The sequence below is a fragment of the Streptomyces sp. AK02-01A genome (genome assembly GCF_033795305.1).
Lineage (GTDB): Bacteria > Actinomycetota > Actinomycetes > Streptomycetales > Streptomycetaceae > Streptomyces.
The window spans coordinates 460,653-575,995 of record NZ_JARBAE010000001.1; the positions used below are offsets into that span (position 1 = coordinate 460,653).

Annotated in this window: 79 protein-coding genes, 3 tRNA genes and 4 pseudogenes (2 of these 86 cut by a window edge); 46 read left to right on the plus strand and 40 right to left on the minus strand. The window is 69.8% G+C overall.

Features of this window, described 5'->3' with window-relative positions; genetic code table 11:
- From PV679_RS01940 to era, 5 genes are all read left to right on the plus strand, one after another.
- Positions 1-296: the 3' portion of a hemolysin family protein gene (locus tag PV679_RS01940; RefSeq protein ID WP_319678405.1), read on the plus strand. 994 nt of this gene lie to the left of the window's left edge; 296 of the gene's 1,290 nt are visible here — the last part of the coding sequence; its start codon lies beyond the left edge, outside the window; it ends in the stop codon at positions 294-296.
- Positions 293-652, plus strand: coding sequence for an MmcQ/YjbR family DNA-binding protein (locus PV679_RS01945; protein ID WP_319678406.1), 360 nt, complete (start codon positions 293-295; stop codon positions 650-652). Before PV679_RS01940 ends, PV679_RS01945 begins: the two co-directional genes overlap by 4 nt.
- Positions 653-825: 173 nt before the next feature.
- On the plus strand, positions 826-1,584 hold the full coding sequence (locus PV679_RS01950; protein ID WP_319678407.1) for a GntR family transcriptional regulator: 759 nt from the start codon (positions 826-828) through the stop codon (positions 1,582-1,584).
- Between the two features lie 75 nt (positions 1,585-1,659).
- Positions 1,660-2,013, plus strand: a complete 354-nt coding sequence (locus PV679_RS01955; RefSeq protein ID WP_319678408.1) for a cytidine deaminase — start codon at positions 1,660-1,662, stop codon at positions 2,011-2,013.
- Positions 2,014-2,063: 50 nt separating this feature from the next.
- Positions 2,064-3,023, plus strand: a complete 960-nt coding sequence (era, locus tag PV679_RS01960; RefSeq protein WP_416069629.1) for a GTPase Era — start codon at positions 2,064-2,066, stop codon at positions 3,021-3,023.
- 112 nt (positions 3,024-3,135) lie between these two features.
- Here era and PV679_RS01965 read toward each other — a convergent pair whose 3' ends face one another.
- On the minus strand, positions 3,136-3,402 hold the full coding sequence (locus PV679_RS01965; protein WP_319678410.1) for a protealysin inhibitor emfourin: 267 nt from the start codon (positions 3,400-3,402) through the stop codon (positions 3,136-3,138).
- Between the two features lie 50 nt (positions 3,403-3,452).
- Positions 3,453-4,517: a M4 family metallopeptidase gene (locus PV679_RS01970; RefSeq protein ID WP_319678411.1), complete on the minus strand. Its 1,065-nt coding sequence runs from the start codon at positions 4,515-4,517 to the stop codon at positions 3,453-3,455.
- 318 nt (positions 4,518-4,835) lie between these two features.
- Between PV679_RS01970 and leuA the strand changes: the two genes are divergently transcribed.
- Positions 4,836-6,596 (plus strand): 2-isopropylmalate synthase, encoded by a 1,761-nt coding sequence (leuA, locus tag PV679_RS01975; protein ID WP_319678412.1) that lies wholly within the window; start codon positions 4,836-4,838, stop codon positions 6,594-6,596.
- 154 nt (positions 6,597-6,750) lie between these two features.
- On the plus strand, positions 6,751-7,446 hold the full coding sequence (locus PV679_RS01980) for a TerB family tellurite resistance protein (protein ID WP_319678413.1): 696 nt from the start codon (positions 6,751-6,753) through the stop codon (positions 7,444-7,446).
- 233 nt (positions 7,447-7,679) lie between these two features.
- On the opposite strand, the gene PV679_RS01985 is transcribed toward PV679_RS01980, so the two are convergent.
- On the minus strand, positions 7,680-8,567 hold the full coding sequence (locus tag PV679_RS01985; protein ID WP_319678414.1) for an SDR family oxidoreductase: 888 nt from the start codon (positions 8,565-8,567) through the stop codon (positions 7,680-7,682).
- 140 nt (positions 8,568-8,707) lie between these two features.
- Here PV679_RS01985 and PV679_RS01990 point away from each other — a divergent pair, with 140 nt between their 5' ends.
- Entirely contained in the window at positions 8,708-9,595 is an 888-nt protein-coding gene (locus PV679_RS01990) for a LysR family transcriptional regulator (RefSeq protein ID WP_319678415.1), read from the plus strand.
- Between the two features lie 143 nt (positions 9,596-9,738).
- On the opposite strand, the pseudogene PV679_RS01995 reads toward PV679_RS01990, so the two are convergent.
- A pseudogene (locus tag PV679_RS01995) lies at positions 9,739-9,937 on the minus strand (glycoside hydrolase family 15 protein); the annotation flags it as partial.
- Between the two features lie 136 nt (positions 9,938-10,073).
- Here PV679_RS01995 and recO point away from each other — a divergent pair.
- Together recO and PV679_RS02005 are read left to right on the plus strand one after the other, a co-directional pair.
- A complete protein-coding gene (gene recO / locus PV679_RS02000) occupies positions 10,074-10,823 on the plus strand; it encodes a DNA repair protein RecO (RefSeq protein WP_319678416.1) in 750 nt (249 codons plus the stop codon).
- A 13-nt stretch (positions 10,824-10,836) separates the two neighbouring features.
- A complete protein-coding gene (locus tag PV679_RS02005; protein ID WP_319678417.1) occupies positions 10,837-11,709 on the plus strand; it encodes an isoprenyl transferase in 873 nt (290 codons plus the stop codon).
- Positions 11,710-11,832: 123 nt separating this feature from the next.
- Here PV679_RS02005 and PV679_RS02010 read toward each other — a convergent pair whose 3' ends face one another.
- The 4 genes from PV679_RS02010 to PV679_RS02025 form a co-directional block, all read right to left on the minus strand.
- A complete protein-coding gene (locus PV679_RS02010) occupies positions 11,833-12,273 on the minus strand; it encodes a Fur family transcriptional regulator (RefSeq protein ID WP_319678418.1) in 441 nt (146 codons plus the stop codon).
- A 74-nt stretch (positions 12,274-12,347) separates the two neighbouring features.
- Positions 12,348-13,289 (minus strand): metal ABC transporter permease, encoded by a 942-nt coding sequence (locus PV679_RS02015; protein WP_319678419.1) that lies wholly within the window; start codon positions 13,287-13,289, stop codon positions 12,348-12,350.
- A 2-nt stretch (positions 13,290-13,291) separates the two neighbouring features.
- Positions 13,292-14,131: a metal ABC transporter ATP-binding protein gene (locus PV679_RS02020; protein WP_319678420.1), complete on the minus strand. Its 840-nt coding sequence runs from the start codon at positions 14,129-14,131 to the stop codon at positions 13,292-13,294.
- 43 nt (positions 14,132-14,174) lie between these two features.
- The gene (locus tag PV679_RS02025) at positions 14,175-15,146 is read right to left on the minus strand and encodes a metal ABC transporter substrate-binding protein (RefSeq protein WP_319678421.1); all 972 of its coding nucleotides are present in this window, start codon (positions 15,144-15,146) and stop codon (positions 14,175-14,177) included.
- Between the two features lie 144 nt (positions 15,147-15,290).
- Here PV679_RS02025 and PV679_RS02030 point away from each other — a divergent pair, with 144 nt between their 5' ends.
- Together PV679_RS02030 and PV679_RS02035 are read left to right on the plus strand one after the other, a co-directional pair.
- Positions 15,291-16,673, plus strand: a complete 1,383-nt coding sequence (locus PV679_RS02030) for a glycine--tRNA ligase (protein WP_319678422.1) — start codon at positions 15,291-15,293, stop codon at positions 16,671-16,673.
- A 92-nt stretch (positions 16,674-16,765) separates the two neighbouring features.
- On the plus strand, positions 16,766-16,972 hold the full coding sequence (locus tag PV679_RS02035) for a hypothetical protein (protein WP_319678423.1): 207 nt from the start codon (positions 16,766-16,768) through the stop codon (positions 16,970-16,972).
- A 19-nt stretch (positions 16,973-16,991) separates the two neighbouring features.
- Here PV679_RS02035 and PV679_RS02040 read toward each other — a convergent pair whose 3' ends face one another.
- Together PV679_RS02040 and PV679_RS02045 are read right to left on the minus strand one after the other, a co-directional pair.
- The gene (locus PV679_RS02040) at positions 16,992-17,576 is read right to left on the minus strand and encodes a TetR/AcrR family transcriptional regulator (protein ID WP_319678424.1); all 585 of its coding nucleotides are present in this window, start codon (positions 17,574-17,576) and stop codon (positions 16,992-16,994) included.
- 108 nt (positions 17,577-17,684) lie between these two features.
- Positions 17,685-18,710, minus strand: coding sequence for an aldo/keto reductase (locus PV679_RS02045; RefSeq protein WP_319678425.1), 1,026 nt, complete (start codon positions 18,708-18,710; stop codon positions 17,685-17,687).
- A gap of 275 nt (positions 18,711-18,985) precedes the next feature.
- Between PV679_RS02045 and PV679_RS02050 the strand changes: the two genes are divergently transcribed.
- Positions 18,986-19,216: a DUF6243 family protein gene (locus PV679_RS02050; RefSeq protein WP_319678426.1), complete on the plus strand. Its 231-nt coding sequence runs from the start codon at positions 18,986-18,988 to the stop codon at positions 19,214-19,216.
- Between the two features lie 84 nt (positions 19,217-19,300).
- Here PV679_RS02050 and PV679_RS02055 read toward each other — a convergent pair whose 3' ends face one another.
- Positions 19,301-20,695: an MFS transporter gene (locus PV679_RS02055; RefSeq protein ID WP_319678515.1), complete on the minus strand. Its 1,395-nt coding sequence runs from the start codon at positions 20,693-20,695 to the stop codon at positions 19,301-19,303.
- A 227-nt stretch (positions 20,696-20,922) separates the two neighbouring features.
- On the opposite strand from PV679_RS02055, the gene PV679_RS02060 reads away from it, so the two are divergent.
- Entirely contained in the window at positions 20,923-21,777 is an 855-nt protein-coding gene (locus PV679_RS02060; RefSeq protein WP_319678427.1) for a helix-turn-helix transcriptional regulator, read from the plus strand.
- Here PV679_RS02060 and PV679_RS02065 read toward each other — a convergent pair.
- The gene (locus PV679_RS02065) at positions 21,750-23,207 is read right to left on the minus strand and encodes an MFS transporter (protein WP_319678428.1); all 1,458 of its coding nucleotides are present in this window, start codon (positions 23,205-23,207) and stop codon (positions 21,750-21,752) included. The two genes, PV679_RS02060 and PV679_RS02065, sit on opposite strands and share 28 nt — an antisense overlap.
- 52 nt (positions 23,208-23,259) lie before the next feature.
- Here PV679_RS02065 and dusB point away from each other — a divergent pair, with 52 nt between their 5' ends.
- Positions 23,260-24,471 carry a tRNA dihydrouridine synthase DusB gene (dusB, locus tag PV679_RS02070; RefSeq protein ID WP_319678429.1) on the plus strand — a complete coding sequence of 404 codons (1,212 nt, stop codon included), beginning with the start codon at positions 23,260-23,262 and terminating at the stop codon, positions 24,469-24,471.
- A gap of 14 nt (positions 24,472-24,485) precedes the next feature.
- Here dusB and PV679_RS02075 read toward each other — a convergent pair whose 3' ends face one another.
- Entirely contained in the window at positions 24,486-25,262 is a 777-nt protein-coding gene (locus PV679_RS02075) for a GntR family transcriptional regulator (RefSeq protein ID WP_319678430.1), read from the minus strand.
- Positions 25,263-25,560: 298 nt separating this feature from the next.
- On the opposite strand from PV679_RS02075, the gene PV679_RS02080 reads away from it, so the two are divergent.
- The 6 genes from PV679_RS02080 (at position 25,561) to ppdK (ending at position 33,482) form a co-directional block, all read left to right on the plus strand.
- Complete coding sequence (locus tag PV679_RS02080) at positions 25,561-26,724, plus strand: ABC transporter substrate-binding protein (RefSeq protein WP_416069630.1); 1,164 nt, start codon at positions 25,561-25,563, stop codon at positions 26,722-26,724.
- Positions 26,724-27,656, plus strand: a complete 933-nt coding sequence (locus tag PV679_RS02085) for an ABC transporter permease (RefSeq protein ID WP_416069631.1) — start codon at positions 26,724-26,726, stop codon at positions 27,654-27,656. The genes PV679_RS02080 and PV679_RS02085 overlap by 1 nt, the downstream gene beginning before the upstream one ends.
- Positions 27,644-28,576, plus strand: a complete 933-nt coding sequence (locus PV679_RS02090) for an ABC transporter permease (RefSeq protein ID WP_319678431.1) — start codon at positions 27,644-27,646, stop codon at positions 28,574-28,576. Before PV679_RS02085 ends, PV679_RS02090 begins: the two co-directional genes overlap by 13 nt.
- Before the next feature lie 5 nt (positions 28,577-28,581).
- Complete coding sequence (locus PV679_RS02095) at positions 28,582-29,703, plus strand: ABC transporter ATP-binding protein (protein WP_319678432.1); 1,122 nt, start codon at positions 28,582-28,584, stop codon at positions 29,701-29,703.
- Positions 29,700-30,389: an HAD family phosphatase gene (locus tag PV679_RS02100; RefSeq protein WP_319678433.1), complete on the plus strand. Its 690-nt coding sequence runs from the start codon at positions 29,700-29,702 to the stop codon at positions 30,387-30,389. Before PV679_RS02095 ends, PV679_RS02100 begins: the two co-directional genes overlap by 4 nt.
- A 339-nt stretch (positions 30,390-30,728) precedes the next feature.
- Positions 30,729-33,482: a pyruvate, phosphate dikinase gene (gene ppdK, locus PV679_RS02105; protein WP_416069632.1), complete on the plus strand. Its 2,754-nt coding sequence runs from the start codon at positions 30,729-30,731 to the stop codon at positions 33,480-33,482.
- A gap of 222 nt (positions 33,483-33,704) precedes the next feature.
- Here the strand turns inward: ppdK and PV679_RS02110 are convergent, their stop codons facing one another.
- On the minus strand, positions 33,705-34,859 hold the full coding sequence (locus PV679_RS02110) for an alkaline phosphatase PhoX (protein ID WP_319678434.1): 1,155 nt from the start codon (positions 34,857-34,859) through the stop codon (positions 33,705-33,707).
- A 341-nt stretch (positions 34,860-35,200) separates the two neighbouring features.
- On the opposite strand from PV679_RS02110, the gene PV679_RS02115 reads away from it, so the two are divergent.
- Complete coding sequence (locus PV679_RS02115) at positions 35,201-35,611, plus strand: VOC family protein (protein WP_319678435.1); 411 nt, start codon at positions 35,201-35,203, stop codon at positions 35,609-35,611.
- A gap of 123 nt (positions 35,612-35,734) precedes the next feature.
- On the opposite strand, the gene nirD is transcribed toward PV679_RS02115, so the two are convergent.
- From nirD to PV679_RS02130, 3 genes are read right to left on the minus strand one after another with little or no spacing between them, the layout of a single operon-like run.
- Positions 35,735-36,109: a nitrite reductase small subunit NirD gene (gene nirD, locus PV679_RS02120; RefSeq protein ID WP_319678436.1), complete on the minus strand. Its 375-nt coding sequence runs from the start codon at positions 36,107-36,109 to the stop codon at positions 35,735-35,737.
- Complete coding sequence (gene nirB, locus PV679_RS02125) at positions 36,106-38,676, minus strand: nitrite reductase large subunit NirB (protein WP_319678437.1); 2,571 nt, start codon at positions 38,674-38,676, stop codon at positions 36,106-36,108. Before nirB ends, nirD begins: the two co-directional genes overlap by 4 nt.
- Position 38,677: 1 nt before the next feature.
- On the minus strand, positions 38,678-39,928 hold the full coding sequence (locus PV679_RS02130; protein WP_319678438.1) for an NAD(P)/FAD-dependent oxidoreductase: 1,251 nt from the start codon (positions 39,926-39,928) through the stop codon (positions 38,678-38,680).
- A 212-nt stretch (positions 39,929-40,140) separates the two neighbouring features.
- On the opposite strand from PV679_RS02130, the gene PV679_RS02135 reads away from it, so the two are divergent.
- Positions 40,141-40,920, plus strand: a complete 780-nt coding sequence (locus PV679_RS02135; protein WP_319678439.1) for a sulfite exporter TauE/SafE family protein — start codon at positions 40,141-40,143, stop codon at positions 40,918-40,920.
- Between the two features lie 124 nt (positions 40,921-41,044).
- Here PV679_RS02135 and PV679_RS02140 read toward each other — a convergent pair whose 3' ends face one another.
- Positions 41,045-41,188 (minus strand): hypothetical protein, encoded by a 144-nt coding sequence (locus tag PV679_RS02140; protein WP_319678440.1) that lies wholly within the window; start codon positions 41,186-41,188, stop codon positions 41,045-41,047.
- A 233-nt stretch (positions 41,189-41,421) separates the two neighbouring features.
- Positions 41,422-42,210: an aminotransferase class IV gene (locus PV679_RS02145; protein ID WP_319678441.1), complete on the minus strand. Its 789-nt coding sequence runs from the start codon at positions 42,208-42,210 to the stop codon at positions 41,422-41,424.
- 121 nt (positions 42,211-42,331) lie between these two features.
- Between PV679_RS02145 and PV679_RS02150 the strand changes: the two genes are divergently transcribed.
- The 3 genes from PV679_RS02150 to PV679_RS02160 all read left to right on the plus strand — a co-directional run bounded on the left by PV679_RS02150 (position 42,332) and on the right by PV679_RS02160 (position 44,105).
- On the plus strand, positions 42,332-43,078 hold the full coding sequence (locus PV679_RS02150) for an NAD(P)H-dependent oxidoreductase (protein ID WP_319678442.1): 747 nt from the start codon (positions 42,332-42,334) through the stop codon (positions 43,076-43,078).
- Positions 43,079-43,281: 203 nt separating this feature from the next.
- A complete protein-coding gene (gene cutA / locus PV679_RS02155; RefSeq protein WP_319678443.1) occupies positions 43,282-43,611 on the plus strand; it encodes a divalent-cation tolerance protein CutA in 330 nt (109 codons plus the stop codon).
- On the plus strand, positions 43,608-44,105 hold the full coding sequence (locus PV679_RS02160; RefSeq protein WP_319678444.1) for a gamma-glutamylcyclotransferase family protein: 498 nt from the start codon (positions 43,608-43,610) through the stop codon (positions 44,103-44,105). Before cutA ends, PV679_RS02160 begins: the two co-directional genes overlap by 4 nt.
- Here the strand turns inward: PV679_RS02160 and PV679_RS02165 are convergent.
- Complete coding sequence (locus tag PV679_RS02165; RefSeq protein WP_319678445.1) at positions 44,062-46,329, minus strand: molybdopterin oxidoreductase family protein; 2,268 nt, start codon at positions 46,327-46,329, stop codon at positions 44,062-44,064. The genes PV679_RS02160 and PV679_RS02165 overlap by 44 nt on opposite strands.
- A gap of 276 nt (positions 46,330-46,605) precedes the next feature.
- Positions 46,606-47,343 (minus strand): SanA/YdcF family protein, encoded by a 738-nt coding sequence (locus PV679_RS02170; RefSeq protein ID WP_416069633.1) that lies wholly within the window; start codon positions 47,341-47,343, stop codon positions 46,606-46,608.
- 306 nt (positions 47,344-47,649) lie between these two features.
- Here PV679_RS02170 and PV679_RS02175 point away from each other — a divergent pair, with 306 nt between their 5' ends.
- Both PV679_RS02175 and PV679_RS02180 read left to right on the plus strand, forming a co-directional pair.
- Positions 47,650-48,489, plus strand: a complete 840-nt coding sequence (locus tag PV679_RS02175; protein ID WP_319678446.1) for a sirohydrochlorin chelatase — start codon at positions 47,650-47,652, stop codon at positions 48,487-48,489.
- A 97-nt stretch (positions 48,490-48,586) separates the two neighbouring features.
- Positions 48,587-49,906, plus strand: a complete 1,320-nt coding sequence (locus PV679_RS02180; RefSeq protein WP_319678447.1) for a deoxyguanosinetriphosphate triphosphohydrolase — start codon at positions 48,587-48,589, stop codon at positions 49,904-49,906.
- Positions 49,907-50,026: 120 nt separating this feature from the next.
- Here PV679_RS02180 and PV679_RS02185 read toward each other — a convergent pair whose 3' ends face one another.
- Positions 50,027-51,079, minus strand: coding sequence for a winged helix-turn-helix domain-containing protein (locus PV679_RS02185; protein WP_319678448.1), 1,053 nt, complete (start codon positions 51,077-51,079; stop codon positions 50,027-50,029).
- A gap of 152 nt (positions 51,080-51,231) precedes the next feature.
- Between PV679_RS02185 and PV679_RS02190 the strand changes: the two genes are divergently transcribed.
- From PV679_RS02190 to PV679_RS02200, 3 genes and pseudogenes are all read left to right on the plus strand, one after another.
- On the plus strand, positions 51,232-52,509 hold the full coding sequence (locus PV679_RS02190) for an NAD(P)/FAD-dependent oxidoreductase (protein WP_319678449.1): 1,278 nt from the start codon (positions 51,232-51,234) through the stop codon (positions 52,507-52,509).
- Between the two features lie 83 nt (positions 52,510-52,592).
- On the plus strand, positions 52,593-54,500 hold the full coding sequence (gene dnaG / locus PV679_RS02195; protein WP_319678450.1) for a DNA primase: 1,908 nt from the start codon (positions 52,593-52,595) through the stop codon (positions 54,498-54,500).
- Between the two features lie 184 nt (positions 54,501-54,684).
- Positions 54,685-55,816, plus strand: a pseudogene (locus PV679_RS02200) (RNA polymerase sigma factor); the annotation flags it as partial.
- Between the two features lie 69 nt (positions 55,817-55,885).
- Here the strand turns inward: PV679_RS02200 and PV679_RS02205 are convergent.
- The 4 genes from PV679_RS02205 to PV679_RS02220 all read right to left on the minus strand — a co-directional run bounded on the left by PV679_RS02205 (position 55,886) and on the right by PV679_RS02220 (position 61,675).
- The gene (locus PV679_RS02205) at positions 55,886-57,811 is read right to left on the minus strand and encodes an ABC transporter ATP-binding protein (protein ID WP_319678452.1); all 1,926 of its coding nucleotides are present in this window, start codon (positions 57,809-57,811) and stop codon (positions 55,886-55,888) included.
- On the minus strand, positions 57,811-59,544 hold the full coding sequence (locus PV679_RS02210) for an ABC transporter ATP-binding protein (RefSeq protein WP_319678453.1): 1,734 nt from the start codon (positions 59,542-59,544) through the stop codon (positions 57,811-57,813). The genes PV679_RS02205 and PV679_RS02210 overlap by 1 nt, the downstream gene beginning before the upstream one ends.
- Positions 59,545-59,827: 283 nt before the next feature.
- Positions 59,828-61,273: an FGGY family carbohydrate kinase gene (locus PV679_RS02215; RefSeq protein ID WP_319678454.1), complete on the minus strand. Its 1,446-nt coding sequence runs from the start codon at positions 61,271-61,273 to the stop codon at positions 59,828-59,830.
- Positions 61,274-61,363: 90 nt separating this feature from the next.
- The gene (locus tag PV679_RS02220; protein WP_319678455.1) at positions 61,364-61,675 is read right to left on the minus strand and encodes a YtxH domain-containing protein; all 312 of its coding nucleotides are present in this window, start codon (positions 61,673-61,675) and stop codon (positions 61,364-61,366) included.
- Positions 61,676-61,893: 218 nt separating this feature from the next.
- On the opposite strand from PV679_RS02220, the gene PV679_RS02225 reads away from it, so the two are divergent.
- The 4 genes from PV679_RS02225 to PV679_RS02240 all read left to right on the plus strand — a co-directional run bounded on the left by PV679_RS02225 (position 61,894) and on the right by PV679_RS02240 (position 62,991).
- Positions 61,894-61,966 (plus strand) — tRNA-Asn (locus PV679_RS02225).
- 5 nt (positions 61,967-61,971) lie between these two features.
- Positions 61,972-62,044: transfer RNA gene (locus PV679_RS02230), tRNA-Asn, on the plus strand.
- Positions 62,045-62,274: 230 nt separating this feature from the next.
- Positions 62,275-62,348: transfer RNA gene (locus PV679_RS02235), tRNA-Ile, on the plus strand.
- A 445-nt stretch (positions 62,349-62,793) separates the two neighbouring features.
- Complete coding sequence (locus PV679_RS02240; protein WP_319678520.1) at positions 62,794-62,991, plus strand: tyrosine-type recombinase/integrase; 198 nt, start codon at positions 62,794-62,796, stop codon at positions 62,989-62,991.
- A gap of 182 nt (positions 62,992-63,173) precedes the next feature.
- Here PV679_RS02240 and PV679_RS02245 read toward each other — a convergent pair whose 3' ends face one another.
- The 4 genes and pseudogenes from PV679_RS02245 to PV679_RS02260 form a co-directional block, all read right to left on the minus strand.
- The gene (locus tag PV679_RS02245; protein ID WP_319678456.1) at positions 63,174-63,683 is read right to left on the minus strand and encodes a GNAT family N-acetyltransferase; all 510 of its coding nucleotides are present in this window, start codon (positions 63,681-63,683) and stop codon (positions 63,174-63,176) included.
- Positions 63,680-64,252: a hypothetical protein gene (locus PV679_RS02250; protein ID WP_319678457.1), complete on the minus strand. Its 573-nt coding sequence runs from the start codon at positions 64,250-64,252 to the stop codon at positions 63,680-63,682. Before PV679_RS02250 ends, PV679_RS02245 begins: the two co-directional genes overlap by 4 nt.
- Positions 64,253-64,977: 725 nt before the next feature.
- A pseudogene (locus PV679_RS02255) lies at positions 64,978-65,199 on the minus strand (GNAT family N-acetyltransferase); the annotation flags it as partial.
- Positions 65,200-65,202: 3 nt separating this feature from the next.
- Entirely contained in the window at positions 65,203-66,177 is a 975-nt protein-coding gene (locus PV679_RS02260) for a GlxA family transcriptional regulator (RefSeq protein ID WP_319678458.1), read from the minus strand.
- Between the two features lie 137 nt (positions 66,178-66,314).
- Here PV679_RS02260 and PV679_RS02265 point away from each other — a divergent pair, with 137 nt between their 5' ends.
- The 5 genes from PV679_RS02265 to PV679_RS02285 all read left to right on the plus strand — a co-directional run bounded on the left by PV679_RS02265 (position 66,315) and on the right by PV679_RS02285 (position 71,935).
- A complete protein-coding gene (locus PV679_RS02265) occupies positions 66,315-66,953 on the plus strand; it encodes an HD domain-containing protein (protein WP_319678459.1) in 639 nt (212 codons plus the stop codon).
- A gap of 232 nt (positions 66,954-67,185) precedes the next feature.
- Complete coding sequence (locus PV679_RS02270; RefSeq protein ID WP_319678460.1) at positions 67,186-68,106, plus strand: NADP-dependent oxidoreductase; 921 nt, start codon at positions 67,186-67,188, stop codon at positions 68,104-68,106.
- Between the two features lie 337 nt (positions 68,107-68,443).
- Positions 68,444-69,103: a hypothetical protein gene (locus PV679_RS02275; protein ID WP_319678461.1), complete on the plus strand. Its 660-nt coding sequence runs from the start codon at positions 68,444-68,446 to the stop codon at positions 69,101-69,103.
- Positions 69,104-69,425: 322 nt separating this feature from the next.
- Positions 69,426-70,892: a phenylacetate--CoA ligase family protein gene (locus PV679_RS02280; protein WP_319678462.1), complete on the plus strand. Its 1,467-nt coding sequence runs from the start codon at positions 69,426-69,428 to the stop codon at positions 70,890-70,892.
- Positions 70,889-71,935: a hypothetical protein gene (locus tag PV679_RS02285; protein ID WP_319678463.1), complete on the plus strand. Its 1,047-nt coding sequence runs from the start codon at positions 70,889-70,891 to the stop codon at positions 71,933-71,935. Before PV679_RS02280 ends, PV679_RS02285 begins: the two co-directional genes overlap by 4 nt.
- A 144-nt stretch (positions 71,936-72,079) precedes the next feature.
- Here the strand turns inward: PV679_RS02285 and PV679_RS02290 are convergent, their stop codons facing one another.
- Both PV679_RS02290 and PV679_RS02295 read right to left on the minus strand, forming a co-directional pair.
- On the minus strand, positions 72,080-72,232 hold the full coding sequence (locus PV679_RS02290; RefSeq protein WP_319678464.1) for a hypothetical protein: 153 nt from the start codon (positions 72,230-72,232) through the stop codon (positions 72,080-72,082).
- A 762-nt stretch (positions 72,233-72,994) separates the two neighbouring features.
- Complete coding sequence (locus PV679_RS02295) at positions 72,995-73,945, minus strand: hypothetical protein (RefSeq protein ID WP_319678465.1); 951 nt, start codon at positions 73,943-73,945, stop codon at positions 72,995-72,997.
- Positions 73,946-74,882: 937 nt separating this feature from the next.
- Between PV679_RS02295 and PV679_RS36110 the strand changes: the two are divergent.
- Positions 74,883-75,293, plus strand: a pseudogene (locus tag PV679_RS36110) (transposase); the annotation flags it as partial.
- A gap of 90 nt (positions 75,294-75,383) precedes the next feature.
- Here the strand turns inward: PV679_RS36110 and PV679_RS02300 are convergent.
- A complete protein-coding gene (locus PV679_RS02300; RefSeq protein ID WP_319678466.1) occupies positions 75,384-76,583 on the minus strand; it encodes a S8 family serine peptidase in 1,200 nt (399 codons plus the stop codon).
- Positions 76,584-76,781: 198 nt separating this feature from the next.
- On the opposite strand from PV679_RS02300, the gene PV679_RS02305 reads away from it, so the two are divergent.
- Both PV679_RS02305 and PV679_RS02310 read left to right on the plus strand, forming a co-directional pair.
- Complete coding sequence (locus PV679_RS02305) at positions 76,782-78,386, plus strand: protein kinase domain-containing protein (protein ID WP_319678467.1); 1,605 nt, start codon at positions 76,782-76,784, stop codon at positions 78,384-78,386.
- A 392-nt stretch (positions 78,387-78,778) separates the two neighbouring features.
- Positions 78,779-79,327: an RNA polymerase sigma factor gene (locus tag PV679_RS02310; RefSeq protein ID WP_319678468.1), complete on the plus strand. Its 549-nt coding sequence runs from the start codon at positions 78,779-78,781 to the stop codon at positions 79,325-79,327.
- Positions 79,328-79,492: 165 nt separating this feature from the next.
- On the opposite strand, the gene PV679_RS02315 is transcribed toward PV679_RS02310, so the two are convergent.
- From PV679_RS02315 to eccD, 7 genes are all read right to left on the minus strand, one after another.
- Positions 79,493-79,864 carry a YbaB/EbfC family nucleoid-associated protein gene (locus tag PV679_RS02315; protein ID WP_319678521.1) on the minus strand — a complete coding sequence of 124 codons (372 nt, stop codon included), beginning with the start codon at positions 79,862-79,864 and terminating at the stop codon, positions 79,493-79,495.
- Positions 79,764-82,259 (minus strand): hypothetical protein, encoded by a 2,496-nt coding sequence (locus PV679_RS02320; RefSeq protein WP_319678469.1) that lies wholly within the window; start codon positions 82,257-82,259, stop codon positions 79,764-79,766. Before PV679_RS02320 ends, PV679_RS02315 begins: the two co-directional genes overlap by 101 nt.
- Before the next feature lie 24 nt (positions 82,260-82,283).
- Positions 82,284-82,748: a hypothetical protein gene (locus PV679_RS02325; RefSeq protein ID WP_319678470.1), complete on the minus strand. Its 465-nt coding sequence runs from the start codon at positions 82,746-82,748 to the stop codon at positions 82,284-82,286.
- A gap of 121 nt (positions 82,749-82,869) precedes the next feature.
- Positions 82,870-83,178 (minus strand): WXG100 family type VII secretion target, encoded by a 309-nt coding sequence (locus tag PV679_RS02330; protein WP_319678471.1) that lies wholly within the window; start codon positions 83,176-83,178, stop codon positions 82,870-82,872.
- A gap of 82 nt (positions 83,179-83,260) precedes the next feature.
- A complete protein-coding gene (locus tag PV679_RS02335) occupies positions 83,261-83,584 on the minus strand; it encodes a WXG100 family type VII secretion target (protein WP_319678472.1) in 324 nt (107 codons plus the stop codon).
- Between the two features lie 70 nt (positions 83,585-83,654).
- Complete coding sequence (gene eccB / locus PV679_RS02340) at positions 83,655-85,160, minus strand: type VII secretion protein EccB (protein WP_319678473.1); 1,506 nt, start codon at positions 85,158-85,160, stop codon at positions 83,655-83,657.
- A gap of 5 nt (positions 85,161-85,165) precedes the next feature.
- Positions 85,166-86,572 (minus strand): type VII secretion integral membrane protein EccD, encoded by a 1,407-nt coding sequence (gene eccD, locus PV679_RS02345; RefSeq protein WP_319678474.1) that lies wholly within the window; start codon positions 86,570-86,572, stop codon positions 85,166-85,168.
- Positions 86,573-87,022: 450 nt separating this feature from the next.
- On the opposite strand from eccD, the gene eccCa reads away from it, so the two are divergent.
- The 3 genes from eccCa to PV679_RS02360 all read left to right on the plus strand — a co-directional run.
- Complete coding sequence (gene eccCa / locus PV679_RS02350) at positions 87,023-91,003, plus strand: type VII secretion protein EccCa (protein WP_319678475.1); 3,981 nt, start codon at positions 87,023-87,025, stop codon at positions 91,001-91,003.
- 151 nt (positions 91,004-91,154) lie between these two features.
- Entirely contained in the window at positions 91,155-91,475 is a 321-nt protein-coding gene (locus PV679_RS02355; RefSeq protein ID WP_319678476.1) for a hypothetical protein, read from the plus strand.
- A gap of 3 nt (positions 91,476-91,478) precedes the next feature.
- On the plus strand, positions 91,479-115,343 hold the 5' portion of the coding sequence (locus tag PV679_RS02360) for a lonely Cys domain-containing protein (RefSeq protein WP_319678477.1). The gene runs 1,896 nt beyond the window's last position; the window shows 23,865 of its 25,761 coding nt (coding positions 1-23,865); it begins with the start codon at positions 91,479-91,481; its stop codon lies beyond the right edge, outside the window.

The window sequence follows — 115,343 nt, forward strand, 5'->3', positions numbered from 1 at the left end:
AGCTGCCGCCGGTCGAGGAGATCGGCGACGGCTCCTACCGGGTCACGGCCCGGCTGGACATCGGCGATCTCGGTGAGCTGTTCGGGCTCGACGAATACGACGACGAGGACGTGGAGACGGTCGGCGGACTGCTGGCGAAGGCGCTGGGCAGGGTCCCGATCGCGGGCGCCAGCGCCCGGGTCGAGCTGCCGGACGGCCGCATACTCCGGCTGACGGCCGAGTCTCCGGCCGGCCGTCGCAACAAGATCGTCACGGTGCTCGCGGAGCCGGTGCGCGAGGAGGCCCCGGCTCAGTGACACCGGGGGAGATCCGGGCCTGCTGCCTCGGGCAGAACGGGGCCTTCGAGGACACACCTTTCCCGCGCTATCCGGAGCTCACGGTCTTCAAGGTGGCCGGAAAGATCTTCGCGTTGAGTGCGCTGGAGGAGCGCCCGCTGAAGGTGGCCCTCAAATGCGATCCGGAGGAGGCGATCCGGCTCCGCGAGGCGCATCCGGGGATCGTTCCCGGCTGGCATCTCAACAAGCGCCACTGGAACACGGTCACGGTCGGCGGACTGCCGGACCGGATGGTGCGGGAGCTGATCGAGGACTCGTACGACCTGGTGGTGGCGGGCCTGCCAAAGGCACAGCGCCTCCGGCTCGACCGGCCCTGAGCCGCTCTGTCGGCCCGGCCTTTCATGGGTCTACCCGCGCGTCGCGTTCTCCGGGTTCAGATCAACGATCGTGAATTCGTGCACACCGCAAGGGAGCGCGGTCCACAGCACGCCGTCCGTATCGCGGTCGTACGGTCGCTAGGGTCGCCAGAGAAGAGGGAGGAGCTTCATCCATGGCGACCGAGGACAGTGGCCGTCCGCCGAAATACCAGCGCATCGCCGACACGCTCCGCGAGGCCATTCAATCGGGCGAGTACGGTCCGGGTGCGCGGCTGCCGGGCGAGAACGACCTCATGGCTGCCCACGGCGTGGCCCGGATGACCGCACGGCAGGCGCTGGGAGTGCTGCAGAACGAGGGAATCGCCGAGTCCCGCAAAGGCGCCGGTGTGTTCGTCCGGTCGTTTCGCCCGCTGAGGCGCCACGGTGTCGAGCGGCTTTCGCGCGAGCGATGGGGCGCCGGTCGCTCGATCTGGTCGGCGGACATCGAGGATCGGACCCTCGTCGTGGATCAGGTCAGCGTGACCGAGGAGGCCGCGCCGGAACGGATCGCGCGTGTCCTCGGCATCGCGCCGGGCGACGCCGTGTGCGTACGGAATCGGCGATTCGTCCTCGACGGAAAGCCGGTTCTGCTGGCCGCCAGCTTCCTTCCGGCGGACCTCGTGGCGGGTTCGGCCATCAGCCGGGAGGACACCGGTCCCGGTGGAACCTATGCCCGTCTCGGAGAACTGGGCTTCAGACCCGTGCACTTCAGGGAAGAGATCCGCTCACGCATGCCGTCCCAGGACGAAGCGCGGCGACTGAGCCTCGCCACGGGCACGCCCGTCATGCTCGTCTGCCGCACGGCGTTCGCTGCCGAGGGCCGTCCGGTGGAGGTCAACGAGATGACGCTCGACTCCGCGTCATACGTTCTCGAATACGACTTTGACGCATAGGCCACCTCCGCGCGGCGCGTCCACCAGTCGTGACCCGTCGCCGGGAGCGCTCCGTGCGCTGCCTATGCTCGGCACATGACACAGAGCACCGACCTCGGCGCCGAGGACCGCAAGATCATCACTCTGGCCCGCAGCGCCCGCGCCCGTAACGGCGTGGCCGAGGGCGCGGCGGTACGGGACGAGACCGGACGTACCTATGTCGCGGGCACCGTGGAACTGGACTCCCTCAAGCTCAGCGCGCTGCGGACGGCGGTCGCGATGGCCGTGGCCAGTGGCGCGACCTCGCTGGAGGCGGCGGCCGTCGTCACCACCGCCGAGGCCGCCGCTGCCGAGGACCGCGCGGCCGTGTGTGATCTGGGCGGTCCCGCCACACCGGTCCTGGTGGCAGGCCCCGACGGTGTGCTGCGGACGACCGTGACGGCCGGCTGACGACGACCACGGCGGCAATCTGGTCGGCGGCGCGTAAACGATCGGGGAGAATGGGCGCCATGAGCGCTCGTACCCCCTCTCCCGAGACAGCCGGAGCCCCGCACCGGGCCGGCTTCGCCTGCTTCGTCGGCCGTCCCAACGCCGGCAAGTCCACCCTCACGAACGCTCTGGTCGGTCAGAAGGTGGCCATCACCTCGAACCGGCCGCAGACCACGCGTCACACCGTCCGTGGCATCGTGCACCGGCCCGAGGCGCAGCTCATCCTGGTCGACACTCCTGGCCTCCACAAGCCGCGCACTCTGCTCGGTGAGCGCCTCAACGACGTGGTGCGCACGACATGGGCCGAGGTCGACGTGATCGGCTTCTGTCTGCCCGCCGACCAGAAGCTCGGCCCCGGTGACCGGTTCATCGCCAAGGAACTGGCCGCCATCAAGAAGACGCCGAAGGTCGCCGTCGTCACCAAGACGGACCTCGTCGACTCCAAGACGCTCGCCGAGCAGCTCATCGCGATCGACCAGCTCGGCCGCGAACTCGGCCTGGAATGGGCGGAGATCGTGCCGGTCTCGGCGGTCGGCGATCAGCAGATCGGACTGCTGGCGGACCTGCTGGTGCCGCTGCTCCCGGAGAGCCCGCCGCTCTACCCGGAAGGCGATCTGACCGACGAGCCCGAGCAGGTCATGGTGGCCGAGCTGATCCGCGAGGCCGCGCTGGAAGGCGTACGGGACGAACTGCCGCACTCGATCGCGGTCGTCGTCGAGGAAATGCTGCCGCGCGAGGACCGCCCGGCCGACAAGCCGCTGCTCGACATCCACGCCAATGTCTATATCGAGCGGCCCAGCCAGAAGGGCATCATCATCGGCCCCAAGGGCAAGCGGCTCAAGGAGGTCGGGACGAAGTCCCGCAAGCACATCGAGGCGTTGCTGGGCACGCCGGTCTTCCTCGACCTGCATGTGAAGGTCGCCAAGGACTGGCAGCGCGACCCCAAGCAGCTCCGCAAGCTCGGCTTCTGACCACGGCCGCAGCGCCAAGCTCGGCTTCTGACCACGGCCGCAGCGCCGCCGGGCCGCGCGTCAGCCGGCCTCTCGGCCGGGCACCTCTCCTTCAGGCGCCTTCTTTGAGGATTCAGGCGCCTTCTTTGAGGACCCGCGAGACCAGCGCCCGCTGCGCCTCCGACAGCCGTGGGTCCGCGCAGTGGACCGTACGGCCGTCGATCGTGATCGCATAGCTGAAGCCGTCGGGCACGCCGGAGGCCGGAGCCTCCCGGCCGTCCGCGAGTGCCCGCTCGGCCAGCTCCTGCCACGCCTGGGGATCGGGCAGGGCCGAGGTGTCGACCTCGGCCCTGCGCTCGATCCCCGCGAAACCGCCCGTACGCCGTACCTGGATACGCATGGTTCCTGTCTAGTGCGTCGGGGACGACGGCGGTAGCCGCCGCCCGGGCCTCATGCGGTGGGAACGCCGACCTGGGACCACGCCTTCAGCACGGCCTCGTGTTCGGCGCCGTCGCCGTAACGCGCTCGCGCCGCCGCGACGGTCAGCCGGGCGAAGTCCGCGAATTTCGCGTCGGCCCGCAGCTCGCCGCCGGTCAGCACGTCGAACCAGATCTGGCCCGCCCGCTCCCAGGCCTTTCCGCCGACGCGCTCGGCGAACAGATAGAAGGCGTGGTTGGGGATGCCGGAGTTGATGTGGACGCCGCCGTTGTCCCGTCCCGTACGGACGAAGTCGTCCATCGTGGCCGGCTGCGGGTCCTTGCCGAGGACATCGTCGTCGTACGCCGTGCCCGGCGCCTTCATGGAGCGCAGGGCCACACCGGTGACCCGGGGAGCGAGCAGGCCCGCGCCGATCAGCCAGTCCGCCTGCTCGGCCGTCTGGTCCAGGGTGTACTGCTTGACCAGCGAGCCGAAGACGTCCGACACCGATTCGTTCAGCGCGCCCGGCTGGCCGAAGTAGCTGAGGTTGGCGGTGTACTGCGTGAGGCCGTGGGCCAGCTCATGGCCGATCACATCGACAGGCAGCGTGAAGTCGAGGAAGATCTCGCCGTCGCCGTCTCCGAAGACCATCTGGTCGCCGTCCCAGAAGGCGTTCCCGTACTGCTTGTCGTAGTGCACGCTGGCGGTCAGCGCGAGCCCCGCGCCGTCGAGCGAATTGCGTCCGTACGCCTTCAGCAGCAGCTCCAGGGTGGCGCCGAGTCCGCCGTACGCGCGATTGACGGTGGCATCCGCACCGGGCTCGTCGCCCTCGCCGCGGACCTTCTTGCCCGGCAGGACGGTGCGGTGCTCGCAGTCGTAGATGCTCCGCCGAGGGCTCTCCGGTGCCTTGGCACCGGCCGGATCACGGGCCGTACGGACTCCTCCCGTCACCGACAGATGGCGGTGCGTCCGCCGCGCGGCGTCCGCCTCCAGGGTGCGGCGGGCCGGCGCGGAGAGCGCGGGGTCGTCGGCCTGCGCGAGCTTGTCGAGGACATGAGGCGGGACGATGGCGCAGAAAACGGAGTGGGTGGCGTTCATGCGAGCAATGTGGCACTCCGTCAGTGCTCTGTCACTCAATGCGACCATCTTTGCTGAGATGGAGTGACCTGCCGCACTTCGTTGGGGTGATCCGTCGGTATTCGCTCTTGACCTCGCTGATCCCGCATGCTGATACGGATACTCCGTGGACGGCGCCGCTCCGCTAGTCTCGACACATCATGCGTTTCGGGCTGCTTCTCCTTAGCTGCCGCGGCGAGGGCCTGTAGTCGTAGGCCGACCCCCTCCCCGCGGAGTCTGGCGTTGCGGTGATCACGCCCCGTCGGCCGTCCCCAATGGACACACGAGGAGCCCTGCGCAATGTCTGCACCTTCTGTCGGTCGCCCCACGCCCATCACCAACGCGACCCACACCCAGAAGCCGTCCCGGATGCCGATCCACAAGTACGGCCGCTACGAGGCCGTGGACATCCCGGACCGCACCTGGCCCGACAACCGGATCACCACCGCCCCGCGCTGGCTCTCCACCGATCTGCGTGACGGCAACCAGGCGCTGATCGATCCCATGTCACCGGCGCGCAAGCGCGAGATGTTCGACCTGCTGGTACGTCTGGGCTACAAGGAGATCGAGGTCGGCTTCCCGTCCTCCGGCGAGACCGACTTCGCGTTTGTGCGATCGATCATCGAAGAGGGCGCGATCCCCGAGGACGTGACGATCTCCGTCCTGACCCAGGCGCGCGAGGAACTGATCGAGCGCACCGTCGAGTCGCTGCGCGGCGCCCACCGCGCGACCGTCCATCTCTACAACGCCACCGCTCCCACCTTCCGGCGAGTCGTCTTCCGCGGCACGAAGGAACAGGTCAAGCAGATCGCCGTGGACGGTACGCGGCTGGTGATGGAGTACGCGGAGAAGATCCTCGGCCCCGAGACCGTCTTCGGCTACCAGTACAGCCCGGAGATCTTCACCGACACCGAGCTGGACTTCGCGCTGGAGGTCTGCGAAGCCGTCATGGACGTGTGGGGGCCCGAGGCCGGCCGCGAGATCATTCTCAACCTGCCCGCCACGGTGGAGCGTTCGACGCCGTCCACGCACGCGGACCGCTTCGAGTGGATGTCGCGGAACCTGTCCCGCCGTGAGTACGTCTGTCTGTCCGTGCACCCGCACAACGACCGCGGCACCGCCGTCGCCGCCGCCGAACTGGCGCTGATGGCCGGTGCGGACCGTATCGAGGGCTGTCTGTTCGGCCAGGGCGAGCGCACCGGCAACGTCGACCTGGTGACGCTGGGCATGAACCTCTTCTCGCAGGGCGTCGACCCGCAGATCGACTTCTCGGCGATCGACGAGATCCGCCGTACCAGCGAGTACTGCAATCAGATGGAGATCCACCCGCGCCATCCGTACGCGGGCGATCTGGTCTACACATCCTTCTCCGGCTCCCACCAGGACGCCATCAAGAAGGGCTTCGACGCGATGGCGGCCGACGCCGAGGCGCGCGGCAAGACGGTCGAGGAGATCGAGTGGGCCGTGCCGTATCTGCCGATCGACCCCAAGGACGTGGGCCGTTCGTACGAGGCGGTCATCCGGGTCAACTCGCAGTCCGGCAAGGGCGGTGTCGCGTACGTCCTCAAGAACGGTCACAAGCTGGACCTGCCGCGCCGGATGCAGATCGAGTTCTCCCGGATCATCCAGGCCAAGACCGACGCCGAGGGCGGCGAGGTCACGCCCGGCCAGATCTGGTCGGTCTTCCAGGACGAGTACCTGCCCAATCCCGACAATTCCTGGGGCCGCATCCAGCTCCGCTCCGGCCAGACCACGACCGACACGGACGGGCGCGACACCCTGACCGTGCAGGCCGTCGTGGACGGCGCGGAGACGGTGCTGACGGGCACCGGCAACGGCCCGATTTCGGCCTTCTTCGAGGCGCTGGCGGCGGTCGGCGTGGACGCCCGGCTGCTGGACTACCAGGAGCACACCATGAGCGAGGGCGCGAGCGCGCAGGCGGCCTCGTACATCGAGTGCGCCATCGACGGAAAGGTGCTGTGGGGCATCGGAATCGACGCGAACACGACTCGGGCCTCACTCAAGGCGGTTATCTCCGCTGTGAACCGCGCAACGCGCTGACCTGAGCTTTTACGAACCCCGTCCACCGGACACGGTGGGCGGGGTTCAGCCATGTCATGGCGATCTCACGCCGGGGTGCTGACGCCACCTCAAAGATGTGGCTAACATCACGTCAACGCGGCAATGTTGCCGGAGCGTTACGGAGGTGCGCGACGTGCTGCCAGTTCATAGACCAAGCGGCCGAAATCTGCGCATCTGCGGCATTCGCACGTCCTGGAACACCGTCGGAGACGGAGAGTTCTTCTGTCCCGACTGCGGCGGCGACCGCAACTACCGGCGTCGTACGGGCCGTCGTCGCTTCACCGTCCTCGGTGTCCCCGTTCTCTCCCGCGGACCCGCCGGGCCGATCGTCGAATGCACCGCCTGCCACGCCCACTTCGGCACGGACATCCTCGACCATCCCACCACCGTCCGCTTCTCCGCGATGCTGCGGGACGCCGTCCACACCGTCGTGCTCGCCGTGCTCGTGGCCGGCGGCACCTCCTCCCGTACGGTCAGGCACACCGCCGTGCTCGCCGCCCGCGCGGCCGGTTTCGAGGACTGCACGGAGGACAGGCTGACGGGCCTGGTCGAGGCGCTCGTCGCCGACACCGGCCGGTTCGTCGTCGACCCGGGTCCCTGTGGCGCGGCGCTCGCCATCGAGCTGCACGAGGCCCTGGAGCCGCTGGCCTCTCATCTCGCCTCGGCGGGACGGGAGTCGATCCTGCTGCAGGGCGCCAGAATCGCTCTGGCCGACGCACCCTACAGCCCGGCGGAGCGCGAGGTGCTGAGCATTGTCGGCGGCGCGCTCCAACTGTGCGCGGACGACACCGCGAGGCTGCTGCTGGCCGCCTCGGGCACGCCCTCCTGAGCGTCTGAGCGTCTGAGCGTCTGGGCGCGCTGGGCGCGGTCCAGGGCCGGCGGGCCCGCGCCGAGTTCGGCGAGAAGGTGACGTTCGACCTGGCGAGGGCTGTAGCCGAGGCGGGCGGCGAGGCCGGGCATGCCCGCCGGCATCGGCCACGCGGGTGGCCGATGCCGGCGGGAATCCGATACGAAGGCCGGCTGACCTGGTGGGCCGGTCCGGCCGAGCCGGTCCCCGGTGGGTCAGGCGAAGTAGTGGTCCTGGTCGAGGTCGGCCAGCAGGCCGGGCTCCTGGGGGTGCCAGTCGTAGCGCTCCCGGGTCGCGGTGCTCGACGTCGGGTTGTCGTTGCGGGCGAACCGCAGGATCCACCCGAAGTGGGCGGCCGCCTCCTCCTCGCCGAGAGAGACCACCGGCACGCCGAGGCGGCGGCCGACAACCTCGGCGACGGCCCGCAGCGGTACGCCCTCCTCGGCGGCCGCGTGCAGGACGGCACCGGCGTCGGCCGACTCCAGGGCCTTGCGGTAGAGCCGGGCGGCGTCGAGGCGGTGCACGGCCGGCCAGCGGTTGGCGCCGTCGCCCGGGTGGGCGGAGACGCCCTTGTCCCGGGCGAGGCCGATCAGGTTCGGGACGAAGCCGTGGTCGCCGGCGCCGTGCACGGACGCCGAGAGCCGGATCGCGGAGACCCGTACGCCACGGTCGGCCAGGGCCAGCGCGGCCCGCTCCGCCTCGCCCCGGTGCGCGCCGGGCGCCGCCGGGTCCGGGCCGTCGGTCTCGGTGCCGAGGCGGCCGGGGGTGAGCACACCGGTGGCGGAGCTGATGACGAGGGGGCGGCCGGAGCCTTCGAGGGCGTCGCCGAACGCCGCGAGCGCGGCGAGCTCGGTGCGCAGGGCGCCGGGCATGTCGTCGTGGTTGAAGCCGGTGTGGATCACGCCGTCCGTGACTCCCGCCGCGGCCCGCAGCCCGTCGACGTCGTTCAGATCGCCCCGGTACGCCTCCACCCCCACCTCCTTCAGGGCCGCCTCGGCCGCGTCCGAGCGGGCCAGGCCGAGCACCTGGTGCCCGGCGCCGAGCAGCTCGCGGACGACCGCGCTGCCGATGAACCCGGTGGCGCCGGTGACGAATACACGCATGACTGTTTACCTCACGGAGAGTTTCTGCTGGGACGACCCCAGCCTGCGTCCCGCACCGGCCGCCGGTCCAAGACCTGTTTGGCACCGGGTGATGCTCCATCGGTCATGGCCGCAGCTCATGGCGGGAGTAGGGTCGAGGGGTGACCGATTCCCGCGTACCGCCGGCGGACCTGGAGCTGCGCCTGGTGCGCTACTTCACGGTGGTCGCCGACGAGCTGCACTTCGGCCGGGCCGCCGACGTGCTGCGGCTGGCGCAGCCGTCGCTGAGCCGGCAGATCCGGCGCCTGGAACAGCAGCTCGGTGCCCGGCTGCTGGACCGTACTCCGCGCGGGACGCGGCTGACCGAGGCCGGCGAGATCTTTCTGCCGCAGGCCAGGGAGCTGCTGCGGACCGCCGCACGGGCCACGGCGAGCGCCCGGTCCGCAGCGGGCCACGGTCCGTTCACCGTGGGTTACACCACGAATCTCATCGTCACCCCGGCCGTGCGCGAGCTGCGCCACGGGTATCCGGAGGCCGATGTGCGCGCCGCGCACCTGAGCTGGAGCGAGCCGCGGGACGCGCTGCTCGACCACCGGGTGGACGTGGTCGCGGCGCGGCTGGTGTTCGCCGGGGACGGGCTGGAGATCACCCCGCTCTACGAGGAGCCGCGCGTCCTGCTGGTCCCGCTCGGCCACCGGCTGGCCGGGAAGGAGTCGGTCACCCTCGACGACATCGCCGACGAGACGCTGCCCCGGTTCGCGGGCATCGACGGGGGCGGGGCCAATCCGCCGGGCCACACCCGGCTGGGTGCGCTGGTGGAGACGCTGGAGGACAAGCTGGAGCTGGTCGCGGGCGATGACGTGGTGTCGCTGGCGCCGGCCGGGTTCGCGGCCAATCTGCGGCCGGACATCGTGAGCGTTCCGGTCTCGGACGCGCTGCCGGTGCGGGTCGTGCTGGCCACCAGATCCGGCGAACGGCACCCGCTGCTCGCCGCGTTCCGCAGGGCGGCGGCGACGCATCTGGTCCCGCCGGCTGAACGGGCGGGCTGAGGGCGGCAGTCGCGGAGGGAGCGGGCGTCGGCTGTCAGTCGTCGTCCCCGGGTGCCTCGGGCGTCTCAGGCGTCTGGACCGCCTCGGGAGGTGTCGTGAAGGCCAGGTCGGGCGTGCGGCGCGGGCCCGGTCCGGTGTCCGCCCAGGAAGCCGCACAGGTTGAACGTGCCCTCGCTGCCGCGCAGTCCGTCCGGAGACGCCATGGGTCGTACCGGTGGACCAGGCTGTCACTGACGAGTTCCCGGTCCATCGCGTCCAGGGCGGAGATCCGGTCCGGGTCGTGCGGGCAGAGGAAGCCGACCCGGGCATCAGCAGCGGCGACGCGTCCAGTACGGCCGTCCCGACAGCCCTGCGCGTCACAGGCTGCCCCGTGGAGACATACACGCGGACGAGTCGGTCTCCGCCTTCGTGATCTCCGGCCGTCGCGAACAGGGACGGCACTGCGAGGGGCACGCGGGCATGCGGGAGAATGGAGTCCATGAGTCTGTTCCGGGACGACGGCGTTGTGCTGCGCACCCAGAAGCTCGGTGAGGCCGACCGCATCATCACGCTTCTGACCCGCGGCCACGGTCGTGTCCGCGCCGTCGCCCGGGGAGTGCGGCGGACGAAGTCCAAGTTCGGAGCGCGGCTGGAGCCGTTCTCCCATGTCGATGTGCAGTTCTTCGCGCGCGGCAGCGAACTCATCGGCCGCGGGCTGCCGCTCTGTACGCAGAGCGAGACCATCGCTCCGTACGGTGGTGGCATCGTCACGGACTATGCCCGTTACACGGCGGGCACCGCCATGCTGGAGACCGCGGAGCGTTTCACCGATCATGAGGGTGAGCCGGCCGTCCAGCAGTATCTGCTTCTCGTCGGCGGGCTGCGTACGCTCGCTCGTGGCGAGCACGCCCCGCATCTGATCCTGGACGCCTTCCTGCTGCGCTCCCTCGCCGTCAACGGCTACGCGCCGAGCTTCGACGACTGCGCGCGATGCGGACTGCACGGCCCGAACCGCTTCTTTTCCGTCGCGGCGGGCGGAGTCACCTGCGGAGACTGCCGGGTGCCCGGCAGCGTCGTACCCTCGGCGGAGGCCGTCGGACTCCTCAGCGCGCTGCTGACCGGTGACTGGGAGGCGGCCGACGCGTGCGAGGCACGGCACGTCAGAGAGGGCAGCGGGCTGGTGTCCGCCTATCTGCACTGGCATCTGGAGCGCGGCCTGCGCTCGCTCAGATACGTGGAAAAGAACTAGGAGACAAGAGCGCATGGCACGACGCGGAATCATGGGGCGGTCCCGCCGCGACTACAAGACACCGGAACCGCACCCGTCCGGTGCGCGCCCGCCGAAGATCCCCGGCGAGCTGGTGCCGAAGCATGTGGCTGTCGTCATGGACGGGAACGGCCGCTGGGCCAAGGAGCGCGGGCTGCCGCGCACGGAGGGCCACAAGGTCGGCGAGGGCGTCGTCCTCGATGTCCTCAAGGGCTGTCTGGAGATGGGCGTCAAGAACCTCTCTCTGTACGCCTTCTCGACCGAGAACTGGAAGCGCACGCCCGACGAGGTGCGCTTCCTGATGAACTTCAACCGCGATGTCATCCGTCGCCGCCGCGACGAGATGGACGAGCTGGGCATTCGGATCCGCTGGGTCGGCCGGATGCCCAAGATGTGGAAGTCCGTCGTCGAGGAACTCCAGGTCGCCCAGGAGCAGACGAAGGACAACGATGCCATGACGCTGTATTTCTGCGTCAACTACGGCGGTCGCGCCGAGATCGCGGACGCGGCGCGGGCGCTCGCGGCCGATGTGGCGTCCGGCAAGCTGGACCCGTCGAAGGTCAACGAGAAGACCTTCGCGAAGTATCTGTACTACCCGGACATGCCGGACGTGGACCTCTTCCTGCGTCCCAGTGGTGAGCAGCGCACGTCCAACTATCTGATCTGGCAGAGCAGTTACGCGGAGATGGTCTTCCAGGACGTGCTGTGGCCGGACTTCGACCGGCGGGATCTGTGGCGGGCCTGTCTGGAGTACGCGTCCCGGGACCGGCGCTTCGGCGGCGCGCTGCCGAACCAGGCGACCGGTGAGGACGGCGAGAACGAGGCCGAGTCCGGGCCGGCGTCCGCGTCCGCCGAGCGGCAGGGCTGACATGCGGCGGGTCCGGCGGTCGACGGGCACGGAGCCCTCAACCGCCGGACCCGACAGCGTCCGGACCTGCCCTGAAGACAGAAGCCCTGACCTGAAGACAGAAGCCCTGGCCTGAAACGGGGCCTAGTTTCTTCCGGCAGGCGCCGCGCACTCCGCGCAGGTACCGAAGATCTCCACCGTGTGCGCCACGCTCACATAGCCGTGCTGCGCCGCGATCGTCTCGGCCCACTGCTCCACCGCGGGCCCTTCGACCTCGACGGCCTTTCCGCAGATCCGGCACACGAGATGGTGATGATGGTCGCCGGTCGAGCAGCGCCGGTAGACCGACTCGCCGTCGGTGGTGCGCAGTACGTCGACCTCGCCGGCGTCGGCGAGGGACTGGAGCGTCCGGTAGACGGTGGTCAGACCGACGGAGTCACCGCGGTGCTTGAGCACGTCGTGGAGCTCCTGCGCGCTACGGAACTCGTCCACCTGGTCGAGCGCCGCCGCAACCGCCGCACGCTGCCGTGTGGATCGGCCGCGCACGGGGGCCGCGTCTGATTCACTGTTCGGCGCAGTCGTCACAGGTGCCTCCTTGCCTCTGCCCGTATCCGCCGGGCCTTGCCCGCATCCATCGGGCCCATTCTGCCAGTTCGTGGTCACGCCGTGATGTCGTCGGCGGGCCGCCGCGCGGCAGGTACGGACGGAGCCTTCACCGCGCGGTCCTCCTCGGCCGACGGCGGTTCGGCGGTCGCCTCGTGCGCCTCCGGCACAGCCTTCAGCGCGCGGGCCCGGCGTCGTGCCAGCGGAGTGGCGAGCGCGGTCAGGACCAGGAAGAGGCCGATCGCGATCAGCACGATCGTCGCGCCGGGCGGTACGTCCTGGTAGTACGAGGTGACCGTGCCGGCCAGTGTGACGGCCGTACCGATCACGACGGCCAGCACAAAGGTCACCAGGAAGGACCGGGTGATCTGCTGGGCCGCCGCCACCGGCACCACCATCAGCGCGCTGACCAGCAGCAGTCCCACCACCCGCATGGCGACGGTGACCGTCATCGCGGCCGTGACCGCGATCAGCAGATTCAGCGCGCGCACCGGCAGTCCGGTGACCCGGGCGAACTCCTCGTCCTGGCTGACCGCGAAGAGCTGCCGTCGCAGCCCCACCGTGACCAGCACGACAAAGGCGGCGAGCACGGAGATCGAGATCACGTCCTGGGACGAGACCGTGGAGAGCGAACCGAAGAGATACGAGCTGAGCACCCCGGTGGAGCCGTTCGGCGCGAGATTGATCAGCAGTACACCGCCCGACATTCCGCCGTAGAACAGCATGGCCAGCGCGATGTCACCGCGGGTGCGGCTGTACGTCCTGATCAGCTCCATCGTCACGGCGCCGAACACCGAGACCAGGGTCGCCATCCACACCGGGCTGGTGGAGAGCAGAAAGCCCAGGCCGACGCCGGTCAGGGCGACATGGCCGATGCCGTCGCCCATCAGCGCCTGGCGGCGCTGCACGAGATGGATACCGATGGCGGGAGCGGTGATACCGACGAGCACCGCCGCGATCAGGGCCCGCTGCATGAGTGCGCTCTGGAGGATTTCCATGGTCAGGTCAGCAGTCCCGTACGGAGCGGCTCACCGGCCGCGTGAGGATGGGCATGGTCATGGCCGGGCCCGGAGTGCGGGCCGACGGTCCCTGGCGGTCCCTCGCGCACCACGCGGCCGTCGTGCAGGACCACCGCGCGGTCGATCAGCGGCTCCAGCGGGCCCAGTTCATGCAGGACGAGCAGGACGGTCGTGCCGGCCGCCACCTGCTGGCGCAGGGTCGCCGCCAGAATCCGCTGGCTGGCCAGGTCCACGCCCGCCATCGGCTCGTCCATGATCAGCAGATCGGGTTCGGCGGCGAGTGCCCTGGCTATCAGCACGCGCTGGTGCTGGCCGCCGGAGAGCGCGTTGACGGAGTCCTTGGCGCGGTCGGCGAGCCCCACGAGTTCGATGACCCGCTGGACGGCCGCCCGGTCCGCTCTGCCGGGCCACCGCAGCTTCGTACGGGACAGCCGGCCGGCGGACACGACCTCGCGGACCGTGGCGGGCACGCCGCCCGCCGCCGTGGTGCGCTGCGGTACGTACCCGATGCGCGCCCAGTCGCGGAAGCGGCGCCGTTCCGTGCCGAACAAGGTGATCTCGCCTTCGGTCAGCGGCACCTGGCCGATGACCGCGCGGACGAGCGTGGACTTGCCCGAGCCGTTGGCGCCGAGCAGGGCGACGACCTCACCGCGGCGCACGGTGAGGTCGACGCCTCGCAGCACGGGACGTGAGCCGAGTTCCGCTCCGGCGCCGCGGACGGATATGACAGATGTGGCGTCCTGGTCCGCCTGCCCGTTCTCCGCCGCGGGCGCGGCTGTCTCCGCGGCCCGCGCGGATCCCGCGCCGTGCACAGTCGCCATGTCGGGCGCCTCCGATGCTGCTGGCTGTTTCACGTGACACGCTTCACTTCGCGCCGAGTGCCTTCTGGAGTGCGGTCAGGTTGGACTCCATGACCTCGATGTAGTCGCCGCCCTTGGACCGGTCCGTGATCCCTTCGATCGGGTCGAGGACATCGGTCTTCAGACCCGCGTCGGCGGCGATGGTCTTGGCGGTCTTGTCGCTGGTGAGCGTCTCGAAGAATACGGTGCTCACCTTCTCGCGCTTCGCAACGGCCCCCAGATCGCTGATCCGCGCCGGGCTCGGCTCCGCCTCCGGGTCCATCCCGACGATGGCCTCCTGCTCCAGGCCGTAGCGCTCGGCGAGGTAGCCGAAGGCGGCGTGGGTGGTGATGAAGGTCTTGCCGGTGGTGTTCGCGAGGCCCTGCTTGAAGGCGGAGTCGAGGTCGCCGAGCTTCTTGACCAGGGCGTCGGTGTTCTTCTTGTAGTCGGCGGCGTGGTCCGGGTCGGCCTTCTCGAAGGAGGCGCCGACGCCCTGGGCGACCTCGGCGAACCGCACCGGGTCGAGCCAGATGTGCGGGTCGTTGCCGTCCGGTGTGGCCTCTTCCGCCTCGGCTTCGTGGGTCTCCTCGTGCACACCGGCCTCGGTGCCGTGCTTCTCCAGCGTCGTGAGAGAGCCGGCGTCCACGACGTTCTCGTCGCCGGACTGGGCGACGGCGTCGTCGACGGCCGGCGCGACGCCCTTGAGATAGAGGATGACGCCCGCGTCGCCGAGCCTGGCGACGTCCCTGGGCTTGAGCTCCAGGTCGTGCGGCTCGACACCGGGCGGTGTGAGAGTGGTGACGGAGACATGGTCGCCGCCGATCTCCGTGGCCAGGAACTGCAGCGGATAGAACGACGCGGTGATCCCGAGTTTCTCTCCGCCCTTCTTGTCGCCTCCGTCGGCGGCGTCGGAGGCGGAGCAGGCGGACAATGAGACCAGGCCGAGTGTGACAGCTCCGGCCATGGCGGCGGTGGGTATGAGGCGTCGTACGTTCATGACAGTCATTTTCAACAAAACTGGAAACGATTGTCAACAAGGGACGGTACGGACTCTTACCTCGCACCGATTTGATCCAGAGGGTGCGGCCGCCGGTAATCTGAAGCATTCGCCGTTCGTCGTCGTCGTAATGAAGAGAGCACCGTGGCCGCCGACAAGATCGACAGCATCGTCAACCTGAGCAAGCGCCGTGGCTTCGTCTACCCGTCCAGTGAGATTTACGGTGGTCAGCGAGCCGCCTGGGACTACGGGCCGCTCGGAGTCGAGCTCAAGGAGAACCTCAAGCGCCAGTGGTGGCGCTACATGGTCACCTCGCGCGAGGACGTTGTCGGTCTCGACTCGTCAGTGATCCTGGCCACGGAGGTCTGGGAGGCGTCCGGCCACGTCGCGACCTTCACCGACCCGCTCACCGAGTGCACCTCCTGCCACAAGAGGTTCCGCGCGGACCACCTGGAGGAGGCGTACGAGGAGAAGCACGGCAAGGCCCCCGCGAATGGCCTGGTCGACCTCAACTGCCCCAACTGTGGCAACAAGGGCACCTTTACCGAGCCCAAGCAGTTCTCCGGCCTGCTCACCACCCACCTCGGCCCGACGCAGGACTCCGGCTCCGTCGCCTATCTGCGGCCCGAGACCGCACAGGGTATTTTCACCAACTTCGCCCAGGTGCAGCAGACTTCCCGCAAGAAGCCGCCGTTCGGCATCGCTCAGACGGGCAAGTCCTTCCGGAACGAGATCACTCCGGGCAACTTCATCTTCCGCACCCGTGAGTTCGAGCAGATGGAGATGGAGTTCTTCGTCAAGCCGGGCGAGGACGAGCAGTGGCAGGAATACTGGATGGAGCAGCGCTGGAACTGGTACCGCGACCTGGGTCTCCGCGAGGAGAACATGCGCTGGTACGAGCACCCGAAGGAGAAGCTCTCCCACTACTCCAAGCGCACCGCTGACATCGAGTACCGCTTCCAGTTCGGCGGCAGCGAGTGGGGCGAGCTGGAAGGTGTCGCCAACCGCACCGACTACGACCTCACGGCGCACTCCAAGGCGTCGGGCCACGACCTGTCGTTCTTCGACCAGGAGGCCGGCGAGCGCTGGACTCCGTATGTGATCGAGCCGGCCGCCGGTGTGGGCCGCGCGATGCTCGCGTTCATGCTCGACGCGTACAACGAGGACGAGGCGCCCAACGCCAAGGGCGTACTGGAGAAGCGCACCGTGCTGCGGCTCGACCCGCGTCTGGCGCCGGTCAAGGTCGCCGTGCTGCCGCTCTCCCGCAACCCGCAGCTCTCGCCGAAGGCCAAGGGTCTCGCCACGGACCTGCGGCGCAACTGGAACATCGAGTTCGACGACGCCGGCGCCATCGGCCGCCGCTACCGCCGCCAGGACGAGATCGGTACGCCGTTCTGCGTCACCGTCGACTTCGACACTCTCGATGACAACGCGGTGACCGTGCGCGAGCGCGACACGATGAAGCAGGAGCGCGTTTCGCTGGACCAGATCCAGAGCTACCTCGGCGGCCGGCTGCTCGGCTGCTGACCTGTTACGTTCATGGCAATGAAGCCCCCGGTTCCGCCACGGAACCGGGGGCTTCACTGCAGACTGGGCACACGCGTCAACAGGAGGCACGGATGCCGTCCACGACCACCAGCAAGGTCAGCAGATGGGATCAGCACGGACGGGAACATGTCGTTCGCGTCCAGAAGGCAGGTGTGCAGCGGTCGTTGATATGTGACACCTGCGGCTGGCGCAAGGGAGCGCAGTTCCTGCCGTGGCTCAAGGCCGAGGAACATCTCACCGAAGCCCACCAGGCGACGGTGGACCCGACCACCGGCTGACGGCGAGCGGCGGACCGGCTCAGACCCGCAGCCCGCGCAGTATCAGATCGCACACGGCGGTGAACTCGTCGCCGATGGTGGGCTTGTGCCACTCCGCGGCGTACGCCGGGTCATGGAAGCGGGAGGTGGCGGTGAACACCGCGCCGGCCGCGGCGGCCGGGTCCGCCGCCGTGAACTCCCCGGCGCGCACGCCCTCCTGGACGATCCTGGTGAGCTGCGCCGTGAGCTCCGTCAGATGTGCGTCGACCACCGCGCTGTTCTCCGCGATGAGCGCGGAGAAGGTGGCGAACAGCTCCGGATCGTCTCCCGCCTTGTGGCGCTTGGCGTCGAACAGCGTCAGCAGCCAGCCGCGCAGCTTCTCCGGGCCCGGTGCGGCAGCGGTGCCGGTGATCTGCTCCAGGGCGGCCTCCGTGCGCCGCAGCCAGCGCGCGGTGACGGCCTCGCGCAGCGCCGCCTTGGTGCGGAAGTGTCGATAGACGCTGCCGTGGCTGACGCCGAGCAGCCGCGCCACATCGACGACCGTCGCCTTGGCCGGGCCGTAGCGGCGCAGGACCTCCTCGGTGGCTTCGAGGATGCGCTCGGCGGTCAGGGACTCGGTGGCCATGGAGTGTCCGGCCTTTCTTGGTCTGTGCGGCGTACCTGACAGATGACGTTACCTGTCAGCCACCACCGTCCGGCCGTCCGCCGACCGCCGCCGCCGATGGCCGCACGGTCAGCGCTCGCTGTCGAGATGCGGCATCTGCGCGGCCGGATAGCGGTCGCCGGCGGCGGCGCCGGCCGGGACGGCCCGCTCGATGGCGGCGAGATCGTCCGCGTCGAGCAGGCCGTCCGGGCCGCCGCCGAAGGCGCCGAGGGCCTCGGCCAGCCGGTCGGGCCGGCGGGCGCCGACGAGCGGCACGATGTCGTCGCCTCGCGACAGCACCCAGGCGATGGCGATCTGGGCGACGGTGACGCCCTTGCGCTCGGCGATCTCACGCAGCGAGTCGACCAGCGCCAGATTGTGCCGGAGGTTGCTGCCCTGGAAGCGAGGGCTGGCGGCGCGGAAGTCGGCCGGGTCCAGCTCGCGCGTATGAGTGAAGTGGCCGCTGATCAGCCCGCGCGAGAGCACGCCGTACGCCGTGACGCCGATGCCCAGCTCGCGGACGGTGGGCAGGATGGTGTCCTCGATCCCGCGCGAGATCAGGGAGTACTCGATCTGGAGGTCGGAGATCGGGGCGACGGAGGCCGCCCGGCGGATGTTCTCGGCGCCGGCCTCGGAGAGACCGATGTGGCGCACATGGCCGGCCTCGACCAGCTCGGCGATGGCGCCGACCGTCTCCTCGATCGGGACGTCCGGGTCGACCCGGGCGAGCCGGTAGATGTCGATGTGGTCCGTGCCGAGGCGCCGCAGCGAGTACGCCGCGAAGTTTTTCACGGCGGCCGGACGTCCGTCGTTTCCGGCCCAGCCGTTGTCCGGGTCGCGCAGCGCGCCGAACTTGACGCTGGTGAGGGCCCGCTCGCGGGCTCCGGCCGGAGCGGTGCGCAGCGCTTCGTTGATCAGCAGTTCGTTGTGGCCCATGCCGTAGAAGTCGCCCGTGTCGAGCAGGGTGACGCCGGCGTCCAGGGCGGCGTGGATGGTGGCGATCGAGTCGGCGCGGTCGCCGCCCACGTACAACGCGGACATGCCCATGCAGCCGAGCCCGAGAGCGGAGACATGCGGGCCGGTGGAGCCGAGGCGGCGGGTGGGGAGGGTGGCCATGAGATTGCCTCCGATGCGGATCCCGCCGGAGAGCGGGCGGGAGCGATATGGATCAAGGAGTGACCCGACCGACTATGGCATGACGGATGACAGATTTCAATTTCTGTCATCGGTCATCTGTTGGCCCGCCGTCGAAAACGAGTCACGTCCACTCCTCGCCCGGTGGTAGCGTCTTGGGCATGTTCTTCCAGATCTACGAGTGAGAGCGCGGCGGCCACAGCCCGCCCCCCACCGACGAATCCGCAGATCACTTCTCATCACATCGGGAGAACCCCGTGGCAAAGAGCCGCAACAACCTTCTCGGCGTGGGTGGACAGCGCAAGAAGCTGTCCCGCGCCGATCAGCAGGGCAACGGCCCGGCGCGCAACGCCGACCGCAAGGCCGCCGAGGACCAGAAGCAGGAGCTGCTGCGCAAGATGCGCGAGCGCGCCTCAGGACAGGGCGAGCAGCAGGACGACGCGGCCGCCGACGACCGGGCGGACGACGAGGCCGCCGCACAGGACTGACGCGCCGACACCCTCACCGTACGGAACCGGGCCCGGATCACCGCGAGATGATCCGGGCCCGGTGGCATGAAGCGGCCTTGGCCGTCAGCTCACCGAGCGCGGCAGCCGCAGGCTCAGCAGCACCGTCAGCACGACCACGCCGAGCTGTGCCAGCAGCGTGATCACCAGCGCGTCCCGCATCCCTGCCGAAGCGGCCAGGGTCAGGAAGAGCGTGCCGAGGGTCGCCACTCCCAGCGCCAGCGCGGACTGCTGGGTCGTGACCATCACGCCGCTGCCGACTCCGGCCCGCTCGGACGGTACGTCGGAGAGCACGATCCGGAAGAGGACGGGCAGTTGGAGGCCCTGTCCGAGGCCGGCCAGCGCCATGCCGGGCAGCAGCTCCAGCCAGCCGACCGACGGCCAGCCGCCCCAGACGGCGAGCGCCAGCAGCGCGACACCGACGCCCTGGGACACCGCGCCCGCCGTCACCACGAGGCTGCCGTACCGCCGGACCAGCCGAGGTCCGGCCAGCGAGGCACCGAAGAAGGTCACGGCCATCGGCACCAGCGCCGTCCCGGCGCCCACGGCCCCCATGTGCAGGCCCTGCTGGAGCGCTATCGCGATCACGAACATGAAGCCGCCGAACCCGATCGAGAACGGCAGTACCAGCGCCAGCCCTCGTCTGAGCGAGACCAGCGCGAGCAGGCTCGGTGGCACCAGCGGTGTCCTGCCCTGCCGGTCCGCGCGTTTCTCGACGCGATGGAAGGCGACGGCCGCGATCGGGAAGGCGGCGAGCGAGACCCAGGTCCAGGCCGGCCAGCCGGCCGCCCGGCCCTCCGTGAGTGGCGCCAGCAGTGTCACCAGCGCGACGGCCAGCAGCACCGTTCCCGGTGTGTCGATGGGCGCGGGCCGCTGGGAGCGGGTCTCGGGCACCGAACGTATCGCCAGCACCAGGCCCGTCAGCGCGACCGGCACATTGACCAGGAAGATCGCCCGCCAGCCGCTGCCGGCGATGTCCGCGGCGACCAGGACGCCGCCCAGGATCTGGCCCGCGACCATCGACAGGCCGGCCGTCGCGCCGTACAGGCTGATCGCCTTCGCGCGGCGCGGCCCGGACGTCGCGGACTGGATGGTGGCCAGCACCTGCGGCAGCATCAGCGCGGCCGCGGCGCCCTGTGCCACCCGGGCGCCGACCAGCGTCCAGGCGTTCGGCGCGAGACCGCAGGCGAGTGAGGTGATCGCGAAGGCCGCCATCCCGGCGAGGAAGAGCCTTCGGCGGCCGAACATGTCGCCGAGCCGACCGCCGAGGACAAGCAGCACGGCGTACGAGAGCCCGTATCCGGCGACCACCAGCTCCAGCAGGGCCGGCCCGGCGGCCAGATCGCGGTCGATGGTCGGCAGAGCGACATTGACGATGAAGAAGTCGATCAGCGGCAGCGCCGCACCGACCAGTACCGTGAACAGACCGAGGGCGCCGAGTACGGACCCGTGGTCATGGATGACGGATCCGCCGGAGGCCGCCTCGGTGGAAGAAGTCGCGGCCGGACTCGTCGACGTACGCGTCTTCACCGACTTCGTCAGCGAGGTGACCGGTTCTGGCACGGGCGCAGATGCTTCTTTGCTCACCCCATCGACAATCGCTCTCGGCGGAGCCTGGTACCAGAGTGTCTTTATCCTGGTACATCGACTACCTGGCAATCGGCTGAGGCGTGCGGCAAGCTGGAACGATGACCGTAGCTGCGCAGGAAACGGACATCCGGCGGCACGAGCTGGCGGGATTTCTGCGCAGCCGCCGCGAGCGCATCACTCCCGAGCAGGTCGGCCTGCCGCGTGGCAGCCGCCGGCGCACGCCGGGGCTGCGCCGTGAGGAGGTCGCTCAGCTCTCCGCCGTCGGCGTCACCTGGTACACCTGGCTGGAGCAGGCCCGGCATATCCAGGTCTCCGCGCAGGTGCTCGACGCGCTGGCCCGCGCGCTGCTCCTCGACCGCAGTGAGCGGACACATCTCTTCGCGCTGGCGGGCGCCGTCGATCCCGCGCCAGGGACGCCCTGTCCTCATGTCACGCCCGCGATGCGGCGGATGCTGGAGCGGCTTGAGCCGTTCCCGGCCTGTGTGCAGAACAGCCGGTACGACATCCTCGCGTACAACAGCGTCTACGGGCGGCTCATGTGCGACCTGGACGCGCTGCCGCCCGAGGACCGCAACTGCATGTGGCTGGCCTTCACCAACGAGGAGTGGCGTTCCGCGCTCGGCAACCGCCAGGAGACGATCCGGATGATGGCGGCCAAGTTCCGGGCCGCCATGGCCGAGCATCTCGCCGAGCCCGCCTGGAAGACACTGCTCGGACGGCTGCGGGCGGCCTCGCCGGAATTCTGTGAGATCTGGGAGCGGCACGAGGTGGTCGGCACCGGCGACAGGACCAAGAGATTTGTCAACGCCCGGGTCGGGCAGCTCAATCTGGAGCACACGAATCTCTGGCTCGGACCGTCCTCCGGCCCGCGGCTGGTGAGCTATGTGCCCGTCGACGACGAGTCCATGGCCCGGCTCGAACGGCTTCAGGCGTTGGTGCCCGCCGTGGTCTGAGCGGCGACGGACTTCTCCTCCAGCCGCCGCGCCGTCCGCTCCGCGGTCCGCCGGGCCCAGAGACCGGAGGTCAGCAGTCCCACCACCAGGACGCAGGCGCCGCAGGCCGTGATGATCCACCAGGCGGGCCGGCTCGCGTCTGTGAACCCCGCGCCGTACGACGCCGACGCGACGCCGCCCGCCAGCACCGCGCCGATCACGGCGACGCCCAGGGTCTGTCCGATCTGGCGGCTCGTGGAGGCGACCGCCGCCGCGACTCCGGCCTGCGAGCGGGGCATCCCGGAGACGGCGGTGTTGGTGATCGGCGCGTTCACCATGCCGAAGCCGATACCGAACAGCACATATCCGGTGAAGAGCAGCGCGGTGGTCGACTCCGCGCCGAAGGCGGCGAACAGCACACCGCTGATCGTCATGGCTATTCCGGCTATCAGCAGCGGAAGCCGTGGTCCGCGACTGCCGACCAGCCGGCCCGACAGCGGAGCGCAGAGGAAGGTCATGGCCGCCATCGGCAGGATGTACAGCCCGGCGCGCAGCGCGGAGAGGCCCCGTACGTCCTGGAGGAAGAGGGTGTTGAGGAAGAGGAACCCGCCGAGCGCGGCGAAACCGCACACGGCTATGACGGTCGCGCCGCTGAACGGCGCGCTGCGGAAGAACCGCAGATCGATCAGCGGCTCGGCGCGCCTCGGCTCGTACCAGAGCAGACCGGCCAGCGAGAGCGCCGCGACGGCGGCGAAGGACAGGATCAGCGGTGAGGTCAGTCCGGCCGACGGTGCCTCGATGATCGCGTAGGTCAGCGCGCCGAGGACGGCGATGATCAGCACCTGGCCGACCGGGTCGGGCCTGCGGGGCTTCGGAGCGCGGGACTCCGGGACATAGCGCCAGGTCAGCAGGAGGGCGGCGAGCCCGATCGGGAGATTGATCCAGAAGATCGACCGCCAGCCGACCGTGTCCACCAGCACTCCGCCGACCAGTGGTCCGGCCGCCATCGAGATGCCGACGACGGCGCCCCACGCGCCGATCGCGCGGGCGCGCTCGCGCGGGCCGGTGAAGGTGTTGGTGATGATCGACATCGCGACGGGGTTGAGCATCGAACCGCCGACGGCCTGCACCATGCGGAAGGCGACCAGCGATTCGAGGCTCGGCGCGAGAGAGCAGAGGAGCGAGCCGAGCGTGAAGATGACCAGCCCGGCCTTGAAGACCCGTCTGCGGCCGATCCGGTCGGCCGTGGAGCCCGCGAGCATCAGCAGCGACGCGAGGACGAGGGTGTAGGCGTCGATGGTCCACTGCAGTCCGGCCACCGAGGCATGCAGTTCCCTCTGCATGGACGGCAGGGCTACGTTCAGGACGGTGTTGTCCAGACTGACGATCAGCAGGCTCATACAGCAGATCGCCAGCACCAGTGATTTCCGTCGATGGCTGAGCTCGGGCATGCGTCGATAGTACGGCTAACTAATGAATGATGTGGTGCGCGACAATGGGCGGATGACCGCTCCGCTCGCCCCGCTCATGACCGCTCCGCTCGCCATCGGGCCGCACACCGTATGGCCTCCGGTGGTGCTCGCTCCCATGGCCGGAATCACCAACGCCCCCTTCAGGACGCTGTGCAGGGAATTCGCCCAGGGCGCGCGGGGATTCGGCGACCATGTCCCGACGGACGCGCCGGTGGAGGGCAGGGGACTGTTCGTCAGTGAGATGATCACCACACGCGCGCTGGTCGAACGCAATGAGAAGACCATGCAGTTGATCCACTTCGACGCCACCGAGACACCGCGCTCGATCCAGCTCTACGGAGTCGATCCGGTCACCGTCGGCAAGGCGGTACGGATGATCGTCGACGAGGGCCTGGCCGATCACATCGATCTGAACTTCGGCTGTCCGGTGCCCAAGGTCACGCGCAGAGGCGGCGGTTCGGCTCTTCCGTACAAGCGGCCGCTGCTGCGGGCGATCCTGCGTGAGGCGGTCTCCAACGCCGGCGATCTGCCGGTCACGATGAAGGTGCGCAAGGGCATCGACGACGACCACATCACCTGCCTCGACGCGGGACGCATCGCCGTCGAGGAGGGCGTGACGGCCATCGCGCTGCACGGCAGGACCGCCGCGCAGCACTACGGAGGCACGGCGGACTGGGACGCGATCGCGCGGCTCAAGGAGCATGTCCCGGAGATCCCGGTGCTCGGCAACGGCGACATCTGGTCGGCCGGTGACGCGCTGCGGATGATGCGCGAGACCGGCTGTGACGGTGTGGTCGTGGGACGCGGCTGCCTGGGACGGCCCTGGCTCTTCGGTGATCTGGTCGCGGCCTTCGAGGGAGCGGGACCCGGCGCCGGCGAGGCCCGTCCGACACTGCGCGAGGTCGCGGGCGTGATGCGACGGCACGCGGAACTGCTGGGCGAGTGGATCGGCGACGAGGCCCGCGGAGTGATCGACTTCCGCAAGCATGTGGCCTGGTATCTGAAGGGCTTCTCGGTCGGTTCGCAGATGCGCAAGCAGTTGGCGATCACCTCCTCGCTCGCCGAACTGGACGAACTGCTGGCCGGACTCGACCTGGACCAGCCGTGGCCGGACGGCGCGGAAGGACCGCGCGGGCGTACGTCGGGCAACAACCGGGTGGTCCTGCCGGACGGCTGGCTGAAGGACCCGTACGACTGCGCCGGGATCGGCGCGGACGCCGAACTGGACACCTCGGGCGGCTGATCCCGGAGCTCTGGTTAGCTGGTGACGCGGGCGTTCTGAGGTGTCACATCCGGGCCCGCCTGGCGCTCCAGCGGCGCCGCGGCCGCGGAGTTGGTGACACTGAAGGCCACGCTGCCCGCGCGATAGCGGTCGTCGGTCCACTCGATGGGACGGCCCGCGGCGGTGTACGTGAGATGGCGCTGTCTGAGCAGCGGGCTGCCGCGGCGGACCCGGAGCAGCCGGGCGTCCTCGCTGCCCGCCGCCACGGCGTCGATGAGATGGTCGCCGTAGTGGGCGACGATGCCCGCGTTCTCCGCGATGCTGTTCATGATCGAGACACAGTCCTCGGGCAGTGCCTGTACGACCGGTGCGACCCAGTCCGTGTAGGCGGTGCGCTCGACCATCACCGGCTCGCCGTCGAGCCACCGCAGCCGCAGGACGTACAGCACCTCACTGCCCGGCTCGATGCCCAGCCGGGCCGCGTCCTCCGGTGTGACCGGGCGTGCCGTACGGCTGAGGATGCGGCTGGAGACCTCGCAGCCCATGGCCTGCGCCCACTGCGCGAAGCTGTTGAGCTGCTGGAAGCTGTGGCGCCGCTCCTGACGCAGGACGACTCGTCTGGCGCCCTGGCGGGAGCCGATCAGGCCCTCCGACGCGAGCAGTCCCACCGCCTGCCGCACCGTGCCTCGCGACACGGACCAGCGGGCCGCCAGATCGCTCTCCGAAGGCAGTCGGGCGCCGACCGGATACTCGTCTCGCTGGATGGCCTGCCGGAGCGCCTCCGCGATCTCCAGATAGCGCGAACTGCCCACGCCTGCCCCCTCGGTCCGTCCCCGTGGAATTCCTGAACTGTGCACAGGTACGCCTACCCGTCGCGGACCTGGTCTTCACTCTAACCGCACGTTTCGACTGGGTCGCCGGCTCTCTGAGTGCCGCGTTGATCATTGAACGCCCGGAAAAGGTGTGTTCAGCAGCTAGTCCCGGAGGTTTGGTCTTCCTCGGGACGTGCCGCCCGAGTCATTGGACGTTCACTCCAGAGACATCCGGACCGGGCGAACTGGTGCCAGCTTGTATGAACAAGTGACACCACTTCACTCCCGGGAGAACCGCGTGACCCGACTGCGTGTCCGCGCCAACGGCCGGCTGGTAGCCGCCCTGGCGCTCAGTACCGTCGCACTCACCTCACTCACCGCGTGCGGTGCGAAGGAGGAGGCGGCGCCCGCCGCCGCCGACGGCGTCAAGAGCAGTGCCGCCGCCTCCGTGGCCGACTTCGGCACCATGCGGGACCTCGTCGCCGCGGCGGAGAAGGAAGGCGCGCTCAACGCGATCGCGCTGCCGCCGGACTGGGCCAACTACGGCGAGATCATCAAGACGTTCGAGGCCAAGTACAAGGTCAAGGTCAAGGTCGAGACGCCGGACGCCGCGAGCGCCGACGAGATCAACGCGATCAAGTCCCGCAAGGGCCAGGACCGCGCGCCCGACGTCGTCGACCTCGGTATCCCGTTCGACCGCAGCGGCGCCGCCGACAACCTCTTCGCGCCGTACAAGGTCGTCGCGTACGACAAGATCCCGGCCTCCCAGAAGGACGCGGACGCCCGCTGGTACAACGACTACGGCGGCTACATCTCCATCGGCTGCGACGCCTCCCGCGTCAAGGCCTGTCCCACGACCTTCGCCGATCTCCTCAAGCCCGAGTACAAGGGCAAGGTCGCCCTCAACGGCAACCCGAACAAGTCCGGCTCCGCCTTCGGCGGCGTGTACGCGGCGGCCCTCGCCAACGGCGGCTCGTTCAGCGACATCCAGCCCGGCATCGACTTCTTCGGCAAGCTGAAGAAGAGCGGCAACTTCATCCCCGTCGAGTCCACGCCGGCCACGGTCGAGAAGGGCGAGACGCCCATCTCCATCGACTGGGACTACCTCAACGCCAGCTACGCCGACGAGTTCAAGAGCAAGGGCGTCGACTGGAAGGTCTCCGTCCCGACGGACGGCGTGTACGCCCAGTACTACTCGCAGGCCATCAACAAGGACGCGCCGCACCCGGCCGCCGCGCGGCTGTGGATGGAGTTCCTGTACAGCGCCGAGGGCCAGAACCTCTTCCTCGCGGGCAACGCCAGGCCCGTACTGCTGCCCGCGATGACGACGGACGGCACCGCCGACAAGGCCCTCGTCGCCAAGCTTCCCGAGGTCCAGGGCGCGCCGGAGTTCCCCGAGTCCGCCGACCTGGACAAGGTGAAGGCCGCACTGACCCAGAACTGGGACAAGGCCGTCTCCTGATGTCCGCCCACACCACGCCCGCCCCGGGCCCGGCCGCCGCACCGGCCGTGCCCGCGCCCACTCCGGGCGCCGCCGACGGCAGCCGCCGTCGGCGGGGGCCGCGCGCCTGGCTCGGCGCCCTCCCGCTCTTCGTCTTCGCCGGACTCTGTTTCGGCCTGCCGCTCGGTGCCGTGCTGTACGGGGCCGTCACCACCACCGACCCGGTCAGCGGCGCGGTCGCCGCGACCGGCACCAACATCACGACCACGCTCCAGGGCCCGTATCTGACGTCCCTGGTCAGCAGCGTCGAACTCTCCGCACTGACCGCACTGATCGGCACCGTGCTGGGCATGCTGATCGCCCAGGCCGTCGTCACCTCGCGCGGCGGCGCACTGCGGGAATCCGTGCTCACCGCCTCCGGCGTCCTCGCCAACTTCGGCGGCATCCCGCTCGCCTTCGCCTTTGTCGCCACCCTCGGCATCTCCGGTGTGGTCACCCAGCTCATCCATCTCGAAGCGGCCGGCTGGAACCTGTACTCCTTCACCGGGCTCTGTGTGATCTATCTGTACTTCCTGGTGCCGCTGATGGTGCTGGTCAGCGTCCCGGCGCTGGACGGGCTGCGCCCGCAGTGGCGCGAGGCCGCGCAGAACGCCGGAGCCACCTCCTGGCAGTTCTGGCGCCATGTCGGACTGCCGGTCCTCGCGCCCACCCTGCTCGGCGGTTTCGTGCTGCTCTTCGGCAGCGCCTTCGCCGCGTACGCCACGGCCGCCGCGCTGGTCGGCGGTTCCGTCCCGCTGGTCACCCTGAAGATCGCGGACGCGCTCTCCGGCAATGTCCAGGTCGGTCAGGAGAATGTGGCGCTCGCACTGAGCCTCGACATGATCGTGATCGCCGGCCTGGTCATGGCGGTCTATCTGCCCCTCCAGCGACGGAGCACCCGATGGCTGCACTGACACCCACCGCCTCCACGGCTCCCGCCGCCCCGCGGAACCCGTCGCGGCGGAACAAGGCGGCCCGGCCACGGCCGCGCGTCTGGCGCGGCGCCGTCCTGGGCCTGGCCGGGATCTACTTCCTCGTACCGCTGCTGGCCTCGTTCGTCTTCACGGTGCACATTCCAGGACAGGGCGTCTCCTTCGACGCGTACAGCGGAATCCTGTCCGCCGAGGGTTTCTCCCAGAGCCTGCTGCTCTCGCTCGGCCTCGCCGCCGCCACCATCGCGCTCTCACTGCTGCTGGCGGTGCCGGCGCTGGTGGCCGTGCGGCTCGGCGCGCCGCGGCTGCGGCCCTTCGTCGAGATCGTCTGCACCCTGCCGCTGGTCGTGCCGCCCATCGCGCTGGTCAGCGGCATCACCACCGTGCTGCGCTGGGGTCCCGAGTATCTCTCCACCACGCCGCTGTACCAGACGTTCATCGCCGTCCAGAACGAGTCGTTCCCGCTGGTGCTGGTGTTCGCCTACACCGTCCTCGCGCTGCCGTTCGTGTACCGCTCGCTGGACGCCGGACTGCGCGCCGTCGATGTGCCGACCCTGGTGGAGGCCGCCCGCAACTGCGGAGCGAGCATGCCGTACGTGATCGTCCGGGTCGTCCTGCCCAATCTGCGCTCGTCGCTCGCCGGCGCCTCCTTCCTGACGCTGGCGCTGGTCCTGGGCGAATACACCATCGCCGCGCTGCTGGGCTTCCGGCCCTTCGCCGTGTGGATCGTGTCCATTTCGGGCAACCAGGCACAGACGTCCGTCGCCGTGTCCCTGCTCAGTCTGCTGATCGCCTGGGCGCTGCTGTTGGTCCTCTCCCGCGCCGGGGCCCGGGCCGGGGCCAGTGCCGCGGCCGGTTCCGCCGCTCCCTCCGCACCCACGCCCGCCTCCGGCAAGGAGTAGCCCCCATGTCATCCACCTCCACAGCGACCGCCGAGCGGCCGGAGCAGACGGCCGCGGCCGGCGCGCTGGTCGAATTCCGCGGACTGCGCCGGGCGTTCGGCTCCACCGTCGCGCTGAACGGCCTCGACCTCACGGCCAGGCCCGGTGAGCTGCTCGCTCTGCTGGGCCCGTCCGGCTGCGGCAAGACCACGGCGCTCCGCGTGCTCGCGGGCTTCGAGCGGCACGACGCCGGCGAGGTGCTGGTGGACGGCCAGGACATCACCCGGGTGCCCGCCAACCGGCGGGACGCGGGCATGGTCTTCCAGTCGTACAGCCTCTTCCCGCACCTCAACGCCCGTGACAACGTCGCCTTCGGGCTGCGGGTGCGCAAGGTCTCCGGCGCCGAGCGGCACGCCCGCGCGGCCGAACTCCTGGAACTCGTCGGCCTGCCGCAGCACGGTGACCGCTTTCCGCACCAGATGTCCGGCGGCCAGCAGCAGCGCGTCGCGCTCGCCCGTGCGCTGGCCCTGCGTCCGCGCGTCCTGCTGCTGGACGAACCACTGTCGGCACTCGATGCCAAGGTCCGGCTGACGCTGCGCGAGGAGATCAGGCGGCTCCAGCTCTCGCTGGGCATCACCACCATCTTCGTCACGCACGACCAGGAGGAGGCGCTGTCCATGGCCGACCGGGTCGCCGTGCTCAACGCGGGCCGCCTGGAGCAGTGCGCGCCACCGGCCGAGCTGTACGAGCGGCCCGCCACGGCCTTTGTCGCCGAATTCGTCGGCACGATGAACCGGCTGCCCGGACATCTCACCGACGGCGGCCGGGTCGAGGTCGCGGGCTCCACGCTGCCCGTCGACGGCGAGATCCCGGCGGGCCGGGAGGTGGAGGTGCTGATCCGGCCGGAGAATGTCAGCGCCACCGCCGACCCGGCGGGCACGGCCACGGTCGTCTCCGCGTCCTTCTTCGGCTCGGTCACCCGGGTGCTGCTCGATCTGCCCGGCGGCGGCTCGGTCAAGGCCGATGTGCCGTCGCGGGACGCCGGTGAGCTGGCGCCGGGCGTACGCGCGACGGTCACGCCCGCGCAGCGCCCGGTGCTGGTCGTACCGGCCGCCGCGGGCACGGCGACGTCCGGCAAGGACGCGTGACCAGCCCCGCGGCCGTGCTCTTCGACATGGACGGCACCCTGGTCGACACCGAGGTGCTGTGGTGGAACACGGCGGACGAGATCGCGGCGGGCCTCGGCCACCGGCTCACCGGCGCGGACGCGCCGGAGGTCGTGGGCCGGGCCGTCGCCGACACCGCCGCTCATCTGGTACGGGTCGCGGGCACCGGCTCCCGGGAGCGCGTGGCCGCCGAGCTGGCCGGCTCCTTCTTCCGGCGAGTGGAGGCCGGCGCTCCGCTGCGGCCCGGCGCCCGCCGGCTGCTGGCCGAGCTGGAGCGGGCCGAGGTGCCGTTCGCGCTGGTGAGCGCCTCACCACGGGCCGTGGTGGACTCGGTGGTGGCGGGCTCGCTGGCCGATGTCCGCTTCGCCTTCACGCTGTCGGCCGACGACACCGTACGGACCAAGCCGCATCCGGATCCGTACCGGGCGGCGGCCGAGCGTCTCGGTGTCGGGACCGGAGCCTGTGTGGCGGTGGAGGACTCGCCGGACGGCAGCGCCTCGGCGCAGGCCGCCGGGTGCGTGGTGCTGGTGGTGCCGTCGCTGCTGCCGGTGGACCCGGCGGCCGGTCGGTACTTCGCCCAGAGCCTGGAAGAGGTCGATCTCCGGGTGCTGCGCGACTGCGCGCGAGGCGGTCCGGATGCCGGAACCAGAGGGCCGTTCGGAGAGTGATTCTCGCCACGTTTGATAGAGCGGACGCTCAGACGAGCGGATGACGGCCGGCTGTATCTCCGGAAGGGGTGGCATGGGGTGCCACCCCTTCCGCGTTCAGATCGTAAACTCAACCGTGGAAGCTGTCGCTCATGTGAGCGTATGCGGTCATGAGCGGGTCATGCTCGCTTCGAGGAATGAAGAAGCCGGCGCTCGCCGACTACCCGCCGGTCACTTTCGATCCAGTGGCGGACGAGTGGTTGCGGCCGTATGACCGGCAAGTGGCCGTACCCAGGCACCTTCGATCTGGGTATGTTCCTCGCCGTCAGGGCAGCCACCGCGTCCTAGGAGCCGAGACCCGTGCCGGAGAACCAAGATTCCCACGTAGCCATCCCCGAGCCCCAGGACGTGAAGTTCGTCTACGACTTCACCGAGGGCAACAAGGATCTGAAGCATCTCCTCGGCGGCAAAGGTGCCAATCTCGCCGAGATGACCAACCTCGGGCTGCCCGTCCCTCCGGGCTTCACCATCACCACCGAGGCGTGCAACGTCTATCTCGACAGCGGTAAGGAACCGGCCGCGCTGCACGACGAGGTGAGTGTGCACCTCGACGCCCTTGAGCGGCGGATGGGCAAGAAGCTCGGTCAGGCCGACGACCCGCTGCTCGTCTCCGTACGCTCCGGAGCCAAGTTCTCCATGCCCGGCATGATGGACACCGTCCTCAACGTCGGACTCTCCGACGACTCCGTCGCCGGGCTCGCCGCGCAGGCCGGCGACGAGCGCTTCGCCTGGGACTCGTACCGCAGGCTCATCCAGATGTTCGGCAAGACCGTGCTCGGTGTCGACGGCGAACTCTTCGAGGTGGCGCTGGACGAGGCCAAGCGGGCCGGGAAGGCCGACAGCGATGTGGAGCTGGCGGCCGAGGACCTCAAGGAGCTGGTCAAGCAGTTCAAGAAGATCGTCTCCCGGGAGGCGGGCCGCGACTTCCCGCAGGATCCGCGCGAGCAGATGGACCTCGCGATCCGCTCGGTCTTCGACTCGTGGAACACCGACCGGGCCAAGCTCTACCGCCGTCAGGAGCGCATCCCCGGCGACCTCGGCACCGCCGTCAGCATCTGTTCGATGGTCTTCGGCAATCTCGGCCCGACAGCGACCTCCAAGGGCGGTGGCACCGGGGTCGCCTTCACCCGCGACCCGGCCGGCGGCCAGCAGGGCGTGTACGGCGACTACCTCCAGAACGCGCAGGGTGAGGATGTCGTCGCGGGCATCCGCAACACCGTCCCGCTCGCCGAACTGGAGACCATCGACAAGGCGTCCTACGACCAGCTCATGCAGATCATGGAGACGCTGGAGACGCACTACCGGGATCTGTGCGACATCGAGTTCACCATCGAGCGCGGCCGGCTGTGGATGCTCCAGACCCGCGTCGGCAAGCGCACCGCCGGCGCCGCCTTCCGGATCGCCACCCAGCTTGTCGACCAGGGCCTGATCGACGAGGCGGAGGCGCTCCAGCGCGTCAACGGCGCCCAGCTCGCCCAGCTCATGTTCCCGCGCTTCGACGACAGCGCCAAGCGCGAGCTGCTCGGGCGAGGGATCGCGGCCTCGCCCGGCGCGGCCGTCGGCAAGGCGGTCTTCGACTCGTACACCGCCATCAAGTGGTCGCGGTCGGGCGAGAAGGTCATCCTCGTCCGCCGCGAGACCAACCCCGACGACCTCGACGGCATGATCGCCGCCGAGGGCATTCTGACCTCGCGCGGCGGCAAGACCTCGCATGCCGCCGTCGTCGCGCGCGGCATGGGCAAGACCTGTGTGTGCGGCGCCGAGGAGCTGGAGGTCGACACCAAGGCGCGCCGGATGACCGTGAACGGGACCGTTATCGAGGAGGGCGACGTCATCTCCGTCGACGGCTCCACCGGCAAGGTCTATCTCGGCGAGGTCCCTGTCGTCCCGTCACCGGTCGTGGAGTACTTCGAGGGACGGATGCACGCGGGCGCCGACGACGCCGACGAACTGGTCGAGGCCGTCCACCGGATGATGGCGTACGCCGACCGCCGCCGCAGGCTGCGCGTGCGCGCCAACGCCGACAACGCCGAGGACGCGCTGCGCGCCCGCCGTTTCGGCGCTCAGGGCATCGGGCTGTGCCGGACCGAGCACATGTTCCTCGGTGAGCGCCGCGGCATGGTCGAGAGGCTGATCCTCGCCGACACGGACGACGAGCGCGGCGAGGCGCTGGCGGGCCTGCTGCCGCTCCAGCGGAAGGACTTCGTCGAGCTGTTCGAGGCGATGGACGGGCTTCCGGTCACGGTGCGTCTGCTCGATCCGCCGCTGCACGAGTTCCTGCCGGACATCACCGAACTGTCGGTCCGGGTCGCGCTCGCCGAGGCACGCAAGGACCACAACGAGAACGATCTGCGTCTCCTCCAGGCCGTCCACCGGCTGCACGAGCAGAATCCGATGCTGGGACTGCGCGGGGTCCGGCTCGGTCTGGTCATTCCCGGGCTGTTCACCATGCAGGTGCGGGCCATCGCGGAGGCGGTCGCCGAGCGCAAGAACGCCAACGGCGACCCGCGTGCGGAGATCATGATTCCGCTGGTGGGCACCGTCCAGGAGCTGGAGATCGTCCGGGACGAGGCCGAGCTGGTCATCGCCGAGGTCGAGCGGACCACGGGCGTCGAGATCAAGCTGGCGCTCGGCACGATGATCGAGCTGCCGCGCGCCGCGCTGACCGCGGGACAGATCGCGGAGGCCGCGGAGTTCTTCTCGTTCGGTACGAACGACCTGACCCAGACCGTATGGGGCTTCTCCCGCGACGATGTGGAGGCGAGCTTCTTCACGGCCTATCTGGAGAAGGGCATCTTCGGAGTCTCGCCGTTCGAGACGATCGACCGGGACGGCGTGGGCGCGCTCGTGCGGAGCGCGGTCGAGGCGGGCCGCGCCACCCGGCCCGATCTCAAGCTGGGCATCTGCGGTGAGCACGGCGGTGATCCGGAGTCGGTGCACTTCTTCCACGAGGTGGGCCTGGACTATGTCTCCTGCTCGCCGTTCCGGATCCCGGTGGCGCGGCTGGAGGCGGGCCGCGCGGCGGCCCAGCAGGGCGGCAGCGACTCCCGCTGACGACACCCGGCGGCTCCGGGCGTTCCTGTTCCCGCACGGCCGTCGCCCAGGATGCTCCGCCGCAGGACACCGGAGCCGTCGCCGCCGGTTCATCCCGACCCTCACCGGGCCGGTGGAACGGCTCCGGGGCACAGAGAAGAGGCGGGTGCCTGTGCGGGGCGCCCGCCTCTTCGTCACCGCGCCGGACGTTTCCACGCCTGGCGTCACTCCTTCGAGTGGTCTTTATGTCCGGAACGGACCCGTCACCTCGTAGGTGATGCCGCCGGAAGAGCTTCCGCTGGTGCCGCGCTGGCTGGAGAAGTACAGCCGCTTGCCGTCCGGCGAGAAGGCCGGTCCGGTGATCTCGGAACCGGACTGGCCGCCGACCCGCAGGAACGGTGCGACGACATCGTCCGGAGTGATCACACAGATCTCCAGATTGCCGCCGTCCTCCGCGACGAACAGATCGCCGGATCCGGACCCGGTGACATTGTCGACGCCGGTCAGCGGCGCCGTACCGGACACGAGCGAGTCGTCGTAGGCCAGCTCGATCGTGTTCGCGGCGGCGTTGTACTGCCAGACGCGGTTGTCGCCCTTGGTGGTGAACCAGCAGGTGTTGTCGGCGTAATAGCAGCCTTCGCCGCCGTTGAAACGCTTGGCGCCCGACACCTGGTCGCGGGTGGCCGTGGAGCCGCCGGGATCGGGGACGGTCGCCCAGCTCACCGGCCCGCTGGTGGCCGTACCGGCGACGAGCACCTCCAGCCGGCCCGCGGACAGATCGCCCCAGGTGGCCGGCGTGAAGCGGTAGAAGCAGCCGTCGGTGGTGTCCTCGGTCAGATAGACGGTCTTCCGTACGGGGTCGGCGGCGGCGGCCTCGTGCTTGAAGCGGCCCATCGCGTCCCGGCGGACCGGCGTCTTCACGCCCCACGGGTCGGTCTCGTAGACATAGCCGCGGTCCACCTCCTCGCAGGAGAGCCAGGTGTTCCACGGAGTCTTGCCGCCCGCGCAGTTCTGGCGGGTGCCGGAGAGGACGCGGTAGGCGGCGGTGATGGCGCCGGCCGAGGAGAACCGGACCGCGCTCGCGCCGCCCGACGGGTCGATCTCCGAGTTGGAGACATAGATCCAGCCGGTGCCGTCCGCGTAACAGGCGCCGCCGTCCGGCGCGTTGTGCCAGGTGTACGACGTGCCGGTGACCCGCTGCCCGGACCGGGCGATGACGCGGCTGGTGAATCCGGCCGGCAGCCGGATGTTGTTGGCGTCCGCCGCGCCGAGTGCTCCGTAGGGACCGGCTCCGGGCTGGGCGGGCGCGGCGATTGCCGCGCCGCGCCACAGAGTGCCGCCGAGGGCCGCGGCCGAGGTGCCGATGACAGCTCCGCGCAGGAAACTGCGACGTTCCACTGGTCGCTCCATGGGGGTGTCGTGACCGCCCCGCGGCGCCGGACAGCGCGGCGGGGTCGCACGTCGGTGGAGCCTATAAGCCCTGAATGGCCGCCGCCTGAACGCACGGTGAGCGCGCGTGTCTTGCGAGTGACACCGGCCCGTCCCGGAGAGCCGGCCGGTGTTCCGGAAAACTCGTGAAGATTTTCTCCGAACGGCGATGAGTTCGGCCGGAGCCGCCGGTCCACCTCTCCGAAAGCCCACGACACCGGCCCTGCCGCCGGACAGGCTCGGACAGGCTCGTACGGAATCGGATTAAGCCGTACAAGCTCGGACAGGCTCGGACAGAAAAGAGAAGGCTCATGCCCACCCTGATCTTCGTCAATCTTCCCGTGAAGGACCTGGAGACCTCCAAGTCGTTCTTCGGCAAGCTCGGTTACTCGTTCAACCCGCAGTTCTCCGACGAGCGGTCCGCCTGCCTGGTCATCAGCGACACGATCTACGCGATGCTCCTGGAGGAGTCGAAGTTCAAGGAATTCATCTCGAAGGAGGTCGCGGACGCCTCGAAGACCACGGAGGTGATCTTGGCGCTCGGTGTCGAGAGCCGCGAGAAGGTCGACGAGATCGCCGACGCCGCTCTCGCGTCCGGCGGCTCACCGGCCGGCGAGACCATCGACCAAGGCTTCATGTACAACCGTTCCTTCCAGGACCCGGACCACCACATCTGGGAAGTGGTGTGGATGGACCCGGCGGCCGTCGAGGCTCAGGACTGAGTTCACAGGTCGCGACGGCCTTCCGGGGTGCGGAGGCACGCGTACCGCACCCCGGCGGGCCGCTCCGACGCGCAGACGCCGCTGTCCGGCGATCCGCCGGCCGACGGTCCGCCGGCCGGCGAACTACCGGCCGGCGATCCGCGACGGATAAACCCGGACGGACACCGACTCGTCGTCCAGACAGCGTCCCGTCGTCAGGTCGAAGCGCTGCTTGAGCAGCGGAGACGCCACGTACGGACGTCCGTCGCGGGCGCCGAGCAGGCCACGGGACAGGACCTGCGCGCCGGAGTACGGGTCGCGGTTGTCGATCGCGTACGGATGTCCGGCGCGGTCCAGGAACACGGCCGCCTGCCGGCCGTCCGGCAGCAGCGCCGCCACGCCCCGGCCCGGAGTGAGGACGGACAGCGCGCAGACCGTGAACCATCCGTCACCGAGCCGGAGCGCCAGTGTGCCGGGACGCGTCGCCGCGTCCTCGGCCGTATGCGCGGGCGCGGTCATCGGACCGTCGCTCCTTCCGGGACGAGGACCGTCAGGTCCGGCCTGACCTGGTCGCGTTCCGCCACGAACTTCACCGAAGGATCCGGCGCCTGAGGCGCGTTGACGAAGGACACGAAGCGCCGCAGCCGCTCCGGATCGCTGATCGTCTCCGCCCACTCGTCGCGGTATCCGGTCACATGCGCGGCCATGAGCTGTTCCAGTTCGGCGCAGAGTCCCAGCGTGTCATGGACCACCACGTCCCGGACATGCCCGAGTCCGCCTTCGATCCGCTCCAGCCAGGCGGAGGTGCGCTCCAGCCGGTCCGCGGTGCGGATGTAGAACATCAGGAACCGGTCGATCAGCCGCACCAGCTCCGCGTCCGGCAGATCCTGCGCGAGCAGGTTCGCGTGGCGCGGATTCGCGCCGCCGTTGCCGCCGACGTACAGGTTCCAGCCGTTCGCCGTGGCGATCACTCCGAAGTCCTTGCCGCGCGCCTCCGCGCACTCCCGCGCGCAGCCCGACACCGCCGACTTCAGCTTGTGCGGCGCGCGCAGGCCCCGGTAGCGCAGCTCCAGATCGATGGCCATCCGTACCGAGTCCTGTACGCCATAGCGGCACCAGCTCTGTCCCACACAGGACTTGACCGTCCGCAGCGACTTGCCGTACGCGTGTCCCGACTCGAAACCCGCGTCCACCAGCCGGGTCCAGATCAGCGGCAACTGCTCCACCCGCGCGCCGAGCAGATCGATCCGCTGACCACCCGTGATCTTCGTATAGAGACCGAAGTCCCGGGCCACCTCACCGATCACGATCAGTTTCTCCGGGCTGATCTCGCCGCCGGGAATCCGCGGCACGATCGAATACGACCCGTTGCGCTGGATGTTCGCCAGGAAATGGTCGTTGGTGTCCTGGAGCGCCGCCTGTTCGCCGTCCAGGACATAGCCGCTCACACCCAGTGCCGGCGCGAGCGAGGCGATGACCGAGGCGACGGCCGGCTTGCAGATCTCGCAGCCGTCGCCGCCGCGGGCCCGCTCGCGGCCGTGCGAGTCGAGGAGTGCGGCGTACGACGTGACGCGCAGCGTGCGGACGATCTCGTACAACTCGCTCCGGCTGTGCGGGAAGCAGCCGCACAGTCCCTTGTCGCCGTCGCCGCTCGTGGGCAGGAGCTGTCCGATGACCTTGACGCAGCTACCGCACCCCGTGCCCGCCCTGGTGCGCTCGCGCACCTCGGAGAGGGTGGCGCAGGCGGCGATCGCATCTTTGCTGACGTTGTGACAGCTACAGATCACCGCGCTGTCCGGCAGCGCCGCCGGGCCGAGCGCCGCCGGTGCGCCGGCGCTCGCGGGCAGGACCAACTGTTCCGGCGGGACGGGCGGTACGGAGCCGGTGAGCGGACGCAGCATGCCGTAGGCGTCGGCGTCACCCACGAGGACACCGCCGAGCAGAGTGCCGTCCGGATCGATCACCAGCTTCTTGTAGACGCCGGAGCGGGAGTCCGCGTAGATGACGTCCAGAGAGCCGGGAGCGGCGCCGTGCGCGTCGCCGAACGACGCCACGTCCACACCGAGCAGCTTGAGCTTGGTCGAGAGATCGGCGCCGGTGAAGCCGCCGGTTGTGTTTCTGTCGGCTTCGGCGCTTCCGGCGTCGCTTCCTCCTTCGCGCGCCAGTACGCCGGCGACGGTGACGGCCATCTCGTAGCCGGGCGCCACCAGCCCGTACACCCGGCCGTCCGAGGCCAGCGCGCACTCGCCGATCGCGAAGACGGCCGGGTCGGAGGTGCGGCACCACTCGTCGACGGCGATGCCGCCGCGTTCGCCGACCGTCAGACCGGAGTCGCGGGCGAGCTGGTCCCGGGGACGTACACCGGCGGAGAAGACGACGAGATCGGTGGCGAGGACCGAGCCGTCCGACAGCGCCATGCCGTTGACCGCGCCTTTGGCGTCCGTCGTCACCTCCCGCGTTCCCACGCCCGTGTGCACCGTCAGTCCCATGGATTCGATGGTGCGCAGCAGGGCCGCGCCGCCGCCTCCGTCGATCTGGACGGGCATCAGCCGAGGCGCGAACTCGACGACATGGGTGTCGAGCCCGAGTCCCTTGAGCGCGCCGGCCGCCTCCAGGCCGAGCAGCCCGCCGCCGACGACCGCACCGGTGCGGGCCGTCTTCGCGTACTCCTCGATCGCGAGGAGATCCTCGATCGTGCGGTAGACGAAGCAGCCGGCCGCGTCCTTGCCGGGCACGGGCGGCACGAAGGGATAGGAGCCGGTGGCGAGCACCAGCGTGTCGTAGCGGAAGGTCCGTCCGGCCCGCGAGGTGACCGTGCGCGCGATGCGGTCGACGGTCTCGGCCGGATCGCCGAGATATGGCTCGATCCCGTGCCGCGTCATGAAGTCCGGTTCGGCGAGCGCGAGTTCCTCAGGTGTACGGCCGGAGAAGTACGAGGTCAGCCGGACCCGGTCATAGGCGGGCCTGGGCTCCTCGCAGAGCACCACCACACGGGCGCGGGAGAGCACGCCGCGCTCGGCGAGGGCCTCCAGAAACCGCTGACCGACCATGCCGTGGCCGACGAGCACGATCGTGGGAGTGGACATCTCAGAAGCCTCCATCGGCGGTGAGCAGGTGAAGCAGTGGCGTGGCGGACGGCAGCGGTTCGTCGCTCTCCCAGGTGCGGGCGAGTGCGCCGACGGCGGCGAGATCTCCGATGAGCACGCCGCCGACCAGCCGGTCCTCGCGGACGACGACCTTGCGGTACGCGCGGCGGGTGGCGTCCGCGAGCTGGACGACATCGTCGCCGGGGAGAGGGTCCGGCTGTCCGAAGACGGCCAGATCGAGCGGGCGGGAACCGGCGACGGTGCCGGTACGGCTCTGCCGCGGCGGCGCGTCGTGCGCGGCGGCGAGCGGGCCGGGCAGGGTGAGACGGGTCAGCGCGCGGGTCCCCGGGTAGCGCGGCCCCGGTGATGTCAGCGACCGCGCCAGCACATCGGCCTGTTCCAGCGCCGGACCCGCGAGGCCGTAGACGCGGCCCGCGTGTTCCGCGCAGTCACCGATGGCGCGGATGTCCGGGTCCGATGTGCGCAGCTCGTCGTCGACCACGATCCCGTCGCGCACAAGCAGCCCGGCGGACCGGGCCAGGCCGGTGCGGGGCCGTACTCCGCAGGCCAGGACCACCAGATCCGCGTCGAGGACATGGCCGTCGGCCAGTTCGGCGGTCGTACCGCGCGGGCCGCGCAGCCGCCGGACCCGGCACTCGGTGTGCACCTCCACACCGAGCTCTTCGAGATGAGCACGGACCAGCGCGCCCGCCGCCGCGTCGAGTTGGCGCTCCATGAGACGCTCGCCCTGCTGGGCCAGCAGCACCTCCGCGCCTCGCTCGGCCAGCGCCCGGGCCGCCGACACTCCGAGCAGCCCGCCGCCGATGACGACCGCGCGTGCTCCGGGACGTACGGCCGCGGCGAGCGCCAGGCAGTCGTCCATCGTACGGAACGGACGCACGCCGTCCGGCAGCTCACCGGCATCCGGTCCGAGCAGCGGCGGCAGTACCGGATTCGAACCGGTCGCCAGGACCAGCGTGCCGTATCCGATCGCGCCGCCGTCGGCGCAGTGCACCGTCCGCGCCGTCCGGTCGACGCGGACCGCGCGGATTCCGCGCCGTACGGGCGTCCCGGGCAGCGCGATCACCTCGGGTCCGTACCGGCCGGCGAGCACCTCCGCGAGCAGCACTCTGTTGTAGGGAGCGTGCGGCTCCTCACCGAGGACGGTGACGTCCGCGCCGAGCTGCCGGGCACGCACCGCCAGCCGCGTGCCCGCCAGACCGGCGCCGATCACCACGATGTCCGAGGTCATGTCCGGCAGCCTGCGCGGCGGCTGTTACCCGGCCGGATCGCCGCCGTTTCCCGTACGGAACGCTGCCCTCAGCGCGGCCGGGACCGGACTGTGAGGGCGGCAGGCCAATGGTGGCAGACGGGCCGGGACGGTGGCCGGGCGGAGTGGCGCGTGGCGCATGCCGTCCGAGGTCGATGGACAGGGCACGCATCTCGTCCCATAGGCTCGCGGCCATGCCCGACATCTCGCTGACCACGCTCGTTCTGCTCTGCCTCGCCGCGGCCGGGGCCGGCTGGATCGATGCCGTGGTGGGCGGCGGAGGGCTGCTGCTCCTGCCCGCGATGCTGCTCGGCCTGCCGCACGTACCCGCCGCGAACATCCTCGGCACCAACAAGGCGGTGGCCATCGTCGGCACGACGGGCGCGGCGGTGACCTATCTCCGCAAGGCGCCGGTCGATATGAGGACGGCCCTGCGAATAGGGCTCACGGCGCTTGTCGGCTCGATGACGGGCGCCTTCTTCGCGGCCGGGATCAGCAGCGAGGTGCTGCGACCCGTGATCATGGTGGTGCTGCTGGGAGTGGCGGCCTTTGTGCTGCTGCGTCCGTCCTTCGGCAGGGCGCAGGCGGGCGGACCGGTCACACGCCGTCGTACGGTCACCGCGATCGTCCTGGTCGGCGGCGGCATCGGCTTCTACGACGGGCTGTTCGGGCCGGGCACCGGGACCTTTCTGGTCCTCGCGCTGACCGCCGTACTCCACCTCGATCTGGTGACCGCGTCCGCCACCGCGAAGATCGTGAACGTATGCACCAACGGCGGCGCGCTCGCGATGTTCGCCTACCAGGGCACGGTGATGTGGCGGTTGGCCGCGCTGATGGCGGTGTTCAATCTGGCGGGCGGGATGTTCGGCGCGCGGATGGCGCTCAGGAAGGGCAGCGAGTTCGTCCGCGGGGTGCTGCTGGTGGTGGTGTTCTCGCTGGTCGCGAAGCTCGCGTTCGACCAGTGGACAGCCTGATGTCCTTATGGGCGTCCGCACGGGCGGCTGGACCACGCGGTGCCGGTTCCCCGCCCGTGTCAGCGATGAGCGTGACAGGGGCGGGGACGACGGGCGGGGGACGGGACGGTGGAGGCCGGTCCCGTCAATTGCCCTGCGCGCCGCTCGCCCGGCCGCGCAGCCGGCTCCCGCCGACGACGGCTGCGGACTGAGCCGCCTCCGTCGCGATCTGGATGATGTCGGGTCCGGTGAGACCGCCGGAGCCGCTCCTGGTGGCAGTGGTGCGCATCGTGGTCCTCCGGGCGGGATGGCGGTCTTCACCTCAGAGATAAGGCGCCTGAGCCGCGCACGCCTGCTGATGGATGGTCAGATCCGGCGGCCCGGAGCCGTGTGTCATCCGCGCGAGAGGGCTTCCTCGCAGGTCAGAGCCGATGGCGACGGATCGCCCGGCTCGGTGGCCGTGCCACGCCGAACGGGTGACACGGCACCGGCCTCCCGCCGTGCGAGCGCAGGCCCTCCGGCTCAGAGCCGGTCCCACTCCACCTGGTCGTAGAGCTCCGTCACCGTCTTCAGCACCGCCGCGTCGCCCGGCAGGACCGTCTCGTCGATCCGGGCCACCGGTGCGACTCCATGGGAGTTGGTGACAAAGGCCGCGCGGTACGAGGACAAGTCCGCCAGCGTGACCTCCCGGCGCGCGGACGGGAGACCGGCGGACGGAAGGAGCGGCTCCAGCAGGGCCATGGTGATGCCGGTCAGGGCCGGAGCGTCCGGCCAGATGACCGAGTCGCCGTCCCAGAGAGCGATATTGGCGATCGCGGTCTCCGACACCACTCCGTCCGGACCCACGAGCAGCGCGTCGTCGAATCCCGCGCGCCGGGCGAGGCGGCCGTAATGCGTCTGCGCGAAGCCGCCGAGATGTTTGATGTGGGCCACCGGACGCCGGTACGGGACGGACATCAGGCTCTGCGCCCGGTCGTCCAGGAACGCCGGAGGCCGCACCGTGACCATCAGGGTCGCGTCCGCCGTTCCTTCGGGCCAGTGGACATACACCCGGGCCGAGGCGTCTCTGGTGTCACCGAGTGCCTGCCGCAGAAGGTCCCGCACGCGGTCGCCGTCCAGCGCCGCGCCGAACAGTTCCCGGGTCGAGGCGTCCAGCCGGGCGAGATGGAGCGCCAGGCCGCGCACACCGCCGTCCCTGACCTGCATGGCGGTGAAATGACCATAGGTGTCGAGCGCGCGCAGGCGCAGATCCGCCTCGGTCGCGGGTCGGCCGTCTACCTCAATGTGCGGTCGCGGAGCGGCAGTCGTCATGCTCCACACCCTATGACGGGCTCGTTTTTGACCAGCCGGGCCGGACGAGTCAGGTCCGCGACGGCGGCCTGACGCTGACCAAGCTTGACGTGAACCAAGCTTGAGGTATCACGCTCTTCTCATGGACATCACCACAGACGGCATCAAAGTCGTCAACGCGGATATTTCCTCGGACGCCATGACGGACACCGTGCCGGACATCACGGACACCGTGCCGGACGTCGCCTCGCGTCAGTCCGTGCCCGGGTCGCTCCCGGAGCCTGACGCACCTCGCGAGCCTCTCGAACCTCACGCGCCTCTGAGACTCGCTGTCATCCTCGGCAGCAACCGTGAGGGCCGCTTCGGCCCGGTCATCTCCGACTGGTTCCTCTCCCGCGCCGCCGAGCGCACCGACTTCACCACCGAACTGATCGATCTGGCCGGGACGGACCTGCCGACCGCACTCTCCTTCAATCCGGGTCCCGCCGTCCGGGCGGAACTCGCCAAGGTCACCTCGCGGCTGGCCGACGCCGACGCGTTTGTCCTGCTCACGCCCGAGTACAACCACTCCTTTCCCGCCGCGGTCAAGTCGCTGATCGACTGGCACTACAACGAATGGCAGGCCAAGCCCATCGGCTTTGTCTCCTACGGCGGGATCTCCGGCGGACTGCGCGCCGTCGAACAGCTCCGGCAGGTCTTCGCCGAGCTGCACGCCGTCACCGTCCGCGACACGGTCTCGTTCCAGAACGCGAGGGCGAACTTCGACGACGAGGGACGGCCCAAGGATCCGACCGGCTGTGACGCCGCGGCCAAGGCGATGCTCGACCAGCTCGCCTGGTGGGGACTGGCTCTGCGGGAGGCCAAAGCCAGGCGTCCGTACGGCGGTTGAGGACGCCGGGCTGCCGGGGCCCGGTCAGGGCCCGCCCGGCGCCGGATCCGGCACCGGCCCGGCCTCGGACCTGACACCTGACAGGACCGCGGCCGTGGTTCCGCACGGTGTTTGATGAGGTGGTGAAGTGACGCCCGTACGGGACCCGCGCGACCCGGCCCGGGTCCCGGCCTCCCGCCTCCCGCTGACGAAGGAGCCCGACCGTGACTCTCGCCGAATGCCTGACCGTGCTGACCACGACCGACAGCGCCGACAAGGCGGACGAGCTGGCCCGGGGCGTGATCGAGGCCCGGCTCGCCGCCTGCGCGCAGATCTCCGCACCGGTCACCTCCGTCTACCGTTGGCAGAGTGCGATCGAGACCACCGAGGAGTGGCAGATCCTCTTCAAGACCACCGCCGCCTGTTACGAAGCGCTGGAGGCCCATCTCAAGGCGGCTCACGACTACGACACACCGGAGATCATCGCCACGCCCGTGGTGCGCGGCAGCGCCGAGTATCTGGCGTGGCTCACCAAGGAGGCCGTCGCGCCATGAGACCGGAGCGCGGGACAGCCGCAGCGCTGCCGTTCTTCGTCTACGGCACGCTGCGGCCGGGCGAACGCAACCACGGCCTGTTCCCGCGCGGTCGCACGGCCCGGCAGGAACCGGCCCGGCTGGCAGGAGCGCTCCTGTACGACGGTCCCGGCTATCCGTACGCGGTCGAGGCTCCTGGCGTGATCGTCGGTGAACTGGTGACGGCGGCGCCCGAGGTGTACGGCGAACTGCTGTGCGTGCTCGACCAGTTGGAGGAGTACGAGGCGCCCGGCGACCCGCGCAACGTCTACGAACGCGCCGTCCGCGATGTCCTGCGGGCGGACGGCACGACGGCCAGGGCCTGGGTCTATCTCGCGGCGCCGCGCGTGGCCCGCGAACTGCGGACACGGGGCCGTCCGATCGCCGGCGGCGACTGGCTCGCGCGGGCCGTCCACGCGCACCGGGCCGTCGTCAGTCCGTCTTCTCCCGCTCCAGCCGTACCGCGCAGACCTTGAACTCCGGCATCCGCGAAGCCGGATCGAGCGCCGGGTTGGTGAGATTGTTGGCCCGGCCCTCGCCCGGCCAGTGGAACGGCATGAACACCGTGTCCGGCCGGACGGCGTCCGTGATCCGCGCGGGCGCGACCGCTCGCCCGCGCCGCGAGACCACCACCAGCGCATCGCCTTCGCCGGCCCCGAGCCGTGCCGCGAGCCGTGGATGCAGCTCGACGAACGGCCCGGGCGCGGCGGCGTTCAGCTCTGCCACACGCCGGGTCTGGGCTCCCGACTGGTACTGGGCGACGACCCGACCGGTCGTCAGCAGCACCGGATACTCCGCGTCGGTCTCCTCCGCCGCCGGCCGATGGACGACCGGCACAAAGCGCGCCCGCCCGTCCGCGGTGGCGAACCGGTCGAGAAAGAGCCGAGGCGTGCCGGGATGAGCGGCACCGGCACCGGCACCGGCACCGAGCCGGACACCGGACGCGGCACCGGAGTCAGGCCGCGTGTCCGGACGGGACTCTCCTCGCGGTTCCGGACCCGCGTCCGTGGCCGTACTCGTGGCCGGACCGGTACTCGTGGCCGGACCGGTACTTGTCCCCGGACCGGTACTTGTCTCCGGCCCCGTACTCGTCTCCGGGCACGGCCAGAACACGCCGTCCTCCTCCGCGATACGCCGGTAGGTGATGCCCGAATAGTCCGCCGGGCCGCCCGCCGAGGCGCGGCGCAGCTCCTCGAACACCTCCTCCGGATCGGTGGGAAAGCCCTTCTCGTGGCCCAGCAGCCCGGCCAGTCCGTGCAGCACCTCCAAGTCGGTGCGTACCCGCGGCGGAGGGTCCAGCGCCTTGCGGCGCAGCAGCACGCGTCCCTCCAGATTGGTGGTCGTACCCGTCTCCTCCGCCCACTGGGCCGCCGGGAGCACCACGTCCGCGAGCGCCGCGGTCTCCGAGAGCACGACATCCGCCACCGCCAGGAAGTCCACTGACCGCAGCCGCCGCTCGATGTGCGCGGCACGCGGTGCGGAGATCACCGGATTCGAACCCATCAGCAGCAGCGCCTTCACCTCGGTGCCCAGGGCGTCGAGCAGTTCGTACGCACTGCGTCCCGGTCCCGGCAGTGAGTCCGGCGACACGCCCCACACCTTGGCCACCACCGCCCGCGCCACCGGGTCGTCCAGTCGCCGGTAGCCGGGCAACTGATCGGCCTTCTGGCCGTGTTCGCGGCCACCTTGGCCGTTGCCCTGACCGGTGAGACAGCCATAGCCGGAGAGCGGGCGGCCCGCCCGTCCCGTCGCGAGACACAGGTTGATCCACGCGCCGACGGTGTCCGTGCCCTTGGACTGCTGCTCGGGCCCGCGCGCGGTGAGCACCATCGCCGACCCGGCCCCGCAGAACAGCTCCACCGCCTCGCGCAGCGCCGGGACCGCCACGCCGGTGATGCGCTCGACCAGCTCCGGCCAGTGCGCCATCGCCCCGGCCCTGGCCTCCTCCCAGCCGGACGTACGCTCCCGGATGAAGTCCTCGTCCGTATGTCCCTGCGCCACCACGAGATGCAGCAGCCCCAGTGCGAGTGCCAGATCCGTACCGGGCCGAGGTGCCAGATGCAGATCGGCCTGTTCGGCGGTCCGCGTCCGGCGCGGGTCCACGACGATCAGCTTGCCGCCGCCCGCCCGCAGTTCCGTGAGATATCTGAGCGCGGGCGGCATGGTCTCCGCGAGATTCGAACCGACGAGGATGACGCAGCCCGTGCGCGGAACGTCCTCCAACGGAAACGGCAGCCCGCGGTCCAGGCCGAAGGCCCGCTGGTGCGCGGCGGCCGCCGACGACATGCAGAAGCGTCCGTTGTAGTCGATCTGCGACGTCCCGAGCACGACTCTGGCGAACTTCCCGAGCGAGTACGCCTTCTCATTGGTGAGGCCGCCGCCTCCGAACACCCCGACCGCGTCCGGGCCATGGACCGCTCTCGTACGTGCCAGCCCGTCGGCGACGGCGCGCAGCGCCTCGTCCCAGCCGGCCGGTTCGAGCCGGCCGGTGGCGGGACTTCTGATCAGCGGCTCGGTCAGCCGGACCCGGGACGAGAGCAGCGCGGGAGCGGTACGGCCCTTGCCGCACAGCGCGCCCCGGTTCACCGGGAAGTCCGTGCGCTCGACCACCTCGACGGCCCGGCCTTCGGCGAGACGCAGATTCATCCCGCACTGCAACGCGCAGTAGGGGCAGTGGGTGGACGTGGTGGGCTCGGTCATCGGGCCAGCGTGCGGCGACCGTGTTACGCGCCCGGCCGCACCTGGTTACACGCCGGGCACGGCCTCCTCAGCCACGCCGGTCCCGGCCCGTGAGGCAGTGGCGGTACGGTCACCGGCCGCCGGTGACGGCACGCTGCCTCCGAGCGGGACGGGCCGCGCCGTCGCACCGACCGGCCGCGCCTGCTGTCCGTCGCCTGCCGTCCCTCGTCAGCCGTTTCCGCCCGCCGTCCGACGCCCGCCGTCCGACGCCCGCCGTCCGACGCCTGCCGTCCCTCGTCAGCCGTTTCCGCCCGCCGCCATCAGTGCTCTGGCCACTCCTGTCTCGACCGGTCCGAGGAATCTGGGATCGGGCCGCAGCACGGCGTCGACCGCGGCCTTGCCGGCGGCGAACACCTCGCGTATCCCGCCGTAGTACCAGGTCACGTCGTGCGGTTCGGTGACCCCGACGCCGTACGACTCGACACCCGCCGCCCGGCAGAGCGCCACCGCGCGCCGGACATGGAAGCCCTGTGTCACCAGGACGGCCCGGTCCACTCCGAATATCTTCCGGGCCCGTACACAGGAGTCCCAGGTGTCGAATCCCGCGTAGTCGCTGACTATTCGCTCGTCCGGGACTCCGCGTCCGACGAGATAGGTCCGCATCGCGTCCGGCTCGTCGTACTCCTCACGGCTGTTGTCACCGGTGACCAGCACGACTCTCACTCTGCCCGCGCGGTACAGCTCCGCCGCCGCGTCGAGCCGGTGCGCGAGATACGGCGTCGGCGCGCCGGACCGCAGTCCGGCACCGAAGACCACCGCGACATCCTGGGCCGGGACGTCCGCGACGGTACGGACGCGGCTGTCGGCGACCGCGTGCATCCAGGTCGCGGGCGCCAGCGCGAACACACACCCGAGCATGACGGCCTGCGCGGCCCGGCGCTGCCAACGCCGGGTGCGGAGCAGCCGTTTCAGCGATGACAGCCGTGGCCCGCGTGGCCGGGCCGGGCCCGGTCGCGACGGTTTCGGCAGTGACATGATCCCCCCGTTCGATCGTGGTCCCCGTTCGGTCCACTCTGTACGACGACCGGCGGCACCGATCAGTTCGCGTACAGGTGCGGCGAGAGCCGGGCGGCCCTCGGCCCACGGCGGAAGGCTCCTTTCCGGTCCGCCGGTTCCGAACGAATTCCACCGTAGGTGAGAGGTCTGACAACGCCTCTCCGGAGCCTGTGAGGTGGTGGAAAACCGCGGTCACTCCCGCGCAACGGCCAGGCAACCGGGCCCCGGCAGAATCGGCTCAGCAGCCGGCTCGGCCACCTCGCACCGAACGGAACCCGCGGAAACATGCACAGCGACCGTCCCGCCCTCATGAGCCCCGCCCTCGTTGTCGTCGCGCACGGCAGCCGGGATCCACGCGCTCTGCGCACCATCACGGAGCTTCTGGACCGCGTCCGTGAACTGCGCCCTGACCTGGACGTACGGCTCGGACACATCGAGATCGACGAGCCACGGCTGCCGGACACGCTCGCCGCTCTAAAAGCCGACCGGGCCGACCGGATCGGCCGGGCCGTCCTTGTGCCTCTGCTGCTCAGCCGTGGCGTCCATGTCAAGCGCGACCTGCCCGCCGCCGCGGCGTCCGCACCCGGGCTGGACATCCGGATCGCCGCCCCGCTCGGGCCGCATCCGCTGCTCGTGGAGACGTTGTACGCCCGTCTCGTCGAAGCGGGCTGGCGGACCTCCGACTCGGCTGCCACACGGTCTCCGGACGCCACGGACGGCCGCGGACGACAGGTCACCGGTGTCGTGCTGGCCGCGGCGGGCTCGCGGGATCCGCAGTCCGCGGCGGACACCCGGCGCACGGCCGAGCTGCTCAGCCGCCGCCTCGGCGGTGTGCCGGTCGTCCCGGGATATGCCTCCGCCGCCTCGCCCACCATCGCCGGGGCCCTCCGCGCTCTCGCCGCGCGTGGCTGTCACCGGGCCGCGATCGCCTCGTACTTCACGGCTCCCGGTCACTTCGCCACGCGTGGCGCGGCCCACGCGCCCTGGATCGCCGCCGCTCCGCTCGGCGCTCATCCGGCGATGGCCGCGCTGCTGCTCCGGCGGTACGAGGAGGCGTCGGCGACGCCGTACGGGACGGGCCACCGACGGCTCCTCGCCACCTCCGCCGACGCGTTTCGGATGTAGCGACGGCCGTCCGCGCCGCCTCCGCCGACGCGTTTCGGATGTAGCGACGGCCGTCCGCGCCGTCTCGTCTGTCAGCGACTCCGGTTACCTTCGGTGCATGGCAGGTACCACCGGCATCACCACACCGCACCCCTCAGGACCGGCGGGCGCGTACGACGACACGGCCACCGAGCGCTGGGCCGCCGAGCCCGACAAGCGTCCCGGGCGCACCGCGTTCCAGCGCGACCGCGCGCGCGTGCTGCACTCCTCGGCGCTGCGCCGGCTCGCCGGCAAGACCCAGGTGGTGACCCCGGGATCCCGGAGCCAGCAGTGGGACGCCAGTCCTCGCACCCGGCTGACGCACTCCCTGGAGTGCGCGCAGGTCGGGCGCGAGCTGGGCGCGGCGCTGGGCTGCGATCCGGATCTGGTCGAGGCGGCGTGTCTCTCCCACGACATGGGCCATCCGCCTTTCGGTCACAACGGCGAGCAGGCGCTCAACGACTTCGCGAGGGACTGTGGCGGCTTCGAGGGCAACGCCCAGTCGCTCCGGCTGCTGACCCGGATCGAGCCGAAGCGCTTCGTGGGCTCGGAGGAGACCGGCGGGCTGGTCAGCGTCGGCCTCAATCTCACCCGGGCCGCGCTGGACGCGGCCACCAAATACCCCTGGCCGCGCGGCGCCCATCCCGTCGAGCCGGGCTCGCTGAAGTTCGGTGTGTACGAGGACGACCTGCCGGTCTTCGGCTGGGCCCGGCAAGGTGCTCCGGCGGACCGTATCTGCTTCGAGGCGCAGGTCATGGACTGGTCCGACGATGTCGCCTACTCCGTCCACGACTTCGAGGACGGTCTGCACGCCGGCCATGTCGACCCCGCCGCGCTCTCCTCCGAGTCCGAGCGGCGCGGCATCTGGTCGGCCGCCATCGGCAGGTATGTGCCACGGGACACCGATCCGCAGGAGCTGTCCGCCGCGCTCGACCGGCTCATGGGACAGGAGTGGTGGCCACACGGTTACGACGGCTCAGCCGTCGCGCAGGGCCGGCTCAAGGACGCCACCAGCCAGCTCATCGGCCGGTTCTGTCTGGCCGCCGAGACCGCGACCCGGCAGGCGTACGGCACGGGACCGCTGACCCGGTACGCCGCCGAGCTGGTCGTCCCGCGTGCGGCCCGGCACGAGTGCGCGGTCCTCAAGGCGGTCGCGGACCGCTATGTCATGCAGCGCGCGGAACAGGAGGCGCTCCGCGCCGACCAGCGGATCGTCCTGGCCGAGCTGGCCGAGGCGCTCACGGCCCGCGCTCCGGAAGGGCTGGATCCGCAGTTCCGCGCGCTGTTCGACGCGGCGCCCGACGACCGGGCGCGCAAACGCGTCATCGTCGACCAGATCGCCTCGCTCACCGACGCGGTGGCCCGGTCGCTGCACGCGGGACTCACCGGCCGGCCCTGACCGGCCGCGTGAGCCGTTCCACGAGCCAGGTCCATGAGCCGCTTCCATGAGCCTGGTCCATGAGCCGCTTCCATGACCCCGTCCCATGAGCCGGAGACGAGCCGCCTGTCCCGCCTCCGATCACTCCCGCACCCGTCCGTCCAGCAGCGCCTCTCCCAGCGCCGTCCTCGAATGGACGACGGCGTTGCCCCGGCGCTCCGAGGCGATCAGGCCCGCCTCCCGCAGCACCGTCGCGTGCCGGCTCGCCGTCGACAGCGTCAGCCGTAGCCGCGTGCCGAGCTGCGAGGTCGTCAGCGGCCGGTCCAGGATGTCCAGCGCGGCCGCCCTGGTGTGACCGATGAGCCGGGCCAGCGGCGGCGCCTGTGCCGGGCCGGCCGCCGCCGTACCGTCCGCGCCGTCCCGGCCGCGCGCCGACCGCGCCCGTTCCAGCCAGCCGGGGGCCGGCGCCAGCGGATGCACCAGCACCGGCGGCAGCTCCGAATCGGCCAGCTTCACCGGATACCGCACACAGAAGAACGCCGGGATCATCGTCAGCGGTCTCCCGCCGAGCACGAGTTCGTCATCGACCGGATACGCGGCCTCCAGGACCCCGTCCCGGCCCAGCGTCCCGTCCCGCCGTACCAGCTCCGGCTGATAGCTGGCCAGCAGACCGTCCGGCCCGCCGTCCAGCGCCGCCGCGGCCCGCACCGGCCGGTCCGCGGCCACCGCCGCCCGGATCTCGTCCCCGTACGGTTCCACCGCCACCGCGTAGTAGCGGCGCAGCGCGTCGCCCAGGCCCTCCAGCGCGCGCGGATCACCCTCCGCGAGCCGCCGCGCTCCCGGCGGCAGCGGCCCGCCGCCGAAGGTCAGCGAGATCTCCTCGCCGAGGCGCGCGGCGGGCGTGGACAGCACCTGGTCGAGACCCGTCTCCAGCTCCCTGACGCCCTGCCCGGGAGTGAGGAAATCGGGGAAATAGTGTGCCCAGGGGCACAACCGGTTCAGTGCGGCGACCGTGGAGGTGAGTCCGGCCCGCGCGATCGCGGCCCGCACCTCGCGCCGCCAGGGATCGAAGACCAGCGCCGCCTGCCGGTTCTGCAGCAGATGCAGACTGAGAACGATCTCCCACAGCGGGTCGGGCCGCGCCGCCACACGCAGCACATTGAGATCTTCGGAGGTGAAATAGATGCGTAACATGCGCCCCTCATGCCTCACGGCTCCTGATGCACGCTGGTACGAGAGTAGCCAGATCACGGCAGTGAGACACGCCCGTGGAGCGTTCCCTCTTTCGCCATCACGCTCCGTGCGGGACGCTCGCAGATGGCGGCAGCATGAAGAGGAGGCACCAAGTGGTCGACGCACATCGGACATTTGTCATCGTCGGCGGTGGGCTGGCGGCGGCGAAAGCCGCGGAAACCCTGCGCGCGGAAGGATTCACCGGCCGAGTGATCCTCATCGGTGACGAGCGTGACCACCCCTATGAACGTCCGCCCCTGTCCAAGGGCTATCTGACCGGCAAGGACGAACGGGACAGCGTCTTCGTGCACGAGCCCGCCTGGTACGCCCAGGCCGAGGTCGAGCTGCATCTCGGACAGACCGTCACCTCCGTCGACCGGCACACCCGGTGCGTGCACCTCGGCGACGGCACCTCCGTGCGCTACGACAAGCTGCTGCTGGCCACCGGCGCCGAACCGCGCCGGCTCGACATCCCCGGTACGGATCTGGCGGGCGTCCACCATCTGCGCCGCCTCGCCCACTCCGACCGGCTGCGGCAGGTGCTCACCGCTCTCGGCCGCGACAACGGCCATCTCGTGATCGCCGGGGCCGGCTGGATCGGCCTGGAGGTCGCGGCGGCCGCTCGTGGATACGGCGCGGAGGTCACCGTCGTCGAGGCCGCGGCGACCCCGCTCCACCAGGTCATCGGTCCCGAACTGGGCGAGCTCTTCACCGAACTCCACCGTGAGCACGGCGTCCGTTTCCACTTCGGCGCGCGGCTCACCGAGATCATCGGCCAGGACGGCATGGTCCTGGCGGCCCGTACGGACGACGGCGAGGAGCATCCGGCCCACGACGTGCTCGCCGCGATCGGCGCCGCGCCGCGGACGGCCCTCGCCGAGGCCGCCGGCCTCGATCTCGCCGACCGCGCCGACGGCGGCGGCATCGCCGTGGACTCCGCTCTGCGCACCTCCGACCCCGACATCTTCGCGGCCGGTGACGTGGCGGCGTTTCCACCGGCCGGCTGGGGCGTCACTCCGTCCGTCTCCCGGCTGCGCGTCGAGCACTGGGCCAACGCGCTCAACGGCGGCCCGGCCGCCGCCCGCGCCATGCTCGGCCAGGACATCACCTACGACCGTGTCCCGTACTTCTTCTCCGACCAGTACGACCTGGGCCTGGAGTACTCGGGCTGGGCGCCGCCCGGCTCGTACGACCAGGTGGTGGTACGCGGCGACGCCGGCAAGCGGGAGTTCGTGGCCTTCTGGCTGAAGGACCGCAAGGTACTCGCCGGGATGAACGTCAATGTGTGGGACGTCACCGACGACATCCAGCGCCTGATCCGCTCCGGCCGGCCGCAGGACCTGGAGGCCCTCGCCGACCCGGGCGTCCCGCTCGGCTCCCTGGGAGTCTGACGGGCACGGCCGCGTCCGGCCCGGCGGCCGTCGGAGGATCCGGCACCGGTCAGGACTCTCCGCGCGCCCCGTAGAATTCACGCGTGGCCGGCAGGATCAACGATGACGACGTGAAGGCGGTACGGGACGCGGTCCCGATCGACGCCGTCGTGTCCGAGTACCTCCAGCTACGCAGCGCGGGCGGCGGCAACCTCAAGGGCCTCTGCCCCTTCCACGACGAGAAGTCCCCGTCCTTCCAGGTCAGTCCGAGCAAGGGTCTCTTCCACTGCTTCGGCTGCCAGGAGGGCGGGGACACCATCGCCTTCGTGATGAAGATCGACCATCTCTCCTTCTCCGAGACGGTCGAGCGGCTCGCCGCGCAGACGGGCATCACGCTCAGATACGAAGAAGGCGGCTACAACCCGGCCGGCCAGCGCGGCGAGCGCACCCGGCTGGTCGAGGCACACAAGATCGCCGCGCAGTTCTACGCCGAGCAGCTCTCCGGCGCCGAGGCCGAGACCGGCCGGAAGTTCCTCGCCGAGCGCGGCTTCGACCAGGCGGCGGCCGAGCATTTCGGTGTCGGCTACAGCCCGGTGGGCTGGGACCATCTGACCCGCTATCTGCGCGGCAAGGGCTTCACCGACAAGGAACTGCTGCTCTCCGGCCTCTCCCAGGACGGCCGCCGCGGCCCGATCGACCGCTTCCGCGGCCGGCTGATGTGGCCCATCCGCGACATCTCCGGCGAGGTCGTCGGCTTCGGCGCGCGCAAACTGCGCGACGACGACAACGGCCCGAAGTACCTCAACACCCCAGAGACCGCGATCTACAAGAAGTCCCAGGTGCTGTACGGCGTCGACCTGGCCAAGAAGGACATCGCCAAGGCCAGCCGGGCCGTCGTCGTCGAGGGCTACACCGATGTGATGGCCTGCCATCTCGCCGGTGTCACCACCGCCATCGCGACCTGCGGTACGGCCTTCGGCGGTGACCACATCAAAATCCTCCGACGGCTGCTGATGGACAACGGCAGCGCTCGGGTGATCTTCACCTTCGACGGGGACGCGGCCGGCCAGAAGGCCGCGCTGCGCGCCTTCGAGGACGACCAGAAGTTCGCCGCCGAGACCTATATCGCCATCGCTCCGGACAACATGGACCCGTGCGAGCTGCGTCTCGCCAAGGGCGACGAAGCCGTCCAGGACCTGGTCGAACCCCGCACACCGCTCTTCGAGTTCGCGATCCGCCAGATCGTCTCGCGCTACGACCTGGAGACCCCGGCCGGCCGTGGCGCCGCACTCGACGAGGCCGCTCCGATCGTCGCCCGGATCAAGAACGGCTCCTCGCAGCACGAGGTCGCCGTCCAGCTCGCCGGCATTCTCGGCATCCTCGACACCCAGTTCGTGGTCAAACGCGTGTCGCAGGTGGCCCGTTGGGCGCGGGACCGCGGCGGCCGAGGCCCGGCCGGCCCGGCGGCGGCCCGTCCTGGCGCGCCGTCGTACGAGACCCGGGCCGCGGTGGCTCCCTCCGGACCCGCGCTCAATCTCCGTAATCCGGTCCACAGCACCGAGCGCGAGCTGCTGAAGCTGGCGCTCCAGCGGCCCGAGCTGGTCTCTCCGGCGTTCGACGCGTACGGCGCCGACGAGTTCACGGCCCCGCCGTACGCGATGGTCCGGCAGTGCATCGACGACGCCGGCGGCGCCGAACAAGGCGTGTCCGACTCCCGGGAGTATCTCGCCCGGGTCCTCGAAGCCGTTCCGGACGACTCCGTGCGCAAACTCGTCACCGAGCTGGCGGTCGAGGTGTTCCGGGGCAAGACCATCGACGAGCTGTACGCGGGACACCACCTCGTCCAGGTCCGCGTCCGCGCGGTGGACCGCCGGATCCAGGACATCGCCTCCACCCTCACCAGGCTCGCCAGCAGCGGCGATCCCGAGCGCTACGCCGCCGTGCAGAACGACCTCTGGGTGCTTCAGCAGTACGGTCAGGCCCTGCGCACCCGCGGCGCGGACGCCCTGTAGAGCCGCGCGGACCGCCTCCGCGACATCCACCGGTAACGGCCCGGTCACGCACGGGACGCAGAAAGTCACCGCACGCCCCTCGTGGCAGCGACGTGTCGTACCCCACACTGAGGTTCGATCCGCTCATCGTGTACAGGACGGCCCGGCGGCCCGGCCGCCTCCGTCCCGCCGCTGCACGACCCCGAACCGGCACCCCGAACCGGCAGCGATCACCCTGGAGGTCGCCCCCCGTGCAGACCCAGACCGTGACCGAGACCCTTACCGAGACGCCGGCCGTGGCCCTGGCCCCGCCGCCGGCCCATGCCCGCCTGGCGACGGCCGTCGAGATCCTCGTCGAGGACCCCGTGGAGGCGCCGATCGGGCCCGCGCCCCGCGGCCGGCGCGCGAGCCGCACCGACACCGGCGGACCCTCCTCCGACCTCTTCCGCCAGTATCTGCGGGAGATCGGCCGTATCCCGCTGCTCACCGCCGTCGAGGAGGTGGACCTGGCCCGCCGCGTCGAGGCCGGTCTCTTCGCCGAGGAGAAACTGAGCAGCACACCCGGTCTTGACTCCGGGCTCGCGCTGGATCTCGACCGGCTGGTCGTGCTGGGCCGGATGGCCAAGCGCCGGCTGATCGAGGCGAATCTGCGGCTCGTCGTCTCCGTGGCCAAGCGTTATGTGGGACGCGGACTGACCATGCTCGATCTTGTCCAGGAGGGAAATCTTGGCCTGATCAGAGCCGTCGAGAAGTTTGACTACACGCGCGGCTACAAGTTCTCGACGTACGCGACCTGGTGGATCCGCCAGGCGATGTCCCGGGCGCTGGCCGACCAGGCGCGCACCATCCGGGTCCCGGTCCATGTGGTCGAACTGATCAACCGTGTCGTACGGGTCCAGCGCCGGCTCCTCCAGGAGCGCGGCTGTGAACCGACAGCCGAAGAGGTCGCCGCCCAGCTCGAACTGGCTCCCGAGCGGGTCACCGAGGTACTCCGGCTCGCCCAGGAGCCGGTCTCCCTGCACACTCCGGTCGGCGAGGAGGACGATGTCGCGCTCGGTGATCTGATCGAGGACGGTGACGCCGCCTCTCCGGTCGAGTCCGCGGCCTTCCTGCTGCTGCGCCAGCACCTTGAGGCGGTGCTCTCCACTCTCGGTGAGCGCGAACGCAAGGTCGTCCAGCTCAGATACGGCCTGGCCGACGGCCAGGCCCGGACGCTGGAGGAGATTGGCAGGATCTTCGGCGTGACCCGCGAACGCATACGCCAGATCGAGTCCAAGACACTGAACAAGCTGCGCGTCCACAACTCCGCCGACCAGCTCCGCGGCTATCTCGACTGACCCGGCGCCGCGCCCCGCCCTTACGGCAGGCGGCGGCGCGGCGCCGTGGTCCTCCTCAGCCGTCCGAGGTCATTCCACCTCGACGACGGCCTGCGCGAACTGGGCCGCGTACAGCCGTGCGTACGCGCCTTCCGCCGCCAACAGCTCGTCGTGCGTGCCCTGTTCGACGATCGCGCCGTTCTCCATCACCAGGATGACGTCCGCGTCCCGGATCGTGGAGAGCCGGTGCGCGATCACAAAGCTCGTACGCCCGTGGGCCAGCCGCGCCATCGCCTTCTGGATCAGCACCTCGGTACGGGTGTCCACCGAGCTGGTGGCCTCGTCCAGCACCAGGATCACCGGGTCGGACAGGAACGCCCGCGCGATGGTGATGAGCTGCTTCTCGCCGGCGCTGACGCCGGAGCCCTCCTCGTCGATCACCGAGTCGTAGCCGTCGGGAAGCGTACGGACGAAACGGTCGGCGTGGGCCGCCCGCGCCGCCTCCTCGATCTCCTCCCGGCTGACCTCGCGCGAAGCGCCGTACGCGATGTTCTCCGCGATCGTGCCGCCGAAGAGCCAGGTGTCCTGGAGGACCATGCCGATCCCGGAGCGCAGTTCCTCGCGGGACATCTTCGCGATATCCGTGCCGTCCAGAGTGATCCGGCCGTCCGTCACCTCGTAGAACCGCATCAGCAGATTGACCAGTGTGGTCTTGCCCGCACCGGTCGGGCCGACTATCGCGACCGTCTGTCCCGGGTCCACCTGGAGCGACAGACCGTCGATCAGCGGCTTGTCGGGGGAGTAGCGGAACGAGACGTTCTCCAGGGCCACCTGTCCCCGCCGCTTGCGCAGCCGCTCCACCGCGGGCGCGTCGGGCTCCTGCTCCTCGGCGTCCAGCAGCTCGAATATCCGCTCGGCGGACGCCACTCCGGACTGCACCAGATTCGCCATCGAGGCGACCTGCGTCAGAGGCATCGAGAACTGCCGCGAGTACTGGATGAACGCCTGCACATCACCGATCGTCAGCGTGCCCGAGGCGACCCGCAGCCCGCCGACGACCGCGACCAGCACATAGTTGAGGTTGGATATGAAGAGCATCAGCGGCTGCATGATCCCGCTGTTGAACTGCGCCTTGAAACCCGCCTCGTAGAGCTGGTCGTTCTGCTCCCGGAACGCCTCGGCCGACTCGTCCTGCCGCCCGAAGACCTTCACCAGGGCATGCCCGGTGTACATCTCCTCGATATGCGCGTTGAGCGTGCCCGTGACCTTCCACTGCTGTACGAACTGCGGCTGGGACCGCTTGCCGATCCTCGCCGCCACGAACACCGACAGCGGCACCGTCACCAGCGCGACCAGCGCCAGCAGCGGCGAGATCCAGAACATCATCCCCAGCACACCGAGGATCGTCAGCAGCGAGTTGATGAGCTGACCCATCGTCTGCTGCATGGTCTGCGAGATGTTGTCGACGTCGTTCGTGGCGCGGCTGAGCACCTCGCCGCGCGGCTTCTGGTCGAAGTAGGCCAGCGGCAGCCGCGAGAGCTTCGCCTGCACGTCCTCCCGCATCCGGAACACCGTGCGGTTGATGACCCGGATCGAGAGCCGCGTGGATATGAGCATCAGCAGCCCGGCGCCCAGATAGACCAGCAGCGCCACCAGCAGGACTTCGCCCACCGCGCCGAAGTCGATACCGCGGCCCGGTGTGAAGTCCACCCCGGAGAGCAGGTCCGCGAGTTGGCCGTCGCCCTTCTCCCGCAGCCCGGCGAGGGTCTCCGCCTTGGTGGCTCCGTCCGGTGTCTGCCGGCCGATCACTCCCGCGAAGATCAGGTCGGTGGCCTGGCCGAGGATCTTCGGGCCGGTCACCGACAGCGCCACGCTCACCACACCGGCCGCGAGCATCCACCACAGCGTGGTCTTCTCCACGGCCAGCCGCCGCAGCAGCCGCTTGCCCGATCCCTTGAAGTCCATCGACCGCTGCGTCGGGCCGGCCATCATCATGCGTCCGCCTGGACCGCTCATCAGGCAGCCTCCGCCTCGGTCAGTTGGGAGAGCACGATCTCCCGGTATGTTTCGTTCTCCGCCATCAACTCGTGATGGCGGCCCTCACCGACGACCCGGCCCTCGTCCAGGACCACGATCCGGTCGGCGTCACGGATGGTGGAGACCCGCTGAGCGACGATCACCACCGTCGCCTCCGCGGTCTCCGTCGCCAGTGCGTGGCGCAGCGCCGCGTCCGTGGCGTAGTCCAGCGCCGAGAAGGAGTCGTCGAACAGATAGATCTCAGGACGCCGCACCAGCGTCCGCGCGATCGCGAGCCGCTGCCGCTGTCCGCCGGAGACATTCGTACCGCCCTGCGAGATCGGCGCGTTCAGCCCGCCCTCCAGAGTGGTGACGAACTCCTTCGCCTGCGCCACCTCCAGCGCGTGCCACAGGTCCTCGTCGGTCGCGTCCGGATTGCCGTAGCGCAGATTCGTCGCGACCGTCCCCGAGAAGAGATACGGCTTCTGCGGCACCAGGCTCACGGTCCTCGCCAGCAGTACGGGATCGAGCTCCCGCACATCCTGTCCGTCGACGAGCACCGTTCCGCCGGTCGCGTCGAACAGCCGCGGTACGAGACCGAGCAGCGTCGACTTGCCGCTGCCCGTCGACCCGATGACCGCGGTCGTCTCGCCAGGCCGTGCGACCAGCGTCACATCCCGCAGCACCGGCTCTTCGGCGCCGGGGAAGCGGAACTCCGCGCCGCGTACCTCCAGATGTCCGTGTCTGCGCAGCTCGCTCACCGGGTTCATCGGCGGTACCACACTCGACCTGGTGTCCAGCACCTCTTCGATGCGCTCGGCGCACACCTCGGCGCGCGGCACCATCATGAACATGAAGGTGGCCATCATCACAGCCATCACGATCTGCATCAGATACGCGAGGAACGCGGTCAGCGCGCCGATCTCCATGCCGCCGCTGTCGATGCGGTGCGCGCCGAACCAGACGACGGCGATCGACGACACGTTCACGACCGTCATCACGGTCGGGAACATCAGCGCCATCAGCCGGCCGGTGGACACCGCGACATCGGTCAGCTCGGTGTTGGCCTCCCGGAAGCGGCCCTTCTCGTAGTCGTCCCGGACAAAGGCCCTGATCACGCGGTTGCCGGTGATCTGCTCGCGCAGGATCCGGTTCACCGAGTCCAGCCGGGTCTGCATGCTCCTGAACAGCGGCCGCATGCGCTTGACGATGAGGCTCACGGCGATGCCGAGCACCGGCACCACGGCCAGCAGCACACCGGACAGCGGGATGTCCTGGCCGAGCGCCATGACGATGCCGCCGACGCACATGATCGGCGCGGACACCATCAGCGTGAACGACATCAGGACCAGCATCTGCACCTGCTGGACGTCATTGGTGGTGCGGGTGATCAGCGTGGGAGCTCCGAACTGCCCCACCTCGCGGGCCGAGAAGCTCTGCACCCGTTCGAAGATGGCGGCCCGTACATCACGGCCGAGGGCCGAGGCGGTCCGGGCGCCGTAGTACACGGCGCCGATGTTGCAGATCACCTGGAGGACACTGGCGGCGATCATGATGCCGCCGAACTCCAGGATGTAGCCCGTGTCTCCCTTCACCACACCGTTGTCGATGATGTCGGCGTTGAGGGTGGGCAGATAGAGGGTGGCGGCTGTCTGCAGGAGCTGGAGCACCACCAGCAGGGCTATGGGTCTCTTGTAGGGAGCGAGGTGGGCACGCAGAAGTCGTAGGAGCACGCGGAGTCTCTCGGAGTCGGCTCGGGAATCGGCTGGATCGGGCTGGATCGGGCTGGATCGGGAATCGGCTGGATCAGGGATCCGACCCCATCTTGCGGCACTCCGCCCACCGGGCCCCACGGATTTATGTCCAAGGCCGGGTCAAGAAGCCGCCTGTCGCGCCGCCGTGGTGAGTCCTGCGCCACATACCGCGCGCCGCACCTCACGACACCGGGCCTGACGCCGGGTCTTACGCCGCCGGTCCTCACCACGCCGGGATGCCTTCACGGGGCTCCGGCCACGCTCAGGACGCCGGTCCGAACGCGCCCGGGTGGACCTGCTCCCGCGTCGCCGCGTACTGCTGACGGACAGCCGCCCCGACGGCCGCGTCCTCACCCGGCTCGAAGACCTGCACCGCCGCGCCCTGCCAGGCCGGCGGTGTGTGCGGCGCGAGCGATCCCTGGGAGACACCGAGCGCCCAGGCCGCCTGCCGCGCCGCGCCCAGGGCCGTGTAGTCCGCGGGCTGCGGCACGAGCACCTGCGCTCCGAAGATTCCGGGCGCCGCGGCCTGTACGGCGGGCAGTTCGGCGGCGGCGCCGAGCAGGAACACCCGCCGTACCTCCACGCCGCGACCGCGCAGCACATCCATCGCGTCGGCGAGCGAGCAGAGCATCCCTTCGAACGCGGCTCGCGCGAGATGCTCCGGCTTCATCGATTCCCGGCGCAGCCCGGTCAGCGTGCCCGCCGTGTGCGGAAGCTGCGGAGTCCGCTCGCCCTCCAGATACGGCAGGAACACCAGGCCCGACGAGCCGGGCGTGGACTTCAGCGCGAGCGCGGACAGCTCGGCCAGGTCCTCCGTCCCGAGCAGCTCCGCCGTTCCGCGCAGGGCCCGTACGGCGTTCAGGGTATGGACGACCGGCAGATGCATCCCGGTGGCGTCCGCGAAGGAGGTGATCATGCCGGACGGGTCGGCGAGCGCCTCGTGGTGCACGGCCATCACGGAGCCCGAGGCTCCCAGCGACACCACGGCGTCTCCGACGCCGACACCGAGACCGAAGGCGGCGGCCATGGTCTCGCCCGTGCCGGCGGAGATCAGCAGCCCTTCCGGAGTGGTCCCGGCGGCCTCGGAGGGACCGAGCACCTCGGGCAGCGCGGCCTGATGGCCCAGCGCCAGCTCCACCAGATCCGGCCGGTAGGTACCCGTACGCGCGGACCAGTAGCCCGTCCCCGACGCGGCGCCGCGGTCGGTCGTTCTGCGTGCCGGGCGTCCCAGGAGCTGCCAGACCAGCCAGTCGTGCGGCTGGAGCACCAGCGCCGTCCGCTCCGCCGCCTCCGGCTCGGACCGCGCCATCCAGCGCAGCTTGGCCACGAGCTGAGCCGACTGCGGTACGGATCCGACGGCCTCGGCCCATGCCTGCCGGCCGCCCAGCGCGTCCACCAGATCCGCCGCCGCGACCTGTGCCCTCTTGTCGTTGCCGGTCAGCGCCGGACGTACGAGATTGCCCTGCCGGTCCAGCGCCACCATGCCGTGCTGCTGGGCGGCGACGCCGATGGCCTGCACACCCTCCAGCAGTCCGCCGGAAGCGGCCTCGCCGAGAGAGAGCAGCCAGGCCTGCGGATCGACGTCGGCGGCCTTCGCCTCGACCGGATGCGGCGCGTATCCCTGCCGCAGCACGGCCCCCGTGTCCGCGTCACAGACGATGATGCGTGTGAACCCGGACGAACTGTCCAACCCGGCGACTATTCCCATGACACTCGATTCTGCCGCACGCGCGGCGCGTCGGGCGCTGCCGGGACGTACCGGATGGACCGGGCCGGGGGACCTCAGGTGTGAGCGCTCTCAGGTGTTGCTGGTGCCCCAGTCGTCCTGGCCGTTCTGGCTCCGCTCCCGGAGCGAGCGCACGCGGTGCGCGACGGAGTCGGGCACCTTGTCCCCGACCTTGTCGCCGACCACGCCGCTTACCAGGTGGTAGGCCTTGCCTCCGTACTCACGTCCGGTCTGCGCGGCGCTCTCGGCCGCGTTCCGCACCGCCGGGTTCTGCGAGAGCTGCCGCGCCGACTTCTTGAGCTGTTCGTAGCGCTCGCGGCCGGCGCGTGTCCCGAGCACGTATCCGCAGGCCAGTCCCGCGATGAACGTGAGGCGGTATCGCATGGCTGCCACCCTTCCCTAAGCGTCGGAGTCCCCAGCGTCAGCGTCGGACCGTCGGTCTGTGTTCTCCGCTTACCCCGTCGGGGCATGGTGTCACCCGGCGTGACCCGCGGCGATACCGATTGGCGAAGCACCCCCCTGCTTGCGCTAATGTATGTGTCGCAGCGAACGTGCGCCGCCCGGGGCGACCAGGGTAGGTACGTTCGGTGCAAACGCAGCAATCCCCTGTAGCTCAATTGGCAGAGCAGCCGGCTGTTAACCGGCAGGTTACTGGTTCGAGTCCAGTCGGGGGAGCGCGGTCCCCTGTAGCTCAATTGGCAGAGCATTCGGCTGTTAACCGGAGGGTTGCTGGTTCGAGTCCAGCCGGGGGAGCCCAGAACGAAGAAGACCTCGCGGACCCTGCGGGGTCCTTTTTCGTGTTTCCGTCATCACCCGTCCGCCGCGGTTCCTCGCTCGTACGGCTCTACTTGGGTCCCCGAGGAACCGGGCGCAGCACAGCATGGTCCTCAAGGTCAGGCGTTGCCACCCATCCGAGGCAGGAGATCGTATGAGCGGCTATGCTGCGGCAGACGGCGCGCACAAATGTGCGCGACACGCCGTTAGGGGCGGTAGCTCAGCCGGTTAGAGCAGCGGACTCATAATCCGTCGGCCGTGGGTTCGAGTCCCACCCGCCCCACCGCTGCGAGCGCGATGCAGGAACGTTCCTGAGTGCTGGAACAAGGATCCACGCGTCACGACGCGGAGCGGGTAGGACACGCCGAAGATCTTTTGCCGGCCCTCCGCTCGGCCGAGAGGCCGGCGATCATGAGACGCCAGGCCCCGGGCGCGGACGCCGAAGAGCCATGGCCGCCGGGGCATATGGGCCGAAGACGATCGTGGACTCGCATGGCTTGCTCTTCAGCGTCGTGCGGTCGGCCGTGGTCGTGGACGCCGGTCCTGCCGTGCGTGATGCGGACCCGTGCGCCCACACCCGCCTGCGCCCAAGGATGCCGTGGACATCATCGATGCCCTTGTGAGCACCGGTCTTCGGTGGGGTGAGGTGACAGCGCTGCAGCCCAGGGGCTTCACGTTCGCGGCCAAGAGGCCCACGCTTCGTGTCCAGCGCGCCTGGAAACGACGCGGTGGAGGAGGAACGTATCTCGGCGCCCCCAAGACCGAAAAGGGGCCTGACCAAGCGTCCCCGGATCTACGACCTCCGCCACACGCATGCTTCCTGGTTGATCGCCGGCAAGGTTCCGTTGCCCGTGATTCAGGCCCGACTCGGCCATGAGTCGATCACGACCACCGTTGACCGGTACGGGCATCTCTTGGAGTCCTAGGACGACGAGGTTGTGGCAACGGTTGAGTGGGCAATGCGAGTTGCCGAGGATCTTGCTCCGACAAAGGAACGTTTGTGAGAGTGACTCCGTAGGCGGGGGACGCAAGCGAGGACGTGGTGGCCGTCCACGTGGGTGTCCGTGAGCGGGTGGATCATCCGCTCCACACCGACTGCGCCGCCGGACTACGGTCCTTCGGCAGACGGTCCCAGGGCTTTGCCCAGCGCTCGGTTGATCCGGGGGTCGCGGCCCGCGACGTAAGGAGCGATCAGGTCGTATCCACAGTTGGTGTAGAGCGCGAGCGCGGCGAGGTTGCCGACGCCGGTCTCCAGGATCACCTCGCTCATACCGTGCCGCCGGGCGTCGTCCTCCAGGGCCTTGAGGATCTGTCGTCCGAGGCCGTGGCCGCGGGCTGCCGGGGAGACGTACATGCGTTTGATCTCGGCGGTGGTGGGTGCGGCGGTGCGCCAGCCGCCGCAGGCCAGGGCGGTGCCGTTCGCGCGGGCAGCGAGGAGGAACGCGCCGTTTGGAGGGTCGAATTCGGCGGGCTCGGTGGCTTCGGGATCGTCGGCTCGGCCGTAGGCCGCTATCTGCTCACGGTGGAGGGCCTGGGTGAGTCCGCGGGCGTCGGGGCTGTCGTAGGAGACGGCGGCGATCATCCACGCTCGGTCCGCGGTCGGCAGCAGGTGGGTCATGCACTTGATAGTGCCTTGCTGATGGCTTCGAGTGCATCAGTGCGGCCGGCGGCACGCAGCGGGTTGCCGGCCCTGGTGCGCACCGCCGTCAGGAGAGTGCGGCACCGGATGGACTGGACGTGGGGAACGTGGCCGGCCAGCGCGGTGATCCAGTGGGCGGTCGCTTCCGGGTCGCGGGCTCCCATGCTGGCGCGGACGAGGTGGATGCCGTGGAGGATGCCGGAGCGGCGGAAGCCGGTGGACGGGCCTTGGTCGGCGATGGGGCTGAGGAGGTCGGCGGCCTCGCGTAGCAGGAGGGTGCGTTTGCCGGGGATGTGGGCAGCGAGGTCGACGAGGGCCTGGCCGGACTCGGCGTTGATCTGCTGGGGGGTGAGGTAGTACAGCGAGGGCGGGTCGTCGGCGTGGCGGTTTTGGATCAGGCGCCGGGCCTGGTCGGTCGCGCGGCGGAAGCCGTCGAGGTTGCCGGCGGCGGCTTGTGCGGTGGCCAGGCGCCCCCAGGCCTGCGCCTGGACCAGGGGCAGGCCGCCGCTGGACCCTCGACAAGTCCTATCGTTGCAGGTCAGGAGCACTTCTCTTTTTTTCGATCACACCTCGGACAACCCGACTCATGAAAGCCCGAGGCTAAGCACTACGCTGGTCGGCACCGGGCCCTGGCCCGGTGCCGACCAGATGCATTCAGTGAAGCGGCGCCCAGTCTTCGGCGGCATCCGCCAGCCATGAGCTTTGCGGGTTATCCCAGATCAGGCAGCGATAGACGATGCCTGGCACGCCGAACGAGCCCATCAAATCAGCGGGCCCCGCCGTGAGGGTGCGGTGAACGGCCTCCAGGTAGGCGGCGATGGACGGATACCGCGGATCGTCGATCCCCTCAGGAAGCTCCCAGGAGCCAACACCGTCAGGGCCTGCCTAGTGGCCGGACTCAGGCCCGGCTTCGTCCCGTGTGAGCCAGGGAACTACCGGTGCGCCCCGGCCGTCGGCGCCGATCCCATGACGGCTGCGGACTCTGGGGCCTTGGCCACCAGCTCGCGCATCTTGGGTCCTTGAAGAGGGCCTTCACCAGGGGCTTGCGGGTCTTCATCACCAGCACGTACGGCTTGCGTCCGGCCGGTGCCGGGAGTTTCTATTCAACTGGATGACTGACTATTTCGAGGACGCCGAGCCGCTGCGCAACAACCCGAGAAACGGCCCCAAGAGGAAACTGCCCATCCGTAATCGTGAGGGAGTAATAGTCAAGACCTGTGGAACGTTGAAGTTATCGTCTGATGTTCCGGTGCCACTGGATCTCGCCTTCGTGTCATTCGTCGGTGTGCGTGAGCCCAGCGGCGGTGGCGACGGCAGAGGATGCCCGGTGTTCGGGGTGGATGTGGGCGATGACGGTGTGCACCGGCTGCTGACTGAGCCAGACGACGAGTCCTTGGGCTGCTTCGGTGGCGATGCCTCTTCTCTGCCACGAGGTCCCCACCACCCAGGCGATCTCGGCGACGGGCCCGTGGCCGGAGGGGAAAACGTCGCCTTGTCGCTACCCCGCGTTGGCTCGGCGCGCTGTGCTGAAGCGCCGCTGATAGGCGGCGGGACTGATCGACAATTTCCTCACGAAAACTCTCCGCATACTCTCGTAACTCGGGAATCCGGCGAGGGATGCCGCCTGCGTTGCGGTATGTCCTTGGTCGAGTAGAGCTTTTGCCATGTCGAACCGGATCATCTCCACGTACCGGGCCGGCGTGGTGGACAGCTCGTCGTGAAAGAGCCGCGTGAGATGCCGAGGGCTCACGTTGAGGTGCTTGGCGAGTTCGCTCAGTGAGTGTTTTCCCGCAGGATTCGCCGTGACCAAGTCGGTGATTTTACGGAGGGCCGGAGATCGGGGCGGTGGTCCTTGCAGCGGTGCGGAGAACTGTGACTGGCCGCCTGAACGCTGCAAATAGACCACCAGGGCGCGGGCGACCTCGCGCGTCAGGTCAGGGCCGTGATCCTCCTCGACGAGTGCCAGCGCCAGGTCGATGCCGGCGGTCACGCCCGCCGAGGTGTAGGTGCTGCCGTCACGGACGTAGATCGCGTCGGGCTCGACACGGCTGGCCCGGCAGCGGGCGGCGAGTTCGTGCGTGACCTTCCAGTGCGTGGTCGCACGCTTGCCATCCAGGAGGCCGGCGGCGCCCAGGATGAATGCTCCGGTGCAGATGGACGCGACCCGGCCGCCATGGGCCGCCAGCGTTCGCGCGGCTTCGACCAGATCACGGGGGACAGGTGTGCGCGGATAGAGGTCTGCGCCGGCCACCAGGAACGTGTCGGGAGCAGGCACCGTGGTGGCGGCGTCATCGACCGAGATCCGGATCCCGATGGACGAGGTGGCATCGGCACCGGTCGGTGACACCAGCACGATCTTGTAGTCGGCACCGAGCCGGTTCGCCTCCGCGAACACCTCGGCGGGGCCCGCGACATCCAGGAGTTTGACACCGTCATAGACAAGGATCGCGACCCGATGCGCGGCGGCGCCCATACCCCCGCCGTCCGCCTGTCCGGATTCGGGTGACTCATGGCCAGACCGAGGCGGTGCCGGACGCTGGTTGGTTGGCAGTGTGGAAGACGGACGCACCGTCCATTCGTAGCACACCGATATCGGAAGGCACAGCGGCCATGAGTGAGATCATCGCGGGGGTAGAGATTCCTGAAACGGCGGCGGCCGCCGAAGCCACCCGCGTCATGCAGAAGATGACCAACCCCCTCATCTACCATCACTCCCGACGCGTTTTCGTGTTCGGCGTCATTCATGCGCGCAGGCTCGGCTTGCAGCCCGACCCGGAGCTTCTCTATCTGTCCGCCATGTTTCATGACACCGGCCTCTTGACGCCGTTTTCCGAGGTAGAGCAGCGCTTCGAGATCGATGGAGCCGACCACGCACGCACGTTCATGCTCGACCGCGGTTTCCCGGCCACGGCCGCCGACATGGTGTGGACGGCAATCGCGCTGCACACGACCCCGGGAATTCCCGGGCGGATGAGCCCGGAGACTGCCATCACGAATTTCGGGGTTTTGACCGACGCGATCGGCTTGGGTCTGGACGAGCTGGATCGCGGCCAGGTGGAAGAAATCACAACCGTCCATCCGCGGGGCGACTTCAAGAACGAGTTTTTGCAGGCCTTCGTCGACGGACTCAAGCACCGGCCTGAGACCACGAACGGAACCGTGAATTCGGATGTACTGGAGCACTTCGTCCCCGGCTTCCGTCGCGCAACCACGGTCGAGCGCATCATCGGCGCTCCCTGGCCGAGCTGATCAAGACGCCAGAAATAGACATCGTGATGAAACGTATGAGTCGCCCTCGCGATGAGCGTCGTCTCGGGCATTGTGTGGCCTTCGCGGGGCTGGTCCGCGTCACTGTGGTGATGATGGCCACGGCGAGCACACCGTCACCGATCTACCCGCTGCCTACCCGCCGCACCGGAAGCGTTGGGCCCGCGCGCGAGCGGGCTGTGCGCTCACGTCGCACCTCCCAGTAAGGACCTGTATGCAAGCCATCACTGTTCGAGACCGTAACGCCGGTCCCGCCGGGATGTCCCTGACGGACATGCCCTACCCCCATGCGGCCGAGAACGACGTCATCGTGCGGGTGCACGCCGCGGGCTTCACCCGCGGAGAGCTGGACTGGCCCGCCACGTGGACCGATCGCGCAGGCCGCGACCGGACGCCGAGCGTCCCCGGGCACGAGCTGTCCGGTGTCGTCGTAGAGCTGGGGTACGGCACCACCGGTCTGAGCGTCGGCCAGCGGGTGTTCGGCCTGGCCGACTGGACCCGTAATGGCACGCTCGCCGAATACACCGCGGTGGAGGCCCGCAACCTCGCCCCGCTGCCGGCGGAAATCGACCACACCGTGGCCGCCGCGCTGCCGATCTCCGGGCTGACCGCCTGGCAGGGCCTGTTCGACCACGGCCGCCTCATCACAGGCCAGACCGTCCTGATCCACGGTGCCGCGGGCGGCGTCGGCTCGATCGCGGTACAGCTCGCCCGCGAGGCCGGCGCGCGCGTCATCGGCACCGGCCGGGCCTCCGACCGGGACAGGGCACTCGCACTCGGCGTCGATACCTTCATCGACCCGCAGACCGAGAAACTGGAGGACGCCGGCGAGGCCGACGTCGTGTTCGACGTGATCGGCGGAGACATCCTCGACCGCTCGGCCGCCCTGGTCCGGGCCGGCGGCACGCTCGTCACCATCGTCATGCCGCCCAAGGTCCAGCCCCAGGGCGGGCGGGCGGTCTTCTTCGTCGTCGAACCCGACCGCGCACGGCTCGCCGATCTCGCCACGCGGGTGAGGGACGGCCGGCTCAAGCCGGTCGTCGGTGCTGTGCGGCCGCTCGCCGAAGCACCCGCCGCATTCGCTCCTGGCAAGCGTGCCCCCGGCAAGACGATCATTCGCGTCACCGAAGACTGAACCGGGAGGCCCGTCGTGATTGGAATGCGAATCGCCGCCGGCCTCCCGGCTGTTGCCACGCCGACTGCGGCCACGGCCTGCTCGACCTCCGACCAGCCCGCCCGCGCCAAGGTGTCGGAGACGGCCTCGGCATCCACGCGCCCCTTCGGAATCCGCAAACCGCTGCTCCAGCAGGCCCTTCCGAATATGAAGGGCAAGACGTTCACCCCAGCGGTCGTCGACTTCACACCCAACGCACGCGCGATGCCGCACCGGCATGGCCAGGCGTTCGTCTACGCCTACGTCCTCGAAGGCACCGTGCGCAGCAAGCTCGACGACAAGCCCCCAGGAGAACGCCGTGCCACGCAAGACCGGCCGTACGCTCCGCTCGCGTGCCGACCTGCGCAAGGTCCACAAGCTCAGCGAGCCGACGCTCCAGAACCTCTGGAGCGACCGCGAGAACAACGGCCATCCGCCCGTCATCGACACCATCGACGGCGTCATGCACTGGGACGCCGACGTATGGGCGAAGTGGCATCACGAGCTTCAGCGTCGGCGCGCAGCCGCGGCCACCACGAACCCGCCGAAGCTGGACGGCGATCCGGAAGAAGAGGTCGGGCCGGCCGAAGCCGCCAGGGTCTGTGGCTTCGCCGACTCCGCCACCGTCTCGCACTACGTCGAAAACCCGCCCGAAGGGTGGCCCGATCCGGATGGCTGGGATGAGCTTCCCACCCGGCGGCGCCCGAAGTGGAAGCGCTGGCGGCTGTGGAAGTACGTCGCGGACCGGAAAGGCCGCGGTCACGCCGGCGGCCGGCCCAAGGGCCGCCGCGGACTGGCCTACCCGTACCAAGGAGACGAGCGGCTCACCCGTGCACGGCAGGCCGTCGCCGCGAATCCCGGCGCGACGAACGCGGAACTGATCCCGCAGCTCCAGGAGCGATCTGAGAAGACCTACTCCCGCCCGACCTGGAACTTGATCCTCAAGTCCGCGCGCGATCACCCCGAGGAACAGCCGTGACCAACGCCCGCTCGATTGCCTGACCAGCACGGAGGGGCGACTGAGCGAACACCGGGAATCCAGTTCGCCGAGAGCAACCGTTGATCAGTCAACTGCCTTACTCTAAGGTCGCGTTAATCGAACGACCGCCTCCGGTCGGGAGTGCATCACCAGGAGCCCAGCCGTCCCCGGGCGGCGCGGAACAAGGGAGATCCATCATGGTCAAGCACTACGTCAAGTACGCGTTCAGCACGCTCACCGCGGCGATGTTCGCCAGCATGGTCTGACGCTCGGTCCCGGCCTGGACCGGGAAAACAACCCGGTCCAGGCATCAGGAGACCCCTTGTTCGGCACCGCACTCAGTCAGCTCCGCTACGGCATGGCGATCCTGCGCAACCGTCGCATCCGCCCGCAGGACCTGGAACGCATAGCCCGCGACCTGATCGCGACCCTGGCCGAGTTCGGCGAGCCCGGAGCGGACTCGGCTCTGCTCCCCGGTCAGGCAGGGGCCGTCGACCCCGCCGTACGACGGACCGTCATGGAGCGCAGCCTGCGGGCCACCGCACGGGCCGCCGCCCAGCACACGGCCCACTACCGGCGGACCTTCGATGTCCTGGGACTCGACCCGAGCACCCTCACCCCGGAGACCTGGGACCGCATACCGGTCACACCCAAAGAGGCCCTGCGCGGTCTGCCGGCCGCCTTCGTGTCCGCCGCCTCCACTCCCGCGCTGATGGCGCTCACCACAGGGACCAGCGGCACGCCCACCACCGTCTGGTACTCCAGGGCCGAGGTGGAGATCGCGGTTGCCATGAGTACCGTCTCGGCCGTGCTCGGCATGGGCCTGCGGCCCCGCCACACCATGGCGTACGCGGGCTGCTCCCGGGCGACCCTGCCGCTGCTCAACGTGGAGGAGTCGGTGACCCGGATCGGTGCCTCGTTCGTCCAGATCGGCACCGTGGACCCCGCCGTGGCGCTGGACCGGCTGGCCGCCCCGCTCGGTCTGCGGGGCAAGGCCCCGCAGATCACCCATCTGACGGTCTCCGCGTCCTACCTCTCCGCCCTCGTCGAAGAAGCGGAGAGAAGCGGCTGGCACGCATCGGACTTCGGCCTGGAATCCATCGGCGTCGGCGGTGAAGTGCTCTCCGACCCGCTGAGGGAGCGGGCCGCAGCCGCCCTGGGCGCCAGGATCTCCACGGCGTACATGATGACCGAGACCCTCCCCTCGGGCGGTACGCCGTGCGCCGAGGGACATCTGCACCACACCACCGAGTTCGGGCACATGGAGATACTCGACCCCGTGACACACGAGCCGACGCCGCCGGGCGCCGTCGGCATCATCGTGCAGACGCCGTACGTCCCCTACCGGGACTGCACCCTGCTGCTGCGCTACGCGACCGGCGACCTGGTCCGGCGCCCCGATGCCGAGCCCACGTGCGAGCTGGCCCATCTGCCCGCGACCTCGCCCATACTCGGCCGCTGGTCGGGTCCGCGGAGCATCGCGGTACCCACCCGGTCGGTGCTGAACCTGCTGGAGTCCGAGCCGGACATCCCGCTGCCGGCGCGCTACGCCCTGGTCGACCGGCCCGGAGACCCTGTTCTCCATGTCCTGGTCCGCCGGCTGCCCGCCGCCGCACTGCTCGGCAGGCTGCAGGACCGGGCCACAGCGGCGGGCCTCGCGCTGGACGGCATCGTGCTCCACGACGATCCGGCCACGCTGCCACCGACCGGCCCGGTCCGCGCCGATCTGCGCGAGCACACCTTCGAGTCGGTCCGCCCCGCCGCCGTACGCGTGGCGAGCCCGGCATGAGTACCGCCCTCGCCCTCGTGGGCCTCAACTGCGCTGTCGCCGCGATCACGGTGGCAGGTGCCGTCTACTTCGCGCGGGTCCGGATGCCCCGCCCTCCGGTCGGCACGTACGAACTGCCCGACGTCGCCGTGATGGCCGCCGTCGTGGTGGCGGCTCCCCTGGTGTATCTGGCAGTGCCCCGGACCGCGGTGGCCGTCGTCTTCGGCCTGGTCCTCTGCGCGGCGCTCCAGTTCACCCTCGCGCCGCTGATCGGCGGTGGGCGGGCCTGGCTGGCCGCGACGGTCTCCGTGGCCATCACCGCCGGATGCGCGTTCGCGGACCTGCCGGTCGCCGTGACGGCTCTGACCGACGTACTGCTCGCCATCGCCGTGGTGGGAGTAGCCAACATGTGGGCGCAGAGCGGGATGCGCTCCGTCCACGCGGCGTGGTTCGCGGGCATGCTCTGCTGCTACGACCTGGTGGCGACCGGACTCACCTCCGTCATGGACCGGTTCGCCGTCCAGGTCATGGGACTGCCGTTCGCCCCACTGCTGGCAGTCACCCAGGGCAGACCACCGGTGGCGCTCGGACTGGGTGACCTGCTGCTTCTGGTGCTCTTCCCGCTGGTGGCATTCAAGGCCTTCGGGCGGGTCGCCGGTCTTCTCGCGGCCGGGGTCGGACTGGCGGTGTCCGCGAGCGTCAGCCTGCTGTTCGGCCTGGGATCGCTGACCGGTGCGTTCCCGCTTCTGACGGCACTGGGACCGCTGATCGTGCTGCAGCACGTGCTGTGGTCACGGGCCAGGTCAGGCGAGCGGACCACCGCCGAGTGGCGCGCGGGAACACCGCGCGCGGCGGCGGCCGGCATCTCCACGGACCCCGACCCGGCGCTGCTCCAGGCCTTCGAACCGACCGGCGTGGACGTGCTGCGGGCGGAGCTGTCCCAGGGCGACTGGCTCGCGGTCGTCGACGGCCGGGCGGTGGGCAGCGGGAAGTCGCCTGGTCAGGCGCGCAGGGACGCCCGGCTCCGCGGCTGTGAATCGGTGCCTGTGGTACGCCAGAACTGAGCCGGGCTCGCGGCTGGAGCGACGACGGGTAAGACACCGTGTTCCTGAAGGCAAGCGGCACACCCAAGCCGTGCCGGCCCTCGCCCGCCAACGAGTCAACCCACCCGTCACCGCAGTGGCTTGACAACCACATGGGGAAGTGTCCTATCCCGCCGTCAGTCTCGGACGAGGGGCCGGGCGGCGCAGATGCCGCAGGGCTTCGGAGACCACCTCGATGTGAGTGTCGGCCTTGTCGATCGCCTCCTGGAGCATGCGTATCCGAGCCTCGATCAGGGCGGCTTCGGCTGCCAGAGACACACAGGCGACGGCGGGATCAAATTGCGGTTCAGAGTCTTGGGACATCATGCGTCTCTCTTTGGCTCAGGCCCAGGTTTCGTGTGACGGGAGTCGACTGCGGAAGAGGCCGTTCAGGCTTCTTCGGAACAGACCGAGCGGCCTGGCCAGTTGTGACAACCGTGCGTCGCGTGCCGTCCCCTGCGTCGAACGTGGCGGTGAGGACTACGGGAAGCCGCGGCCCGGACGTGCGCGTCGTGGGAGGGGCGCCGCGCGAGCGCAGTTCATCAAAGACCAGGCGACGCGGCCTGGTTCAGATCTGGACCTCGCTCCACTCGATGAACCGGCGCAGGAGGAGCCACTATCGAGCACTCGACACACGGCGGGACGCGAGGAGGCGAGTGAGGAACGCCGAGGAAGTCGGCGGTGCGCGGGCAGACCACCGGTACGGCTGCGGCTCGATCGGGACGCGCCTTTCTCAGCCGGTCGGCCTCGCCATGGCGTAAAGGGCGTCCGTCCTCGACGTCGGTTCCCACCCGGTCCGAGCATTGCGGCGGACCCGTGGGCCCACAGGCGCCTACGGGCCATCGTCGCAGGTCACGGTCACGGCATCGACGGCTGGACCACGGCAGGGCTTCGTCCGGCCCGCCGTACCTCGACCGCTCCGCGCCGGCCGCGCCCTTCGCGGACGCGGACGCGGACGACGGTACGCGGCAGGCCGCGTACCGCGAGCCGAATCGGACGCTCAAGGTATCGCCGACGCGGGACGGTGAGGGGCGGGGCAGGTCACTCAGAAGGGCCGCTGCTCCACAGGAGCACCCCGGACGCCGACCTGATCAGCAGGAGACCGGACTCCTGGAGCACCATCTTCGCACCGGGGTGTCCGGCGGTTCCCGACTGCCACACCCTCGTGCCGTCGTCGGCCACCACAACCAGATTGCCGTCGCCCTGGAACACGGCACGGCTCCCCAGAGTCGCCGTGTTCGCGGCCCAGCGCACGATGCCGGAGCCGTCTCGCACGACGAAGTTACCGTCGGGCTCCATCGAGAGTTCAGCGGCACCGGCGCGGACCGGCGCGCCCATCCGCATGACGTGCGGGCCGGCGATCACCGTGCCCGCGGGAGCCGCGGGCGTCTGCCGGGGAGTCGGCCTCGTGGTGCCCGGATCCCTCCCGGCCGGCGCCCCGGACGTCGTGTCACCGCTGCGGACCAATCCGCTTCCGGTCTCTCCGGTCCGGGCCGAGCGGCTCTCGGTCGCGTGGGAGCTGGGTGACGAACCACTCGGCTCCCACGTGGCGCGCACCTGCGCGCCCGCGAGAGCCACGGGCTCCGCGGTGACTCCGTCCTCGGTCGGGCCCGTCCCGGCCTCGTCGTCGGGGGCCGCAGCGGCCGGCGTGGGACGACCCTGTGTCTCGTGGCGGCCCGGACCGCCGCTCTGCGAGAGGAACGGCAGCGCGGTCAGCACCGCTCCCACGGCGGCCGCCATAACGAATGCGGGCCGCTTGCGGCTCTTGTGCCTTTTCTGGCGATGCCTGCCCGTGTGCTCTGCGTCGGTACCGGCTGGAAGGACGACATCGCCTTCGGTGTCCGCGTCGACCGCATGGCTGTTCTCGGTCTCGAACGCGTCGAGAAACGCCTGCGGTACACCTTCTTCCCGGCCGCCCTCGAACCCGGGGAGCATCACCGCATGCCGGACGCTCCCCGCCTCGTCGCTTTCGCGGGGCAGGTCCCGGGTCATGAAGGTCTCCTGGAAGAAGCGGTGGCCAACGAAAACGGTGTGCCCGTCGACAGGAAGGACACAGGGCGAGGAGGGGACATGAAGAACTTTGGCAAGGTTAACACCATCTCCCGTGTGAAGGACCACCTTTGGCACTGAGGATGCCAGTGTCGTCCCAACATTGAGGAAGTATATTCCGCAGTGAGGCGTGAGCGTGTCACACGTCACGCGTGCTGCCATGTACCGGACACCGCGAAGTGGCCCTCCGTGCCGCCGAGGCCGCTGCGCTGACCGGGTGTCACCAGCGCGGTACTCTCGAAACCGATCCCCGCGCGGGATAACTCGAACCTCGGCATCGACGAACTGGGCGAACGCCTCGGTATCCACAGCGTCCGGCTACCCAAACGGCACCACAAGTTCGGCGTGGCCTCTTCTCCACCACCCTTGCGGTGGCTCGCCTCCAAGCAGGTGACCAGCACAGCTCCCCGAACTACAGCCGGCGTGACTGACACCCGGTCACCATTCCGCCAACCCCGGCGCATCAACGCGCACCGCAACCGTAACGCGTTCCGAGAAGACCTCAATGATCTTGCAACGGTGCAGCACCGTGTGCCAACATCGTATGGACAGTTGTGGTGCTCTCGGTTTGGGTTTGGGTGCCGCTCACAGCGATGGAAGGTGACCTTGATGATCGCTCGACGCGTCAAAAAGGCGATTGGCTCTGTAGGTGTGGTTGTCGTTGCGACTCTGGGTGTTGGCCTCGGCACCGCAGGTGCCGCTCACGCCGAGACCAGGCTGGGACAGTACGAGTCGTATGAACAGTGTGTCCAAGTCAAGTTTTGGTACAACGCGTTGGACCCGCAGGGTAACTATGAGTGTGTCTTTATCGAGAACTACGGACCGTATGCCCTCGTACAATACTGACCGCGTAGTGCCCTGAGTCGGTAATTCGTCGACAGTGGGATTCGAGGGCATCGAGGATCTCCTCGGTGGTCTTTGTTCAGACGCGCGGTATGGGGACTTTGTTCCCGTCCATGGTCCAGGCTCTGATCTCTTCCAGAGCCTGGACCGACTGGGCTCCGGGCGCGAAGTTCACACGTATGCGTTCAGGCTGCGCCGGACCAGGCCCCGGGCCCGGTGGAAGCAGAGCTGGCCGCCGCGGCTCGATGCGAGAGAATCCGCCGCGCGTCAAGCGGCTGCGCACCATCAACGGCATCGCCCGGTCCAGCTTCCGCTACTGCGCGAGACCACGCCCGCGCGGGCCGCCCGGCTGGCCACCGATGACCAACTCGCGCGGCGAATACGGGCCGTGCGTACCGCCTCGGACAGCACCTACGGAGTCCCGCGCGTCACCGCCGAACTCCGCGACGACGGCGGCATGCCGAGGCCTTTCAACGCCCCCCGGCGCAGCACGGTGTACTCCCTGCTCCTTCTCTCGCACACCAGAAGAAACGACGTCTCAGGCGTGGTTCCCGGGGCGCCAGCCACGAGCGCGGCCGCGCGGTACCACCACGGCCAGGACCGCCGCCAGCGCGATCACCACGACCGCACCGCCCGCCACGCCCCATGCGGGCAGTGCCGCAACGGCCGGCTCGGGCTTCGGCGCCCGGTAGGGACGGGCCCCAGCGCCCGCGGCCGCCGCGGGCGTCCCGGAGGAGACGGGGACGCCGGACACCGCCGCCACCGGGTCGACCATGCCGTACCCGGCCAGCGGACCCGGGACGCGTCCCGAGGGCCGTACGGCGGTGGCCTGGATGCGTGCGACGACATCCCGCGCCGACAGCGACGGGTCGTGCGCGCGCACCAGTGCCGCCGTACCGGCCACATAGGCCGCCGCCACCGTGTCACCGCTCGCCGTGAAGTGGCCGCCCCCCGGACCGACGCTGATCAGCCGGTCTCCGGGAGCCACCACGTCCGGCGGGGCCGAGGTCGCCTCGCGGCCGGACGGGTACGGGGCGCCGTCGACACCGACCGAGCCGACACCCACGACGCCGGGCAGGGCGCCGGGGTAGGCGGGCGCACCGCTCCGGTCGCCGCCCGCGGCGGGAGCGACCACCACCACGTCTTTCTTCAGGGCGTGTTCGACCGCCGACTTCAGCTGTTTGCTCGACCTGCCGTACGGCACCGACACGAGTACGACGTCGCAGCCGCGGTCGACCGCGGCTGTGATCCCGGCGGCGATCGTGTCCGCGTCCGTGGTCCCCTTCTCCGCGGTCGCCCGCACCCCGAGGATCCGTGCGTGCGGTGCGACCCCGATGAAGCCAACGCCCTCGGCCGGAGCGGCGGCGACAATACCGGCGGCGAAGGTGCCATGCCCCACGCAGTCGCCCGTGCCGCCACCCAGGACCCGGCCCTTGAGCGCGGGAACACCACTGTCCACACCGGTGTCCACGACACCCACGGTCACCCCGTCGCCGAGGCTCAGTTCCTGGGCACGGCGCAGCCCGATCGCCTGCTGCGCCCAGGGCGTCTTCGCCACCGGCCGCTTGGACGCGTGGGTGCAGTCCTGGTCCCGGTCGAGCCATTCGGGTACCTGGGGCACCGTGTCCGAGGCCGACGCGAGCCGGGACGCGTCCGCCTGAGCCCCTGTGACACCGCCCAGAGCCAGGACGGCCGTACAGCCGACGGCGACCGCGATCCTCTGTCTCCATACGCGCACTGCGAAGTTCCTCGTCGTGACGGCCGTCCACTCGGCTCAGTGGTGCTCGGCCTTGGCGTGATGCGGACGAAAGGCCGTCGGCCCCGGCGCGGGCCGGAACACCGGATCCCGGACGCACACTGAAGTCCGCCTACTGGCAATTTATCCATCATGTTGCAGGCACACCATGCACACCATGTGTTCCGGCATGATGGACCCATGCAGGTATCCGACAGCATAGGCCGCTACCGGCTGGAGAAGCCGCTGGGCGTCGGCGCCTTCGGCGTCGTCTGGTTGGCCCACGACGACCGCTTGGAGGCACCCGTCGCTGTGAAGGTGATGGCCGACAACTGGGTCTGGCGCATCGATCTGTGCGAACGTTTCCTGTCCGAGGCACGGTTGTTGCGCAAGGCCGCGTCCCCCCGAGTGGTGCAGATCTACGACATCGGTGAACTCGACGACGGACGCCCCTACTTCGTCATGGAGTACGCGGACAGCGGCACCCTGGAGGACCGGCTGGCCGACGGAGCGCCGTCCGTCGAGGACGCGCTGCGGCTGGCGGCGGAGGCCGCCCGTGCGGTGGCCGTGCTGCACGGCGCGGGCATCCTTCACCGGGACATCAAGCCTTCCAACATGCTGCTCGCCTCCAGCCCAGGCGGAGGCATCGACCGGCTGCTGGTGGCGGACCTGGGTCTGGCCAAAAGCCTCGCCAACTCCTCGGGGCTGACCATGATCGCGGGTTCGGCCGGGTACATGGCGCCGGAACTCACGGACGCGGACGAAGGTGTCGACGAGCGGGCCGACATCTACGGGCTGGGCGCGCTGACCTACCACCTGCTCACCGGAGCCGTCCCCGCGTCGCCGGGCAGGATCATCGCACCCGGCCGTCTCCGCGAGGGAGTGCCCGGCCGCGCGGACCGAGTGGTTCTGCGGGCCCTGGAACGGGACCGCGGCAGGCGTTGGCCCAGCGCCACGGCCCTCGCCGAAGAACTCGACGCCATCACCGCCCAGTACCTGCGGGAGGTGAGCGCCGGCCCGGCTTCCGGGCGGCGGCCCGGGAACGGCACGACCGGCCGGAGGCTGACCGGAAACCGGGCACTGGGACGTCACCGGCCGACGCCGCGACGGCGTATCGCACTCGGCGCGGGAGCGGTGGCCGTGGCCGCCGGGACGCTGACCGGCTGGATGGTTCTCGACACACAGGAGCCCTCGGACGTGACGGCGTCGCACTCCGGCGAAGATTACGACCGCGGCGACGAGGGTCGCCCGTCGAACTCGCCCACCGGAACGGTCTCTTCGGGCCCGGGAGGCGGCATGTCCGCCGGCCCGAGTGTTCCCGCAGCCCTCACCACCTCCCGGGGCGCGCGCCGGACACCGGGCGCTGCCGTACCGGCCGGGGCCGCTCACGGGACGACGGCGGCCGGACCGGGAGACGATGGACACGGTGCGGTACCCTCCGCCGCCCCGTCCCAGCAGCCGTCCGCACTCCAGTGGACGACGAAGTGCGTCCAGCCCAACACCTGGCTGCTCACCGGGCAGGCCTGGAGCACCAACCGCACCCGGATGGTGATGCGGACCGACGGCAATCTGGTGATCTACGACGAGAACGCTCGGCGCCGGTGGTCGTCCGGCACCTCCGGAAGCGACTACCGCGCCTTCTTCCAGGGCGACGGGAACCTCGTCGTCTTCGACCCCGACGGTGTGCCGCAGTGGCACTCCGGCAACTACGGCCACGATGGAGCGATCCTGTGTCTCGGTGCCGACGGCAGTGTCAACGTCCTGCACAACGACCAGGTCGTCTGGTCGGCGGGAACGGCACACTGAGTTGGGCCAGTGATGTCGCCGTGTCCGTGGGACGGCTCGTCACACGCCCTGTCGTGCTCAGCTCCGCTGCGCCCGTGGCCACCACATCCGGCCTGCGTGGCCGGTGCGAGCCCGCGCCGGCACGGGACGCTGAGGCCGGTCGCGAGATGCGACGGCCCGCGTCGCGGCGCTCGCCGGTGGTACTCATCGCGTTGGCTCTCCCCGGAGTAGGCGACGGTGGGATCACGCAGAACGTTAGTGGGACGACGCCTGCCACCTCGGGATCAGAGAGTGTGAAGGACCCGGAAAGGACACCGGGTCTGCCCGTTCGGCCACGTTCTCTTCCCGCCGCCGCGACCGTCCTCGTTGTCCGCGCCGTATCCGGCACCATCGTCGACAGGAAGGTGTGCCCCGTGCTCCCCAAGGACACAGAAGCCCTCGCCCAGCGTGCCTCGAAAGGCGACCAGCAGGCCCTTGAGGCCCTCCTTCAGGCGATCCGGCCCGATGTGCTGCGCCGGTGCGGGCGGTTCCTGCCCAACCGGGAGGACGCGGAGGAGGCCGCGCAGGACGTGCTGCTGCACGTGGCCCGGAAGATCAGCACCTTCCAGGGACGCAGCCTGTTCGGTACCTGGCTGCACTCGGTGGTCGCCAACGACTCCCGCCAGAAGTACCGCGAGCTGAAGCGGCGGGCCGCCGAACAGCCGCTGCCCCCGGCGGACGTGCACCGTCCGGATCCGCGTACCACCAGCGTGATCGCGGGCTCGCGCCTCGATCTGCTGGAGGCCCTCGAACGGCTGGAGCGGGACCATCCCGCGCTGGTGGCGCCGCTGGTGTACCGGGACCTCTGCCAGATGGACTACGCCGAGGTCGCGGAACGTACGGGACTGCCGCTGGGCACGGTGAAATCGCGTCTGCACGCGGGGCGTCAGTACGTACGGCAGTGGTTGCGGGCCGGAATGTGACGACGACCTGGTGGTGCCACCGGCCGGGCCTGTCCCGGTGCGGGGCGAGCCGGGACGGACCCGGTCGCGACGTGGGGTGCGCTAAGACGTACCAGAGGCGTCGCGACCGCGACGAGGCACTGGGCGGCTCCCCGGAGGAAGCCGCCCACGGGCTGTCCCGTGCCGCTACTTCGGGCGGGTCTGCCCCGGCAGCCTGCCGTCGGCGAACGCCGCGAGCATCTCGTGCAGTTCGGCCTGCTCGGGGCGGCCGCTCAGCACGTCCTTGACGGCCTCGATGTCATGCCCGTCGAATTCGCCGAAGACCGCCATCATCTGGGCGGCGACATCCTCCTGTGCTTTGCCGATGGTGTCGGTCAGCAGTGCGGACAGTTCGGACGGTGCCATGGAGCGATAGCGCGAGGAGTTGAACTTCAGCTCCGTCAGGGAGCCCCTGGAGTCAACCGTTGCGGTGACCAGGTGATCCTTGGATGTTGCCGTCGCGCTGATTTCCGACAGCGCCTCCCGCGCCTGGCCTGCTTGTACGAGGGCCTCGTCCAGTTGCGACTGGACCTCGTCCAGGAACCCCTGGAGCGGATTGCTGGTCACGTGTGCCTCCTGTGGGAACGGTCTGTTGCGGGGCGCCGCCCAGAACAGTGGGCGCGAGAGCCGGATCGGTGCCCCATACGGCGGAGTCCTCGGAGAGCCACACGGAGCGCTCGCGCTCCTTGTTGTTGTCTCCCGAGCCATTGCCCATGCCGCCCATACCACCCATGCCGCCCATCATCGGCATGTAGGGCATCTGGGAACCCGCGCCCGACGCACTCAGTCCGGCACCCGCACCGGCTCCCTGCCCCGCACCCGAGCTGCCGTACGCCTCCTGGGCGCCGCCGGAGGACAACCCCTGCTGCAGGAAGTCGTACGAATCGACGCCGACGCCCGGGTCGGTCCCACCGGTGCTCGACAGCGACTGGAAGCCCTGTTCCTCGTAGGACGGCGGGCTGTAGCCGGGGTCGAGGGACTCGCCGTCCGACGGGAAGCCCGCGTCGTACTGTCCGGAGCCGTAGCCGGGGCTGTCGGCGCCCGAACCGCCGTACACACCGTCGCCGAGGTGGGGTTCGAGGTTCGGAAAATCCTCACTTCCGCCGAGGTTGGACGGGATGTCTTCGAGTGACGGGAAGTCGTCGAGGGACGGGAAGTCCGACGGCGGTTCCGGTGCCAGGACGCCGCCCCCGCCGTCGTCCGTCTTGCCGCCTCCTGGCTGGGAGGCGCCACCCGTGCCGCCGGTCCCGTTGGAGCCGCCGAACACCCCGCCGGGTGGGAGGACACCCGGGCCGGAAGTGCCACCCGTTCCTGATCCCGGGTCAGTGGGATCCAGGGTGTCGAACGCGTTGGGGTCGTTGGGGTCGAAGGTGCCGGGGTCGTCAAGGGCGCCTCCACCGAGGCCGCCCGGCCCACCGGTGTCGCTCCCGCCGCCGTATTCACCGTCCGGGACCAAGGAGTCGAAGGCGCCGCCGGCGCCGCCGGCCCCAGCCGCTCCGGAGGGATCCAGGGCGGTGAAATTGTCGCCGCTTCCAGCGCCGCCGAAAACACCGTCGACGCCGGCGCCCGCGCCTCCGGCGCCGTCCCCGGCGCCGGAAGCGGCGAGAGTGTCGAAAGTGCCGCCGCTCCCCTCAGCGCCTGGGCCGCCACCCTCGCCGGTTCCGCCGAAGAGTCCCTCGGGATCGATACCGGCACCGGCACCGGCACCGGCACCGGCACCGCCGGGACCGCCGCCGCCTTCCGCGCCACCGCCCCCGCCGAAGAGGCCTTCGATGTTCTCAGGGTTGGCACTCCCACCGCCTTCGGGGCCGCCACCCTCGCCGTAGAGGCCGTCGATGTTCTCGGGGTTCTCGGGATTCTCGGGGGTCTTGGGGTTCTTGGGATCGGGCAGGTTGCCGGTGCCGCCGCTCCCGCCCTCCTTCTTCTGATTGAGGATGTCGTCGATGGACTGCGGGGTTTTGGGGCCTCCGCCGAGAGCGGTCTGGATGACGTTGTTCAACGGGACCAGCATCATCTGAGCCCTGGCGTATCCATCGGTCAGCGCGCCCACGATGCCCGGTACGGCGGCGTCCAGACGCTGCTGTACTGCGGAGTGCCACTTGTCCTTGATCTGCCGGTCGACGGGCAACCAACTGTTGGCGTCTCCGGCCGGACCCAGGTCGACTCCGTCGAGCAGGAGGTAGCCCTGTCCGTTCACGACACGGATCTGCAGACCTGGCGCAACCTGTGCGGCGGCTCCCTCGGGGGACCACGCCGGGTCCGAAAGCCAGTCGTGGAACGTGGTCCCGGCGCTGTTGCGTGCCTCCCGCAGCGCCAGCTGGGCATTGTCGACAGCCGCGACATAACCTTCGTGCCCGCCGCCACCCGAGACCGTGTCCTGGATGTGCTCGTAGGCGAGAGTCACCCGGCCGATGATGTCGCCGAAGCCCGAGGCCGCCAGGCCCTCCCAGCCGTCATGCGGCAGCGCGTTGTTCCATGTCCTGACGTTCGGCGCCCACTTGTCGAAGTACTCGGCGACCGCACTGACCTGTCGGCGTCCCTCGTCGAAGCTGCGGGGACTCGCGACTTCCGTGCCATTTCCGTTCATGGCGTCGATGGCCATGGCGCTTCCCTGGTAGTAGCGCCACCACGCACCTCCGGAATCCGCCTCGCCGCCGCCCCTGACGCCTTCGTAGACAACGAAGCCCGCGTACGCGTAGTCGACCACGGAGTTACTGCGCTGAAAGGGATACTTGATGGAGTAGACCCTGCCGCTCGAAAATCTAGGGGGGTCGATCCGCCTGTTGAAACCATAGATCCAGGTCGGTGCCGTCACCTCCTCCGCCGTCGGAATCTTCCCCGGAGTGCCGGGCTCCGCGTTCTTGTCGGGGACGAAGATATTGATCAACTGGTCCCACTGGCTGTACTCAGGCATGCTTGTGCTCCACAATCGCCACGGCTATTCCTTGGCGTTACCGGAACCGGAGTTGCCGGAACCGGAGTTTCCCGTGCCGGGGGTGCCCGTGCCGGGGGTGCCCGAGCTGCCCATGCGCGCCTGCAGGTCCTTGCTCACGACTTCCCCGAGTTTCTTGTTGTTCTCCAGGTTCCTTTCCTCGACCTCCTGGAAGGCCGCGTGATTGCCCAGCATCGTCTCGTTGAACGACATCAGCATGGTGTCGTTGAAGACGAACTCCGAATTCGCCCCGTCGCAGGCACGTACATACGCATCTTCAAAAGCCTTGGCGGGTGCGAAGTTGGGGTTGCCGGCGTGAACCTTTCCGCCTTCGTTCTTGTATCCCTGCAGTGTGCTCTGATGCGTGAGCGATTCTCGGCGCATCCCGGGGAGATAGCCTTCCGAGGTTCCGTACTCTTGCAGGGTTTCGGGCGTGAACCTCGTGGTACCAGTGTTCTCGGACTTAGCCATCCGGTGCTCCGTTTCGGCTTGAATCGGTACCTTGGTGGGAGAATGGGGCGTGTACCGGACAACCGGCCGGCATGACGGGCGGCAGGGGCGCGCAGTCGCCTGCGGCGCCCCTGCCGTGAGTTCAGCCGCCGACCGACTCCCACCTGCTGCCCTCGGCCCGGTCGGTCTGCTGGTATTCCGTGGCGCTGTCCCGCAGGGTCGCGGCGCCCGTGGTCAGGGTGTTGCCCATCTCGTTGACCTTCTGCATCCACTTCACGTGCTCTGCGTGGTAGCTGAGGGCCATGTCACCCTCGATGTTCTGGATGACCTGGTCCACGCGGCTCTTGAGTTCGTCGATCTGCTGGCTGATGCTGTTGGTCGCCTGCACGAGGATCTGATGAGCGTCCTCGGCCTGTCCGTAGGTGATGGAAAACGAACTTCCGTCTGGCACAGCCGTCTCCTTGGTCTTCTGTGATGTGTGGGGTTCGGTGATCGTGCTGAGGTCCGGTTCAGTCGCTGCCCCTCAGCGGCCGCTATCCCTGGCCGTTGACCATGGAGTTGAACCGCTGGGCGTTCTGATGCGCGGTGTTCTCCTGGCCACTCATGTGACCACGTGTGCCGGCCAGTGTGTCCGCGAAGGTGTCCATCATCTGCCGAAGCTGGTTGTACTTGTCGTTCCACGAGGTCAATGCCTGGCCGAACGCCTGGCCGGCGCCTCCCTGCCAGGCCGAGACAAGGGTCTCGTAGGCGTTGGTGGCGTTATTGCGGATCTGGTCGCACTGACTGATCGTCGACTCGATCGCCTGGGCGGCCACCTGATAGGCGCCGTCATCAGCAACTGTGCGGACGGGACTCATCGCACTCCTGCCTCTCTGGGGATTGGACGCGGTGGCCGGAGCGGTTCTCCGGCCATCCGGTGTCATTCGGTCATGGGGCGGACCGCTTCGTCGGACCGCACTCGGGGTCGGGCGCGGCGGGCGCGGGCCCGGACAGTGCGGGGGCGGCCGCTCGGTCCGGGTCGAGCAGAGGACCGGTCGGCAGCAGCCGCAGCAGTGCCGACGGCAGTCGCATGAGGTCCTGGTCGGTGTAGGAGAGCCGGCCGGCGACCGCCGGCGCGGCGAGCGGGTACTTGATGCCGTCGTCCGTCACCAGATACCGCGCGCCGCTCGCACCGGCTCCGGCGGAGGCGGGCATCGCCAGGACGCCGCTTCCCGGGCGCACGGAGATCGCGTCGGGGACAGGACAGCTGGGAGCCACCCCCTGCCGGGCCACGACAGGCGCGCCCGCGGCGGACACGGCCGGCACCCGCACGAAGGCCTGCCGGGGTGCGCCACCGCCCGGTGTGACCCGAAGGCAGGGCACGCTGCCGGGCTGCGGCGCCAGGGCCGTCGGCGGACGCGCCGGCAGAGCGTCCGGGCCGGCGCCGGCGGCGGTGCTCTTCGGTGCCATGTGCTGGGCGGCCTCGTCCGGCGGCAGGACCACGACCGCCGGTCGCTGTCCGGCGTAGGCCTTGTCCCGGGTGCGAGGGTCGCCGCGCAGCAACTGCAGTTCGGTGAGGGTCAGCGGCACCAGACCCGCCCGGTCGAGCAGGTAGTACTGCTCGGGAGATCCCGGAGTGTGTACGGCGAAGAGCTGGCCGACGCGGCGCGGCTGCCCGCTCAGCCGGGGCCCCCGCGCACCGCGGCCCGCCACCTCCTGCGGCGCGAGGTCCGGACCGGCGGGGATCGCGGACAGGAACGCGTCGGCGACGGCGAGCGCTTCGACGGTGCCGTATCCGAGCGACTGCAGGGCGCCGTGCGCGGAGTCAAGCCGGAAGCGGGTGCCGTGCCACAGCAGGACGTCGGTGCTCTGCTTGCCCTTGCGTGTGGTCACCAGCAGCGCCTCGTTCGGCCCGAACTCCACGGAACTCCGCGGCACGATGCCCGCGGCGAGCGTGGTGGTGGGAGCGCGGGTGCCGTCGTCGGCCGCGCGCGAGGTGGCGCACACCTGCCAGGAGGCGTGGGTGAGCCGGTCGGCTGCGGGCAGTGAGTCGGGAGCCCCGGGAATGCCGATGAGCGTCCCCCGCGGGACGTCGGCGAGGGTGCTGCGGGAGACCTGCTGGACCGTGCCCTTGTCGCCGGTGACCAGCTTCGCCGAGGCGTAGTTGATCACCGGGCGCAGCGTGCCGCCGTCGTACACGTAGCGGGCTCCGGTTTCCTTCTCCATGACCAGTACGCCCGGTTTCCGCCAGGCGTCGGAGTCCTTGGGGAAGAGCAGCCCGAACACCATGAAACCGACGCAGATCAACGCGCCGATGACGAGGCCGATCGCGCTGCCGCGGCGGGTACGGCTCATGGGTGTGTCCACGGCGTCGGGGTCCGCCATCAGCATGCTGGAGGTCAGCCGTCCGACGGTGAACGAATATGCCTGGACCTGGTCGCGTCTGGACTGCATGGCGGCTAGTTCCACATCTCGCGGAGCATCGGGAGGACTCCGAGATCGATCAGCACGAGCGGGAACAGGGCGATCGTGGTCACGGAGTGGAGCAGGTCGGCGGCGCGGCCCCAGTAGGGGATGAGCCGTCGGCCGGGTATGTGCCAGGCGGCGAGGACCAGCACGGCGCAGGCGGCGGCGGAGGCGGCCAGCACGGCCAGGCGGTCCGGTGTGCCTTCGTGCCAGACCCCTGCCACCGGCAGCAGCAACGCGCCGTAGCACCCGGGCAGGGCGACGGCCAGCTTCTGCCGGGCGCTCGTCATCCCACGGCTGTGCAGCACCAGCAGAAGACTGAGGACGCCGCCCACCGCGTACGGCTCCCACCCGCTGCCCGTGGACAGCGCGGTCAGACACACGGCGCACACGATGCCGGAAGCCAGGTACAGCGCCGTCATGTAACGGTCGGCGACGACGGTCCGGGTGAGGATGCCCCGCGCCGGCAGCGGGTCGATGCCCTGCTGGAGCTGTTCCGCGTTGGTGGGCAGCGGCGGCAGCCTGAGCCCCGACAACCGGAAGGACAGGATCGGGATGAAGGTGCCGAACAGCGCTGTCAATGTCGCGATACCGCCCGCGCTCTCGGCGGGTGCGAGACCGGCGGTCAGCGCCAGGGCCCCGGTGATCGCCATGACCAGGCACAGCAGGACCACCGCGGAGAACAGGGCCACCGCGGCCGCCGCCGCCGCGACCGCGAGCACCGCGCCGCCGGCGGAGGCCATCGCGGCGGCCAGTAGCCGGGCACCGGTCAATTCGGTGCCCGGCGGGCCGGTCGGGACCAGCCAGCCGCCGAGTCCGAAGAACGGCACAGCCAGCAGCCCGAGCACGGTGCCGGTGACCGCGTCCCCCATCGCCCGGGACGCGGCGAACGCGCCGAGCAGCAGTGCGACACCCAGTCCCATGGACAGTGTCATCCGCAGGCCGGTGCCGGGCAGGGAGACGACGACGGCGAATCCGGCCACCAGCGCGCCGGCCGCCACACCGAGCAGCAGCGGCCTGGTGAACTCGGGCCGCCACTGGTCGGTGCGTTCCGACATGCCCGTGGACACGCCGTCGACCAGATCGTCGAAGTGGACCGGCGGCAACTGCTCACTGCGCGGCCGCAGATAGACCGTCTCGCCGTCCCGCAGTTCGAGTTCGTCGGGCGTGCTGTCCTCGTCGAACGCCTCCGAGCCCAGCCGCTGCAGCACCCAGCCGCCGTGTTCGAGACCGCTCTCGTCGAGATCGCCGGCCTCGGCCGCCGCATGGCTGACCAGCACGGGCAGCAGCTCGGCCAGCGGCACGTCGGAGGGTACGGCGATGTCGATGACGCGGGAGGGAGCATGCACCACCAATCGGGTCAGATCGGCGGCGATGACGTTGGCGTTGGTTGTGCTCACGCGGCGTTTCCGTTCACGGACGGGCCGAAGGATCAGCCTGGGCGACTGGGTGACTGCACGACTGGCAGAACGCCAGAAGACAACCGGCGGGCACCTGTTGATTGCTGCCGTCGGGGAAGCAGGGCCACAGACGGCTGACAGGCACGCTATGCAAGGCTGACGCTAGCAACGGCCGGGTGGTGCCTCGCGTGTCAGAAGAGGACCGTGCCTCTCCGGTCCCGCCGTGAGGACTGAAAGGGCCCTGCCGGGCGGCTCGGCGTTCCGGCGGTCGTACGCTGATTCAGCGCACTCTCGGAAAACTGTTCCCGAAAGAACACAACGTGCCTCGCACATGTTGTGACACGTACCATGCGCATGACACTACAATCGCCATCTGCCGTCGGCGGGAGTCGAGTGTGGCTGTGGCAGCGTACGGATCTGGAACGGGGCGCTGATTCGGAAGGATCTGGTGTGAGTCTCGTACTGTTCCGCCGCCCGTCGCGCAGGCCCGGCCCGGAGGTGCCGTCCGGTCAGCTGGAGCTTCAGGAACCGCCCGTCCTGCCCGAGCGGCAGAACGGCATGTCGGCCCTGCTGACCTACCTGCCGATGGCCATCATGTCGCTCGGCATGGTGATGCTGTACGCGCGGCCGGGTGCCACCGGCGGCAACAGCGCGTACACCTACGCCATCGGCGGCGTCATGGTGGCCGCCACCGCCGTGATGCTCGTCGCCCAGCTCGCCCGTACCGCCGCCGAGCGTAAACAGCGGGTGGGCGGTGACCGCCGTGACTACCTTCGCTATCTGTCCCAGATGCGGCGCCGCGTGCGTGAGGTGGTAGGCCGCCAGCGTGACGTGCACGCCTGGCGCAACCCCGAGCCGGCCGCCCTGTGGTCCGTGGTGCGCACCACCCGCCTGTGGGAACGACGCTCGGCACACGGCGACTTCGCCGAGGTCCGGCTCGCGGTCGGCGAACAGCGGCTCGGTGTGCGCCTGGCCCCGATGCAGACCAAGCCCGTCGAGGACCTGGAGCCGCTGGCCGCCCATGCGCTGCGCCGCTTCATCCGCGCCTACACCTCGGTCGCGGACCAGCCCATCGCGGTACGCCTGCGGGCGTACGAGCGGGTGCAGCTACGGGGAGAGACCGACGCCGCACGCGCCATGGTGCGGGCCGTGCTCGGGCAGCTCGCCGTCTTCCACGCGTCCGACGAACTGCACATGGCGGTCTGCGCGGGTGCGGACGAGACGGCCCACTGGGAGTGGGTCAAGTGGCTTCCGCACGCGCAGCACGTCACGAGGAACGATGGCGCGGGACAGCGACGGCTGATCACCCGGTCCACCGCCGACCTGGAGGACATCCTCGGCGAGAGCTTCACCGGCCGGTCGCGTTTCGACCCGCAGGCGGGCCCGTCGGCCGAGGAACCGTTCACGGTCATCGTGCTGGACGCGGCCGAGGTGTCCGCCAACTCCCGTTTCCTCGGCGGTGGTTACCGCAACGCGGTGGTCGTCGACGTCAGCGGGTCGCTGCCCGCCGAGACCGGCCCGCACATCCTGAGCCTCGATGTCACGCCGGAACAACTGCGGATGGTCGGCCAGGACCGCACCGGACGCGAGAGCGTCACCCCGCTCGGCCGTCCCGACACACTGAGTCCGGTCCGGGCGCGTGCCCTGGCCCGGCTGATCGCGCCGTACCGGATGCAGATGGGCACGGAGATCGCCGAGCCGCTCACCACCGACTTCGACCTGACCGCACTTCTGAGCGTCCCCGACCTGAACACCTACGACATTCCCCGGCTGTGGGAGAAGCGCAACCCTGGCGAGAGCGATCACCTGCGGGTGCCCATCGGTATCGCCGCGGACGGCTCGCCGGTGGAGCTGGACTTCAAGGAGTCCGCGCAGAGCGGCATGGGCCCGCATGGCATGCTCATCGGCGCCACCGGCTCCGGCAAGAGCGAACTGCTGCGGACCCTGGTCTCCGCCCTGGCGCTGACCCACTCGTCCGAGGTGCTCAACCTGGTACTGGTGGACTTCAAGGGCGGCGCCACCTTCCTCGGTATGGAGAAGCTGCCGCACACCTCCGCCGTCATCACCAACCTGGCCGACGAGGCCGCGCTGGTCACCCGTATGCGGGACGCCGTGCACGGCGAGCTGATCCGGCGGCAGGAACTGCTGCGCGCGGCCGGCAACTACAGCTCCCTGCTTGAGTACGAACGGGCTCGGCTGTCCGGCACCACGCTGGAGCCGCTGCCGTCGCTGCTGGTCGTGGTCGACGAGTTCAGTGAGCTGCTGGCCGCGCACCGCGAATTCATCGACCTGTTCGTCATGATCGGCCGCCTGGGCCGGAGCCTCGGCGTCCACCTGCTGCTGGCCTCGCAGCGTCTCGACGAGGGCCGGGTGCACCAACTGGAGTCACATCTGTCGTACCGCATCGGTCTGCGTACCTTCTCCGCCATGGAGAGCCGGGGCGTCCTCGGCGTCCCGGACGCCCACCAACTGCCCTCGGCGCCGGGCAACGGCTATCTCAAGAGCGACCAGGCCACCCTCACCCGTTTCAAGGCGGCCTATGTGTCCGGGCCCTACCGGCCCAAACGCCAGGCGGCGCAGACCGTCGGCGGGACCGGCGCGGTCGTCCGCTTCGACGCCGAGTACGTCCTGCCGACGCAGCCCGCTGCCGTACCCGCGGCGCCGCTCGCCGAACCGGAGCCGGACGAGAACGCCGAGAGCCTGCTCCAGGTGGCGGTCGGCCGGCTGAGCACCTGGCCCGGCGCCCGGCCCGCCCACCGCATCTGGCTGCCGCCGCTGTCCACCCCGCCCACCCTGGACGAACTCCTCGCCGCCGAGGAGGAGCCGGCCACCGACCCTGCCGAGAACTACCGCGCCGCCCGCCCGGACGGCGGCGGCCTGCGCCTGCCCGTCGGCATCGTCGACCGGCCGTTCGAGCAGCGCCGCGACCCGCTCATCGCGGACCTGAGCGGCGCCGGCGGACACGTCGGCATCGCGGGCGGACCGCAGAGCGGCAAGAGCACCCTGCTGCGCACCCTGATCACCGGACTGGCCGTCACGCACACGCCCAGGGAAGTGCAGTTCTACTGCCTGGACTTCGGCGGCGGCAGCCTGTCCCAGCTCAAGGGGCTTCCGCACGTGGGTTCCGTCACCGGCCGCATGGACGAGGAACGCATCAGCCGCACCATAGGCGAGATGGTCTCGCTGCTGGCCCGCCGGGAAGAGGCGTTCGCGGCGCACGACATCGACTCGATGACCACCTACCGCCGCCGCAGGGCCGCCGGTGAGTTTCCCGAGGACGCCCACGGCGACGTCTTCCTGGTCATCGACGGCTGGACGATCCTGCGCCAGGATTTCTTCGAACTGGCCCAGACGGTCACCCAGCTCGCGGCCCGGGGCCTGAACTACGGCATCCACCTGATGGTGGCCTCGCCTCGCTGGGCGGACTACCAGGCCGCCTTGCGCGACCAGATCGCGAGCAAGTTCGAGCTGCGTCTGGGCGACCCAGTCGACTCCATCCTGGGCATGCGCGTCGCGCAGGCGGTGCCGCGCGTCGCGGGCCGGGGCATGACCGAGGACAGGTTCCACTTCCTGACGGCGCTGCCCCGCATGGACGGCAACGGCTCGGCCGCCGACCTCAGCGACGGGACCCAGGCCCTGATCACGGCCGTACGCGAGGCATGGGACGGACCGTCCGCCCCGGTCGTACGGATGCTGCCCGCGACACTCCCCGTACGGGATCTGCCGTCCGCCGAGGGCATCAGGATCCCGCTGGGCGTCGAGGAGAGCGAACTGGAGCCGTTCTGGCACGACTTCGAAACCAACCCGCACCTGCTCGTGGTCGGCGACACGGAGAGCGGCAAGACCAACCTGCTGCGGCATGTCGCCCGGTCCATCGTCGGCCGGCACAGCAGCCGCGAGGCACTGTTCGCCATGGTCGACCTGCGGCGCGAGCTCTACGACTCGGTGCCGGAGGAATACCAGCTCAGCTATTCGGTGTCGCTGGACGCGGTGCGCGAGATGATCGCCGCGGCGGCGGACGCGATCAAGGCACGTGTACCGGGCCCCGAGATCACTCCCGACCGGCTGCGCGAGCGTGACTGGTGGACCGGCCCTCGGGTCTTCCTCGTCGTCGACGACTACGACCTGCTCGGCACCGGCGGATACGGGCCGAGCCCGTTCGAACCGATCCTCGAATACCTCAACCAAGGAGCGGAGATCGGGCTGCACCTGATCGTCGCCCGAGCGGCGGGCGGCGCGGGACGTGCCATGAGCGATCCGCTGCTGCGCCGCCTCATCGAGGCCAACACACCGAGTGTGCTGCTGTCCTGCCCGCCGTCGGAGGGCGTCCTGTTCGGCGACGTGAAACCGCGCGAGTTCCCGCCGGGACGCGGTTACTGGATCTCCCGGAGGCGCAAGACGCAGGTACAGACGGCACTGCTGGACGAATAGAGAAGAAACGGAGCGGGCGGCGCGCGGCATGGCTGTCACCTGATGCCGCACTCCGCCATGAGTCATATCCGGGTGGTGCTTTCCGTCACCCGGATCCAGTTCACCCACGTATGGAGAAGAGGTGGTCCGCATGGCGCCGGACACATACGGTATGAATCCTGAGGGATTCCAGTACCACGGTCGGCCGCTGAAGAGCGTCCTCCCCGAATTCCTCTTCGCGGAGCGCAAGCGGGTCGGTGACCTGCTCGCCATGGAACGGCCCGAATGGTGGGACGACGAGGTGGGCAAGACGTTCGCCAAGGCGTTTCACGAGTACGGCAATATCACCGTCAGCATGGTGGACAAGCTCATTGACGCGCTGGGTGCCGTGGCCGATCTGACGGACGGGACGACACTGCACAACCAGGAGACGGAAGAGCTGAACACCAAGGCGGCCCAGAGCTTCGGCGGTAGGACCGGCGGAGCGCACTAGGTCATGCCTGCCGGTGAGATCGAGCTGAGTGAGGGGTGGCGTACTCTTTTCAACAAGGTGCTTGGAATTCCGTTTCCCGCGCTGAGCGAGAGCTATCTGCGTGAACTGGCGGATGGTTACGAGGCGGTCGGGCATCGTGTCGATGAACTGCCCGAGCTGTTCAAGGACATCGAGCGGTCCATGGCGGCGCAGTTCGACGGCGGAGTGACGGTCGGGAAGTTCCGCAAGGCCATAGCGAATTTCCCGGAGTACATCGACGGTGTGCGTGGGGCCGCCCAGGCGAACGCGGATTTCCTGCGCAAGGTGGCGCTGGACGTCGAGTACGCGAAGTACATGGCCATCGGCATGCTCATCCAGATGCTGATCGAGATCGCCTGGTGCATCCAGATGGCGGTGCCCACGGGCGGCGTCTCCTTGCTGTGGATCCCGGTCATCCGCATGATGACCGCGTTGGGCCTGCGGAAGGTGCTGCAAGCCCTGCTGATGCGTGTCCTCGGCCTGGTCACCGAGGAGGTCACCTTCGGGATGGCGATGGACGGGATCGTCCAGCGGATTCAGATCGGCAAGGGCACCCGCGGCAAGATCGATCACAACCTGCAGGTCCAGACGCTGATCGGCTCCATGATCAGCGTGGCCATGGAGCTGCCGGCCGAGTTCTTCGCGGAGAAGGTCGGGCACTGGCTCACCGGCAAGATCTCCGGCGATGCCATGGACAAGCTGCGTCAGCAGTTCGGCAACCTCGACGTCAAGGACCTGGTGACCGAGGGGCTCGGCGACGGTGTGGCGGAGATCCTCGGCGGCGGGACGGGTCTGCTCACCGTCCTCGCTGCCAAGGGCGGCGCGGAACTCCCGCCGGACGTCGCGACGCGTTTCGGCGACCAGTTCGCCAGGCTGTTCGCCGACCACTTCGGCAAGGGCCCGGACGGCAAGGCGCTCGACGACCTGCGCGAGACCGGCCGGGCGTATGGGCACTCCCTGGTGGCGAACATCGACGGCACGGCAGGCGCCAATGTCTTCGGACCGGTGTGGAACACGCGCGGTGCCTCCGCCGTGCCCGGTCACGTGCGCGACGTCTTCAGCCGACTGCCCGAGGCGATCGGCCGGTCCACCACCCGCAACGTGAAATTGCTGATGACCACCGCAGGCGTCTTCATCGGCGGCGTCGCCGTCGAGGCGCTGGCGGAATTCGGCGCGGACGAGGCATCCAACGAGCTGTTCGCGAGCAAGGTCCCGGCAGACCAGCGCCCGGAGGACGACGGCGCCAACCCCTACACCTTCGTCGGAGCCCTGGTCACCGGTGCCCTCCAGGGCGGCGCCATCATGGCTCTCTCCAGCGCCATCGACAAGCTGAAGAACCTCGACATCCGCGTCCCCGACCCCGGCCCCATCTCGCCGCTCCCGCAGTCGGCCGAAGTCCTTCTCGCGCCACCGCTCACCACCGCCGACGCAGACACGGCCACGGTCGTCAGCGACGACGACACCCTCGTCGGCGACTCGCCCGATGACGGAGACGAGTTCTACGGGGACTACGGGCAGAAGGACAAGACGGACTCGGCCGGCAGCTCCGAGAACACGACCGGAACGGGAACACGCACCGCGTCGTCGTCCTCCACGTCCTCCACGTCCTCGTACGCCTCCACGGGCGCCGGGACGGGCGGGCAGAATACGCCCACAACCGCCCGATCCCTTGCCGGGAACACACCGTCCGGTCAGCCCGCCACCGGTCAGGCGGCGCCGCACCCTGCGGCAGCACCACAGCCCGTCGCCACCGCGTCCACCAGGCCGACGGCACCCGATCCGGCGCAGCCGGGCCTCGCTCCCATGCCCGCGCCCACGCCCGCGCCGGGATCTCCCGAGCCGACGCCCGGCCCCGTCACCGGACTTCAGGCGCCGGCCGCCACGGTCACGACGGCTGGTGGCGGCACGGTCACGTCCGGCGCGGGTCCGGCGAGCGAAGCGTCCGGTACGGCCCGGCCCGCCTCGAACCCGCCCACCGCTCCCACCGGCGGCACCAAGCAGTCCGGCACGACATCGCACGCGTCCACCGCACCGGGTTCCCAGCCGTCCGCGTCACGCGCCGCGGAGCCCGCGACGGCTGCCGCGGCGCCGACGACACCGATGTCGAGCGACGGCAGCGGTGACAGCGGCAGCGATGACAGCGGCGACGACCGCTCCGAGGCCGGGCACACGATGTCACACGACCGCGGCGGCGAGCACCAGGACGCCCGCCCGTCCCGCGAACCCGCCGCGGCTTCAGCACCGAACGCACCGAACGCGACGAACGCACCGAACGCGACGAACGCACCGAACACGACGAACGCGCCGAACGCGGCCGACGCCGGGACGTGGCCGATCCAGCCGGAGCAGACCATGGCGCCGGCCGCCGGGCCGGACCGTGGGCCGGAGCGGACCGACGGTCCGGCCTCCGGGTCGGCCGGTGCGCCGGCCGACCCGAAGACGGGGCCGTCCGGTCCGGTGGTGGTGTCCTCCGGTCCGCGGGACACCACCACCGGACCGGTGGACGACGGTCCCCGCCCGGCCGCCGACGCGGGCACTCGCCCCGTACACCTGACGCGGCAGGACGTCACCGACCGGCGCGAAGCAGCGCTCGGGGAGTACGGCGCGCGCCTCACCCAGGACACCGACGACCTCGCCCGCCGGGCGGAGACGCGGCCGGTGCGGGATGCCGGTGGTCTGGAGGAGGCCGCGGCGGAAGCGGTGCGGACCGAGCCGTTGTTGGCGGGGTTGCTTCCCGCTGATGTGGCGCGCGCTTTCGCCATTCAGCGGCGGGTGGATCCGGCGCGGCCGGTGATCGGGACCGACGCCGCGGCGTCGGCGTCGCGTGAGCGGCGTACGAGTGATCTGGCCGACATCACCCGTGTGTTGGCCGCTCGTGGTGGGCAGGCCGCCGAGGCGAGGGCCGTGGAACTGGCCGGCGGAAGGGCTCGTCCTGGTCTTTTCGCCGGAGGCCGGCGCGATGAAACGATACGTGGGGAGTCGTCGGGGGAGCGGGTGTCCGCGGCCGCCGCGCGTACCGACGGTGCGTCGGCCTCCACGGCCACCGAGGGCGCCACCGGAACAACGCCGCTGCCCGAGCACCTGGTGACCCGCCTGCGGAACATGAGCGTCGGTGCGCGGGACCTCCGGGGTCCCCGGGTCGCGCGGTCCGTGATGATGCGGTTCCAAGTGAGCCCGGACAGCCGTGTTCCCGCGACGGAGAGCGGGCTGACCGACCACGCTCTTGAGGATCTGCTGCTCGGGGACGAGTCGCGGGACCCGGAGCTGGCCGCGCGGGTGCGTGGGTACCGGGCAGGCGGCGCGTCTTCCGCCGCCACGCCCGAGCACGCGGAGCCGGCGGACGCGGAGCGGGGCACGGAGTACGACGACCTGCGGTTCGTACGGTCGCTCCTGGAGGGCAGCGAGGGCCGGCCTCGGCCGGGTCTCTTCGAGAGCGAGACCGCCGGGGCCGGCCCGGCCGGTCGGGCGCTCGCGCCCGAGGCCGTCGAGGAGGCGGTCCCGGAGCCACGGACCCCTTGGTATGTGCCGCGCATGATGGGCGAGTTCTCGGTGACCACGTCCACACCGATGGCACCCGAGGCGGCACGCCAGGAGGCGACACGGGTCGCGGAGCTCTTCGCTCCGCTGCTCAGGGATCGCAAGTCCGTGCCAGTGCTCATATCGGTGATCGAGCGGACACTTCTCCAGAAGGAGCCGGAGGAGTGGGGGAAGACACTGGTCAACGGCATGACCGCGGTGGTGGCGAACCACGATCTCCTCTGGGTTCTGCCGCGATTGACGGATGTGCGGTCGGCGGGTCCCGGTACGGAGTCTCCGACCCGGAAGTACAACGTGTCATTCACCAACAACACGGTGGGCAATGAGCGGAGCAGGGAAACCACCAAGGCGGTCGACCTGGCGTTCACCCATCTGATCAAGGGCGCCAGCACCGTCCTGGCCGCGTTCGCCATGGGCGCGAGTCCGATCGTGACACTGAAGGCGGTGTCCTCGCGGTCGGACGGTGTCCGCCGGACGGTCATCAGTGGCCGTAAGCCCTTCGTCCAGGGCTCGACGCGGTTCACCGGCCGTGTCGCGTTCCGGGTCTTCCTCAACGGCGAAGAGCTGGGTGCGAGCGCCGGGCGGCCTCATGCCGAAGGTGCTGTGGTGCGGCACCAGCTCGACGTCGAGTTTCCCACGGTGTTCTCGGCGGCGACGGAGCCGCGTCCCGACCGCGCCTCCGACGGGTCCGGCGAGTCCGCTCCGGCCGATTCGGCGGAGCGTCCGCCTGCCGAGCCCGGCGGACGCTCCGTTGAGCCTGCCGACGAGACGGCGCCTGCCGACGAGACGGTGGGGCCGGTCGGCCAATCGCCGGACGCGGTGCATCCGACTGTGACGCTCAACGCGATCGATGTGCGGCCCCTGGTGACCGAGCTGCACAAGGAACTGCTGCGGCGGGGGGTGTCCGCGAAGGCCGTCGCCGCCTGGACGGCCCACGCGCAGGAGGCCGTGCTGAACGAGCGGACCGCGCGCAATCAGAGCCGGTCGCTGTTGACGAGTGGTTACTCCTCACCGCTGTTCACGGTTCCGGCGTTCGCGGCCAGTGTGCGGATCCAGCTCGACTTCTACGGCGGACGGCTGGTGGACGTACGGGAGGGCGTCAGGGTCCGTGACGACCTGGGGGTGGGCGTCTCGACCATCACGGAGCGGCGTGGCGAGAGCGAGGCCGACGCGACCTGGGACGTCCTCGCCGCGCTCGGGCTGGCCAACGGCGCCGGGGACGGTACGAAGGACATGGGCCTGGTCAAGGCCCGTGCCGGTGGACGCCTCAGCTCGGGCTCGGGCAGCCGGTACACGTCCCAGGCTCTCAATCACACTGTTCTCAACACTCCGGACGCGGCGGCTCGTTACAGCGCGGTGTACCGGGCACGGGTCGTCGTCAGTAAGCGGGACGGCACGGTGTTCGAGCTGCCGCCGGTGCTGGTGGGGGCCGAGGTCGCGGTGTTGTGGCGGGACGGTCAGGGACCGGCGGCGTTCGAGCGACGCCATTTCGGAGACGTGATCAGCCCGGCGGTGCGGGAGGCGGTCGCGGCGGGTGCGGACGGCCGGCCGCCGCTCGAAGCGCTTTCCGCGCAGCCGTATGTGGACAGCGTGCTGACGTCGGCGCGGCGTGAGGGTCTGCTCGCGCCCGGCACGATGTACCGGCAGGACGAGCGTCTCAAGGACGCCTATCAGGCCAGGCGCGCGGCCGGTGAGCCGCTGCCGCTGGCGAGCCGGCGCGGTCTGGGATTCGGCGTGGCCGTGGCGTTGCCGTACTCGAAGGAGGTGTCGGCCGAACTGCGTGGCGCGCTGATGCGGCTGATCCGTGAGCGGCACATCAAGGGGGTCGACTGGCCGACGATCGACCGGCAGTTGGCGCTGTACTTCGGGACGCCGGCGCTTGAGGCGGACCTGGCCCGGGTGATGTCGGGGGTCACGCACACGGTCCGGGTCGGTGACCGGGATATCACCCTCAGAGTGGCGGCGCGCCTGTTCGACTCCAGGGGCACGACCCGTTATCCGATGACGGTCAACACGCGTGCCGCGGTCAATGACGTCGTGGAGGGCAGCCGGGAGCGTGGCGGTGCCGTGCAGTTCGCCGCCGGCGGCGGCGGCCGGTTCAAGTACGACGGCGTCACCGGTCGCGTCCTCGCCCTGTTCACCGGAGACCTCGGCGGCAGCGGGACCCTCGGTGTCGCTCGTGCGGCGAAGTCCTACCGGCGTACGGAGACGGTGGACAGCGTCGACGCGCATGTCATCGAGATCGGCTACGACCTGTCGACGCATGTGGCGGGTGACCGGAGGCCGGAGCCGAAGCAGTGGTGGTTCGGGAACAGGAACCACGTCGCCGTGGTCGCGATGCCGCAGACCCATGCGGCGGCGTCGCGGATCGATGACGAGGAGGTCTCGGCAGCCGGGAAGGTGACCGTCCTCGACACATGGCCGGACGACGACCACACGCCGGGGAACCTCGGCGCGGACCCTGATCGGACACCCCGGCTGAATCTGTCGCAGGGTACGTCCGCTCTGTATCCGGTCTTCCTGGACCTGCCGGAGGTGACGCGAGAGATCGTCGGCCTGCACCAGAGGATTCACGGTCTCGACGACCGTTTGCTGGAGCAGCCCTTTCACTGGCCGGACGAGATCCTCCGGGTGACGACTCCGAGCGCGCTCACCTCCTACGTGGGCACGCTCACGTCCCGGCGAGGGCTGACCTTCACCATTCCCGGCTCTTCCACGGGTCCCTACAGGACGGGTGAGGCCGACACCGTCGTACGGCTGAGGATGCGTCTCTACGCCGAGGAGATGCTGCCGGACGCGCAGGACGCGGAGATCGAGCAGTACTCGCAGGACATCGCCCGGCACTCCACCGAAAGCGACCGCAAGGGGTCGGCCGGCGGTCAGGCGGCGCTCGGGGTGGCGGTGCGGATCGGGTCCGGTGGAGACGACGGCCCGCTCGCCACGAACCTGGCCGTGCTGCCCGCGTCCGACGCGGAGCACGGGACCGGCGCGGACGGGCTCGACGACGACCCGGGCGAGCACGAGGGCAGCGGCGGCGCGGCCCGCGTCATCGTGCTGTCGACGGGTGCGGTACAGGCGGTCAAGGGGCGCCGCGTCGTCACCGAAGTCGATGGCATCACCATCGACCGCGCCACCTACGAGGGCACCTCCAAGAAGATGAGGGTGCGCCTCGTCCTCCAGGCCTCCGCCGACAAGGTGGAGAACGGGACGGAATCCGGGAAGCCCGAGACCGTCCACCTGCGCGTCGACCACGCGGCGGAGATGATCCTTCCTCCGCACCGTCTCAAGGACATCCTGCCCGCGGGCCACGCCGCACTGACCGAGCCGGACACGGAGCCGGACGGCGGCGACCCGGCGGGACCGGAGGCGCCCCGGACGGTGTCGGAGTCCGCGACGCCGGTGAAGCGCGGGTATCTGACGGGTTCCGTGCCCAGGACTGCGGTGCACGTGGAATCTCTGGAGGCCGAGGGCGTGGTCGACGAGATCCTCAAGCGCTTCAGGGACGCGGGACACCTGTCCCCGAAGGATCTGCGCGACGGGCCGTCGGCGAACGAACTGCGCAACCAGGTGAACGCCGCCTTCAGCCAGGACGCCCTGATGACGAAGGCGACGAGCCTGCTGGGCGAGGGCGTCTGGGCGTGGATCCCGGTCCGCAAGGCAGCCGGTTCCTACACGCTCTTCTGGGTGCGTGTGTCCCTCGCCGAGGTGAAACCCGCCCATGCCCATCAGCATCTGCCGAACGTCAGGCTCACCCTGCGCGGCGAACTCCTCAAGGCCGGGAAGACCACCCGGAAGAGCGCCGTGGCCGCCGCGGCCACCCTGAAGACCACGGTGCGGGGTGAAGGGCACCAGCAGGGCGCGGACGGACGGTCCGAGCATGAGCACGGTGGTGCCGAATACCTGGGCAAGGCTTCGGCGAGCCGCGGTACGAGCCACAGCGACGTGGCAAAGACCCTGTCGATCATCAGGGCCAACACGAGGGACCGGGACGGCTCCCATGCCTTCGACCACCAGGTGAGATTCAGGGTGGAGACGGCGGTGGTGACCGAACTGCCGCGCATCCTGTCGGCCCCCGCCGACGGCGTGATGACGCTCGCCGACGCCGTCGCCACGGCTGTCGGCAAGAAGCACCAGTGGCGGGACATCCGGAAGAATCATCTGTCGTTCGCGCGGTACGGCGACGGCGGCGGCCGGGAGGTGACCGGCCGGATACGGTTCGTGACGCCCGCTCATATGACGCTGCCCATCGAGGCCGGCACGGCCCGGGCGGAGTTGCTGCGGCGCGGGAAGGGAGAGAGGCCGCGGTGGGAGCCGGCGCGTTTCGCCACGGACGGGGAGGCCGAGGCCCTGGTCACCACGCTGGCCGACGAGCTGCACGCGTGGGACGTCCCGGCGGCCGAGGTGCTCAGCCGCTGGGTGAGGCAGGCGGTGCGACCCGAACGTGACCTGCGGCCGGACACGCCGCCACAGACGCGCGCCATGGACTTCGTCAGCCGGGCCGGTGCGACCTTCCAGCACCAGAGCGACCACAACGTGCTGCGGCTGCGGCTGGGAGACCTGCTGGCGGGCACGTACCAGGTCGATGTCGACGGTGACCAGGTACTGGTGGGCTTCGAACTGTCGAACCCGGTCGTGCTCGGTGACCCCGACGGGGTGGGTTTCAAGGCACGCCGGTACACCCAGCACGACGAGGACTTCGAGTCGGGTGCCGAACGGAGTGGTGAGATCACCCACGGCGCGGCGGGCGAGGGCGGTGGCGGCGGCGACCACGTCAACGAGATGGGCGTCCTCGGCGCCGAAATGGGCCGGGGCACGGGCCGTAAGACCATGGCGGGCACCGGGGAGACCCTGGAACGCAATATCGAGGGCACCCGCGGCTTCCGCTACTACCGATTCCGCGTCACCGTCACGATGACGCCCGTCAGCCGCTCGCACCGGGTGTTCAAGGTCGACGTGCCCGACGGTCTGATCGGCATGGTGCCGCTGCGCAAGGACGGGACGCTCGAAGGCGACCTGGAGACCACACGGTTGTTCACGGACGTGCCGCCCCGACTCGCTCCGATCCCCGAGGACATCCGTTGGGACGCGGACCTGACCGACCACCTGGCGAAGGTCACAGGTCTTCCGGAGGACCGCCGGCCCGGCGACACGCACGACACCGCTGACGGCCACGCCGATGGGACGACGCCGGAGACCGGGCAGATCGTCCACCTGGGCTCCCGGTCGCCCTATGACGCATGGCATGCCCTGGAGTCGGAGCAGAGGGGTGAGGAGAAGGCCCGGGACATCCTGGCCGCTGTGGACCGTCTTTTCCCCGGTCAGGAAGGAGAGATGCACGATGCGGCCAAGCGGGCGTACGGCACCCTGACGGAAAGGGAACGAGTACTCCACCACCGCGCCGTCGCCCAGCTCCTCCAGAACCAACTGACATCGGGCAAGCACTATGTGATGGAAGGCGGGACGCCGAGCGGTGGCCCGGCCGACTCCGTGCCCGCGACGCCGGCCGACGTGTCCCGTGTTCTGAGCGGCTCAAGCCCGTTCGTCCGGTCGCCGTTCCTGGATCTGGACACCTGGCCCCGGGCCGCGGAGGACTTCGAGGAAGAGGTCGCCCGCCGGGCGTATCAGGACCTGCTGGCGCATCGGACGATCCGCCGCGCTCTGCGCCGTATGGTCCAGGTGCTGCGTACATACACGGGACTGGTCGACTACGAGGTGCTGGGTGCCTTCGTCCGTGACGACGAGACCTACGCCGGCCAGGTGGGTACGCGACTGACTCCGGAGCAGATCGCCGACATGCTGGACTCGGGCACGCCCCGAGAACTCTTCACCGCTTTCTTCAACGCCGCTTTCGAGAACTCGGAAGCACCGGTGACACTGAAGACGGTGCTCGACGACATCCTGACCCATGCGGACTGGGAAAAGGCCGGGGAGCTCGGACTGGATGTCGACGGGCTGCGCCGGTACCACCAGGCGTTGCAGAACCCGGCACGTCGAGTCGGGCACGCGCTGCTGGAGGTGACCGCGCCCGGCTACGCGCGGCTCCTCGGCCACGAACCCTTCGCGCTGGGGAGTCTCATCACCCAGAACGAGAACTGGTTTTCCGACGGCAGGGAGCTGCTGGCCAGCCGGGCCTCGCGAGAGGTGCTCGGCGAAGAGGAGCGTATCGACAAGCGGCGCACTCCCGCCCACTACTACTACGCCGGTGCGCCGCTGAGCCGGCGCGAGGCGGAATACCTCTTCTTGGGGAAGCTGGAACAGCGGGTCCCCATCGGTGTGTCCCGTGAAGTCGTGCCGTTGAACAGCCTCCGTTTCGACAGCCAGGGTTTCCCGCTGGTGGACCATCTGAAGAAGCGGTCCGACGTGATCGACGTCAAGGTCGACGGCGTGGCCATCCGGGACCGGTTCGTGGCCAGGAACGTCACGAAGGTCGTGCGACGTACGGAGCGGGTGGATGTCCTGGAGACGGACACCCCGCTCATGTGGCGGGAGGGACGGCTTGAGTACAGCGTCGAACACTCCGCCTGGGCGCGGGAGTTGGGGGCGCGCGGCATCAGGACGCTCACCGGTGTGTCCGGCACCACCACGCTGCTGCTCAGCGCGTTCCGCTGGCTGAACGTACCGGACGTCGACACGTCGGACTTCCTCAAGGGCCTGATCGGCTGGATGGGCCTGCACGGCGACCACTCTCTGTACGAGATCATCCGGGGCGCCGAGATGGCCGGCTACACCGGCGTCGACGGCCGCCGCGTCAATCTCGCGGACGGCCCGTCCATGTACCGGACCCTGGACGCCCTCGGCAGCGGGTTCGAACGCTCCAATCTGCTTCCCGGCAGCGAGGAACGGGTCCTCGGCGACCTCCCTGACGAGAACGTCTACCTCAATCAGGTGCTGGGACGGGAAAGGCAGTTCCTGACCGATGTACAGGAAGATGTCGACCACCTGTTCAGGGACCTGATCGACGGGATCCGCGGCCGGGCCACGGAGCAGGTCTCGGATTGGATGCGCGCCAACAACGAGAAGCCGTCGGACCTTGTCGAGCGCCTCAGCCATGCCCAGGTGACCGCGCTCAATCTCTACACCGGCATGCATTACGAACTGATCAACAAGGTGCTGGCGGCCAGCCGTTGGGCGGACTCCGTGAGAGTCGCTCCGGGGCTGGTGGACCGCGTCATGCGGGACGCGGCTCGCAAGAGCGTCGACAGCAATCTGATACCGGACGGCGAGGACGCGAGCGCGTACTTGATGCATGACGAGCGTCTGCTGTCTCTTCGCGACGAGTACAGAGCGGAGTACGAGACGCTGCTGGACGCGGGCGCGGAGGACGCGGCATTCGAAGAGGCCAGAGGCACGTGGCGGAAGAAGGCGTTCCGCCGGCTGGACGAGATACTGCCCGCTCTGGTGAACCAGTCGCGGCTCCACGCGGACATGCTGACATCGGCGCTGCGTGTCCTGCCTCCGGTCAGAGGCGACGTCTGGCGGGGGAACTGGGCCGTGGGCGGCAATAATCTGATCAGTCCGTTCCTCAAGGCGATGTCCACGGGCTACAACTCACGGCTGATCACCGTCGACGACCTCACCAGTGCCTCCAGGGATGTGGACGTGGCCCTGGAATTCGCGCGCGATCACGAGGTCACGGATCTGAGCCGTCCCGTCCTGCTGAAGATCGGCCTGAAGGGTCTGTACGGACGGGACATCTCCTTGTTCTCCGGGGTCGAGGAAGCGGAAGTCGTCTTCCTGCCCGGCGCCCGGTTCCTGGTCACCTCCCGGCGGTGGGTCCTGGACGAGACACGGGGACGCGGCTGGCGATACGAGCTGATCGAGGCGGAGGAGGTGTCCCCGGACGAGGACGTCCACGAGCTGCTGCGTGCGAAGTCCGCCGCCTCCGATACGGTGCCCGTGGCCTCCGGTTCGGGGTCGCCGTCGGCTCCGGCGCGGCCGGAACCGGTCGAGGCCGGTGAGCGGGCCGTTCGGGAACCGGATTCGGCGGGCGGGGAGACGGCCGCGGCCAACGGCGGCGTGCGGCGGAACGCGACCCTCGCGACGCGTGGTCCGGACTGGGACGCGGCGCGGGCGGCGGCTCCGCCCCGTACCGCCGGGTTCTCGTGGATGGACCCGTTCTCGGGGGCGACGAACGGCATCCACGATCCGCGTGTCGTCGTGCGGTCCGGCTTCGATGTCCGCAGGTTCGAGGCGGACGGCCGGGCCTTCGCCGATCTGACGGTCAGGGTCCATCTGTCGGGCGACGGCCGGTCCGACGCGGAGACCGAGGCCCTGTGGGCGCGGGCCGTCGCCGGGGTCGAGAGAGCCTTCAACACCGATGTGACGCTGGACAGCGGGAGCATCCTGCATGTGACGCTGGATCGGGTCGCGCATCCCGCCGACGCGCATCTGAGCGCGGTGGTGACACGCCCCGGCACCAGGACCAACCAGCACGAGTGGTCTCTCACCGCGCGCGAGCAGGATCTGGCGCACGAGATCGGCCACCAGCTCGGCCTGCGGGACGAATACCGGGAGGAGGGCGCCGACGGGCGTGCCGGTGTCCCGGGCAGCCTGATGGGCGACTACCACGAGCCCGCACCCGACGGCATGCCCGCCGGAGGATGGCGTCCCCGCTACGGGACGATGATCGACGAATACCTCACCCGGTTCGACGGCAGCCATGCGCCCGGTACCGCCGGGGCCTTCCGTGTGCCCGGTGCGACGTCCCCGTCCGCGCCCGTCCCGGCCGGTTCGGGTTCGGGCGGCGGACTGTCGGAGAAGGCGCGTGGCAAGCGGCCGATGGTGGACGGGGGTGCTGCCACGGAGCGGAGTGGTCTCGCTCCGATTCCCGAGGAGGAGCTGACCGCGGTCCAGGCGGAGGACGAGGCGGACGCCCGGCGGTTCTTCGCACCACCCGAGTACGCGGTCTCTCCGAGGTTCGGTCAGGCTGTGGGTTCGGAGAGTTACGAGTTCCCGGACGACCGTCTGACGTCGGCTGTCGTCGATTCGGTTTTGGTGAATGTTCCGGAGAGTGCGCGGGGGAGGGTCGGCGAGTTCCTGCGCGGGTACTTCTCGTCGCCGACCGAATTCAACACGGGACTGCACGCGGCGGTTTCCGACCGGTTGGTGATAGAGACCGAGGGCTTCTCGTTCACGGTCGCTCTGCGGCTGGGTGGCTGGCAGCAGATGACGGATCCGCGTGGTGAGCCGCTGCTACCGGAGGCTTCCGACCCGATTCCGGACAGGCGGGAGATACGAACGCATCAACTGCTGCAGTGGACTCAGAGTTCCGGCACCAATAACAGCAGTGTGCAGAATGTCGCGGTTCCGCTTCCGATCGGTGTGGAGTGGAGGAGCGGAAACCGTGTCCTGGACAGCCTCACCACCAACACCACGGTGAATACGTTCAACAAGAGGATCACGAAGAACGTGTCGGTGGTGTCGGCGGTGAAGTCGGAGTGGGTGGTCAAGCATTCCGGATACCGGGCCGTCGACTTCCTCTTCGATGTGGGGGTCGTCACGACCGTGCGGTCCAAGGACGATCCGGCCCGGGCCAGGTATCACCACCGGATCGTGGAGGAGGCGCTGGTCGGGCGTTTCGACCGTGAGATCGTCCGTCACGCGGAGCGCACCGAGGACGACGCGTGGTATGCGACGTCGGATTCCTGGGCGGCGAGGCACGGTGAGAATGTGCGGGATCCGGGCGCCGAGCTGACGGCGGGATTTTCTGACGGGCCGTCCGGTGTCCTGGAGGGTGGAGTCGAGTCCCTGCGGCTGGGCGCTCCGGTGGATGGTGGTGGCGACCGGCCGCTGCCGGATCCGGTGGATCTGCCGCGTATCGGGGTGTTCGAGGCGGTGGGCGGTTGGTCGCTGCTGCGCGGGGCGGTGTTCGATGCGGCGAATTCCGCTCACCGTGACCCGTTCGACGGCTCGTTCCGGGAGTTGGTGGCTTTCACGGACCCGCAGCTTCTCAAGGGTGCTCTGCACCAACTGAGTGCGGGTGGTGTGTCGTCGCCGGTGCTGTGGAGCGAGGCATCCGGGCCCGAGTCGGTGTTCGTGAAGGCTTCGTACCACGATCCGGTGATCATCCGGGAGTTCGACGACAAGACCCGGATCGACAGTTCGGACAACTACAGCACCACCGCGGAGTGGTCGGAGACCCAGACTCAATCGAATGTCTATCCGTTGAATCTGGTCGCGGGACTTCCCAAGGAATGGGAACCGAAGGCGAATCCCTGGTCGCTCACTCTTCCGGATCTCTCCTACACGAGAAGTGTGACGGTCAGGAATCCTCCGCGCGGAGTGACCAGTAACGAGGTCCGGAAGATAAAGCTGACCGAGCCCACGGCGGTGGTCGAGGTCAAGGTCAGATTCGTCGTCAGTGGAAGGAACAAGCCCGACCGGGTGGTCGTTCTGCCTGCCCGATTCCGGCTGACGGCCAAGGACCTCGCCGGGCTGCGCGGGGAGTGGGGTCTTCCCGCGGCCTCGGACGCGGCAGGTGCCCTGGCTGTCTCGTCCGGCGGGAACCGTGGTCGGTTGCGGGCGCCGGACTGGTTCGGCAGGTGGATTCCGCCGCATGTCAGGGTGAGCGGTATCGGCGATGTCCGCCCGCTCGAAACCGCGGCCTACGATCTGCTCGGCCGGCTTCCCGGATTCATGCCCGCCGGCCTGCGGCGGCCTGATGGTGACACGGGGCTGTTCGAGCAGTTCTGGAGAGCGGACCTGGACGACAAGGTGTGGCCGGGCCATCTGGAGAACGTCATGAAGATCATGGGCGTGATCAGCCGGGAGGGGCTGGCCCAGCATGCTCCGGCCATGGTCAACGGGTATCACTCGATCACTCTGATCAAGCCCGGAGGACGGTCGGATGCGCTCACCGGGCACCTGGGTTCCCTGGATGAGGAGCACGTACAGCTCAGATTCACGGCGGAGTTCATCTCCGACGGGAACGAGCCGGAATTCCATGTGAACGGGAACATGGAGACGTACTACGGTGTCGTCTTCAACCTGACGCACAGCACGTCGCGTTCGTGGAACGTGACGGGTGGCGCGGCGGTGGCGACAGGTGGCCAGGTCGCGCCGTTCATCAACCTGTCGGGTCGGGTTTCCGGTTCCTACCGGTGGGCGGGTTCCACGACCGAGACGGCCGGATACATCACGGTCGGCGCGACCGGCGGCGGCTTCTCCGGCATGTCGAGCCTGCGGGGCTCCCTGCGCGTCCGCGTCGAAGTCGTTTCACCGCTCCAGCCCACCGCCACCGCCGGGCGGCTGCCCGATCCGGAGAATCCGAGCGCCTTGCGGCTACGGCCCGAACCGGTTCAGGTCGGTCTTTCCCTCCTGGCCGCGACCGACCTCCTCGACGAGAAGGACGACAGGACCGGCGATTTCCATCCCACGCTGCGGTACGCGTCCGATGACGCCGACGGAGGTACGCCACGACGAGTCCTCCGGCAGCCGGATGAATACAGCACCTGGAGCCAGCAGAGCCGTCCGGAGATTCCGTACCGGCTGCTCCTCATGGCGAACACCGCTCTGGGCGCCCACATCGAGGAGGGCCTGCGGAGTCTCGGTGTCCGGCTCAGCCGGGAGCAGGACCGCACCGACCTCGACCTGGCGCTCCAGCAGGTGGGCCAGCGCGCCCAGGACGGGCTGCGCGCTCCGTTCACCATCTGGGAACGGCAGGTCAGCACAACCCTGTTCGACGGCAAGAAGGTCGAGATCCGGCTCGGATTCTCCGGCGCGGAGCTGAGGAAATCCGGTGAGATCTCCGACGGTTACCTGTACGACCACGCGCTGGGCATAGCGAACGTCTCGCGGAACGAGTCCGAGGACACCCGTGCGCTCAGCTTCGCGGCCTCCTTCACCGCCACCTACAACAACGCCGCCCACGAGGCGCACACGATCATCGGGCATCCGTCCGCCGGTATTTCACCCAGCATCGGTTACTCGCGGAACGGGTCGACCACACAGAGCAGGGTCATCGGCGCGCAGACGGACCGGGTCAACATCGACGTCGAGGGACCGAAGGTGGTCGCGCGGGGCACCATGAAGGCCCACGTCACCATCGTCGTGGAGGACGGCGTCACCAAGGACCTGGATCCGGTACCGGTGGACATCCTGGCCCTCGTACCCGCCGACAGCGCCCGCACCATGGGACTGCTCGCGCCTCCGGCGGCCAACGACGCGCGGGGCGGCGACCAGGACCAGGCCGACGATGTGCTGGCACCTCTGTCCGTGCTGCGAGGCGACGGCTTTGACCAGGCCAACATCGTCAGCATCCCCGACCTTCGCGGAGCGGTCGCCACGGCCCTGCGGAAACTTCAGCGGGAAGGATTCGCGCCCGCCAGGATCGAGGGAATACGGCACGCTCTCCAGGCCCTTACGTTGCGGGAAGCCGTCAAGGCGCTCATGGAAACGGCGCTCACCACCGGGATCGTGATCCCGGTCGACACCACCACCGCACTGGCGTCCTACACCGACCGGATCACCATCAAGGCCGCGGTCACCGGCGCGAAGTCCAGAGGAGTCACCGAGGGGCAGTTCGTCACCGAGGGAAAGAACATCGTCGTCGACGCCGGCAGCAGCGAGACGCGGCACGCCCGGTCGCACAACGCCGGTGTGTCCCTCAACGCCAGTGCCGACCCTGTCCGTGACCCGGGCAACAGCAAGCGGTCCATCCCGCTGAGCCTCAGCGGGAGGCTCTCCTCCGCGTACTCCCGCGGAAGGAAATCCGAAACGGAGATCCAGGACAGCGTCGCCCATCTGCATGTCGCGAAGAACGCGCAGACCGAACTGGACCTGGAATTCAGCATCACGCTCGTGTCCCACGAGACACGGGAAACCGGCTCGTCGGTCCTTGACCCGTTGGTCGCCCGCCTCTTGGGAACCACCAGGGAAACAGAGCTCTACCGCGGTCCCGTGGACGGACACCTCGTACTCGCCCACCCGCGGTCCTTCGCGCGGTCGCGATCGGAAGACGCGCTCGAACTCACCACCGTCGACGAGCTCCCCGACAACGCGCGGCGCATCCCACTCACGCACGCCGACCTCGCCGAGACCCACTTCGCGACCTTCAGCGGCCTCGACCGGGTGAGTGACGCCGTCGTCCACTACGTCAGCGCTTTCCAATGGTCGGTTTCCGGCAGCTCCTCCAGGCAGGCGAACTCCGAACAGCTCAACACCCTGATCAAGACGGTCTTCTCCAGCATCAACGCCAACCGCATCGGAAGAACCCTCGTCGAGCCGCTCCACATCCCCATCACCCGGCCCGGAACCCTCAAGGACGCCGACGACGTTCTCATCATTTCCACCCAGATCCACGATGTCGCGGAAGCTCCCGTGGGCACCGGCCTTCCCTCCCGGCACAACAAGACGATCGTCAAGGAGTACCAGCGCGGCACAACAGGGTCCGGTGGCAGCTACAACTACAACCAGACGCTGTCCGCCGGTCTCACCGTTCAGATTCAGGGACGGGAAATCAAGGCGGACGCCACCGCGCGGGGAGGCATCAACCCGTCTTTCTCCCGCGCCAAGACAAGCGGGAGCGGACTCCCGGACAGCAAGACCATGCGCGAGACCGGTAACAAGACGACGCCCGACGCCGGCCTGTTCGCCGATCCCGACAGCAGAACAACCGTCCGCCTCGCGTCCACCCACGTCAGCTACCACATCTCGCTACAGAGCGACCTCGCCCGGACCCACGTCATCAACGTCAGAGGACCCCAGGCGGCCGTCTTCTATCCCACCCACACCACCGCCCAGAGACTCCTCACCCTCACCCCCGACGTCACCGACACCAGCAACACCGACACCGACACCGACATCCCACGCGTTCCCGGAGCCTGGCCCGACACCGGCACACCACCGAGTCGCCACGAGGGCGCCGACACCACACGCGGTGAAGACCTCCAGGACGAGACGCGGGAGAAGCTGAAGTGGCGGAGCCGCCTCCACCCGGGCGGCCCGACGCCGGCGGCAGCCGCCGACGGTGTGCCCGACGCCGACCTCATCAAGGAGGTCAACCGGGAACTGCGCAGGCTGGGTTGGGCCAAGGAAGCGGTGTCCCAGGAGGCGGTGTGGGAGCAGTACCAGAAGCTGCCGGAGGTCTTCAAGTACGCTCCGCGTCCCCACGTCGTCAACCACCTGGCCTCCATGGTGGTCAGCGGCAAGCCGATGGGGCTCAGGGGTGGCGGGATCCTGTCCCGTATCAAGAACAGGCGGGAGCCGTCGGCCACCTCTGGGGCCGGCAGCAGCCTGATGGCCGGGGCCGCGAGGCCGGTTGCTTCATCGGGGTCGCGGAGCGTCCCGTCCTTCGGGCCCAGCGGGCACGACCCGCGGGAGCGCTGGGTGGACGCGCTGAACGACCACCAGCACGACCTGGGCCTCTGGGTGGACGACACGCCGGACAGCCCGTTCTCCCGGGCCCTCACCGCTCTGGCCGATGCCGGGCATGACGCGGATTCCGCTTCACCGGCAGCCGTCGCGTTCGTCGCCCGCCGGCTCCAGAACCAGCGGGACGTGACGTCCGTGGTGGCATCGCGCGGACCGGGCACCATGAGCGCCGACCGGGTGGAGTTCGACCACCAGGACGCCAAGAGCCTTGAGAAGTCCGTCCGATCCGCACTCGGCCCATCGGAACCCGACGACGCCCGCCACACATACTCAGCCAACCCCGAGCGGGTTGCTTCGTCGGCCGCACGGTACATGCGGGCCGGTGCCCGCGGTTCCGCCGGTGGTGTCCGGGCTCCGCTGCCGCCGGCGTCGTGGACGGCCCCCGGCTCCGAGGTGGGTGTGCTGGACAGGCTGTGGGGGCGGGATCCGGGCCTGCGGGACACGCCGCTGGATGTGGACCGTCTTGCCCGTCGCGTTCTGCATCTGCGGCAGGACCGGGTGGACAACAGTGTGCGGGGGGAGTTGTTCGCGCTGGTGCGGGACGCCGTCGCGTGGGGACAGGACACGAGCCTGGCCGCGCTGGGTGCCCATCACATCCGTACCGGCGCCGCGCGGCAGGTGCTGCCGCTCGACCGGGGTGCCGGCAGCGGTGTGAACCTGACCGGCAGCTACGTGGGTGATGTCTCCACCCGTCAGGTGTGGAGCACGCCGATCGCCGGGGCCCTCACCAGCAGCCGCGCGCCGTGGCGGGGAACGCCCCTGCTGGTGGTCGGAGACGGCGACCACACGGGTGTCGGGGTGCCGTGGTCCGATGGCTCGCGTCGCTGGATGAGCGCTGAGGAGGTCGCGGAGTACCTCGTCGTGGAGATGGCGGGGCAGCCCGCCGGCCGGTCGATCGTGCTGGCGTGGCCCTTCTCCGGCGACCAGGACCTGTATCTGCCGCGGCTGGTGGCACGGCGGACCGGCCGCACGGTCTGGTCCTACAGCGCCGTGGTCCGACTGGAGCGCGATACCCAGGGGTACTTCCTCACCGGCGTCGAACAGAAGGCGGGAGGGCTCGGGGACTGGGTGGTCAGTGAACCCGGTCATCTGGTCGGCCCCCGCCCGGGTGACACGCCGGAGTGGTGGGAGCCGCTGTGGTCGAGCCGCGCCATCGTCAGCCCCGGCCACCGCCGTCTCGGACGAGTCTCGCTGGCCCGGCACGAACTCAACGAGGGGCGGCTGCACAAACTGCGCCGCCTGCTGGAGTACCGGGGCCGGTTCGACTACAACCCGGTCACGAAACTGCTGGTGGGCGAGATCGCTTCCGCGCCGGAGGCGGACTACTTCTACTACGGTCACGGCCTCCCCAACCAGATCATCGTGCCGCTGGTGAACGGGCAGGAGGTGCTGGTGCCCGGTGCGTCGTTCGCCAGGGCCCTGGCCCGGCGGAACAGCGTGCGCCGTCTCACCGAGGCCAGCGAGGCATCGGCGCGCGGCGGCGGCAAGCGCCTCAGCCTGTTCTTCGCGCCCTGTTACGGTGCCGCCGCGTCGGACCTGCCCCCCGAGCGGTATATGAACGCCGCCGCTCCTCCCGCTTTCGTCCTCGACCCGCTGGAGACCGTCTCCACGGCCCAGCACGTCGCGAACGAGACCAGGCTGATCGTCCCGACCGGTGGCGACCAGACCGTCGGTAACTGGGAGCACCCCGATGTCGGTCTCGTGCACTACCTGCACACGGACGTGCGGGGCACTCCCGGGCAGTCGCCGACGCTGTGGCCGGAGCCGACCTCCGAAACACTCGACAATCAGGCCCGCCTGGCCGGGCTGCACCACGGCCCGGGACCGGTCTCGGGCGCCGACCGGGACGCCACACTGCGACTGGTCCGGGCGCTGCGGCTGATCCTCGGCGAGGACGCGGACACTCGTCCCGACTACCCGAGCCTGCTGGTCGCGATCGGGTCCGTCGAGTTGCTGCGGCGAGCGGACCCCGTACTGGCCAGGATGGCGCCGCTGTTCACCATGGACCTGCTGGACCGGGTCGTGCGGGCCGACCACAACATCCCGCAGGCCCCCGGCAACCGGCTGGAGCGAAGCCGGTACGAGGCCACACTGTCGCGGTCGCGGACGGTTTCCAAACGGAGCCGGGAGGCGCGGTTCTCCCGGTCCGTCACCCAGGCGCCGGGAGTGCGGCGGGTCGCCCAGCGGCCCGTCTACGACGAAGAGGTCCGCGACACGCTGGGCGTTTCCCCGGCAGAACCCCTGAGGGCGACGCACTACTCGAAGTACTTCTGGGTCGGAGTCGCGACCGAGGAGGTGTTCGCCCGCCAGCGCGACGTACGCGCCTTCACGGCCCGCGTCCTGCACTCGCCCAGCCCCGATCCGCGTACATCCGCGGCACGGCACACGGTGGCCTGGGCGCTGGCACGCGGATACAACCCCTCCGACGTCGACGCGCTCGCCTCTGCCCACCTGATCCGGCAGTTCGGACTGACGAGGGCGGAGGCCTCGCTCACCGGGAAGGCCAGCGGGCGGAACTACGCGCCGATGGACTTCCCCGGAGGTGTCGACGCGACGGTGCTGCGTGTCTCGTCCACAGCCACCATGCAGGCGCCGTGGCTGTCTCTCTGGATCGTGCCGCCGCTGGTCGTCATCCTGGGCGCACCGACCGGCGGGCCGGTGGGCCATGGGCGGGTGGAGCTGACCGGGCCGGACGGCACGCGGCTTGTCGTGCCGGAGAACGAGCTGGTGGAACTGCTGGCCCGGGACAGCGCCATCTTCCAGAAGCCCCTGAATGTTCCGTTGGTGCTGGCGATGTCGTGGGCCGCGACGGCCAACCCCGACCTGCCGGGCAAGCTCGCCGACCGGCTGGGCCGCACGGTCTGGTACGCCGAGGGCCCGGTCGGCTGGGCCAATCTCCAGGGCACGGGCCCGGCGGTGATCGATTCGACGGTGTCCGGCAATCCGGTCTGGAGGTGGATCGCTCCCGGGGCCCGGAGGACCAGACTGGCCGCCGGGGGCCCCACGTTCGGCTACGCCCCTGGGCAGGATTCGGACGGCACGCGGGGGCGCTGGGTGGACGCGCTGAACGACTACCAGCACGACCTGGGCCTCTGGGTGGACGACACGCCGGACAGCCCGTTCTCCCGGGCCCTCACCGCTCTGGCCGATGCCGGGCATGACGCGGATTCCGCTTCACCGGCAGCCGTCGCGTTCGTCGCCCGCCGGCTCCAGAACCAGCGGGACGTGACGTCCGTGGTGGCATCGCGCGGACCGGGCACCATGAGCGCCGACCGGGTGGAGTTCGACCACCAGGACGCCAAGAGCCTTGAGAAGTCCGTCCGATCCGCAGTCGATCCGTCGCGACCCGATGACGCCTCCTCCCGCCCTCGGCCGGTGGACAGCGAGGTCGCGGCCTCGTCACCGGCGGAACCCTCGGAGACGGCGCTCCCCGACTCACTGGCCGCGCGGCTGGGCAACCTGTCCCTCGGCCTCGCCGACCTCCAGGAAGTGCTCCCCGTCGGCTCACTGCCCGTCGGACTCCGGCTGGATCCGGCCCTGCGCCGGCGTGCGGCGGACGTGGGCCTCACCGAGCAACAGATCGAGACACTGCTCGCCGACAGGCCGGACCTCGACAGGGAACTGGCGGACGACCTGGTCGCCTTTCGCCGCACCGGGTCGCCGGTCTCCGTTCCGGCAGGACCGATCTCGCCTGCCGAGCCGGACCCCGCTCCGGACCGCCGCGCCTGGATCTCAGCGGGGAAGAAGCGGAGCGCGGACGAGTCCCACGCGCGACAGCCCACAGCCGGCCCTTCCACGAGCCCGCGGGACGCCCACGGGCGCCAGACAGATCAACACGAGGACGCAAGCCGAGCCACCGAGCGGGGGAGATGGAAAGCCGCCGTCAACCCCGGTGCGCGAGAAGGCCACACGGGGACACCTTCGCGGGCCGACGGAGCGATGACCGTCGGTACGACACCGGCGGTCGTCACCAGGTTCGCCCGGGGCGCGGACGACACCGGCGGCCTGGAGACGGGAGCTGTCCGCATGGAGCCCCTGCCCGCCCACGTCCTCAATCGAATTGGCGACCAGGCCGCCCAGGCCCTCGACGGCGTGCCGCGGGACGTTCTGCGACCGCTGATCGGCAGGACACTCGCCGCGGAGAACCTGCCGAGGCGATGGTCCGCCCTGCGCGGCGAAGGATTGCCGGTCACCGTGGAGCACGGCGGCCGCTCCCAGACCGTCGTCCTGCGCCTCCGCCTCGACGGCCCTCGAAGGCCGGCGGCCGACCCCGCCCCGGCACCCGTGGATCCCCGGCGGTCGAGCACCACCGCTCCGACCTTCGACGCCCGGACTCTCGGCCGTAACCGGCGTTCCCTCGGCATCAACTGGGGGCCGCTGCTGGGCCTGCCGGTCTCTCCCGAGATATCGGCCACCGTGAACGAGGTTTCGACCTCAGCGGCGGTCAGCACAACCGTCCGTACCTCGACCTCGGTGCACAACACCCGGCTTCCGGAGGCGTACGACTTCGCCATGCGGTGGGACATCCGCGTACAGGTGCCCGGCGAGAACATCTCCTGGACGCCTCTGGAAACCGACGCGTCACTGCGGGTCTGGTTCCCGCGGGCGGCGGACGGAGGGCCCGAGCGGCAACGGGCCGGACTGCACACCGTCACCCGCGTCCTGCCACTGGCGGCAGTGCACAGCGTGCCCCGGGCCGACGACCTGTTGCACGAGGTCACCGCCTTCTTCGCAAGGGACCTCTCCCGTCTGTCACCGGCGTCGCACGACGTCATGCGGGCCTTCTTCAGCGAAGCCGCACTGCGCGACGGAATACCGACGATGCTGGACGGCCCGCACACCTCACCCGTCCTTCGTTCGCCACAGGGGAAGGCGGTCGGCTACTTCCGGGTGACCGCTCGGCTGCGCGAGCCCGGAACCAGGACCTGGCAGCCCACGGGCGACTCAGTGGTGCTGGAGAGCATGGTGCGGCTGACGGAGGAGACCGCGGGGCGGGCGTCCGTCACCAACCGGCTGACGGGCGGACTCGGCCTGTCCCTCGGACTGCCGATCGCCTCTCCCGTCGCGGCGAGCGTCAGCGGCAGAGCCACCGGGGAGACCGTGCACACGCTCGGTGTGACGAACACCCTCCAGAGCCTGATGGGTCTGCGGGTCACCAGCCCGTCAGGTCTGGTACCGGCCGATGTCACCTACCAGGTCACCCTGGTACGGCCGAAGCGCTCGCCGGACGAATCCACCATGACCAGCGCTCCGGGCCAGGCCGTGTTCCACGTGCCCTCCGCCGCCGCGCTTCAGGGGACCGGGCCGACAGCCCGGTTCCTCCCGCCCGACGTCGCGGAGCTGCGCAGCCTCGGCATGTCCACCACCGTACTGCGGGTCGATGGGGCGGAACCGCTGTACGACCACATCGAACGCGAGCTGACCGCACGACGGTTGCTGCCGGACGCCTCCGCCGCCGACTGGGTCAGGGGCGCGGAGCGCAGGGAACAGCGACTGGCCAACCTGCTCACCCTCGACAGCCTTCGCTCGCAGCCGGTCCAGCGTGCGATGCTGGGCCAGCAGATCGGCGCCGGGCATCTCGTGGCGTTCGCCGGCGCCGACGCCGTCGGCCGTGAACGGGCGACGCTGAACGTCTACGTCGTGCGGGACGGCGAGAAACCGGTCCAACACGTAAGCAGCCTCCCGGCAGTCCGGGTACACAACTGGGCCGAGTCGGGAGCACCGAGCGCGGACCGTCTGGCCTCCACCACGTTCGGTGTGTCAGCCGCCGCGGGCGCTTCCGTGAGCGCCGACGTCGAACTGCTCGGCGTGGACGTGCGGAACCTGGGCAGCCAGTGGCGCGGCTCGCACCACGTCACCACCGCGGACGAACGGAGCACATCGGTCACCGAGCGGCGCCACGCACCGGTACCTCCCGGCGACGGAGTCGAGATCTACGCCGTC

Coding starts and splice junctions, on each gene's coding strand:
- PV679_RS01965 (WP_319678410.1), bottom strand. CDS start 3,402: ATGCGTATCCAGGTACGGCGTACGGGCGGTTTCGCGGGGATCGAGCGC.
- PV679_RS02260 (WP_319678458.1), bottom strand. CDS start 66,177: ATGGGCGCCGCCGCGCATCGGGTCGCGATCCTTGTCTATGACGGTGTC.
- PV679_RS02035 (WP_319678423.1), top strand. CDS start 16,766: ATGCCGTCCACGACCACCAGCAAGGTCAGCAGATGGGATCAGCACGGA.
- PV679_RS02040 (WP_319678424.1), bottom strand. CDS start 17,576: ATGGCCACCGAGTCCCTGACCGCCGAGCGCATCCTCGAAGCCACCGAG.
- PV679_RS02205 (WP_319678452.1), bottom strand. CDS start 57,811: ATGAGCGGTCCAGGCGGACGCATGATGATGGCCGGCCCGACGCAGCGG.
- PV679_RS02150 (WP_319678442.1), top strand. CDS start 42,332: ATGGACATCACCACAGACGGCATCAAAGTCGTCAACGCGGATATTTCC.
- PV679_RS02140 (WP_319678440.1), bottom strand. CDS start 41,188: ATGCGCACCACTGCCACCAGGAGCGGCTCCGGCGGTCTCACCGGACCC.
- PV679_RS02065 (WP_319678428.1), bottom strand. CDS start 23,207: ATGCCCGAGCTCAGCCATCGACGGAAATCACTGGTGCTGGCGATCTGC.
- PV679_RS02185 (WP_319678448.1), bottom strand. CDS start 51,079: ATGTTACGCATCTATTTCACCTCCGAAGATCTCAATGTGCTGCGTGTG.
- PV679_RS02090 (WP_319678431.1), top strand. CDS start 27,644: ATGGCTGCACTGACACCCACCGCCTCCACGGCTCCCGCCGCCCCGCGG.
- nirD (WP_319678436.1), bottom strand. CDS start 36,109: ATGACCGCGCCCGCGCATACGGCCGAGGACGCGGCGACGCGTCCCGGC.
- PV679_RS02220 (WP_319678455.1), bottom strand. CDS start 61,675: ATGCGATACCGCCTCACGTTCATCGCGGGACTGGCCTGCGGATACGTG.
- PV679_RS02245 (WP_319678456.1), bottom strand. CDS start 63,683: ATGACCCACCTGCTGCCGACCGCGGACCGAGCGTGGATGATCGCCGCC.
- PV679_RS02305 (WP_319678467.1), top strand. CDS start 76,782: ATGCAGGTATCCGACAGCATAGGCCGCTACCGGCTGGAGAAGCCGCTG.
- PV679_RS02335 (WP_319678472.1), bottom strand. CDS start 83,584: ATGAGTCCCGTCCGCACAGTTGCTGATGACGGCGCCTATCAGGTGGCC.
- PV679_RS02060 (WP_319678427.1), top strand. CDS start 20,923: ATGACCGTAGCTGCGCAGGAAACGGACATCCGGCGGCACGAGCTGGCG.
- PV679_RS02015 (WP_319678419.1), bottom strand. CDS start 13,289: ATGGAAATCCTCCAGAGCGCACTCATGCAGCGGGCCCTGATCGCGGCG.
- PV679_RS02165 (WP_319678445.1), bottom strand. CDS start 46,329: ATGACCGAGCCCACCACGTCCACCCACTGCCCCTACTGCGCGTTGCAG.
- PV679_RS02145 (WP_319678441.1), bottom strand. CDS start 42,210: ATGACGACTGCCGCTCCGCGACCGCACATTGAGGTAGACGGCCGACCC.
- PV679_RS02160 (WP_319678444.1), top strand. CDS start 43,608: ATGAGACCGGAGCGCGGGACAGCCGCAGCGCTGCCGTTCTTCGTCTAC.
- PV679_RS01970 (WP_319678411.1), bottom strand. CDS start 4,517: ATGAACGCCACCCACTCCGTTTTCTGCGCCATCGTCCCGCCTCATGTC.
- PV679_RS02270 (WP_319678460.1), top strand. CDS start 67,186: ATGCAAGCCATCACTGTTCGAGACCGTAACGCCGGTCCCGCCGGGATG.
- era (WP_416069629.1), top strand. CDS start 2,064: ATGGGCGCCATGAGCGCTCGTACCCCCTCTCCCGAGACAGCCGGAGCC.
- PV679_RS01955 (WP_319678408.1), top strand. CDS start 1,660: ATGACACAGAGCACCGACCTCGGCGCCGAGGACCGCAAGATCATCACT.
- dusB (WP_319678429.1), top strand. CDS start 23,260: ATGACCGCTCCGCTCGCCCCGCTCATGACCGCTCCGCTCGCCATCGGG.
- PV679_RS01985 (WP_319678414.1), bottom strand. CDS start 8,567: ATGCGTGTATTCGTCACCGGCGCCACCGGGTTCATCGGCAGCGCGGTC.
- PV679_RS02295 (WP_319678465.1), bottom strand. CDS start 73,945: ATGACCCGGGACCTGCCCCGCGAAAGCGACGAGGCGGGGAGCGTCCGG.
- PV679_RS02180 (WP_319678447.1), top strand. CDS start 48,587: ATGGCAGGTACCACCGGCATCACCACACCGCACCCCTCAGGACCGGCG.
- PV679_RS02045 (WP_319678425.1), bottom strand. CDS start 18,710: ATGGCCACCCTCCCCACCCGCCGCCTCGGCTCCACCGGCCCGCATGTC.
- PV679_RS02005 (WP_319678417.1), top strand. CDS start 10,837: ATGGCACGACGCGGAATCATGGGGCGGTCCCGCCGCGACTACAAGACA.
- eccB (WP_319678473.1), bottom strand. CDS start 85,160: ATGCAGTCCAGACGCGACCAGGTCCAGGCATATTCGTTCACCGTCGGA.
- PV679_RS02130 (WP_319678438.1), bottom strand. CDS start 39,928: ATGACCTCGGACATCGTGGTGATCGGCGCCGGTCTGGCGGGCACGCGG.
- PV679_RS02320 (WP_319678469.1), bottom strand. CDS start 82,259: ATGCCTGAGTACAGCCAGTGGGACCAGTTGATCAATATCTTCGTCCCC.
- PV679_RS02175 (WP_319678446.1), top strand. CDS start 47,650: ATGCACAGCGACCGTCCCGCCCTCATGAGCCCCGCCCTCGTTGTCGTC.
- PV679_RS02135 (WP_319678439.1), top strand. CDS start 40,141: ATGCCCGACATCTCGCTGACCACGCTCGTTCTGCTCTGCCTCGCCGCG.
- PV679_RS02285 (WP_319678463.1), top strand. CDS start 70,889: ATGAGTACCGCCCTCGCCCTCGTGGGCCTCAACTGCGCTGTCGCCGCG.
- PV679_RS01950 (WP_319678407.1), top strand. CDS start 826: ATGGCGACCGAGGACAGTGGCCGTCCGCCGAAATACCAGCGCATCGCC.
- leuA (WP_319678412.1), top strand. CDS start 4,836: ATGTCTGCACCTTCTGTCGGTCGCCCCACGCCCATCACCAACGCGACC.
- PV679_RS02115 (WP_319678435.1), top strand. CDS start 35,201: ATGCCCACCCTGATCTTCGTCAATCTTCCCGTGAAGGACCTGGAGACC.
- PV679_RS02170 (WP_416069633.1), bottom strand. CDS start 47,343: ATGTCACTGCCGAAACCGTCGCGACCGGGCCCGGCCCGGCCACGCGGG.
- PV679_RS02265 (WP_319678459.1), top strand. CDS start 66,315: ATGAGTGAGATCATCGCGGGGGTAGAGATTCCTGAAACGGCGGCGGCC.
- PV679_RS02095 (WP_319678432.1), top strand. CDS start 28,582: ATGTCATCCACCTCCACAGCGACCGCCGAGCGGCCGGAGCAGACGGCC.
- PV679_RS02325 (WP_319678470.1), bottom strand. CDS start 82,748: ATGGCTAAGTCCGAGAACACTGGTACCACGAGGTTCACGCCCGAAACC.
- PV679_RS02355 (WP_319678476.1), top strand. CDS start 91,155: ATGAATCCTGAGGGATTCCAGTACCACGGTCGGCCGCTGAAGAGCGTC.
- PV679_RS02025 (WP_319678421.1), bottom strand. CDS start 15,146: ATGAACGTACGACGCCTCATACCCACCGCCGCCATGGCCGGAGCTGTC.
- PV679_RS02215 (WP_319678454.1), bottom strand. CDS start 61,273: ATGGGAATAGTCGCCGGGTTGGACAGTTCGTCCGGGTTCACACGCATC.
- recO (WP_319678416.1), top strand. CDS start 10,074: ATGAGTCTGTTCCGGGACGACGGCGTTGTGCTGCGCACCCAGAAGCTC.
- nirB (WP_319678437.1), bottom strand. CDS start 38,676: ATGTCCACTCCCACGATCGTGCTCGTCGGCCACGGCATGGTCGGTCAG.
- PV679_RS02020 (WP_319678420.1), bottom strand. CDS start 14,131: ATGGCGACTGTGCACGGCGCGGGATCCGCGCGGGCCGCGGAGACAGCC.
- PV679_RS02085 (WP_416069631.1), top strand. CDS start 26,724: ATGTCCGCCCACACCACGCCCGCCCCGGGCCCGGCCGCCGCACCGGCC.